Below are 115,343 nucleotides of genomic sequence, written 5' to 3' on the forward strand. Positions count from 1 at the left end.
CTACTAGTAAAATTTTAGTGTTCTTGTTTTTCATAATAATAGCAAAATTAGGTTTAAATCATTAGTAATACAGTTGTTTTTAAACTAATGATTACAATTGCGATGGTAAATATAACAATAAAATCATCGGGAAAAAGTAAGGTTTACATTAATTTAATATCATAACATTTTGATAATATTGACCAAACATATTCATAACAACTGATTAACTTCAAGTTTACAGTTAGGTCGTTACTTTGCAAAAAATTTTAGAAGACTATGAAACTTAGATTAATAATTATTACACTTTTTATCTGTACAATTTCCTTTTCTCAGAACAAAGGAACCATTACAGGAGTACTAACGGACAAAGAGCTAAACAATGAAACTTTACCTTTTGCTAATGTTATTTTAAAAGGAACTAAAGCAAACACAACAACTGATATTGATGGGAAATACATATTAAATGTTTTGCCAGGAAACTATGTTATCCAATTTAGTTATGTAGGATACGAACCTATTGAAATGCCCGTAACCATTGTTAGCGGAAAAACTGTTTCAATAAGCAAAGCACTAGCACCTGGTGGTTACAAACTTGACGATGTAATTATTAAAACTGTTGCAAGTCGACAAAAAGAGTCGGCTTTATTATTAGACCAAAAGAATGCAGTTTCTTTTAAAGCTGCCATTGGAGCTGAGGAAATATCTAGAAAAGGAGTTAATGATGTTGCAAGTGCTGTAACTAAAGTTAGCGGAATATCTAAGCAAGAAGATTCAGGAAATGTTTTTGTGAGAGGACTTGGAGATCGTTACAACGTTACTACTTTAAACGGCCTTCCATTACCATCAAACAATCCTTCTAATAAAAACATACTTCTAGACATCTTCTCAACAAATATTGTAGACAACATTGGAGTTAGTAAAACATTTGAAGCTCAAAACTATGCCGATTTTGCAGGAGCAAATATAAATATCAGCTCAAAAAAATTCACTGGCTCTCCTTTTATTACCGTTTCACTTGGTACAGGAGCAAACTCAAACGTTTTGAAATTAGATCATTTTTATTTACAAGACGGCCCTTCTTATACTGGATTTAAAACAGTGGGAATTCCAAATTCACCTTTACTACCTTCTAGCTATGCAACGAGTTGGGACAGGAAAGAAAACAAGAATACATTAAATGCATTCTACACATTATCGGCTGGAAAAAAATTCAACATTAGTGAACAAGGAACCTTAAGTACTTTCGTAACGGGATCATTCAGCGCAAAAAACAAATATACAGAAGGATACAGCAGAGGAAGTTTAACTTCTGACGGACAAATAAATGCCGATTTTTACAGAAAAGCATACAAGCATAGTACAACATCAACCGTTATGGGTACAGCTGATTACAAAATCAACAACAATAACTCAATATTATTCACATCGTTATTCTTAAACTCAAGTGACCAAGACTATAGTGAATACGAAGGAACTAATGTAAATTTTGATGGTGGTGGTGATCGTACACAACAAATTTCTGGATTAATTAAGCGTGGAACATTCGAAAGAACTCAATTATATGTAAATCAATTAGTAGGTAAAAATAAGTTCAATGAGCAATGGGATTTAAATTGGGGAGTAGGATATAGTATTGTGAATAACACCATACCAGACCGTATGCAAAACTCTTTTGTACATGCCGCTGATGGTATAAACTACACTTTCTTTACTAACTCTAACATCCATAATCATCGGTTTTTTCAGGATTTAAAAGAAAAAGAATTCTCTTCAAATATTGCACTTTCTTACAATTTCAACAAAGAAGACAAAGAAGACAAAGAAGACACTTATAAAGGTAAAGCAACATTTGGTTATTCTGGAAAATTGAAAAAGGTAGATTACACTATGACACAATTTTCATTCTTCCCAGACAGAACAACATTATCATTCTCCAAAGAAGATATTAACAATGTTGACTATTATTTTAATGCGGCAAATTTTAACTCATCTTCCGCTAACCCAGCACTGAATCAATCCTACAATGGAAATTTAGATATTAATGCGGCATTTGCAAATGTACAGTATTCGTTAACGGATAAATTAAGTATTATACTTGGTACCCGATTAGAACAAACTACACAAAATGTTTTGTTTTATTCATTTAAGAAACCAAGAGGAGAAAGTTCAAATGACTCTAAATTCAATATTTTACCAAGTTTAATTTCGAAATACACACTAACCGACAAACAAAACGTAAAGTTCTCTTTTAGCAAAACATACACATTGCCTCAGTTTAAAGAAAAAGTTGGAATTACATACGAAGATGTAGCGCAAGCATACCTAGGAAACGTAGATTTATATGCTTCAACAAATTACAATGTAGATTTAGGTTGGGAATTTTTCCCAAAAACTGGAGAATTAATTTCTGTAACGGCTTTTGGAAAAATCATTAAAAACCCTATTAATGAAATGTTTTTGAACTCTTCTTCAAATGACATATCCTATGCTAATACAGGTGAAAAAGCAACTGTTGCTGGAATTGAATTAGAACTTAGAAAAGACATTTTTGAAAACGAAAATGGCAAGAATCTAAAAACAAAACTATCGTATGACTTAAACGGATCCTACCTTTACAGTAATCAGGATTTAAGCAATAAAAAAGTAAATGATGAAAATGCATTTGGAGCTAATTTTACCTTTACAGAAAGCAAACTATCCGGAGCTTCTAATTTTCTAGCCAATGCTAACCTTTCATTCTTAAAAGAATTTGCAGAATACAAGGACATCACAGCAACAGTGTCTTACTCTTATTTTTCAGATAAATTAGCTGTAATAGGAAGTTCAAATATAGGAAACATGGTAGACAAAGCAGTTAATAAATTAGACTTCGTCATAAATTCAAATATTAGCAAAAGCATAAAGATAGGATTGATTTATAACAATATCCTAAACCCGACATTCAACCGCGTATTAGAACAAGGAAAAGTACCCGGAAAAAGTGCTGTAGGTGATATATTAGTAACCTCCTATAAATCAGGATCAGACATAAGGCTTACTTTAAACTATACCTTTTAAGAATAACTTTTAATAGAATAACAAAGGCGATTAGTAGCTACTAATCGCCTTTGTTTATTTACATCAAATCGTATGTAAACTTTACATTAAGCAAGACTGCATTTAGCTCCATTTACTTAATATATTGTTAATCTCCATTTAACGCTGTAAAAACATACATGCCTTTACTTTGCCATAAATAAAAACAATAAAAAACAAACAAAATGAAAAAAACATTTTTTGCATTAGCTACAATATTAGGGCTTGCATTAACAGGTTGTACTTCTGATAACAACAAGAATGAAGATACAACAGTTCCATTCGTAGTAAAAGTTGATGATTTACAAGGGGACATTACAACTGGTAACACTATAACTTTAGATCCAAGCAAAACGTACACATTAACAGGAGGTCTAGTTGTGAAATCTGGAGCAACATTAAATATTCCTGCTGGAACAACAATCAAAAGTTCTATTACTGCAGATGTTAAGACTATGTATATTGCTGTAGAAAGAAACGCTACTATCAATATCCTTGGTACTGCTGTGAAACCAGTAATAATGACATCTGGAAAAACATCTCCAGCTGAAGGTAACTGGGGTGGATTGATTATCTGTGGTAACGGTAAAGTAAACACCGGAGACAACGGAACATCTGAAGTAGGTGATTTAAGCTATGGTGGTAACGACAATACTGATTCATCTGGAAAAATTGAATACTTAAGAATTATGTACACTGGCTCTAAGTTCTCTGCATCTAAAGAATACAATGGTATTTCTTTCTTCGGAGTAGGTTCAGGAACAATAGTTTCTAACATTTATTGCTACGAAAGTGGTGATGATGCTGTTGAATTCTTTGGAGGAGCTGTAAGCCCTACAAACTTGGTACTAATCAACTCTTACGATGATTCATTTGATTTTGCTGATGGATGGCAAGGTACCGCTACTAATGTTTACATTAAAGGTGTTACTAAAGGCGGTGTTGAAGGATCTAACAACGAAAAAGACCCTAGTGGAGCAACTCCAATGACTAGTGCTAAATTAATTAACTTCTCTATCATTAAAGGTGGAACAGCTTTTACAGCTGACGAAAAAACAATAAACTACAAAGAAGGTGGTGGAAAACAAGCTTATACAAATTTATTTGTTGCTGATGATATGCCAGTAGCTCTTTGTAAATTAGCTACTGATGCTGGTGCAGTTTCAAACATGACAGCAGGTAACTTTACTATTACAAACTACACATTTGGTTCTCTAACAACAGACTTAACAGGTCCTAAATTATCAGGAACAACTACTGGCGCTACTGGTGCTGGTGCTGGTGCAACTCTACCTACTTGGGCTGATTGGACTAAGTAATCATATAAAAACATTCTACACAAAGCTGTCTGAAAAAATAATTTTCAGACAGCTTTTTTTAAAAGCAGAAACCATTAGCAATCTCACTTTTATCCCAACTGGATAAAAAGTAGTTTAATAACACAAGATCACCTAAGAGTCTTTCAAATTATTTGAAAGACTTTTTTTTGTTTATTAATTATTTATTCCATACTTTTATCTTCTGTAAACGAATGTGATGACAAAAAACTACTTTTATATTATTCTCTTATTGGCTTTCCTTGGTTCCTTTAGCGTCAATGCTCAGGATACTAAACAACAGCCTAAAACGCAAGAAAGCACCACAATTGAGGGCTTAAGCTTGTACCCAAACCCTGTGAATGGTGGCAAAGTATCCATCTCAACAAAAAATGATTCCAACAAAGAAATTATCATTTTTGATTTGTTAGGAAAGAAAATATTCCAAACTCAACTTAGCGGTAAAGAACTAAATATTTCTAATTTATCTCCTGGCGTATACATCATTAAGATAAATGAAGACGGAGCGACAGCTACAAGAAAATTAATTGTACGATAAAAATTACGAATAAAATATTAAAAAAAAGCTCCAAATTTAATTTGGAGCTTTTTTATTTAAGTTTAGTACTTTTGTCAAAAAAAACTTGATCTCAACTACTGATATATTCACTATTTCTTCACAAAAGCAATTTGAGAAAATCGCCTTGAAAACATTTCGTTATCAATACGAAAATAATCGTGTATACCAAGAGTTTTGTAATTACTTAAAGACTGATGTTCAAAAAGTAAAAATTTTAGAACAAATTCCGTTTTTACCCATTCAGTTTTTCAAAAGCCATACTGTAGTAAGTAACAACAATCCTATTGAAGTCACTTTTACTAGTAGCGGAACAACAGGAATGATTACCAGCAAACATCTCGTTACTGATGTTTCCATTTATGAAGAAAGCTACCTAAAAGCCTTTTCTGAATTCTATGGTAACATTGAAGATTATGTTGTATTAGCTCTTTTACCATCTTATTTAGAACGCGAAGGCTCTTCTTTGATTCATATGGTTGAAGATTTAATTCAACGCACCAATCGACCTGAAAGCGGCTTTTACCTTCACAACCACGATGAACTTATTAAAAACCTCATCGAACTAGACGAATCTGGACAAAATGTAATTTTAATCGGTGTTACCTATGCCTTATTAGACTTGATCGAAAAACAAACTTTTCAACTGCAAAATACCATCATAATGGAAACAGGAGGCATGAAAGGAAAACGCAAGGAAATGATTCGCGAAGAATTGCACGAAATACTCTGTACTGGTTTTGGAGTCACTGCTATCCATTCGGAATACGGGATGACCGAATTACTATCGCAAGCGTATTCCCTTGGTGAAGGCGTATTCGAATGTCCATCATGGATACAAATCTTGGTTCGTGAAACAGAAGACGCTTTAACCTATGTTTCTTCTGGAAAAACAGGTGGAATCAACGTTATTGACTTAGCCAATATCAATTCCTGCTCCTTTATTGCCACACAAGATTTAGGCAAAAAAAATCCCAACAACTCTTTCGAGGTATTGGGACGTTTTGATAATTCTGATATTCGCGGGTGCAACTTGATGGTACTTTGATAAAAAAGGTTAATTGGTTAACTGGGTTTAAACGATTAAACAGTTAAACCTTTAACCGATTAAACTACTCTCACTACAAAATAATTCTTCTTTCCGCTTTGTAATAACACAAATTGATCGTTGATTAAATCCTCAGACGTAAGCATAAAATCTTCTTTCACTTTTTCTCTATTTACAGAAATAGAATTAGCTGTCAAAGCTCTTCTAGCCTCTCCATTCGATTTAAAAAAACCTGTTTTATCATTCAAAACAGCTATAATTTCAATTCCGTTCTCTAGATCACTCTTTGCTATTTCAGCTTGAGGAACACCGTCAAAAACTTCTAAAAAAGTAGCTGCGTCCAATTGCTTCAAATCATCGGCATTAGAGTTTCCAAAAAGAATTCCAGATGCTTTAATCGCATTTTCCAAATCGGCTGCAGAATGTACCATAACGGTAATTTCTTCTGCCAAACGTTTTTGTAACAAACGCAAATGCGGTGCTTCTCTATGCTCTATTGTCAACGATTCTATGTCTTCTTTCGATAAAAAAGTAAAAATCTTGATGTATTTTTCTGCATCAACATCAGAGGTATTCAACCAATATTGATAAAATTTATAAGGAGATGTTCTTGCGGCATCCAACCAGATGTTTCCACCTTCGGATTTCCCAAACTTAGTTCCATCAGCTTTAGTAATTAACGGACAAGTTAAGGCATACGCTTTACCGCTTGCTATTCTACGTACAAGCTCAGTTCCAGTGGTAATATTCCCCCATTGATCACTTCCTCCCATTTGTAACGTACAGGCCTTTTCTCTATATAAATGCAAAAAATCATACCCTTGAACCAACTGGTAAGTAAACTCAGTAAAAGACATTCCCTCAGCCGCTTCAGAAGACAAACGTTTCTTTACAGAGTCTTTTGCCATCATATAATTAACTGTAATATGCTTACCTACATCGCGAATGAATTCCAAAAAAGAAAAATCCTTCATCCAGTCGTAATTATTTACAAGTTCCGCAGCATTTTCAGTATCCGAAGTAAAATCTAAGAAACGAGACAATTGCCCTTTTATCGCTTCCTGATTGTGACGTAAAGTAGGTTCGTCCAGCAAATTTCTTTCGTTAGATTTTCCTGATGGATCACCAATCATTCCAGTTGCCCCACCTACTAAAGCCAAAGGTTTGTGTCCTGCTATTTGAAAATGCTTCAACAACATCACTCCAACCAAATGCCCAATATGTAATGAATCCGCAGTTGGGTCAATTCCCACATACGCCACACGCATTTGTTCCATCAAATGTTCTTCAGTACCTGGCATAACATCGTGGAGCATTCCTCTCCAAGTTACTTCTTCAATAAAATTCTTCATCTTTTTTAATCAATTTGTGCAAAGATAACAATTCAAAAGTCAAATGTCAAATGTCAAATGTCAATGTCAAAAGACAAAAGACAAAAGACAAATGATAATTTCAAAAACCAAAGATCAAAGACTAGTTTCAAAGTTTGAAAATAATATTTTTATTTAAGATTTCATTATGTTTTCAATAGCTATTGACATTGACTTTTGATTCTTGATTCTTGTCTTTTGAAATTTGATTTCCTTACATTTGTGATTATGGTATTAATTACAGGAGGAACAGGTTTAGTTGGCGCACATATATTACTTCATTTGACAGAAAACGGCGAAAAGGTTCGTGCTTTATATCGCAACCAAAAAAGCATCGAAAAAACAAAATTCCTTTTTGATTTATACCAAAAAGGAAACCTTTTCCAAGAAATTGAATGGACTCAAGGAAACATCAATGACATTCCGTCACTTGAAAAAGCATTTATTGGGATTGATTTTGTCTATCATTCTGCAGGCTTAATATCATTTGACCCCAAAGACGAAAATCTTCTCAGAAAAACAAACATAGAAGGCACTGCTAATATTGTGAATTTTTGTTTAGCTAAAAATGTCAAAAAATTATGCCATCTAAGTTCTGTTGCTGCTTTGGGTGACTTAGCAGAACATGAGAGCATTGTAACTGAAGAAATAGAGTGGAATCCAGAAAAACATCATTCGGATTACGCTATTTCGAAATATGGTGCTGAAATGGAAATTTGGCGAGGCCAACAAGAAGGGCTTCAAACTGTAATCATCAATCCAGGTGTCATTCTAGGCCCAGGATTTAACAAGCAAGGCAGCGGATTATTACTGAATAAGGTAGCCAAAGGGCTTCGTTTTTACACTAAAGGCATTACAGGATTTGTAGCTGTTAGCGATGTAGCTATAACAGCAACCCAACTCATGAAAAGCGACATAAGCAACCAACGCTACATCTTGATTGCTGACAACTTCTGTTATCAGGATATTATTAATAGTATGTGTGATGCATTGAAAGTAAAAAGACCTACGATTTTAGCAAAAGCTTGGCAACTAGAAATAGCTTGGAGAATAGATAAAATTTCATCTATTTTATTCCTTAAAAAAAGAAGCTTGACAAAAGACATTGCAAAAGCTTCCTATAGTGAAAAATATTTTTCAAACAAAAAAATAAAAGCGGATTTACAAACCCGCTTTTTAGATATTCATCAGTATATTATTGAGTTAACTCAATTACAAAAACTTTAGTCTAGCACTCCTTGAGTCTCCTCTTTCGCACCTTTTTCTAATCTTTGTTGTAACCTTTTTTCCTTACTCAAAGAGTCTTTCTTAACAATAGACTTCTTTTTCTTTAGCAACTTCTTTTCGTCTAATTTAGTCAGAGAGTCAAACAGTATTTTATTATCTTCAACTTTTAATGCAATCTCATCGTACATTTTTTTATACCCTTTATAGTCAGCAGCATAATACCTATTACTTTGAACAAACTGAGCACTATCTATTTTATATTTTTTATAAACATAGGCTAAGTCATTTTTTTCATAGTCTTCAACCTGAACAGGATATTGATACTTGATTACATTTAAAAGAGCCAAATCATACATAATATTTACCATATCCGACTTATCAATAAGATGGTCTGGCCTCTCCACACGTTCTTTTTTGCAACCTACGGAAAAAATAAACAAAATAATGACAGCTATTTTTTTCATCCTACTAGAAGTTTCTATCAAACAACAAGCGTTTTCCTGCTTTAATGTTTTTTACTTTAAATGCAGTATAAACTAATTGTCCATTTACAAAAGTATGCGTAATTCTTGATTTGAATGTATAGCCCTCGAAAGGAGACCAACCACATTTAGCTAAAATATTTTCCTTCTTAACACTCCAAGGTAATCCTGCATTAACAATCACTAAATCTGCATAATAACCTACTTTTATAAATCCACGTTTCTCAATTTGAAAAATCTTAGCAGGATTATGACACATTTTTTGAACAATTTTCTCAACGCTAATTTTACCTTGATGAAAGGCTTCAAACATTGCAACAACAGCATGTTGCACTAAAGGCCCACCTGAAGGTGCTTTCAAATACGGTTGTTTTTTTTCTTCCAATGTATGAGGTGCATGATCCGTTGCAATGACATCAATGCGGTCATCAAGTAATGCTTTCCACAAGGCATCTCTGTCAGCGGCAGTTTTTACAGCTGGATTCCATTTAATCATATTGCCTTTAGTTGCATAATCATCATTAGTAAACCACAAATGATGCACACAAACCTCAGCAGTAATCTTTTTTTCTTCCAATGGGATTTTATTGGTAAACAAATCCATTTCTTTGGCAGTAGAAAGATGAAAGACATGCAAACGAGCACCCGTTTTTTTAGCCAAAGCTATAGCTTTAGAAGACGAGATATAACACGCTTCAACTGAGCGAATCAAATGGTGTGCTGTCACAGGAACCTCATCACCGTATTCAGCAATATACTTTGCCGTATTTTCTTTAATAGTAGCCTCATCTTCACAGTGAACAGCAATCAACAAAGGCGTACTCGAAAATATTTTTTCTAGAGTAGCCTCGTTATCTACTAACATATTTCCAGTTGAAGAACCTAAAAATATTTTGATCCCTGCCACATTCTTAGGGTTTGTTTTTAAAACCTCCTCTAAGTTATCATTTGTTGCACCCATCATAAACGAATAATTCGCATACGATTTTTGGGCTGCAAGTTGGTATTTCTCTTCTAAAACCTCCTGCGTAACTGCATTTGGCACCGTGTTAGGTTGCTCAATAAACGATGTGATTCCACCTGCAACAGCCGCTTTTGACTCTGATTCAATATCTCCTTTATGAGTTAACCCAGGTTCTCTAAAATGAACTTGATCATCAATAGCACCTGGCATTAGATAATTCCCCTCTGCATCCACAATTACATAATCTGATGACTTAGCACTAATGCTTTCTGAAATTTCAACAATTAAGTCATTTTCAATTAAAACATCGCCTTCAAAAATCACCCCTTCATTTACTATTTTGGCATTCTTAATTAAAACCTTATTCATTGTATTTATCCTTATAATGTATTAAATAATTTTTTCAATCTTAATGATATCACTCCAAAGACAGCTTCTACAATGATAGAATTACTCATTTTAGACTGTCCCTTTGTTCTATCGGTAAAAATAATAGGCACTTCCGTGATTTGAAATTTTCGACAAAAAGTCCTATACTTCATTTCAATTTGAAAAGCGTAGCCCACAAATTTTATTTTATCCAATTTTATTGTTTCTAACACCTGCCGTTTGTAACAAACAAAACCCGCAGTTGCATCATGTATTTTCATTCCTGTAATCATACGCACATAAACTGATGCAAAATAAGACATCAACACCCTATTTAAAGGCCAGTTGACCACATTTACCCCAGTCACATACCGAGAACCAATAGCTAAATCAGCATCTCCAAAATGACACGCATTATAGAGTTTTTCTAAATCATTTGGATTATGTGAAAAATCGGCATCCATCTCAAAAATAAATTCATATTTCCTAGCAAGAGCCCATTTAAAACCATGAACATAAGCAGTACCTAAACCCGATTTTTTCGCTCTTTTCTCTAAAAAAAGACGATCTTCAAATTCTGACTGTAACACTATAACTTTATCAGCAGTATGATCCGGTGAATTATCATCTATAATTAGAACATGAAAACTCTTATGCTGTGATAACACAGCACGAATAATACTCTCGATGTTTTCAATTTCGTTATAGGTAGGAATTATAACAATACTGTCGCTCATATTTCAAATAATTTCACCGCAAAAGTAAACTTTTTATAGCATTTGAATGATAATAAATCTATAATAAAAAGTTTCAATCAAAAAATCACTAATTTTGCTCCACTATGACAGAACATATACTACAACCAAGAATAATTGAAAGCAAGGATTGGGCAACAATTTTATTTGTATTGTCATTAATACTTATAGCTATAACCAAATCAACTAATGAAAACAGATTTGGGGACTTCATCAATTTAATTTTTTCTGACAAATACTCTAAAGTATATCGAGATGCAAGCCATTTAAATAGCGGCTTTACTTTATCGTTATTTATTGTCCAAGCTATATCCTTTTCTTTTTTCATCCAACTTAGCTTAAGCTTTTTTGGACTAGCTTCTAAAACGGACTATATCTTGTATGTCCAAATTTTTACTTTCGTTACTTTCTTTATTTTATCAAAGTATTTAATCGAAAAAATAATAGCGACAGCATTCAATATAGAAGAATTTGTAGAACAATTCAACCTTCAAAAAGTTACATATAGAACATATATCGGGCTATTGATACTACCTTTTAACATTATTTTATTCTACCAAGAAGGAATATCAATAATTATCCCACAAACTATTATAGCAATAATACTGATTATCAATATACTAACTTATTTGATGTCAATAAAAAATTATCAAAATCTAATATTCGGCAAGTTGTTTTATTTTATTTTATATCTTTGCACTCTCGAAATAGCCCCCTATTTTTTTATGTATTATTTATATACAAAAGGTAGCGCTTAGAAACTGAAAAAATATGAAAGTGAAAACTATTTTGGTGTCACAACCTGAGCCTAAAGTTGAGAATTCTCCTTACTTTGAATTGCAACAAAAGCATAAAATAAAAATTGACTTCAGACCTTTTATCCACATAGAAGGAGTTAACGCAAAAGAGATTCGACTACAAAAAATTGATCTTAATAATTTTACCGCAATTATTTTAACAAGCCGAAATGCTGTTGATCATTTTTTTAGAGTTGCAGAAGAAATGCGCTTTAAAATTCCTGAATCCTTAAAATATTTCTGTCAGTCAGAAGCTGTTGCTTTCTATTTACAAAAATATGTAGTTTACAGAAAACGTAAAATTTATGTAGGTGCAAAAGATTTTGCTGATTTATCTCCACTTATTAAAAAATACAAAGACGAAAAATTCTTATTACCAGCCTCTGATCAATTGAATGCTGACGCACCAAATACTTTAAACAATTTAAAAGTTGATTGGACTCAAGCTACGTTTTACAAGACTGTAATGAGTGATCTATCTGATTTAGCAGACGTTTATTATGATGTTTTGGCTTTTTTCAGCCCTACTGGAATCAAATCATTATTCAAAAACTTTCCTGATTTTCAACAAAACAACACAAGAATTGCTGTTTTTGGAAGTACAACACAAAAAGAAGCACTAGATCGCGGACTAAGAGTTGATATTCTTGCTCCAACACCAAACACACCTTCCATGACAATGGCGTTAGAAAAATACATTGTTGAAGTGAATAAAGCAAAATAATTTAGCAGACTAAATTGCTATACTATAGAAACCGCAAGTGATTGCGGTTTTTTTATGCTCTGACTTTTCGAGAACTAAAACAAAAATCAACCTCCCCTTTAACCCTATTCCTTTTAGTATATATTAACAACATTAGTAAAAAAATCCGTTTCAAAACGGATTTTTTTACTAATTCCTTCTGCTCCCACCCATATATATAGACAAATAATACAACAAAGTACCAATAGAGCCCAAAGCAGCAACCACATACGTACGGGCTGCCCATTTCAAAGAATCTTCAGCCCCGGCATATTCAGCTTGATTAAGCATGTTTTTGTTTTTTAGCCACGCTAACGCTCTATTACTAGCATCATATTCTACCGGCAAGGTCACAACTGAGAAAATAGTGGTAACCGAAAACAAAACAATCCCAATCAGTAAAAGTTGCGGAAACGTATTCAATAACAAAATCCCTCCTAGTAAAACCCACTGCATATAAGTTGATGCTACATTAACGAAAGGCACCAACTTAGAACGCATCGTTAACCATTGATAACCCACAGCGTGCTGTACAGCATGACCACATTCATGTGCTGCTACGGCTGCTGCTGCTGCATTCCTTTGATTGTAGACCGATTCACTTAAATTCACCGTTTTATCTACTGGATTGTAATGATCCGTTAATTGTCCCGGTGTAGAAATTACTTTTACATCATAAATTCCATTATCGGCTAGCATTTTTTGAGCTATTTCAGCTCCGCTCATGTTGTTTTGCAAATGTAATTTAGAGTAATGCTCAAATTTACTTTTCAACCTTGAACTCACTAACCAGCTGAAAAGCATAATCAAACCCGCAAGTATTAAATATCCACTTCCCATATTTTTTAGTTTTAGTTTTTATGTTTTAAAATTAAACAGCAAATTCTGAACCAAATTAATAAAATGTCAATTTGGCATCCGTTAAAAATTTCTAAATAAAAAAATCCAAACCCCAACGATTGTTGAAATTTGGATTTTTTTTATTTTTATCAATCCGTAGAGACGCACTGCAGCGCTTCTCTACGGCGCATCACTACCCAACCAAATTGATGATTTTTCCTGGAACAATAATCACTTTGTTTGGTGTTCTACCGTCTAATTGTTTTTGAGTACGCTCATCGTTCATTACAATTTCCTGTATTTGATCTTTGGTTAAATCTAACGGCAATGTCATTGTGAAACGCATTTTTCCGTTGAAAGAAACTGGATATTCTTTTTCAGACTCTACTAAGTGCTTCTCTTCAAAAACAGGAAACGGAACCTTAGCAATCGAACCTTCGTGACCCAACAACGACCACAACTCTTCGGCAATATGTGGCGCATAAGGCGAAATCACAATTACCAATGGTTCTAAAACAGCACGAGAATGGCATTTTTGAGTAGATAATTCGTTCACACAAATCATAAATTGTGAAACCGACGTATTGAAAGAAAAACTCTCAATATCATCTGCCACTTTCTTGATGGTTTTGTGCAGTGTTTTCAAATTATCTTTACTTGGCTCTTCTTCAGTCACTATCATTGTATCTTCTTCATAATACAAACGCCATAATTTTTTCAAGAAACCAAAAACTCCCGAAATACCTGCCGTGTTCCAAGGTTTTGCTTGCTCCAATGGCCCTAAAAACATTTCATAAAGGCGTAGAGTATCCGCTCCGTAATCCGTGCAAATATCATCTGGCGTTACTACATTGTACTTGGATTTAGACATTTTTTCGATCTCGCGGCCTACAATGTATTTGCCGTTTTCATCACAAATAAAATCAGCATTTTTATAATCTTCTCTCCAAGCTTTAAACCTTTCAACATCTAATTCATCAGATGCATTTACAAATGAAACATCAACATGAATTGGCTGTACATTTTGTCCTTCGATTTTATTTTTTGAAACAAACGTATTTGTTCCTTCCAATCTATAAACAAACGCACTAGTCCCTAAAATCATCCCTTGGTTAATCAGTTTCTTGAATGGTTCTTCAGTCGGTGCAAAGCCTTTGTCTTTCAAGAATTTATTCCAAAAACGAGAATACAATAAGTGACCTGTAGCATGTTCGCTACCACCAATGTATAAATCCACACTTTCCCAGTATTTCAAAGCTTCTTGGCTTGCAAATTCAGTTTCGTTATTCGCATCCATATAACGCATCCAGTACCAAGAAGAACCTGCCCAACCTGGCATGGTATTCAATTCTAATGGAAAAATAGTCACATTATCGATCAACTCAGAGCCAACAACTGACAACTTTTTACTATCCCAAGCCCAAACTGCTGCGTTTCCTAATGGAGGCAAACCATCTTCGGTTGGTAAATATTTTTCTACTTCTGGCAAAATGATTGGCAAATGTTGCACATCAATCATTTGCGGTAAGCCATTTACATAATAAACAGGAAATGGTTCTCCCCAATATCTTTGGCGAGAAAAAACAGCATCACGCAAACGGTAATTGATCTTACCTTTTCCTTGGTTTATCTTTTCTAATTCAGCTATAATTGTTTTGGTTGCTTCTTTATACCCTAATCCATTTAAGAAACTAGAATTCTCTAAAACAAAACCTTCTTTGGCTCCATAAGCTTCGTCCACCCCGCCCTTTGGGCACCCCTCCAAAGGAGGGGAAGTCAATGAAAATATATTCTTGATTTCCTGCATTCCGTTTTGACCTTTGAAGAAATTAGCAAAAGCAAAATCTCTTTCATCTCCACAAGGAACCGCCATTACAGCACCTGTTCCGTATCCCGCCAAAACATAATCCCCTATCCAAACCGGAATTGGTTCTTTGGTAAATGGATGTTCTGCATAGGCACCTGTAAAGACTCCTGAGATGGTTTTTACATCAGCCATACGTTCTCTTTCGGAACGTTTTGCCGTTTTATCGATATAAGCCGCAACCGCTTCTTTTTGTTCTGCTGTAGTTATTTGAGCTACTAATTCATGCTCTGGTGCTAATGTCATAAATGTGACAGCGAAAATAGTATCAGGACGAGTGGTGAATACCGAAATATTCCCTCTAGCTCCCGAAGGGTAACCTCCTATATTATCTAACTCTATTGTAATCGTGTCTAGAACACCCGCTAAGTTTCTTATAATTTCTTCGTTTTTAAAACGAATTACTTTAAAACCATTTTCATTTAAAACTCTGATTTTATCTGCATCTACTTCAACTTTTTCACCTTGAATCTTACCATCAACTTCAATTACGAGCTTTTTAGAAAGACATACAAAATCAACTGTATATCCTGCAATTGAATGCTGTTGTTTGAATTTATAATCTAAAGCTTTTGACTTTAAACTTAACCATAATGATTTTTCGGTTTCAGTTGAATTAGCCAAAGGATCTCTAGACCCCATGTTCTCTTCCCCTTCAGGAAAGGATAGGATAGGAAAACTAACCATCGCTCCAACACTCTTTCCAATCCAGTTGCGCTGACTCTCTTTGATACTTTCGGTCCAATCAATGGTATTTAAACCTTGCAACAAACGCTCTGCATAAGCAGATATACGCATGCTCCATTGAGTCATTTTTTTACGTACTACAGGATATCCACCACGTTCTGAAACACCGTTGATGATTTCGTCATTAGCCAAAACCGTTCCTAAACCTGGACACCAGTTGACTTCTGTTTCCGCTAAGTACGTCATTCTATATTGCAGTAGGATTTCCTCCTGCTGCTCTTTTGCGAAAGCATTCCACTCTATAGCAGTAAAAGCATCGATATTGTCATCACAAACCGCATTTACATTAGCGTTTCCTTCTGTAGAAATAATTGCTATCAAGGTAGAAATATCTTCTGCCTTGTCTGTGTTTTTATTGTACCAAGAATTGAATAGCTGGATGAAAATCCATTGGGTATGTTTGTAATAATCCGGATTTGAAGTTCGCACTTCTCTATCCCAATCAAATGAAAACCCAATATTATCTAGTTGTTTTCTATAACCAGCGATTTGATTTCCTTCTTTATCAAAGCCTCCGTCAATATTCACACGGGTGGTATCTTCTGGACGTTGACCTGTTTGAATTGCATATTGCTCTGCTGGCAACCCAAAACTGTCATAACCCATGGGATGCAAAACATTAAATCCTTGATGACGTTTGTAACGGGAATACACATCTGAAGCAATATATCCTAACGGATGTCCTACGTGCAAACCCGCTCCTGAAGGATAAGGAAACATATCTAAAACATAATGTTTAGGCTTGTCGGAGGAATTAGATGCAGCAAATGTTTTATTATCTGCCCAGTATTTTTGCCATTTGGCTTCAATTTCGTTTGGATTGTATTTCATCAGAGTGAGGTTCTTAGGTACAAAGACGTTAAGTTTCTAAGTTTTGCTAAATTATAAAGGCACAAATTTACGTTTATTGTACGAAAGTCAAAACTTTGAACGTTATTAACTTCAAATAAAGAAATACTTTATTATTTTTACGGCATAATTAAAATACACTATGAGTTCTTCATTTGAAAAGTTTCAAAAACGCAGATTACTTTCGTCTTATTTCTCAGTTGTTCTAAGTATATTCTTGGTCTTGTTCCTTCTAGGGACGCTAGGCCTTTTCATCATTAATTCGAAAAAATTAGCTGATGATTTTAAAGAGAAAATTGCTATGACCGTTTTTTTTAAAAAGGAAGCCACGGATGCTGAATTAAAATCTTTCGGTTCCGAATTAAAAAAAGCATTATATGCTAAATCTTCGGTTTATGTAACCAAAGAGCAAGCCGCTAAGCAACATACTGATATTATTGGCGAAGACTTCCTGACTTTTTTAGGAGAAAATCCGTTGCAAAATTCGTATGACATTCATTTGAAAGCCAATTATGTAGAAAAAGATAGCATTGCACAAATCGAGAGTCAATTGCGTAAAAACGAACTCATCTCTGACATTGTCTATGACAAACAATTAGTAAACCTAGTTAATGACAATATCAAAAAAGTGAGTATGTGGATATTAATCATCAGTTGCTTTTTGACTTTTATTGCTGTTTTGTTAATAAATAGCTCTTTACGTTTGTCCATTTATTCGAACCGTTTTATTATTAAAACTATGCAAATGGTGGGCGCTACTAAATCTTTTATTCGCAAGCCCTTTGTCATGCTTAGTGTAAAACTAGGAATGGTTGGTGCAAGTTTGGCAATCATTGCATTAGCAACCTTATTAATCTATGTTGAGACTAACTTTCCCGATCTTGAAATACTTGAAAACAAAGTACTAATTGGCGGCGTTTTCCTAGGGATATTTGGAATTGGCGTTTTAATCACTTGGATAAGCACTCATTTTGCTACGCAACGATTCCTAAATTTAAGAACAGACGATTTATATTAATTAAGGATTTTTGAATTAATATTTGAGATTCTGGATCGAGCTTAAAAGTGCCGATTGGCCAGGTATTTTAGAATTAAAAAAACATAAAAATGAAAAACAACACACAAGAATTTTTATTCGATAAAGTAAATTATAAAATTCTTTTGGCAGGAATCGCAGTAATTGCATTAGGTTTTATACTAATGTCAGGTGGCGGCAGTGAAGATCCAAATGTATTTAACGAAGACATTTTCAACTTCAGAAGAATTCGACTAGCTCCTACAACTGTTCTAATTGGCTTTGGAATCACTATTTATTCTATTCTTAAATCTAGCAAATAGTCTTCCGTAACTAATTACTAGTCTTTACTTTCAAAAAACAAAAATGAATACATTACAAGCCATTGTCCTTGCTATTATTGAAGGAATCACAGAATTTTTACCTGTTTCGTCAACAGGGCATATGATTATCGCTTCCTCCTTTTATGGGATTGCGCAAGATAATTTCACAAAGCTTTTCACGATAGTCATTCAACTAGGTGCCATTCTTTCCGTTGTCATCTTATATTTCAAACGTTTTTTTCAATCTTTTGATTTTTATTATAAATTATTAGTAGCCTTTATCCCTGCAGTTGTTTTAGGATTATTGTTAAGTGACAAGATTGATGCTTTATTAGAAAGTCCCGTTACCGTTGCCATTTCGCTTTTGATAGGAGGTATTATTTTATTAAAAGTCGATGATTGGTTCAACAACTCTGATGAAACTGAGATAACTTATTTGAAAGCCTTAAAAATTGGATTATTCCAATGCCTTGCAATGGTCCCTGGTGTTTCACGCTCAGGAGCTAGTATTGTAGGTGGAATGTCGCAAAAATTATCTAGAACCTCAGCAGCAGAATTTTCATTTTTCCTTGCTGTTCCAACCATGTTTGGAGCTACAGCCAAAAAATGTTACGACTATTACAAAGATGGCTTTGTATTAACCCACGACCAAATTAACTTGTTAATTATAGGAAATATAATTGCTTTTATAGTTGCGCTACTTGCCATTAAAAGTTTTATTGATTTCCTAAGCAAAAAAGGATTTAGAATTTTTGGTTACTACCGAATCATTGTTGGAATTTCTTTATTGATTATCCATTATTTCATCCATCCATTGACCATAATCTAATGACGGCAGAAGACTACTTAAACGGACAAATCATTCTCGTTGATAAACCCCTGAAATGGAGTTCCTTTCAAGCAGTGAATAAATTAAAATATGCTCTAATCAACAACATAGGACTTCCTAAAAAGTTCAAAATAGGACATGCTGGAACGTTAGACCCATTAGCGACTGGACTACTGATTGTTTGTACAGGAAAATTTACCAAAATAATTTCTGAAATTCAAGGCCAAGCTAAAGAATACACAGGAACTTTTTATATTGGAGCTACTACTCCATCCTATGATCTAGAAACAGAAATAGACCAAGAATACCCTATATCGCATATTAACGAAGCTTTAATACACAAAACTGTAAAGCAATTTTTGGGTGAAATAGACCAAAAACCACCTATTTTTTCGGCCATAAAAAAAGACGGTGTTCGATTGTACGAGCATGCAAGGGCTGGGGAAACAATAGAAATTGCTTCCAGAAAGACTACTATTCACGAATTTGAGATTACGCGAATTGCACTACCAGAAATCGATTTTAGAGTAGTCTGTAGCAAAGGAACCTACATCCGCTCACTTGCTTATGATTTTGGCAAAGCTATGCGGTCTGGCTCTCATCTTACGGCTTTAAGAAGAACCAAAATAGGCGACTATGATGTTATCAACGCAACAAATATTACTTTATTTGAGCAAAACATCATTGACAAATTATAAGCGTACAAAACACATAATAAATTCATATTTGAATTCAAAATGTGCTTCTACTCTCATTTAAAATTCCATTTTTTTTATCTACTGAATACCTCAATAGATTAATAATGGGAGATATTTTCATTTCCAAATAGAAAGCGAGAAAATAAATCATACAGTTTTTCGAAGAATTTTTTCATGATGTTAGTTTTAAAATTGTTAAACAATGACTAAACACACATAAAAAAGCAAATAAGAAAAATAATAGATATGGTTGGCAATCACTAAGATACAAAAATATTTTAAATTAAAAAAAATATTTTAAAAATTTCAATACTCGAAATATTCAATACCCTTTTGAAACTGTTCCTATATCAGGTTTTTTTTTAAAAATTCATTCTTTAAAAAAAAGTTTAAGTCTAAAAATCATCGCCGTAAATCAACAAACACACTCAACACAAAAACTATCTTTACAATTCAGACCTGATTTCCATTATATTTATAAAATTTCAATATATAAACCCGAAAAAAACCTGTCAAATAATCAAAAATTGTATTTTTATAAAATCAATAGTAATATATGAGTATAGTAAAAAAGACAATTGGCCTTGTACTTTCTGGAGGTGGTGCCAAAGGGATTGCGCATGCAGGAGCAATTAAATTTTTGAACGAAAAAAATATTTATCCAGACAGACTTGCTGGAACTAGTGCAGGCTCGATTGTAGCTGCACTATATGCCATTGGAAAAACTCCAGGAGAAATTTTGGAATTTTTCCAGTCCATTTATATTTTTCATTGGAGACACTTAACTTTTAAAAAAGCAGGATTAATTGATTCCGAATCATTTCGAGATAATTTTCATTCTATCTTTAAAGACGCTACGTTGGGCGATTTAAATATTCCTGTGCAAGTTACCGCGACTAATATGGTGCGTGGTAGATTAACTATATTTGATGAAAAAACAAAGATTGTGGATGCACTTATTGCTTCCTCTGCTTTTCCAGGCATTATCTCGCCATATGAAATCAATGGAGAAACGTACAGTGACGGAGGCATCTTAAATCATTTTCCCTCTGATGTTTTATATGGTCAATGCGAAACCATTATTGGAATCTATGTTAGCCCTATACAAAAAATAAAAGCGGCAGACTTAAACTCCATCAGAGCAGTAACCACAAGGGCTTTCGATATCTTTTCGGCCAATTCAGACACTCAAAAATTTACAGTTTGCGATTGGATTATAAAGCCCGAAGAACTAAGCATCTACAGTACTTTTGAAACAAATAAAGCTAAAATGGAAACGATATTCAACATAGGATATGAAGCTGCTAAAAATTCATTTTCAGAACTTAATTTGTAAAATTTAGGTCTCGCTATTTCAAAAAAAAAGAATATGACTATATTTGCACCAAACAACTCAACAAACTCATGAAATATAAAAGAATTCTTCTAAAGTTAAGTGGCGAAGCTTTAATGGGAGATAAGCAATACGGAATTGACCCGGTAAGATTAGCGGAATATGCGGAAGAAATCAAAAAAATTCACAACAAAGGGGTAGAAATTGCTATCGTTATTGGAGGCGGAAATATCTTTAGAGGAGTTGCTGGCGCAAGTGCAGGAATGGACAGAGTACAAGGTGACTATATGGGAATGCTTGCTACTATAATAAACGGAATGGCTTTGCAAGGTGCTCTTGAAGACAAAGGAATGTTAACTAGATTGCAAACCGCTTTAAAAATTGAAGCCATTGCAGAACCTTATATCAAAAGAAGAGCGGTACGTCACCTTGAAAAAGGCCGAATTGTAATCTTTGGCGCAGGAACAGGAAACCCTTATTTCACAACTGACACAGCTGCTGTATTAAGAGGAGTTGAAATTAATGCAGATGTGATTCTGAAAGGAACACGTGTAGACGGAGTTTATGATTGTGATCCTGAAAAAAATGCATCGGCGGTTAAGTTTGACACTATTTCATTTGAAGATGTACTCAAGAAAGGACTAAATGTAATGGACACCACTGCCTTTACACTAAGTCAAGAAAACAAATTACCTATTGTGATTTTTGATATGAATAAAATAGGGAATCTTGAAAAAATTTGCAACGGAGACAACATAGGAACAGTAGTAAATATATAGTTCACAGTATGTAGTTATAAGTCCCCATAAGAAATGGAGATTAAAAAACCGAATACTGATATTAAAACATAAAATTTAAAAAGATGACTGAAGAAATCAATTTTATATTGGACAGCGCTAAGGAATCAATGGAAGGTTCTATTGCGCATTTAGAAAAAGAATTTGTAAATATTCGCGCAGGTAAAGCATCACCTGCAATGATAGGAAGTGTATTTGTTGACTACTATGGTTCATCAACACCACTAGCTCAAGTTGCTAAAATTAGTACTCCTGACGCTAGAACAATCACATTACAACCATTTGAAAAAAACATGTTACACCCTATTGAAAAAGCAATTATGATTGCTAATCTAGGATTCAACCCAATGAACAATGGTGACTTAATCATCATCAGTGTTCCACCATTAACAGAAGATAGAAGACGTGATTTAGCCAAACAAGCTAAATCAGAAGCAGAGGATGCTAAAATTGGAATTAGAAACTCTCGTAAAGACGCTAATACTGATATTAAAAAATTAGAAAAAGACGGTACATCGGAAGATGTTTGCAAAAGTGCTGAAGACGAAGTACAAAACTTGACTAACAATTATATCAAAAAAATTGACGACCTATTTGCTGTTAAAGAAGCTGAAATCATGAAAGTATAACTGTAGTTAACTACTGTATTAAATCCGTTTGCTTAGTAAACGGATTTTTTTATTCCTGTTTTTACCATAACAAAAAGGCAATCCACTCGTTTGATAAGAAACTGACTCCATGAAGTATTTTTGTGTATTTCTTTTACTAATATCGCTTACTATTCAAGCACAATTCCAAATAAATGGGATTGTAAAGGATTTCGAAACAAACAAATCGCTTCCATTTGCTACTATTTCATTAGGCAAAGACCATCAAACAATTACAGACGTTGACGGTAAGTTCTCCTTAAAGGTTAACCCAAATAATACCTTTTTTGAAACTTCCTATGTAGGTTACTCTAAGTCGATAAATGTGATTTCAACCAATGTTGCTTTTTATCCAATCTATCTTTTTACCAATACAACAGTTTTGGAAAAAGTAAACATTGAACACCACAATCAAGCTCTATCTATCATCCTAAAAACAATTGCATTAAAAAAGGAAAACAATCCTAAAGAAAAACTCAATAGTTTTGAATTCAAAGCATACAACAAATTACTAGTTAGCGCACATCCTGATTCGATTACAGGAAAACTAGACTCTGTTTTTATTCAGAAAAAAAGACGGTTATTATTTAGTAAAATTGATTCCACCAATTACAAATTCAAAGAATCTATTAACAAACATCATCTATTCCTGACCGAAAAAGTTTCTCAGTATCAATTTGAAGATAAAACTTTAAAAGAAACTATTTTGGGCACTAAAATGGCTGGCTTGAAGCAGCCCATATACGAGATTATTGGCTTTAACCTACAATCTTTTTCTGTTTATGATGACAAATATGAACTTTTTGAAACTAAATATAAAAGCCCTTTATCCACTGATGCGATAAAAGACTACACCTACAACCTTTTGGACACCGTTACTCTAAAAGGACGAACGGCTTACATGATTCATTTTAAAAATAAAAAAAGGAGCAAAGCTTCAGGTTTAGAAGGAGTCCTTTATATTGACCAAAATAGTTATGCTATTGCAAAAGCTGTTATGCGAATTAAAGGTGTATTGGACATTAGTGGCATTCATGAATTTGAATATATCCCAGAGGAAAAAATTTGGTTTCCGTATGCTAAAACTTTTAAAATAGTCAAAGGAAAAAATGATGATGATATAAAAATATTAGGCGGAACGATCCAGTTTGATGGTGACATAGAAGACAATTTTGAGACAAGGAATAAACAACCATCTGATTATGTGTATTTACTTTCTCAAACCAATAACTTTGACATTCAATACAATGGTCCGGTTCAAATAAAGAAATCATTTGTTAGTATTGAGATAAAAGATAGTGCCTTAAATAAACCCGTAGATTTTTGGAATAAATACCGCAAAGATCCTTTAGATATTCGTGAACAGAAAACCTATTTGGCTTTAGATAGTTTATTTTTAAAAAAACGTTATGAAAGTAAAATCCGTTTTGGGCGAAAAGTAATTAATGGGTATTTGCCATTAAATTTCTTCGATATGGATTTGCGTAAGCTCTTTCGATACAACAATTACGAAGGTTTCAGGTTGGGTTTTGGAGGAGTAACTAATGAACGTTTTTCAAAAAAATTCAAAATCGATGGTTACACAGCTTACGGAACAAAAGACGGAATTTTTAAATACCATTTAGGCAGTGCAGTCCGTATTGGCAAATTCTCTAATTCTTGGATAGGCGCCTCCTACACTGATGATGTGCGAGAGATTGCTAGTACGACTTTCTCCATTGACAAAATTCCGTTCAAGTTATACGATCCACGACCTATCAACATCAGTACTTTTTACAATTATGTAAGCTGGAGAACGTATCTTGAAACAGCTATCATTCCTAAAACGGAAAGTATCTGGGAGCTTTCGCATTCTGAAGTGTTGCCCAAATTTAATTACGCTTACAACCTAAACAATACTCTTTATACCTATTACCAAATGACTACAACTAAGGTTTCCCTACAGTGGAACCCTTTTAGTAATTATATGCAAACTCCAACAGGGAAAATTGAAGTAGAAAAACGTTTCCCGAAATTTACTTTTCAATTGACACAAAGTTTACCCAAAGTATTTGAAAACGACTTTGAGTTCACTAAGATTGACTTTAAAACAGAGTATGAAAAAAAACACTTAAACGGTCAAAAAACCAATTTGCTTTTTCAAGGTGGATACGCTCTTGGCGATGTCCCACTAACGCATTTATACAATACATCACCAAATAATATCACCAAAGAAACTATTATTCAAAGGATCACTTTTGCGGGAAAAAACAGTTTTGAAACTATGTACTTCAATGAATTTTTCTCTAGTGAATTTGTTTATTTCCAATTCAAACATAGCTTTAATCGAGTAAAATTATTTTCAAAAATAAAACCATCATTTGTATTAGTTTCAAGAATGGCTTGGGGAAATCTGGACAAACCGGAACAACATGTGGGTTTGAATTACAAAACCTTAAATGATGGTTATTTTGAATCTGGCGTAGAACTAAACCAAATTCTAAACGGATTAGGACTAACCGCTTTTTACCGTTACGGTCCAAATCAATTGTCGAAATTTGAAGACAATATCGCTATCAAACTAAGCTTTGTACTCAATCTAGGTCTCTAATGACTAGAAACAAATTTCAACCCTATAATCGACACAATTAGAGTGGTTATAAAAAACAACCTCCAGAAAGTCGCGGGTTCTTTAAAAACAAAAACCCCAACAAGCACAGTGCCTACAGCTCCAATTCCTGTCCAAACGGCATAGGCTGTTCCAATTGGCAACACTTGTGTGGCTTTATACAATAAAACCATACTAATGGTCAATGACACTAAAAAACCAAGAAGCCAATAAGTCGATTCTATACCTGACGTCTCTTTGGCTTTGCCTAAACAAGAAGCAAACGCTACTTCAAACAAACCACCTATTATTAATAAAATCCAACTCATCTTTATTCTATAAAAATACTATAGATGGTATTCCTCAACCCATCATTATTTACATTTAAAACTTTCTAAGATTCTCTTTCAAAACAGGCACAAAGATGCTAAATTTTACAATATCTTTTACATGCTCTCCATTAACTTTTATGTGCTATAAAAAGTCCTTTTAAAAGGGTGGAAATCATTAAAATCTACAAATAAATTACTCTTTTACTTTGGTTTTCACTACCTTTGCATCCATTTTAAAAACGTATGAAGAAAATATTTAAAGTAGGATTTTGGGAGTTTATCGCCCGAATTGTACTTAAAAACAGACTTGCCATCCTGGGACTTATTCTTTTAATAACTGTTTCACTGGCATTACAATGGAAAAATATTCAGTTTTCATTTACAGAAGCCAACTTACTTCCTGACAATAATAACATCAATAAAGAATACAATGCCTTTTTAGAAAAATTTGGAGAGGAAGGCAATTTGATTGTTGTAGGAGTTAAAGACGATGCGTTTTTTACCCCAAAAGCATTTGCCGCTTGGAATAAATTGATGACCGAAATAAAAGCGCAGAAAGAAATTGAGTTAGTTGTTTCTATCAATGATTTAAAACAACTCAAAAAAAATGACTCGCTTCAAACTTTTGAGATGGTTCCTTTCGTGAATGTAAACAAAACAGGATCACAAGAGTATTTAAATTCCATTAAAAAAGATTTATTTCAAAACATGCCTTTTTACGAAGGACTCCTTTTCAATAAACAAAACGGAAGTTTGCGCTCTGCCATTTATATGGACAAGAAGATTGTCAATACTGCACTTCGTAAAGAATATATTGTCAATGATTTTATTCCAAAAATTGAAGCTTTCGAGAAAGAAACCGGAATTGACTTACATGTTTCCGGAATGCCTTATATCCGAACGCTAAATGCATTGAGTATTCTTAATGAAATCAGTTTGTTTATTGGCGCTTCCTTATTGATTACCTCATTAATTTTCTTTTTCTTTTTCCGTTCGTTCCGTGCTACTTTGATTGCTGTTTTGATTGTGGTTGTAGGGGTTATGTGGACTTTTGGACTTTTAGGTTTATTCAATTACCAAATCACAGTACTTACAGCATTGGTACCTACTCTGGTTATTGTCATTGGAATACCTAATTGTATTTTCTTAACTAATAAATACCAACAAGAATATGTGGCGCATGGAAATAAAGCCAAAGCACTACAAAGAGTGATTACTAAAGTAGGAACTGCTACTTTAATGACTAATTTGACTACGGCTGCAGGTTTTGCTACTTTTATCATTACCAATAGCCAATTGCTGAAAGAATTTGGTATCATCTCCTCTTTGAGTATTATGGCACTGTTCTTTTTATGTTTGATCACCATTCCTATTTACTACAGTTATCAACCCGTTCCAAAAGACAAACACTTAGAGCATTTGCGTCGAAATTACACTAAAATATTTATGCAGTGGATTGAGAAGATGGTAAAATACAATCGCCGTTATGTGTATGCAGTTGCCATTGTTTTATTTATTGTGAGCACATTTGGAGCACTAAAGATCAAAACTTCAGGCAGCTTAATTGAAGATATGCCTCAAAACACTCCTTTTTTTAAAGATATTCTTTTCTTTGAAAAAGAATTCAACGGAGTTATGCCTCTAGAAATAACTATTGATACTAAAAGAAAAAAAGGGGTAATGAGATCTTCTACGCTCCGTAAAATGGACGAATTACAAGAGACGATAGACTCTATTCCAGAATTATCGAAACCAATTTCCATTTTAAATTTGGTTAAATACTCAAAACAAGCTTATTACAATGGTAATCCTAACTATTATGAATTACCTACTTCACAAGAACAAAGTTTTATTTTGAGCTACGCTAAAAACGCTACCAAAAACTCAAAAGAAAACATCATGAAAAGCTATGTGGATAGCACAGGGCAAACAGCTAGAATCACAACCTTCATGAAAGATATTGGCACGGGGAATATGGCTAAAATAGAAAGTGAATTATTAGTCAAAATCAATAAAATTTTCCCAAAAGACCGCTACAACGTAGTCATGACAGGAAAGGCTTTAGTATTTGAAAAAGGAACAAAATACCTTTTAGACAATTTAGTCACCTCCTTACTTTTTGCCGTTTTCTTGATTTGCGTATTAATGCTTTTCATGTTTCGTTCATTCAAAATGGTCGTTGTTTCAGTAATCCCTAACCTATTACCCCTGACGATAACCGCTGGATTAATGGGGTATTTTGGAATACCACTTAAACCTTCAACTATTTTGGTTTTCAGCATTGCTTTTGGACTTTCTGTTGATGATACGATTCACTTTTTGGCACAATACCGACAAGAACTCACAAACCACAATTGGAAAATAAAAAAATCAGTAATAGCCACCATCAAAGAAGCAGGTGTGAGTATGTTCTATACCTCAGTAGTTTTATTTGCTGGATTTTCTGTTTTCCTTCTATCTGATTTTGGAGGAACCGTTGCCCTTGGAGGACTGATTGCAATGACGTTACTTTTTGGTATGCTGTCTAACTTGATGCTATTACCTTGTTTGGTTTTAACACTTAACAAGACACTTGCAAACAAACAAGAATTTAAAGAGCCAACGATTGATGTATTAAGTAAGGTAGAAGAATTAGAGCTTATTGAAAAATAATTTCAAAACCCCTTCTCATTTAGCTAACTTGAAGTCAAATATTTGAGGATTTACACCTTGTTATTCAATACAAGTTTATCAATTAATATTGCTTTTTTTTACTAAACATATAAAGAAATATAAAATTACCAATAATTAAAAAATACTAAACGCTGAAAGAGCAACTTGTTTAAAAAAAACTTATTTTTATTTACATCGCTAATTACATAGAGTTTAAATTATACAAGACAATTAACAATTAGAATTACAGAATATGACCGATACCACTTCTGAAGTAGAAAGATTAGCCATTGATGACACATACAAAACTTGGAAAAAATGGGGGCCATATTTAGCCGAAAGGCAATGGGGAACTGTTCGCGAAGATTATAGTGAAGACGGAAATGCATGGGAGTTCATTAACCATGACAAAGCACGTAGTAATGCTTATAGGTGGGGAGAAGAAGGTATTGGAGGGTTTTGTGATTCTCGTGAAATCTTGTGCCTTGCACCCGCATTTTGGAATGGCAAAGACCCTATTATAAAAGAAAGATTATTTGGTTTGACCAATAATCAAGGAAACCACGGAGAAGACGTGAAAGAACTTTACTTTCACCAAGTTTCCTCTCCTACCCATTCGTACGCCAAATACCTTTACAAATATCCTCAGAACGAATTTCCATATTCTGAATTAGCGGAGAAAAATAATCGCAGTAGAGAGGAATCAGAATTTGAACTAATTGACACAGATAGCTTTAAGAACAATGCTTATTTTGATTGTTTTATCGAATATGCAAAAGCAGATGTTGATGATATATTGATGAAAGTTACTGTTGTGAACAGAGGCAAAAAAACAGCCAAAATCCACGTACTTCCCCATTTATGGTTTAGAAATTTCTGGAAACACAACGATCAATTCACACGCCCCAACATGAAATCCTTAACTGAGGATACCGTACACTCTAGAAGTAGTAGAAATGGTAATTATTACTTTTATCATGAAGAAGGCGAACAATTATTTTGTGAAAACGAAACCAATAACAAACGTATTTACAATTCACCAAACGAGGTGGATTATGTAAAAGACGGAATCAATGACCACGTTGTTGATGGAAAGCCAACGGTAAATCCAGAAAAAAATGGATCTAAAATGGCTATTTGGCACAAACTAACCCTAAAACCAGGTGAAGAAAAAAGCATTAGAGTACGCCTTAGCAAAAAAGCTATAGAACACCCTTGGGCTAATTTTGACACTGAATTTACCAAAAGAATTCAAGAATGTGAAGCGTTTTATGATGGTATCATCAATAAAGACATCCCTGAACACCGCAGAGAATTAGCTAAAAAAGCTTTTTCAGGCTTGTTATGGACTAAGCAATTTTACTATTATGATGTTCATAAATGGTTTTTTGGAGGCCCTGGAGAAGATGCGTCAAAAAGACCCCATACAAGGAATTTCAGTTGGCAACATTTGACCAATCGTCACGTAATCTCCATGCCTGATAAATGGGAATATCCATGGTATGCAGCTTGGGATTTGGCTTTTCACATGGCGTCTTTTGTTGAAATTGATCCTTACTTTGCCAAAGAACAATTATTATTAGTTCTGCAAGAAAGTTATATGCATCCCAATGGACAAATTCCTGCTTACGAATGGAATTTCAGTGATGTAAACCCACCGGTGCATTCTTGGGCGGTTTGGAATATTTATGACAAGGACAAAGCCAAAACAGGAACAGGAGATACCGTATTTCTAGAAAGAGCGTTTCAAAAATTACTGCTTAACTTTACTTGGTGGGTAAACCAAAAAGATAAAAGTGGTACCGACCTTTTTGAAGGTGGATTTTTAGGTTTGGATAATATTGGGGTTTTTGACCGCAATCACATGCCTGAAGGGATTACCAGAATGCAACAAGCTGACGCTACCAGTTGGATGGCCATGTTTTCATTAAACATGCTACGTATGGCGCTAGAATTGTCAAAAACAAATAAAAATTACGAATATTCAGTCGTGAAGTTTTTCAGACACTTTTTAAATATTGCATGGGCAATGCACCATATTGGAAAAAAAGATATCTCATTATGGGATGACCAAGATAATTTTTATTATGATGTTGTTGAAATGTCAAGTGGTGCAACTGACTTACTAAGAGTCCGTTCGTTAGTTGGCATCATCCCATTGTTTGCTGTTGAAATTATTCATAAAGATTTATTTGAGGAATTAAACAAATTTAAAACTAGAGCCAACGAAATTATCAAAACTCGTCCTGATTTGGCTTCGTTAATATCCAATATTGATGACACTAATGAAGATGGGAACTATCTATTCTCCATAATGAGAGGATTTAGATTAGAGCATCTTTTAGTACGTTTATTAGATGAAAAAGAGTTTCTTTCTGATTACGGAATTCGTTCTTTGTCTAAATACCATGAAGAACATCCTTTTGTTTTTCAACACCACGGACATCACCAAATTCAATATGAAGCAGGAGAAAGTCGCTCCGATATGTTTGGTGGAAACTCCAACTGGCGTGGTCCTATCTGGATGCCATTGAACTACATGATTATTCAGTCGTTGCGTAAATACTACACTTTTTACGGGCCAACATATACGTATGAATTCCCTACAGGATCAGGTGTTAAAATGAATTTGAAACAAATTGCAAACGAATTGAGTAAGCGATTAATCAAACTTTTTGAACCGAATGAAAAAGGGAAATTCCAATACCACTCAGAAGACCCTAACAAGCTTTTTACTAAAGATGAACATTTTAAAGACCAACATTTCTTTTATGAATTCTTTGATGGAGACAATGGTAAAGGATTAGGAGCTTCTCACCAAACTGGTTGGACAGCGCTTATTGCTAACTTGGTTCTGGAATTGGACGAGGATTAGAAAATATTTAAGATTATAGAACAGGAACTTCCCGTCTTACAAAGGCGGGAAGTTTTTTTTTGATTTTTTTTAAGTAAAGGGGGGGACAAATTTTAATAGTTGTTGATATAGTAGTATAATCAAACATTTTAAAAACAAAACATTATGAAAACTACTATCATTTTTACAGCATTTTTTCTTGGATTTATATTCTCTTCAAATGCACAGTCAACAGAACCAGTACTTATAAAAACCCAAAAACAAACAGTTTCTATCGGTGGTGGCAGTGACGGAAATCCACAAGCAGCTGAGGCCGAAATAAATAGATCTAGAAGTAATATTAAAAACCAAATTGACCAAAAACCTAATACAACTGAACCTACTACGGCGGAACCTAAAAAACCCAAAGATTCTGCGAGTGGACTAGCAACAGGAAGAAGATAATAGTGGTGAATTTAACAGAATTCACTTTTTATTCATCTTAGAATGTGATGGTATGAACTTCCTGTCTTACAAAGACGGGAAGTTTTTTTGGTATAAATCACTAACTCTTTCATTAATAAACCATAATTCCACTACAGCCTAGCCCTGATAGAAGCGGCATCCTTTTACTTTTTTTTTCAAAAAGTAAAAGATATAGCGGATAGCAGGAAATAGCTCCTGAAAAATAACTCCAAAAGATTTATATTTGTAGTTGAAAACAGCCCGTTTTTTATAATTAATATCGCTATAAAATGAGACATACCAAGGTTAAAGACTTGCTGAACAGCGTATCGACCCTACAGGAAGTAAATGCAAAAGGATGGGTAAGGACTTTTAGAAACAATCAATTTATTGCTTTGAATGATGGTTCGACCATCAACAACATACAATGTGTGGTGGATTTTGAAAATACATCAGACGAATTATTGAAAAGAATCACCACTGGAGCAGCGGTTTCGGTAACGGGAGCTTTGGTCGAAAGTAAAGGTGCAGGACAAAAATATGAGATTCAAGTTTCTACATTAGAAATTCTTGGAGATTCAGACCCTGAGAAATTCCCAATGCAACCTAAGAAACACTCGCTGGAATTTTTGCGTGAAAATGCACATTTACGTGTAAGAACGAATGCTTTTGGAGCGATTATGAGAGTCCGTTCGGTATTATCGTTTGCGGTGCATAGTTATTTTCAGGAAAAAGGTTTTGTGTATGTGAATACGCCAATTATAACAGGTTCTGACGCAGAAGGCGCTGGTGAAATGTTTAAAGTAACTGCTTTGCCATTTGACAAAACGCCAAGAACGGAGGACGGAAAAGTAAATTATAAAGAAGATTTTTTTGGCAAAGAAACCAATTTGACGGTTTCGGGACAATTGGAAGGGGAAACTTTTGCGATGGCTTTGGGTCAGATATATACTTTTGGACCTACTTTTAGAGCGGAAAACTCGAATACTTCTCGTCATTTGGCGGAATTCTGGATGATTGAACCAGAGGTTGCTTTCAATGATTTGGAAGACAACATGGACTTGGCAGAAGATTTTATTCAGTATGTGATTAAATATGCTTTGGAGAAATGTTCGGAGGATTTGAAATTCTTGGAAGGTCGTTTGCTGGAGGAAGAAAAATCAAAACCGCAAGCAGAAAGAAGCGAAATGGCTTTACTTGAGAAATTGGATTTTGTTTTGAAAAATAATTTCAAACGCGTATCTTACACTGAAGCAATCGACATTTTGAGAGATTGTACACCAAACAAAAAGAAAAAATTTAATTATATCATCAATGAATGGGGAGCTGACTTACAGTCGGAACACGAACGTTACTTGGTAGAAAAACATTTTAAATGTCCGGTAATCTTGTTTGATTACCCAGCTAATATCAAAGCATTTTACATGCGTTTGAACGACAATACAGAACCCGGAAAAGAAACTGTTCGTGCCATGGACATCCTATTTCCTGGAATTGGAGAAATTGTAGGTGGCTCACAACGTGAAGAACGCTTTGAGGTTTTGGTCAAAAAAATGAAAGCGCTAGGAATCGACCAAGAGGAATTATGGTGGTACCTTGATACCAGAAAATTTGGTAGTGCGGTACACTCTGGTTTTGGTCTTGGTTTTGAAAGATTAGTACTGTTTGTAACGGGAATGACGAATATTAGAGATGTAATACCTTTCCCGAGAACACCTGGAAGTGCGGAATTTTAAAAAAAGTTATGAATTATGGATTATGAATTAAGCGTAAAACCCCAATCATAACCCATAACTTATAACTCATAACTAGAAATAAAAAAAATGCTAAAGCAATTCTTAAATTTAAAATTATCACAGAAATTATCTCCACAGCAAATACAGCTGATGAAGTTAATTCAATTGCCAACGCAAGCTTTTGAACAGCGTTTACTGGAAGAAATGAATGAAAATCCAGCCTTAGAAACTGGAAATGAAGAAGATGAATACGAGAAAGACGAGTTCGAAAACGATGATTATGACGAATATGATGATAGTGATGATGCTGAAAGAATTGAAGCAGACGATATCAACATAGATGAATATCTAAGTGACGATGATACTCCTGATTACAAGACCCAAGCCAACAATTACAGTGACGATGACGATGATCGAGAATCTCCAATTGTAGCGTCCGTTAGTTTTCACCAAGATTTAATCAATCAATTAAACACCTTTATCCTCAATGAAGAGGAACGCCAAATTGCTGAATTCCTTGTGGGAAGCATTGACGATATGGGGTACATTCGTAGAAGCATTGCCGACTTGGTTGACGACATGGCCTTTACGCAAGGGCTTTATACAGATGAAGTAATGGTTGAAAAAATGCTTCATGTCATCCACGAACTAGAACCCTCAGGTGTAGGGGCCCGCGACTTACAAGAGTGTTTGTTGTTGCAGTTAAAACATCGTACACCGACTGAATATGTTGATCTAGCAATTGATATTATTGAGAATCAGTTTGATGCTTTCACCAAAAAACATTATGATAAACTAATTCAAAAATACAATGTTTCGAATGAGCAACTTAAAAAAGCAGTTCATGAAATAGAGCGTTTGAATCCTAAACCAGGTGGTTCTTTTACGGGCAATAATAAAATAACAGAGAATGTGGTTCCTGATTTCGCCATTCGTATTGTTGAAGGGGAATTGGAATTGACCCTGAACGGACGTAATGCACCTTCACTACATGTTTCCAAGGATTACCAAGATATGTTACGCACTTACAAAGATTCGCGAGACAAATCGAACGACCAGAAAGATGCCGTTCAGTTTATTAAACAAAAACTAGACTCCGCCAAATGGTTTATAGATGCGATTAGACAGCGTCAAGAAACTTTATTTGTGACCATGAATGCTATCATGCATTATCAAGAAGATTTTTTCTTGGAAGGAGATGAAACCATGATGAAGCCAATGATTTTGAAAGATATTGCGGATTTGGTTGGTTTAGACATTTCGACTATTTCTCGTGTAGCAAATAGTAAATATGTAGAAACTCCATATGGAACCAAATTAATCAAAGAATTTTTCTCTGAAGCCATGAAAAATGACCAAGGCGAAGATGTTTCTACCCTTGAAATCAAAAAAATATTGCAAAATATCATCGAAGAAGAAGACAAGAAGAAACCTTATCCGGATGATCAATTAGCCGATTTACTCAAAGAAAAAGGATACCCTATTGCTAGAAGAACGATTGCAAAATATAGAGAACAATTGGATATACCAGTGGCTAGAATGAGGAAGAAGATTTAGATTTTTGAAATATTTCACAAAAAATCCGACAAGTACTTTAGCTTGTCGGATTTTCTTATTTCTATTTTTCTATATTAGGATGCATCGCTCGATAATAGGCACCTCGACTCAAAGGTTCATACTCTTCAGTTTCTCCTAACATGACCAATTTATCATTGTCATTTTTCCTAAAACTAAAATGAGCTAAATTTCCTGTTCTAGTACATACCGCATGTACTTTGGTTACATATTCGGCTGTAGCCATCAAAGCTGGCATTGGACCAAAAGGATTACCTTTGAAATCCATATCTAATCCTGCTACAATTACACGAATACCTTGATTAGCCAAATCATTGCAAACCGTAACAATTTCGTCGTCAAAAAACTGCGCTTCATCAATTCCTACAACATCACAACCTTGTGCTAAAATCGCAATATTAGCCGCTGCAGGAACCGCTGTAGAACGAAATTCATTTGCATCATGTGAAATTACTTTTTCATCATGATACCTTGTATCGATGGATGGTTTGAAAATTTCCACTTTTTGTTTGGCAAACTGGGCTCTTTTAAGTCGACGAATTAATTCCTCTGTTTTGCCCGAAAACATCGAACCACTTATCACTTCAATCCAACCAAACTGCTCTTTATGATTTACTGTATTTTCGAGAAACATTTTATTTTTTTCTTACTTAAAAAATGAATAGTTTTTATTACTTTGTAGCTTGATAAAAGCACTTGAAATTTTGTACTTTTGTACTATCTCAAAAGTAGAAAATTTTTATCAATTAATGGACGATACATCTATTAAAACGGTATCATTTTCGAGAAACTAACTTTACAACATTCGCTATATATTATAATTCTACTGTTATGAAAAAAAGATTGGAAGCTGATTTAATAAGCATTGCACACCGAATATTACAACTTAAAAACAAATCCGATATAAACCAACTGTTTTTGGAAACCCAAAAACTGTATGAAAAACTATCCGTATTGCGATTTGTAGAAGAGCAATATGGTGAAGTAAAACCAACTATTGGACAGGCCGCTATTGTGACCGATGTAGAAAACTTCTATGATAACGAAGCGATGATAGAATCAAAAATAGCTACGCTGATAGAAGAAAATAGCATTGAAGAAACTGCGGTGGAAGAACCAATTACTGAAGAAGTTATAGTTGCTGTCGAAGTTTCTAATATTACTGAAGAGGAAATTGAGCCGATTGTAGAAGAGATTATAGCAACCCCAAAAGAAGAAACTGAAGTTGAAATTGAAGATCTAGAGGAAGAAATTGAAATCTCTGCAATCGAAGAGGAAATTGAAGTTGAAGAAGAAACTGAAGTTGAAATTGAAGACATAGAGGAACAAATTGAAATCTCTGCAATCGAAGATGAAGTTGAAGAAGTTGAAAAAGAAGTTACTGCAGAAGAAAAACCAGAACCAACAACTCCTCCAAGTTTTACCCCTAATTTTAGCTTAAATAACGAACCTGAAGACGAAAAAACGGAAATAGAAACCCCTAAGAAAGGACAAGCTATCCAAATTTCTTTTGAAGATTTATTAGGTGGCAATTATAATGAACCTCAATTCGTAAAAGTAGATAAAATACAAGCTATTCCACCTACTCCAATATTCGAAGCAATTAACAATACAACTACCATTGAAGAAGTTAGTACTTCAACACAAACTATAATTGAAAAACCTTCGGCAAAAGTAGTTTCATTGAATGATAAACTCTCTAAAGGAATTGACATTGATCTGAACGACCAAATTGCTTTTGTAAAGCATCTTTTTGCTAATAGCATTGAAGATTACAACAGGGTCTTGAGCCAGATTATCACTTTTGACAACTTTTATGAGACCAAAGCTTTCATCGAAGAAATGGTCAAACCAGATTATAACGACTGGAAAGGAAAAACGGATTACGAAGAGCGTTTCATGGATATTATCGAAAAGAAATTTTTGTAATCCTCATTCAGCTATTAAAAAATAAATTAGCCACAAGTTCATATTTCATCATGAATCTGTGGCTAATAATTATTTATAAACCAATGTTAATTTACTATGGCTAAATTATTTATAGTTCCCACTCCTATTGGCAACCTCGAAGACATGACTTTCAGAGCCATTAGAGTGCTCAAAGAAGCAGATTTGATTCTCGCCGAAGATACGCGCACTAGCGGAAAACTCTTAAAACATTTTGAGATTGGCACACACATGCACAGCCATCATATGCATAACGAGCATAAAACCGTTGAAAACTTAATTGCACGAATGAAGGCTGGCGAAACCATCGCCCTAATTTCAGATGCTGGAACTCCTGCTATTTCTGATCCTGGTTTTTTACTCACCCGTGCTTGTGTAGAAAATGGAGTTACGGTAGAATGTTTACCTGGAGCAACTGCCTTTGTCCCTGCTTTAGTAAATAGTGGATTACCCAATGACAAATTTATATTTGAAGGTTTTTTACCTGAAAAAAAAGGAAGACAAACCCGTTATTTAGAATTATCCGAAGAAACAAGAACCATGATTCTTTATGTTTCTCCTCATAAATTATTAAAAACTTTAGCGGAATTCATAACTTACTTTGGCGAAGACCGCCAAATTTGCGTGTCTCGAGAACTATCCAAATTACACGAAGAGAATGTAAGAGGTACTGCTCGCGAAGTACTTACACACTTCGAAAAAACAGCTCCAAGAGGTGAAATAGTAGTAGTCGTAGCTGGCAAAACCATTATCAAAGAACCAAAGAAAAAGAAGTTTTCAGTAGAAGAATAATATGACTAATTCCAAAATAATTATTATCGGGGGTGGTTTGGCTGGATTAACAGCTGCCTACTTATTGCATAAAAAAGGATTGGGAGTTCTAGTTTTGGAAGCAAGTAGTCAACTAGGAGGGCGAATTCAAACTGTAACCGGTATAACCAATGTTACAATAGAAATGGGAGCTACTTGGTTTGGGGAACAACACCCTACATTGTTACGATTCCTTGATGAATTAGAATTAGATTTTTTTAAACAGCATACGAAAGGTATTTCTTTATTTGAAACTATGTCCTTCGTGCCTCCACAAAAATTTGAAATTCCAGATTCTGATGAACCTTCTTATCGCTTAGCAGGAGGTACATCTGTATTAATTGAAAAATTAGTATCAAAAATTGGTTTGGAAAACATTAAGAAAAACACAAAAATAATTGACATCAAAGAAAAGGGCGACCAAATAGAGCTCACAGATTCTAATGGAAATACTTATTTTACTCCAAAAGTAATAATGACGTTACCTCCCAATTTGGCAGTTAGTACGATTGACTATGATCCAAAACTACCTGAATCATTTCAGGATTTAGCTCAAAACACGCATACTTGGATGGGCGAATCTATAAAATTTGCTGTAGAATATGTGACTCCTTTTTGGAGAAACAAACAGTACTCGGGCGCATTGTTTAGCCATGTCGGGATTATTACCGAAATGTATGACCATAGTACGTTTGACAATAAAGGCTTCGCTTTAAAAGGTTTTCTCAATGGCGGAACTAATGTTCTAACCAAAGAAGAACGAAAAGAAAAAGTACTTACACAGTTAGTTAAATACTTTGGTGCTGAAGCAGAAAACCATGTAGAATATCACGAAAAAGTTTGGAAGGAAGACCCACTTGCTTTTTTCTCATACGATAGCTTGGTACTGGCACATAAAAACAATGGACACCCAGAATATCAAAAGTCTTTATACAATGATAAGCTGTTTTTTGCTGGCTCTGAAACTGCCTCTCAAAATCCTGGCTATATGGATGGAGCAATTGTAGCAGCCCAAACAATAATTTCAAAATTCGAATAAAAACATATATTTATGACACTAGCCATTTTTTTAGATCAACTAAATAAGACCCCAAAATCAATTGTATTTACAGATACCATTGCTATAATTGAAGAAAATTACAACTTTACTCCAACTGCTTTTCAAAATGGAAACACACATAATGCTGTAGGAACAAATTCAGGTTCTTGTAAATTATTTGCTTTCGCAAAAGCACAAAATTTGACTCAAGAACAAACCCTAACTTGTTTTGGTGCTTATTATTTTGAAGAAGTTCTAGGAGATCCTCAAGGAAACAACCATCAAAATATTAGAAATTTTATGGTTTCAGGCTGGGATGGTATTCAGTTTGAAGGGGAAGCTTTAGAATTAAAATAAATCAGCATTAGCTGTCAGACTCTTTGAAGTCGAAAGCCATAAATGATTCTCGCCTTCGTTAGAATTGGCAAAATTCAACATACTCTTCATTATAAAATCAAAAATCAAATGCGGTGGACCATTAAACCCAAACCTTCCCAAGAAAAAATTCAGCATTTGGCACAAGCCTTAAATGTGGAAGAATTTGTAGCTACATTATTAGTACAACGTGGCATTGAGACTTTTGAAGAAGCTAAAGTTTTCTTTCGCCCGTCGTTGAGCCATTTACACGATCCGTATTTGATGAAAGACATGGACAAAGCCGTCCATAGAATTGAACAGGCAATTGCTAATCAAGAACGCATTCTTGTTTTTGGAGATTATGATGTGGATGGAACAACGGCGGTTTCCTTAGTTTCTTCCTACCTAAAAACCTATTATCCCGATGTTGCCACTTATATTCCTGACCGATATTTAGAAGGTTATGGTGTTTCCTTCAAAGGAATTGATTTTGCCAAAGACAATGGATTCTCACTAATCATCGCTTTGGATTGTGGTATAAAATCCATCGAACATGTAGCATATGCCAAAGAAAAAAACATAGACTTTATCATTTGTGACCACCACAGGCCAGGTGACCAATTGCCAGATGCTGTTGCTGTTTTAGATCCAAAACGAGACGACTGCTCCTACCCTTATGACGAATTATGTGGTTGTGGCGTAGGTTTCAAATTGATTCAAGCCTTAGGAATAAATAAAAACCAAACAATAGACGATTTAATCCCTTATCTAGATTTGGTTGCTACTGCCATCGCTGCAGACATTGTTCCTATGACAGGAGAGAATAGGGTATTGACTTACTTTGGTTTACAAGTAATTAATAGCAATCCTCGACCAGGAATTAAAGCATTAGTGCATCAAGTCAAAAAACAAACTCTCGACATTACGGATGTAGTTTTTATTATTGCTCCAAGAATAAACGCTGCTGGCCGAATCAAACATGGCAATCATGCAGTGGAATTGTTAACCGAATTTGACTTTGAACAGGCCCAGCAATTTGCTTCAGAGATTGAGCAATACAATACCGATCGCAAAGGACTGGATCAACAAATCACGAAAGAGGCCTTGAACCAGATTGTAACAAACAACGAAGAAGAATGTTTTTCAACAGTTGTTTTTCAAGAAGATTGGCACAAAGGAGTTATAGGAATTGTAGCTTCTCGATTGATAGAAACTCATTATCGTCCAACTTTAGTTTTCACTAAAAGTGGTGAAAAATATGCAGCTTCAGCTCGTTCTGTAAAAGGATTTGATGTTTACAATGCACTCGAAGCTTGTGCGGAACATTTAGAGCAATTTGGCGGACATATGTACGCCGCAGGAATGACTTTACAAGCCGAAAATTACTCCATTTTCAAAGCGGCATTTGAAAAACAAGTACAAGAAACTATTTTACCAGAGCAACGCATCCCTGAAATTGAAGTCGATGCCGAAATTGACTTTGATAATATCAGCCCGAAATTCATTCGAATATTGAAACAATTCGAACCTTTTGGTCCACTAAATATGACACCCGTTTTCTTGAGCAAAAATGTTATTGACACGGGTTATGCTAAAAAAATGGGCAAAGATGACGAACATATCAGACTATTTGTCAAACAAAATAATTCTGGAGGAATTGCCTCCATTGGTTTTGGATTGGGTAAAAAAATGGAAGTAATCTCCAATCAAAAACCCTTTGAAGCGGTTTATTGTGTAGACGAAAACGAGTGGAACGGAAACATTACTACCCAACTACGATTAAAAGATATTAGAGCATGAGTTTTGAAAAAATAAAGAAAGACCCTTACGAAGCCTTACGGTACAAAGAATTCAATACCTTTTTACTAGTCAGATTTGCAATGGTATTTGCTTGGTCGATGCAATTTATTGTTATCGAATGGCAGGTATATAGTATTACTAAAGATCCATTGTCATTAGGATTAATAGGATTAATGGAAGTGATTCCGGCCGTTTCAATGGCACTATTTGCAGGACATATAGTGGATCAAAAAGAAAAGAAAGGCATGTTATTGAAGTGTATTTTGGCATTTTCAGTGATTAGTTTTGGCTTGTTTTTATTGACTTGGCCTACAGTAATTGCAGATTACAACATTGAAACTATTCTTTACGCCATTTATTTCATGGTGTTTTTAGGTGGATTAGTGCGTGCCTTTATTGGTCCCACTATCTTTTCCCTTTTATCCTTAATCGTTCCTAAAAAAGTATATCCCAATGCCGCTACTTGGAGTAGTTCGGTTTGGCAAATTGGTTCCGTTGTTGGACCGGCAATAGCCGGATTTTCGATTCATTTAATTGGAGTACATTGGTCTATGTGTTCCGTATTTATTTGTTCGATTATAGCTTTATTAGGATTATCCCAAATAGAGCGAAAACCTATTTTGAACCCCAAGATTGGCGAACCCATAATGCAAAGTTTGGGTGAAGGAATCAGATTTGTATTTAATAATAAAACCGTACTGGGTGCCATCACACTTGACATGGTATCCGTACTTTTTGGAGGAGCAGTGGCGTTATTACCTGTTTTTGCCCAAGATATTTTAAAAGTGGGCCCTGAAGGTTTTGGTTTTTTAAGAGCAGCTCCAGCAGTGGGGGCTTTTTTGACTATGCTGGTTACTGCTTATGTTCCTTTGAATACTAATGCTGGTATCAAACTGCTGGCCGCCATTTTTGGTTTTGGAGTTAGCATCATTGTATTTGGACTATCTACCATTTTTTGGGTATCACTTTTGGCTTTGTTTTTAAGTGGTGTATTTGATGGAATTTCAGTTGTGATACGCCAGACTATACTTTTCTTAAAAACTCCTGACAACATGCGTGGCCGAGTATCTGCCGTAAATTCAATGTTTGTAGGTTCTTCTAATGAATTAGGCGCATTTGAAAGTGGATTAACTGCTAGATTGATGGGAACTGTAACCGCTGTTGTTTTTGGTGGGAGCATGACACTTTTAGTTGTTATCTTGACAGGCTCATTTTCTCCCACTTTTAGAAAGCTGGACTTAACCGATGAAATGAATACTAAGGAAGAGGCCTAATTCAAAATATCTTTTTCGAAGTTGGAGACAATTATAAAATCATTTCCATAAATTTACAAAAAAAAAGTCCATAACATCAAATACCTATTATGGATAAAACAGCAATACAGTATGAGTTTTAAAATATATATAAATATTATCCGCCGAAAAATCACACATGGTTTAACCAAATATATTGGAACTACAAAAGGAAATCAAAATTTTGACACTAGTTCTAAAGCTATATTTAAAAATGTGCTAATCAATCGACCAAATAATCGTTTAGGAAACCTACTATTAATCACACCACTAGTTCAAGAAATTAATGACACTTTCCCAGATTGTAAAATTGATTTATTTGTAAGAGGCGGACTAGCGCCAATTATTTTTAAAAACTATAAAACCGTTGATAATTATGTTATACTACCTCGAAAACCTTTTAATGAAATCTTTAAATACATTTTAGTTTGGTTTAAACTAAAAAAGAAAAATTACGATTTGGTTCTTAATATCGATCAGGGATCATCATCAGGACGATTATCCACTCAGTTGGCGAATTCTAATTTTAAGTTTTTTGGAGAAGAAAATGAAACAGTCAAAAATAAATTTTCAGATTATAATCACTTTGCAAAATTCCCTGTCTATGAATTTAGACATTATTTAGAACAGTTGGGACACCCTAACCCAGACAAAGCCGTTCCTTCTTTGAACATAAAACTTAGCGAAACTGAAATTAAAGACGCTAAAACAATTTTGGATACTTTGGTGCCAAATGATAAAAAAACCATCAGCATCTTTACTTTCGCCACTGGCACAAAATGTTATTCTACTGAATGGTGGAGTACTTTTTACGAAAAACTAAAAAATGCTTTTCCTGACTATAACATCGTCGAAGTTTTGCCCGTTGAAAATGTATCGCAAATTGACTTTAAGGCAACTACTTTTTACAGTAAAGATGTACGGGAAATCGCTGCCTTAATCGCAAACACTTCTCTTTTTATTGGTGCCGATAGTGGTATTATGCACTTAGCAAGTACGTCACAAAAACCTGTTTTAGGACTTTTTTCGGTAACTAGTGCACAAAAATACGGCCCTTATGGTAATGGTAGTGTAGCCGTAGACACCGATCTATTTGACGCCGACGCTATTATTAAGACTGCAAAAAAGCAACTTAGTCTATAAGTAGACCACAAGAACTATATTTTTATTTTTATTCATTCTAAATAATAAAGTTTTCATATATTTGCGTCATAGACCTACTACGATGAAAGAAATACAACACATATATCAAAATGAATTTGGAGTTTCCTTTTACTGGAAAGAAGACGAATATCTTTCAAGAGATAAAGTTCAACTCGTTTTTAAAGAAACGGGATTGCAACTAAACCCGAAAGAGCTTTTAGACTTCAAATGTTTGATTGAGGATAGTATTTCTAAAAATCATTGCTGCGAAGATTGTGACTTCAAAAATAATTGTGCTAAATATTTACTTAAAACACCTTTTCACGAAGTAGATTTGGCTATGTCAATCCACGAAATGACGCTAATGAACAATTTGGTTTCAACAACCTTATTCAAAATTGAGTTAGACGAATACCTTTGGGGAACGGGCAGAAATTAAACGTATTCTTTAATTTCAAAATTTTCACCATCAAAAACGCCGTAGGTAAAATAAGAAATCCAATCTCCTAAGTTTACATACTCCGCATTCTCGCCTACTGATTTAATCATAGGCAAATGACGGTGACCAAAAATAAGATAATTATAGTGCTTTGTTTCCAGTTTTCGTTTAGCATATAAGATGAGCCATTCTTTATCTTCACCTAAGAATTTGACGTCCGATTCGCCTGAAATCATTTTATTTTTAACCGATAAATATTGCGCCAAACCTACCCCAATATCTGGGTGTAACCAACCAAAAAGCCATTTGGAAAACGGGTGTACAAATACTTTTTTCATGCGTTTGTATCCTAAATCTCCGGGACCTTTACCATCTCCATGACCAATTAGAAAGGTTTTTCCACAAAACTTAAATTCTTGATTGTCATAGTAAACCGGGATATTCAATTCGGTTTCAAAGTAATCACGCATCCATAAATCATGATTTCCCACAAAAAAGTAAATTGGAATCCCACTATCACGTATTTCGGCTAATTTGCCTAAAACACGTACAAAACCTTTGGGAACTACGGTTTTATATTCGAACCAAAAATCAAATAAATCGCCTAATAGAAAAATCGCCTCAGCATCTTGTTTAATTTCGTCCAACCAAGCGACAAACTTCTTTTCGCGTGGCAAACTTAACTCGGCTGTTGGTGCTCCAAAATGTTGATCGGAGGCAAAATATATTTTTTTATTATTGGCTAATAGCATGAAATAGAATTCAAAGATTAGAATTATTGATTATCGGCAGCATACCATTCCGCAAACGAAGATTCGGTTTCTTGTAATTTCAAAGAAAATAATGTAATTCCTTCTGGCAAACGGCTTATAATTCTTTGAGAAAAATCAATCACCATATTTTCACTAGTGGGTTGGTAATCTACCAAAATCACGTGATGTCCACGAGATTGTAATTCTTTTGCTAATTCTATATGAGGTGTTGTTTCATTAAAAACAGTAGCGTGGTCAAACTGATCAACAATCTCTTCCTTAACGATTTTCTTCAAGTCGGAGAAGTCAATCACCATTCCAAACTTCACATTTGAACGATCTGTAATCGGGCGACCCATCACCGTAACTGACAATTTATAACTGTGACCGTGTACATTTTTACATTTACCATCGTAACCATAAAGGGCGTGTCCGGTTTCAAAATTGAATTGTTTGGTGATTCTAATGTTGCTCATTTGGATTTTATTTTGACTGCAAATTTAGTGAATTGAAATGAGAATTGATAACATAGTAAATGCAACATGGCAATCACTTTGATGTATGGTCGAAAAAAGCAAAAAAATTGTTGCCAAGAATTACACGAATTGGCACGAATTTTAAAAACTTCAAAAAGACAAATTCCACGAATTATGTTCGGGCAGATATCTTATTCCTGTAAATTCGTGAAATTTGTTGCTAAAAAATATCTTCTAAATTCAACACGATTTTTATGAAAACAATAATTTCCTCTTTAGCCCCGATAGCAGTGAAAACCCTCTAGTGTTGCGCTAGCAAAAACTAGAGATTGTAGCGTCCCGAAGCGTCGGGAACGGGACGAGGTGACCTTGAATTACTAATCATTCTGCTCCTAATTATTTTAGTTAGAATGATTATCTTTATCAAAAATAGTGGTGATGAAAATAGCTTTGGTACAATCGGCATTGGTTTGGGAGAATCCTAGTGCTAATAGAAGACAATTTGAGGATAAAATTAGCGGGCTTGAGTTAGCTATTGACTTAATTGTTTTGCCTGAAATGTTTAGTACGGGCTTTACCATGAATCCTGCACAAGTGGCCGAAACGATGACTGGCGCAACGGTACAATGGATGCAAAAGCTGGCAAAATCTCGTCATTGTGCACTTATAGGAAGTCTTGTGATCACTGAAAACAACAACTATTATAACCGGTTATTGTTCGTTTTTCCTTCGGGTGAAATTCAGTTTTATGACAAGCGACACCTCTTTACCCTCGCAGGTGAGGAAAAAATTTATACCACCGGAAAGCAAAAATTGATTGTTGATTATTTGGGTTGGAAAATCTGCCTTTTGGTTTGTTATGATTTGCGTTTCCCCGTTTTTTCTCGAAATGTAGAAAATTATGATTTGTTGATATACGTTGCTAATTGGCCCGAAACGAGAGTTTTAGCTTGGGACATCTTGTTACGAGCGCGTGCAATTGAAAATATTTGCTACACCATAGGAGTGAATAGAATTGGAATTGATGCTAACGGGATGGCTTATAACGGCCACTCACAACTTATCGCACCAACAGGTGATTACAAAATTTCACCTCTGGAAACTGATGACACTTTTGTAACTGACATCTATCAAAATACAGTAGCGGAAACACGAAAACGTTTCAATTTCTTGAATGACCGCGATTTTTTTGATCTTAAGTACTAAAAATTATTTTTCTTTTTAGCGGGCTTCTTTTTAACCTCAGGAACGTAGGGCTGACTGACGTCAAAATTTTGTTCTACATCCCAATTGGCCCGTACATCGATTTCTTTGGAGAAATAAACCACTTCTTCTGAATATTTTTTAGCTAAATAATTTCCAGTATCGTAGCGTCTGTTTTTATTATCATCATAAATAATTCGGACATTATATAATGCTGGCACTATCAAATTGAAATCGATAGACGTTGCTTCGGTACTGTACTCTTCAGCCTTAACTTCTCCACTTGAAGAGGTCAATTCAATTATTATTGGAAACTTTTTTACATTTTGCAATTTTATTCTTAAGTTCCCGTAATCTGCAATAGTTTTAGTGCTTAGTCTATAAGTAAGGCTGTCATTTTCCTTGTCAAAAAAATCAGTTAACGCGCCTGGCAGAATACTCAACTTATATTTTTCATCTGGTGATTTCTTGAAATAGAAAAACAATTTCTGGTTGAATTCATCCTGTTCTGTTTGGAATTCCACTTTTTCATCGACAGCATTGGTCAAACTCATTTTTGACTTATCAATTTTGACCAAAGGCGTTGTAGTTTCTAAGGTAAAGCGTTCCCTGAAACCCAAATTACCACTTTGAAGTGCCGAAACACTTAATGTATCTTTCTTTTGATCTTTTATTCGAATCGTATGATTTTGTTTATAATCTTCTCTAACAATCTCAACGTTTAGTGAATCTACTTTAATAGGCTTGTACCATATATGTAACGAATCTTTTTTAGGCATTTGCGTTATAATACTAGGAATAACTTCATTTCCGTTTTTCAACACCACTTTTGGTTTTGAATTAGCAAAATCATGTTTACCTTCATACCCCAAAAGCAATTTATTCCCCGAAACCTGAGAAGGTTTATTTGCTTTAAAAGGAATCACTTCCTTGAATAACTCTAATTCATAAAGCGTGTCATTAGGAATCGTGATAGCCTGCTTGATAAATCCAATTTTTTCTTCTTTGGGATTGAATTTATTATTTTTATTGTTGTCTTTGATCGCTACTAATAGGTATTTACCTGCTTTTAAGTTCTCTAAACGAAAAGTCTTAAGACTATCTAAAGTATTTGTAACATATCTAGGAGTTTCATTATAGACAACTGAATCTTTAAATTTTTCATTCATTTCATACAATAAAACGGAAACAAAATTATCTGGTTCTTTTTCGAAAGCATCCTTAATTTTCCCTCCCAATGAGAGAGAATCGATATAAGACCCAGTTGAAAAAACGTATTTAAATTGATTTAAAGGATTACCTTCATTATTATCTGTAATACTCTGCCCGAAGTTGAAACTATAAGTTGTATTGGGTTGCAAGGTATCTTTGATCTTTATAGTCAATAATTTGCTTGCATTCGTTGGTAAAATCAAAGGCTCCTGCTTCATTGGAGGCGAAATGATGAGTTGCTTACTTAAATCTTTTAGTTTTACATATTCATCAAAACCAAGCCGAATCTCTTTTTCTTTGAAATTAGTGGTGAAGTTTTTAGGAAAACTACTTTTTAAAACTGGCGCTAAGGTATCTTTTAGTCCACCTGTGATACTTCCTCTTTTAGCACAACTTGCTAACAAGAAAGAAAGTACAATCAAAAAAGCAGCAAAATTATTTTTGAACATGAGTTATCAAATTAAAGGATACAAAATAACAATTATATTTACGGTAATTGAAATTTTTGACGCATTATTATAGGTCTGGGATTTAAATTTTAATATCCAATCCAAACAAAGTATTAATTTGTAAATTTGTGAGAGCCTGACAATGATTTGAATAAAAAAATGAAAAAACTAGAACATATCGGAATTGCGGTCAAAAACATGACCGAATCTCATTTGCTTTTTGAAAAACTACTTGGCGTTACTGCTTATAAATCAGAGGAAGTACTTAGCGAAAGTGTTTTTACTACTTTTTTTAAAACGGACTCTACTAAAATCGAACTTTTGGCAGCGACACAGCCTGAAAGTGCTATTGCCAAGTTCATCGAAAAGAAAGGGGAAGGAATTCACCACATTGCTTTTGAGGTCGAAAACCTAGAAACGGAAATCATTAGATTAAAAAAAGAAGGTTTTATTTTTGTAGATGAAATCCCTAAGAAAGGAGCAGATAATAAACGAATTGTATTCTTACATCCCAAAAACTCTAATGGAGTATTGATAGAGTTATGCGAAGAAATCAAATAAAAGAGAAAAAGTTATATTGTAGTATTCTAGAAATCAACTGATTTTCAAATTACAAATAATTATTTTAAACTGGTCAAGAAAACTAATTGAAAAATATTTGGCACAAACGAAAAATAATAGTAATATTGCAAACTCTTAACCGGTCCTATAGCTCAGCTGGTTAGAGCACCTGACTCATAATCAGGTGGTCCCTGGTTCGAGCCCAGGTGGGACCACAGTTAACACTTGAAAAGCCTTATAAACATTATGTTTATGAGGCTTTTTTAATTTCAGGGGACGAATGAGGGGACGGATTTTTTATTTAATAATAGCCTTTTCCGTTAATACTATGTCTAACGCCACCTCTTGGATTTTCCATATCTCCAATATATCTTGGTATAACATGACAATGAAAGTGAAAAACTGTTTGCCCTGCTGATTCACCGCAATTCATTCCAATATTATATCCATCAGGTTTGAAGTCTAATTCTATTAATTCTTTTGCCCTATCAATAGATTTCGACAATAAGGATTTTTCTTCATTTGTTAATGAAAAAAAGTCTGACCTCATTTTGTTGCTAATTATTAATAAATGACCAGGAGATACAGGAAATGTATCTTTGATTATAAAAAAGCATTCGTTTTGTTCAATAATTTTGTCCTGAGGTATTTCTAAAAAGTTTTTCATTAAAATATTTATATTAATTCGAATTCAGGTCTCCAACGTTGAATTGAAAGCGATAAAGCTAAATTATATTGAAATTGCAAAAAGTTTCTTCTTTGCTTTTTTGTCAAGCCAGTTTGATTTATTATTGTTTCAGCAAGTGGATGCTTGCTTTCTATATAATATTCATTTCTATCATATAATCTTTCAAGAAATCGGACATCAGGAATTTTTGCAGATTTATTGAGATTTACGTTACTATCTGCTAAAACTAAATTCCAAACTCCATTAATATTAGCGCCATTTTTACAATGTTCTTTTTTATTTATGTGGGGTAGAAAATGATCGACTTGGCAAATATTTAAATTATTTTTATTAATTGAAATATCTTGAAGCGAATAAAAACATTTCCCTTTCTGATAACCATTCAAAGCGTCTCTTACTGATGTTATATCTATTCGTTGCATTACATTACTTTCGATAAAAAACAAAGATTTTTCTTCATCATAATTTACTTCAAGTAAATTTGGATTAATTTTTAAATTCCATGCCGTTTCAACAAGATTCCACCGTGCTTCAACCTCTTGATTTAAATTCCTATATTGAAATAGTTCTTTAATTTTTAAAAGGTTGTCCGTGATTACTATTTCTTTTTTACCTCCTATAAAGTTTTTTTCGTAAAAAGTATTACTGACAGCTCCTCCATTTACGTTTTGAAACGCATCAATAACGTTCACAAAGCCATATTTCTCAGTTAATCTATATAAATCTTCTGGTTTCATATCTCCTTTTATAAACCCCCTACAACCCTCTAGAAAAGTACTAGTAACAGAGTTTCCTTGTTTGTCACTTTTTTGTAGATGGTCAACAATCGAATTTGCGAATGGAATAGATAACTCTTCCAATGAAATTTTTGTTTTTTCTTTTTCAATTGTTTCTAGTAATGCTTTTGCAAAGGCAAACTTATAAGTTGCTGAATTTTTCCCAAATAGTATAATTGCTCTCCATTGAGATTCTATTGACGGGTCGTTTATTTGGAATTTTGTTAGCATTTATCGATTTAATTTAGTTTTAACAACTTTAAAAAATTTTAATTCTTTAAAAACATAAAAATACTATAAATCTTTTAAATCTAAATTTTCAATATTATTAACAAGTTTTTTTCTGTATTCCACTCTAACAATATCATTAAGTTTGGAATTTTTTCCTACATTTGATAAACCTATTTTTAAAATTATGAAAAAAATTTTATTATCACTACTAGCTTTTGGTTTTTTAAGCTTTAGTTCAGCTGATTGTACTATTGAAAAAAGTACACCAAAAAATATTACTGAAGTTACTGCTTGCAATTACGGGCAATGCAGAGCAACTGCTAAAAGCACTGGGAATCAGTGTAAACATTGTGTTTCAAATTCAGGAGACTCGTTCTGCTGGCAACACAAATAAGAACTTAAGATGAAAGGGGTCAAATAACCCCTTTCGTTTGTAATAGTATAACTTCAATTTTATTTTTTATTTATAACCTTTCAATAAAATCAAAAAGCATTTACTTTGTTATATTGAATCAACGCCATATATAACTTAAAATTATCTAGATTTAGGTGTTATTTTGTATTCAAATTTCACTTAAGAGAATTTAAAAATTCATGTGCTTTATTATTCCTTTCTAATATTTCCGCAAATTCAGGATTGAGAGAAATAAAATCTAATATAATATTTGTTGTGTTTTCTATACTTTCTTCTCTGATCTTTTTATTTTCTATACTATCCGCATATTCCAAAAATGTATTGAATGATATGCCGTTGTTAATTAAATTTGCGATTAAAACTTCGGTTATGAAATCCTTTTCATTATTTGAGTTAGTTGTTGCAAATTTCACATTGTATGGCAACTCCTTAAAGTTTGCTTTATTATTCTTCATTTTGATTTATTTTATTTTTATCATCTAATCTTTTATATAGTTTTAAAGTCTGCCTGTTTAGGTTAATCATTTTTACATTTATAACTGGTCTGTTTGAATGGTCTTTAACTTCAAACTCTTTGAGTATAGCGTCTAATTTTTTAAACTCATCTACAAAGCTGGAATCTGTATAAAAGTCTGTGTACAACTCTGATACTTGTCTTGAGCAGTTCCAAACTTGACAATCAAACTTATCACTGTTTTTAGTAACATATTTTGTTACATAAGAAGCTATCGACCTGATGTTATTCGAATTCAATTGCCTCACATCAAAAGCGGAGGAAGGTTTATAGTTTATGTCTCTTGGTACTATTCCGTTTTTCTTTTGGAGGTCAAGCCAGTAATTCCACCACTTTTCAATTTTCCAATATTTGTTGGTTATCATGTGAAAATGAACATTCCCCTTGAAAAAGTCATTTTTAGTTTGTCTTTCTGCTACCCATATGTATTGGAAGTTTTCACTTCTCTTTTTTGCGTTATCAATAAACTTGCGCAGTAGATTTACGGCTTGTTCGTCAGTTACTTGGTTTAGAAAAGTTAGAGTAACAAAACTTAATCGTTTGTAGCATCTTGCAAAGCAAATTATTTTCTTTCTGATTTTTTGCTTTGACTTTCGAGATAGAGACCGCATTTTTTTAATGTTTTCTACTGGTGTGGGTTTCTTTTCTGCTTTGGGTTCTTGCTTCTTTCTTTGAAGTGAAGAACCTGTAAACTCATCTTTTGGAATAACTCCAAACTCCCGAACCGAAAACGAGACACTTGTTCCGTATGTGTTTTTGACTATCATAATCTGAATCGTTGCACATTAATTAAAACCATTAAAAGGTTATTTATTAAAGGTTTTTATTGAAGGTGCTTATTTTTAAAGGTTAAAAAAAAAGGTCTAGAGAAACGGAGGAATGAAGTTTCCTTTTTGAAATTGTTTAAGAAACTTACTTGTTCTACGTTCGTAAACATTCATATATTTCCACGTTGGATGTGAATTATTTAGAAACATAGAAAAGCCGTTTAGTTTATGGACATAGTTCCATTTTTTAGGCTTTGTTTGATTCTCTAGAAACACAATAACCGAGTAATCATTTTTATTAGTTTCCATTATTTCGTCCTCTATGATTAGTTGAAACAATAACTTTCAAAGCGTTCTCTATATCTTCTGCTTTATAGAGAACCCTGTTTCCAATACGATAAGCACGAATGATTCCTTCTTTAGTAAAAAGATGAAGTGTAGGTAATGAAATGTTTAGAACCCTAGCGGTTTCTTTTCTTGATTTTAAATCCTTATCCTGATATTTGAGAGGATTTATAAATTCTTTAATTGCTCTTTCAAAAGCTTTGTGAAATGCGTTTTCGAAGTCTGATAACTCGAAAGTGTTGAATGTTAAATTTGCCATTATTTTACTGTATTTAAGTTTATAATGGAGCAAATAAAAATAATCTATCAAAGTGCTTTTGGGTAATGGGTAGTTTTGACTAATTTTGACTAGTTTTGGGTGTTTTTTGCGTACTTTTTTTCGCTAACTATGTTATTTAAAAAAAGCATGAGTCAAAAGTTTGTCTGCATTTTGTTCTTGCGTAATCCTTATATATGACATAAAAGAACGTTCTGTTTTATGTCCTGTTATTTTCATTATTGAAATTGCGGGAATATCTGCAATATATAAATTTGTTGCAAAACTTCTACGGGCAGTATGGGTTGAAATAAGTTTAAATTTTGGTAAGACTGATTTTTCTACTTTTCCGCCACGAGTTATAGTTGTTTCGATCGGCTCTTTTATTTTTGCTAAACTCGCTACCTCTTTTAAATAGGTATTAGTTACTTGATTTGTATATGCTTTAGGAAGTATATTATTGTATTTTTTCAATATAGTTCTAACAGTTTTATGCAATGGAATTGCAACACGTTCACTAGTTTTTTGAGTTCTAATAAAAAGCATTGTGTTCTCCTTATTAATATTTTCGGGCTGAATTTGCGTAAAATCAGAAAATCTCAAACCAGTATAACAGCCAATCAAAAACAAATCTCTTACTTTGTCTAATCTAGGAGTTGCAGATAATTTTAATTTTTCAAATTGCTGTAGTTCTTTAACACTTAGATAAACAGTGTCTGATTCTTCTCTTATAGTCTTAAATTTCTTTTTTCTAAATTCTAGATTTTCATTTAAACCTCTTTCAGTTGCTTCGTTCATAAATGACTTTATAGTCTTTATATGTTTACCCACTGTATTGGCTGACAGTTTGTGTTCTAATGAAAGAAACGAGGTGTATTGATTATAAAATTCTAAAGTGATGCTTTCAAATTCTATAGTTTTATATTTTAACGAATATTCTTTTAAGTACTTAAAAGTAGTGTTGTAAACTTTTATTGTTCCCTCACGTTTGTTCAAAGAGCTCTCTTTTATGTAGCTTTCAATAAAAGATAGAAAAGATTGTTTTCGAGGCTTCAATCGATTATCACTTAATTCATTTTCAATCTCCTTTTTTAGTAAAGTATTATTTGGTTGAATTCCATCATTTAACAATCTTCTAAATACATTATTGATTGCATTTTCAATTTTACCGAGTCTTGCGTTAAATTCGGGATATTCTTGAAATTGTTTTGTTTCTTTAGCTCTTTGGCTTGTAGGATTCCAAAATTTAGGATTTATACTCTCTCCTGTTGAATATTTAAATCTAGAGTATTGATAATTATAAAATAGATAAACTAAAGTATCAGTTTTTGAACTTGGTTCTTTTAGTATAAATTTCGCTTTTGCCATAGAAACAAATATAATAAAATATTCACAGGGGACGAATGAGGGGACGAAATTTTTTTATTTGGTCTTTTTTAGCTTTTTTTAGCTTTGCAATAAAATAAGTAATAACAAGGCTTAAAGCCTTAAATACAGTAATATTTAGCAAAATTTAGTAAAAATACAGGTGGTACAGGTGGGACCACATTTTAAGTTTAAAAAGCCTTGTAAACTAGTACTTTACGAGGCTTTTTTATTTTTAAGGGACGAATGAGGAACAAAAAACCACAAAGGCACTTTTTGCGTAAACACCAAACAGAGAACCGTCAACTAAACATTTCTAAAAATAGATATTCATTACAACAATGTTATTTAAAGAATTTTCCGAATTTCATTTTATGCATTTTAACGAAAAAATCTACTTTTTATAGTTAAAATTGGAAAATCTTATATATTTTCATTTCATTGTCGTTACTTTGATTCTAATTTTTGATAAAAGAACAGTAGTCAATGTTAAAAATTTAATTTTCAAAAATTGATTTACTACTTTTAAGTAGTGATTCATTACTTTATAAAAATTATGAAAATTGTTTTGAACAAATTATTCCTATTAATCACCTTCCTTTTTGGGATAATGGAAATTTTTGCGAAAAATGATAAAAACAAAGGCAACGCCCCCCCAACTCCATCACTTACCGGAAAACCACCATCTCCTCCAGGACTACCGATAGACGATCATATATTCTGGCTTATTATCATATCCATAATACTTGGTTTTTATGTCATTTACAAATACAATCAAAATACAAAACCCATGGTTTAAATCATGCGTTTTGCTTTGTTTTGTTTTCCTAAAATAGAATAATTTTATTTATTAGAATAAAGCCTTGACACATATTTACCAATAACATCAAATTCAAGATTTACTTTAGTCCCTACTTTGAAATCATGGAAATTAGTATGCTCATGAGTATAAGGGATAATCGCAACACTAAATTGGTTTTTCTTTGAATTAACCACTGTTAAACTGACACCGTTTACCGTTATCGAACCTTTTTCGATAGTGATATTAATCAGCGCTTCATCATATTCAAAAGTATAAATCCAACTTCCATTAGCATTATCAACAGAAACACAAACCCCTATTTGATCCACATGTCCTTGCACAATATGACCATCTAAACGATCCCCTAACTTCATAGCTCGCTCTAGATTGACTTGATCACTCACCTGCCAGTCCGCTAAGTTTGTCTTTTTAATCGTCTCATCAATTGCGGTAACCGTGTAACAATTCTCCATTATTCCAACAACCGTCAAACAGATACCATTGTGAGCCACACTTTGATCTATTTTAAGTTCATTAGTGATTGAAGAATCAACAGTCACATGAATATTACCTTTTTCTTTCCTGATTTCTTGGATAACACCAAGGGTTTCTATTATACCTGTAAACATTTCTTGTTTTATTTTACTAAATTTGCACTTCAAAATTAGCAATAAATAACTTGTGGTCATGATGAAAAAAGCAGAAAATATAATCGTAGGAATTTCAATTGGAGATTTAAACGGTATTGGAAGCGAAGTGGTGTTAAAAACATTTGAAGATTCTAGGATGCTAGAGCTGTGTACACCCGTTATTTTTGCCAATGTCAAAATAATGTCATTTATCAAGAAAAATTTAGATTCTGCTGTTGCTTTACACGGAATAGATAAATTAGACCAAATTTTACCTGGGAAGATAAATGTATTCAATGTTTGGAGAGAAGGTGTCGATCTGAATCTAGGAACCAATGATGACAACGTTGGAGAATATGCTATTAAATCTTTTGTAGCAGGTACAAATGCATTAAAAGAAGACTTAATAGACGTACTAGTTACCGCTCCAATAAACAAATACAATATCCAATCAGATAGCTTTAAGTTCCCAGGGCATACTGATTATTTAAATCAAGAGCTAGAAGGAGATGCCCTGATGATGATGGTACAAGGGAATTTAAGAGTAGGACTTCTAACAGACCATGTTCCTTTAAACCAAGTATCAAGCTCCCTGACTGAAAACTTAATCAAAAAGAAAATTGAGACCATAAAACAATCTCTAATACAAGATTTCAACATTATTAGGCCCAAAATTGCAGTTTTAGGCTTGAATCCTCATTGTGGAGATGGCGGCGTAATAGGTAATGAAGATGACGCTATATTAAAACCTACACTAGAGAAAATATACAGCAAAGGAACCTTAGTTTTTGGCCCTTTTGCTGCCGATGGCTTTTTTGGAAGTGGTCAATATGAAAAATATGATGCCATTATCGCCACTTATCATGATCAAGGGCTAATTCCGTTTAAAACTTTATCCTTTGGTAAAGGAGTAAATTATACTGCTGGTCTAAATAAGATCAGAACATCCCCAGATCACGGCACAGCCTACGATATTGCAGGGAAAGGACTAGCTGATTTCAACTCATTTAAGGAAGCCGTTTACTTAGCAATAGACATCTATCGCTCAAGAATTCAGTACCAAGAAATGAGTAAAAACCCACTAAAAGTAAAAGAAAAATAATTGTAAATAAAAAAAGATAAATAACTTTATTAGGTTTATAATAATTTTATATCTTTGCACTCCCGAAGTTTGGGGCAAAAATTTGTTTAAATGAATAAGATAAAAGAATATTTAATTCCATTCGTAGGATTAAAGACCGGAAAACATCTTTTTGAGTATCAATTAAATAATGAGTTCTTTGAAATCTTTGATTATGATGAATATCAAAATTCAGACATTAAAGTTAGTGTTGTTTTAGAGAAACAAAACAACATGCTCGAATTGAATTTCAAACACAAAGGAACAGTCAATGTACCTTGTGACCTAACCGGTGAGGATTTTGATTTACTCATCAAAGGAAAAATGAAATTAATTGTTCGATTTGGAGAAGAATTCAACAATGACAATGAAGAGTTACTCATTATACCTTTCGGAGAATTTGAAATAGATACAGCACAGTATATTTATGAAATGATTGTGTTATCCGTCCCACAAAGACGTGTACACCCTGGAGTAAAAGATGGAAGTTTACAATCCGAAGCTCTTGAAAAATTGAATGAATTAGCAGTCAAAGAAGAAAAAGAAAATAAAGAAGAACAAACAGAAGATATTGACCCGCGTTGGGACAAATTAAAGCAACTATTAACGGATAAATAATATAGTAAAATGGCACATCCTAAGAGAAAAATCTCGAAAACAAGAAGAGACAAAAGAAGAACACATTATAAAGCTACCGTAGCACAAATTGCTACTTGCCCTATTACAGGTGAAGCACATTTATACCACAGAGCTTATTGGCATGAAGGTAAAATGTACTACAGAGGACAAGTTGTTATTGACAAGTCAGAAGCTACTTTTGCTTAATGCATTTTTTTATAGATGATATATAAACTCTCACTTGGTGAGAGTTTTTTTTGTTGTTTATAATTTTCCTTAAATAAGAAGCTCTAAAGCAATTGGTTTAGATATTTTTTTTGTACTTTTCAAACCTTTTAAACATTTTTTCAAATGGCTACATTTGATAAAAAATAGACATAATATGAATAAAATGACCGCCGCAATAACCGCTGTAGGAGCTTATGTCCCAGACTTTGTACTTTCAAACAAAGTTCTAGAAACAATGGTTGATACAAATGACGAATGGATAACATCTCGTACAGGAATTAAAGAAAGAAGAATCCTTAAAGATGCTGATAAAGGAACTTCATTTTTAGCAATTAAAGCAGCGCAAGATTTAATAGCTAAAGGCAATATAGATCCTCTAGAAATAGATATGATAATAATGGCCACCGCTACGCCAGATATGCCTGTTGCCGCTACAGGAGCTTATGTCGCTACTGAAATAGGAGCTACAAATGCTTTTGCATATGACTTACAAGCTGCCTGTTCCAGTTTTTTATACGGTATGTCAACTGCCGCTGCTTATATAGAGTCAGGAAGATACAAAAAAGTACTTTTAATAGGAGCTGATAAAATGTCTTCTATTGTAGATTATACGGATAGAACCACTTGCATTATTTTTGGAGATGGAGCAGGTGCAGTTTTATTTGAACCAAATTTTGAAGGATTAGGACTTCAGGATGAATATTTAAGAAGTGACGGAATTGGTCGTGATTTTCTTAAAATTCCAGCTGGAGGTTCATTAGTACCTACAACCATGCAAACAGTTACTGACAATAGACATAACATCATGCAAGACGGGAAAACTGTATTTAAATATGCAGTTACCAATATGGCTGATGCTAGCGAACAAATCCTTAAAAGAAACAACCTTACTAACGACGATGTTAATTGGTTGATTCCACATCAAGCAAACAAAAGGATTATTGACGCAACAGCAAACAGAATGAATTTAGAGGAATCAAAAGTACTGATGAATATCGAAAGATACGGAAACACTACATCAGCAACTCTACCTCTTGTAATCAGTGATTTTGAACATTTGTTTAAAAAAGGTGATACAATTATTTTTGCAGCCTTCGGTGGAGGATTCACTTGGGGGTCTGTTTATTTAAAATGGGCATACGACAAAAAATAAATTTAAACTAAAAATAGACCAATTATGGATTTAAAAGAAATTCAGAACCTAATCAAATTTGTTTCAAATACAGGTGTTGCAGAAGTTAAGTTAGAAATGGATGATATAAAAATCACTATTAGAACAACTTTAGAAGGTAACTCTACTGAAACAACTTATGTACAACATGCTCCACATGCTCCAGTACATCAAGCAATTGCTCCTGTAGCACCAGTTGCAGCTCCACCAGTAGCTGCTGCTCCTGTCGTTGAAGAGTCTAAATACATCACTGTTAAATCTCCAATCATTGGAACTTTTTACAGAAAACCATCTCCAGACAAACCAATGTTTGTAGAAGTAGGAAGTACTATCTCCAAAGGAGACGTACTTTGTGTAATTGAAGCAATGAAATTATTCAACGAAATCGAATCTGAAGTTTCAGGTAAAATTGTAAAAATATTGGTAGACGATATGTCTCCAGTTGAATTTGACCAACCATTGTACTTAGTTGATCCATCTTAATTAATTATAAATTATGAATTATAAATTATGAATTGTTTCTTAAGCATTTCATGATTTCAAAAAACTCATAACTCATAACTCATAACTCAAAATAGATGTTTAAAAAAATATTAATTGCAAATAGAGGGGAAATTGCACTTCGTGTAATTAGAACTTGTAAAGAAATGGGCATCAAAACTGTCGCAGTTTATTCAACTGCCGATGCAGAAAGTTTGCACGTACGTTTTGCTGATGAAGCAGTTTGCATTGGACCACCCCCAAGCAACTTGTCCTATTTGAAAATGTCAAATATTATTGCCGCTGCTGAAATTACAAATGCAGATGCAATACACCCAGGTTACGGATTTTTATCTGAAAATTCTAAATTTTCTAAAATCTGTCAAGAACACGGAATCAAATTTATTGGAGCTGCTCCAGAAATGATAGACCGTATGGGAGACAAAGCTTCGGCAAAATCAACTATGATTGAAGCAGGAGTTCCATGTGTTCCTGGTTCTGTTGGGATTTTAGAATCTTACGAACAAGCACTTCAACTTTCAAAAGAGTTTGGCTTTCCTGTTATGCTAAAAGCTACCGCTGGTGGTGGTGGTAAAGGAATGCGTGCCGTATGGAAAGAAGAAGAATTACTGAAAGCTTGGGAAAGCGCTCGTCAAGAGTCGGCTGCTGCTTTTGGAAATGACGGAATGTATCTTGAGAAATTAATCGAAGAGCCTCGTCATATCGAAATTCAAGTAGTAGGAGATTCATTCGGTAAAGCTTGTCATCTTTCTGAAAGAGATTGTTCTGTACAAAGAAGACACCAAAAATTAACAGAAGAAACTCCCTCTCCATTCATGACAGACGAATTACGTCTAGCAATGGGAGAAGCTGCTGTAAAAGCTGCTGAATATATTAAATATGAAGGCGCTGGAACGGTAGAATTCTTGGTTGACAAACACCGTAATTTCTATTTCATGGAAATGAATACTCGTATTCAGGTGGAACACCCTATTACTGAACAAGTAATTGATTATGATTTAATTCGTGAACAAATTTTAGTTGCTGCTGGTGTACCTATTTCTGGTAAAAATTATTTACCTAAATTACACGCTATTGAATGTCGTATCAATGCTGAAGATCCATACAATGAATTCAGACCTTCACCAGGGAAAATCACTACTTTACACATGCCAGGTGGTCACGGTGTACGTTTAGACACTCACGTGTATTCAGGATATACCATTCCGCCTAACTATGACTCTATGATTGCTAAATTGATTACCACAGCACAAACCCGTGATGAGGCAATTAGCAAAATGAGAAGAGCATTAGACGAGTTTGTTATAGAAGGAATTAAAACAACTATTCCTTTCCACAGACAATTAATGGATGACCCACGATACATTGCTGGAGATTATACAACTGCTTTTATGGATACTTTTAAAATGAAAGATCCACAATAAATACTAAACCCACTGAAAAGTGGGTTTTTTTATGTTTAATTTTAAAAATCAAATGGACATAATCATTAAAAAAAGTAATTTTGCTTAATCTAGTTCTTCTAAAGAATGAGTACTTTAGAGGGCCTAAAGATAACAGCAATTACATTTATAATGGGAATAAGAACTACTCCAAAAAAGACATCAAAAAAACCAATCAAAAAAGAAACAAAAACTAATATGAGTACCCTAAAAACATTTTTATTTAAACTAATCTTATGGTTTTTTGGAATCTCACTATTTTTTGTAGTACTCTTTAAATTTGTTCCGGTACCGTTGACTCCTTTAATGATTATTCGAATTATTGAAAACAAAACTTCGGGTAAAGATGCGATTTTTAGCCACGATTGGGAACCAATTGAAAACATTTCGACCAATTTACAGAAAGCAGTAATCTCTAGTGAAGACGGTTTGTTTTTAACACATAATGGATTTGACTTTGGTGCTTTGCAAAAAGCTTACAAAAACAATGAACGTGGTCGCAAAATAAAAGGAGGAAGCACAATTAGTCAACAAACTGCCAAAAATGTCTTCTTATGGCAAGGAAGAAGCTACTTGCGTAAAGGCCTGGAAGCTTATTTCACAGTTTTAATTGAGCTTGTTTGGGGCAAGGAACGCATCATGGAAGTTTACCTGAACAGCATCGAAATGGGAGATGGAATTTATGGAGCGGAAGCAGCATCACAATATTGGTACCGTAAGGATTGCAGTAGTTTAACACCAATTCAAGCTGCTGGAATTGCTGCCATTTTACCTAGTCCAAGAAAATTCAAAGCTACAAGCTCATCCTCCTATATCAACAATAGAAAAACAAAAATCTCAAGGGTTATGAACACTATCGGCCCAATAAAATACGACTAAAAACAAAAAAACTCAAGCCGAAAGACTTGAGTTTTTTTATGTGGAGAATATCGGATTCGAACCGATCACCTCTTGCCTGCCAGGCAAGCACTCTAGCCAAATGAGCTAATCCCCCAGAACTTATGTAAATATAATATAATAAACGTTTGGTTAAGCAACTATTTACGCAACTTTAGAAACTTGCTTAATTGACACTATTTTCAATTAATATTTATAACTTTACGTCAAACCTTGTTATATATTATGCCAACACCAAATACAAAAGGAACACTTACTACTTCAATTAACAATAAAATTGCAAAGGTAACCTTTGGACATCCTGCCAGTAATTCTTTTCCAATAGCATTGCTGGATGCACTAACAAACGAACTGAATTCACTTAGTCATAATAAGGAAGTTTTAGTAATTATATTACAGAGCGAAGGCGAAAAGGTTTTTTGTGCAGGCGCCTCTTTTGATGAACTTTTGGACGTTCAAAACACCGAGCAAGGGATTCGTTTTTTCTCTGGTTTTGCCAATTTGATCAACGCCATGCGATCCTGTTCGAAAATAATTGTTGGTCGCATACAAGGAAAATCAGTTGGTGGAGGAGTTGGACTTATCTCAGCCTGTGATTATGCTTTTGGAACTGAAAATAGTATTATAAAATTATCCGAGATTTCTATTGGTGTGGGTCCGTTTGTGATTGAGCCTGCTGTTAGTCGCAAAATTGGTAAAACAGCGATGACAGAAATGGCATTAGCTCCAGACAAATGGAAAACTGCGGAATGGGCACAACAAAAAGGATTGTTTGCAGAAGTTCTTCCAGATATCGAACAACTAGATCAATCCATAACAACATTCGTCAACAAACTAGCCTCTTACCATCCCGAAGCTTTATTCGAAATGAAAAAAGTAATTTGGGCAGACACTGAACACTGGGAATCTTTATTAATTGAAAGAGCCGAAATCACAGGAAGACTAGTGCTGTCTGATTTTGCCAAAAATGCTTTGGCAGCGTTTAAAAAATAAATATTTTACTAAAAGCTAACTTAACTAATTCATTCGTGACAATTGAATTTGCCTTCGCAACTAAAACAAAAAACGCATCCAAATTAATGAATGCGTTTTTGTTATATAAGAAATTCTATTTCTAAAATTATCCTTTCATGCTTGCAGACAAATATTCTCTATTCATACGAGCGATGTTTTCTAGAGAAATACCTTTTGGACACTCAACCTCGCAAGCTCCAGTATTGGTACAGTTACCAAAACCTTCGTCATCCATTTGTTTTACCATGTTCAACACACGATCAACAGCTTCAACTTGACCTTGTGGTAATAAAGCATATTGAGAAACTTTGGCAGCAACGAATAACATAGCCGAAGAGTTTTTACAAGTAGCCACACAAGCACCACAACCAATACATGTTGCAGCATCAAAAGCAGCATCAGCATCTTGTTTGTTTACTGGAATTGTATTTGCGTCGATAGTGTTTCCTGAAGTATTTACAGATACAAATCCACCAGCGTGCTGAATTCTATCAAAAGCACTTCTATTCACAACTAAATCTTTCACTACTGGAAAAGCGGCTGCACGGAAAGGCTCGATCGTAATCGTATCTCCATCCTTGAACATACGCATGTGTAATTGACAAGTCGTAACTCCTCTATCTGGTCCGTGTGCTTCACCATTAATAAACAAAGAACACATTCCGCAGATTCCCTCGCGACAATCGTGGTCAAAAGCTACTGGATCACCACCGGTATTGATTTGTTGCTCATTGAATACATCAAGCATTTCAAGGAATGACATATCAGGTTCAATTCCGTCGATTTTGTAATCAACCATTGCTCCTTTATCTTGGGCGTTTTTTTGACGCCATATTTTTAATGTAAGTTTCATACTTTTAAGTTTGAAAGTCTTAAAGTCGAAGGTCGAATGTCTATTCTTTTTAGACTTTGGACTTTGGACTTTGGACTAATTGCTATTTGTAACTTCTTTGAACTAGTTTGATGTTTTCGTAAACCAATGCTTCTTTGTGTAAAACAGCATCACTAGGTTTTCCTTTGTACTCCCAAGCTGCTACGTAAGCAAAGTTTTCGTCATCACGCAACGCTTCCCCTTCTTCAGTTTGGTATTCTTCACGGAAGTGACCTCCACAAGATTCATTACGGTGTAAAGCATCTTTGGCGAACAACTCACCCAATTCTAAGAAATCGGCAACACGAATTGCTTTTTCTAATTCTTGGTTGAAACCTTTATCAGTTCCAGGAACCTTTACATCTTTGTAAAACTCTTCACGTAAAGCTGCAATTTCAGAAATAGCTTCGTTCAAACCTTTTTCGTTACGAGCCATACCAACTTTGTCCCACATGATTTTTCCTAATTTCTTATGGAAATAATCAACTGAATGTGTTCCTTTATTATCCATAAAGTTAGCAATCAATTCTTTTACACTGTTCTCAGCTTCAACAAACTCAGGTCTATCAGTAGAGATAGCTCCCATTTTGATATCTGGAGCCAAGTAATCACCAATAGTATATGGCAATACAAAGTATCCATCAGCCAAACCTTGCATCAAAGCCGAAGCCCCTAGTCTGTTTGCACCGTGATCAGAGAAATTAGACTCTCCAATTGAAAAACAACCAGGAATAGTTGTCATCAAGTTGTAATCAACCCATGTTCCACCCATTGTGTAGTGAACCGCTGGATAAATCATCATAGGGGAAGTATAAGGATCCTCATCTACAATTTTATAATACATTTGGAACAAGTTCCCGTATTTACTTTTTACAATTTCAGTACCTAATTTAGTGATCAAAGCACTGTCATTAGCATCTAAACTTTTCACATAAGCAGCTTCAGCACCGTAACGCTTGATAGCAGCGGCAAAATCTAGGTAAACTGCTTCACCTGTTTTGTTTACTCCAAAACCAGCGTCACATCTTTCTTTAGCCGCACGAGATGCAACATCACGTGGTACCAAGTTACCAAATGCAGGATATCTTCTTTCTAAGAAATAATCTCTATCTGCTTCTGCTAAATCAGTTGCTTTTTTCTTTCCTTCACGAATTGCTTTTGCATCTTCCAATTTTGCAGGAACCCAGATACGTCCATCATTACGTAATGATTCAGACATCAAAGTCAATTTTGACTGGTGATCTCCTGAAACCGGAATACATGTTGGGTGAATTTGAGTATAACAAGGATTTGCAAAGAAAGCTCCTTTTTTATGGATTTTCCAAGCTGCAGTAGCATTAGAACCCATTGCATTAGTTGACAAGAAAAATACATTTCCGTAACCTCCAGAACCAATAACTACAGCATGAGCTGAATGTCTTTCGATTTCACCAGTAATCAAATTACGAGCAATGATTCCTCTTGCTTTACCATCAATAATTACTAATTCTAGCATTTCGTGACGGTTGTGCATTTTTATTTTCCCACGACCAATTTGACGGTTCATTGCTGAATAAGCTCCTAACAATAATTGTTGTCCAGTTTGACCTTGTGCATAAAAGGTACGAGAAACCAAAGTTCCTCCAAAAGAACGGTTGTCCAATAATCCACCATATTCACGAGCCAATGGCACTCCTTGAGCCACACATTGGTCAATAATATTTGATGAAACTTCAGCCAAACGGTGTACGTTTGATTCACGAGCGCGGTAATCTCCTCCTTTTACAGTGTCATAAAACAATCTGTAAACAGAGTCACCGTCTCCCTTATAATTTTTTGCTGCATTGATTCCCCCTTGTGCTGCAATAGAGTGCGCACGACGTGGTGAATCTTGAAAGCAAAATGCTTTAACGTTATATCCTAACTCTGCTAAAGTAGCAGCTGCAGAACCTCCAGCCAACCCTGTCCCTACAACGATAATATCTAAATTACGTTTGTTAGCAGGATTTACTAAATTAATATGATCTTTATAATTTGTCCATTTGTCCGCAATTGCGCCATCTGGTATTTTTGAATCTAATGCCATTGATAATTGAATATTAATGAGTGAAATGATGAAATAATGCTACAACTACAAATCCAAAAGGAATAACAATTGCGAAACCTAATCCGAAATTCTTCATGCCTTTCGTGTACTTGTTATTTTGTCCAACTGATTGAAAAGAAGAACTAAATCCATGTTGTAAGTGCAAAGACAACAATACAAAAGACAAGCAATACAAACCTGTACGTACTGGGCTTTCAAACTTCTCTGCCAACTCATGGAAATATCTTGTTTCATTCAAAGGACCAAATTCTACATATTTATATGCCATCTCTGGAACCCAGAAATCATAAAAATGCAGTCCTAAAAAAGCCAAAATCACAGAACCTGAAATAATCATGTTACGTGATGCCCAACTTGCATTAGCAGCTCCATTGTAACTTGCGTAAGACACAGGTCGTGCTTTTCTGTTTTGAAGATCCAAAACAAACCCCATAATAAAGTGAAAAATCACCCCTACAATAAGAATTGGTTGAATAACAAACTGAACCAAAGGATTATTCCCCATGAAATGAGAAATAGAATTGAATACAGACTCACTAAAAACCGAAGTCATATTGATAAAAAAATGCTGTGCTAGAAACAACATCAAAAACAGTCCTGAAAGTGCCATAGCTACTTTTTTTGCTATTGACGATTTCAATAATCCAGATTTTGCCATAATATTTATAGAATATAATTTAAAAAGTACACAAAAATAAGGCAAAAAGGCACCAACTACAACCTTTTCGTTATTATTTATAATCATTTTAAAGTGTTTAATCTGTTATAAATACCTACACCCCTAAAACAGCTTTAACATTTTACAAAACAACTACTTAACATCCAAAAAATCTACAAAAAGCAAAAAACAGATAGCTTTAGGTATTACGTAATTGTCAAAAATAAATACTAAATAATAAGAATATAATAATTTATCTGCTCTTAATTTTCTATTCCATAAACACACAAATCCCAACAATTTTGTGTGTTAAACTATTTTGTTATCCCTTTGCTAAATCCACCATCAAAAGTGTGAATTTTAAATTTATAATTTTAAAAAAAGCATATTCCTTATGGTCCTAAATTATCCAAAAATTACCAAAACCGTAAACTTATTAGAACTTTACGTCTTTAAGCCTTAGCGCCAAAACAATTTAACTACAATCAAGTTTCTGTTTTCTACTTCGAAACAAATCCAAATTGTTTAAATTTGTTATCTAATTCGTACCATAATGAAATACCATTCTATAGATTCAAATTTATTCATAAAAAATCGCAAGAAATTTGCGGCCCAAATGAAACCCAATAGCATTGCCGTTTTCAACTCCAATGACATTTATCCCGTAAGCGCTGACAGTACACTGCCCTTTGCACAACACCGTGACATCTTTTACCTCTCAGGAATTGATCAAGAAGAAAGCATCTTATTACTTTTCCCTGATGCTCCTTACGAGAATCAAAAGGAAATGTTATTTCTCAAAGAAACCAACGAACATATCGCCATTTGGGAAGGTGCTAAACTTAATAAGGAACAAGCTTTTACTGTTTCTGGAATCAAAACCGTGCATTGGTTGCAAAATTTCGAAAAAGTGTTAGCAGAGCTAATGTCCTATTGTGACACTATTTATATCAACACCAATGAACATTACCGCGCCACGATTGAAACCGAAACACGCGAAGCCCGTTTTGTAAAATGGTGGAAAGACAAATATCCTGCGCACACTGTAGCCAAAAGCAATCCTATTTTGCAACGCCTCCGCTCTGTAAAAGAAACCGAAGAAATTGACCTTATTCAGAACGCTTGTAATATTACCGAAAAAGGATTCCGACGCATCTTGCCCTTTGTAAAACCGGGTGTAATGGAATACGAAATCGAAGCCGAACTAATTCATGAGTTCATTCGCAATCGTTCCAAAGGATTTGCTTATACGCCCATCATCGCTTCAGGAAATAGCGCCAATGTGTTGCATTACATCGAAAATAACAAAACCTGCAACGCTGGCGAATTAATATTAATGGATGTAGCCGCAGAATATGCCAATTATTCTAGCGATTTAACCCGAACTATCCCCGTTTCTGGACGTTATTCCGATAGACAAAAAGCGGTTTACAATGCTGTTTTACGTGTCAAAAACGAAGCAACTAAAATGCTAACACCCGGCACACTTTGGAAAGAATACCAAGCTGAAGTAGGTGAAATAATGACCTCCGAATTACTAGGTTTGGGATTAATTGACAAAGCCGAAGTGCAAATCGAAAACCCAGAATGGCCCGCTTACAAAAAATATTTCATGCACGGCACCTCACACCACATGGGACTCGATACCCACGATTACGGAATTTTAACCGAACCTATGCAAGCCAATATGGTCTTTACCGTTGAGCCTGGAATCTACATTCCCGAAGAAGGTTTCGGCATCCGAATTGAGGATAATGTAGTCGTTCAAGAAAGCGGAGAACCTATTAACCTCATGAAAAACATACCAATTGAAGTGGAAGAAATCGAGAGTTTGATGAATTCGTAAACAAGAAAATAGAAAACAGAGAATAGAATATAGAAAATAGACGACCCAGATGGAGTCGTCTATTTTTTTTAGGAGCAGAAATATTCATTTTCATAACAAATATTCGTCCCGCTATCCATTACAATCTCTAGTTTTTGCTACCGCAACACTAGAGGATTTTCATTGCTATCGGGGCTATAATAAACTTTCTATTTTCATAACTACAATTTACCAAACTGTTAAATCGATGCAAAGGAACTTTTCTAATTTTCAAAAAGGCGGTATCTTTTCCCTTCAAATAAAAACAACATTTACAGTTTAAAAAATAGCATTATGCAAGCACACGAAATAGATTACGCCATTTTTGGCGAAGAAATGCAGTACGTAGAAATCGAACTCGACCCACAAGAAATTGTCATAGCCGAGGCAGGCAGTTTTATGATGATGGACAACAATATCCAAATGCAAACTATTTTTGGAGACGGTTCTGACCACCAGTCAGGGATTTTCGGCAAATTACTTAGTGCCGGAAAACGAGTCCTCACAGGCGAAAGTTTGTTTATGACGGCTTTCATCAATCAAAACAATAACAAAAGTAAGGTTTCTTTTGCCGCTCCTTATCCCGGAAAAATATTGGCGATAGATTTGCGCCAACACCAAGGAAAATTCATTTGTCAAAAAACTGCTTTCCTCTGTGCCGCCAAAGGCGTTTCTATCGGAATAGAATTCTCCAAAAAACTAGGAAGAGGCTTTTTTGGAGGCGAAGGATTCATCATGACCAAAATCGAAGGAGACGGTCTGGCATTTATACATTCCGGCGGAACTTTAGCCAAAAAAGAACTGCAAGCCGGAGAAATTCTAAAAGTAGACACGGGTTGTATCGTAGGTTTCACCAAAGATGTGGATTATGATATTGAATTCATAGGCGGAATCAAAAACTCCATTTTTGGAGGCGAAGGATTATTCTACGCCACACTTCGTGGTCCCGGAACGGTTTTCGTGCAATCACTTCCCTTCTCTCGACTGGCCGACAGAATAATTGCATCAGCACCAAAATCTGGCGGAAGTAGCCGTGACGAAGGTAGTTTACTTGGAGGTTTAGGAAATTTATTGGATGGCGATAATCGGTTTTAACGACGAGTCCTTCGAAGGCTTTAAACCATCGAAGGACTCCCTATTTAAATTTCAACTATTTTATTATCGCTACACTTTCTTAATCACATAAGTGACAATTCCCCAAAGGATGAATTGGTTTTCTTCAGTGACTTTTATGGGACTGTATTCGGGGTTTTCAGGCAGGAGATAAAGGCAATCTTTTTCGACTTTTAGGCGTTTGACGGTGAATTCGCCATCGACAAAACAAATGGCGATGGCATTATCTTTGGGCTGTAGACTGCGATCTACGATGAGTACATCTTGGTCGTTAATTCCAGCATCAATCATTGAATTTCCTCGTACTTTGATGTAAAAAGTAGCCAAAGGATTTTCGCTCAACTCCTTATTGAGGTCAATATTGTTTTCCATAAAGTCGGCCGCAGGGGAAGGGAATCCTGCCGAAACACCTTCGGAAATAAACGGGATTCGCAGTTTACTTTCAAAATCAGGTTTGAAAAAACTAAGTTTGGTCGGTTTCTTTATTGGCATTTTATTTCGAGAATATCTTTATAATCAGTGGTGAATTTTTTGGACAAATAATTTTGATTCATGTCCCAAGTCAATTTCAAATTCTGTGAGCCCAATTTTATTTTGGCATTTCCCATTTTGCTATTGAGTTGGTCAATGGTTAACATCAAAGCTTGGTGTTTGGGATTTTCTTCCTCAAACAATTGAAATTGCTTTTTGTCTTGGTCAATGAGTTCGGTTACGATTACGCCCGCTTTTTTGAACTTAAGGTGTTCGTTTCCTTTGTGTAATTCTTTTAGCAAGGCCACCGCAGTATTAGCGATCGTGATGCTGGAGTTGGTTGCATAAGGCAAAGTCACCGCTTTATTGAAATAATATTTGGTGGTTTCTATTTTATACTTATCAATCACGAGCATAACGATTATGGTATGGCAACAGGATTTTTGTCTTCTTAGCTTTTCGGCACAAACGGTCGCGAATGTAGTTAGTCGTTCTCGTAGCAAATCATAATCGGAGATTTGTTTAGGAAAACTTCTAGTAATGGAAATACTTTTCTTTTGATCTGAAATGGGTTCTAAATCCAATACTGACTTTCCTTCTAGCTCATATTTGAGTCGCATACCTATGACTCCCATTTCTCTTTTGACCCAAGCTTCGTGTCTGGGTTCTATAAAATCTAATGCGGTGTTGATGTTGCGAAGTTTTGCTTTTTTGGCCCACCGATTTCCAATACCCCAAACGTCTTCAATTTTTGTCCACTGGAGTGCTTTGATTCGTTTTTCATCAGTGTCTATGACATAAACTCCCGCGGTACGTTCTTGAAATTTCTTCGCAATTTTGTTCGCGACTTTTGACAAAGCTTTGGTAGGCGCATACCCCACGCATATAGGAATGCCGACCCATTTTTTGATCTGCTTTTTCATTTGAACACCGTAGTCATGAAAATCATCTATCTGCATGCCGTCAAAATTCAGAAATGCTTCGTCAATGCTATAAATTTCAGCATTAGGACTATACTGAGATAGAATAGCCATTACGCGATGGCTTAGATTGCCATACAATGCATAATTTGAGGAGAATACTTTTATATTTTTCTCTTTGATAAGGGCTTTTATTTGAAAAGCTGGAGCCCCCATGGGAACACCAACGGCTTTTGCTTCATCACTTCGAGAGATTACGCAACCATCGTTATTAGACAATATTACAACGGGTTTTCCAACGAATTCTGGCTGGAAAACGCGCTCACAGGAGGCATAAAAATTATTACAATCGACTAACGCATACATCTAACAAAATTACGTAATATTTAGAAACTGGTTTTCTGCACTAGAAGGTATTTTGGTGATTGTTGATAAATAGACAAGATTGGGATTTATAAATTGGTTTTCAATGAAGTACGATGCCCTGCCCCAGACAGGAACGGCAGCCCTGACTGAAAAACGCTATTTTTTTTCGGGAGTAGCTGAGCGACCGAAGGAAGCTCCTGCTACGACCTAGCAAAAAAAGCGTTTTGATGGAGGGCTATAGTAGATGGCTGGAATAGGCCTTGAAAAACTATTGTTATTAAATGGAGAATAACTTTTGGAAGTCGTTTGTTTTACCAAAAAATTAAAATTCTAAATTTGCCACCGAGTCACTTTTAATCTACAGTATTGAACCAAATTCAGCACAAAAACACGAATATTTTTTATACCGATTCCGGCAAGGGAACGGCGATTGTTTTGTTACACGGTTTTTTAGAAAACCAGAAAATGTGGGATGCTTTTATGCCTGAATTTTTGACAAAAAACCGCGTGATTACCATTGATTTATTGGGTCATGGCGAGACGGAATGCATGGGTTATATCCACACGATGGAGGATAATGCGGAGGCCGTACATGCAGTGCTAATTCAATTGCGGATACGAAAAGTAATTTTGGTAGGGCATTCTATGGGCGGTTATGTCGCGCTGGCTTTTGCTGAATTGTTCCCCAATATGGTCAAAGGTTTAGTGTTACTCAACTCAACTTCTAGAGCGGACAGTGAAGAGCGTAAAGTCAATCGCGACCGAGCTATTAAGGCGGTAAAACAGTCGTATGTGAATTTTATTTCTCTTTCGATTGCTAATTTATTCTGCGAAGGGAACCGAGAACGCCTTGTAAACGAAATCGAAATTGTAAAGAAAGAAGCTCTGCGAACGCCTCTTCAAGGTATTGTGGCTTCTCTTGAAGGAATGAAAACACGTATTGACCGTGAGGTTTTATTGCACTTGACGCCTTACCCAAAAATGTTGATTCTAGGCGAGAAAGACCCTGTGCTTCCGTATGAAGAAACCAAATCACAAATTAAAGAAACACAAGTCCAATTGGTTACTTTCGCTGATGGCCACATGAGCACAATTGAAAACCAAACTGAGGTGACAACGGTTTTACAGAAGTTTTTTAAAAACATTTGAAAAAAATCAAAGGTCAATTCCAAAAGTCAAAGATCAATTTCCAAAATCAATGACAATACCTTGCACACTTAGAAAAACTTTACCGTATTTATATTAAATCAAAAATCGTTAATCTTAAATCCTTGTGAACCTTGCGAAACCTTTGCACACTTTGCGGTTAAATCACAAATCGTTAATCGCCAATCGTTAATCAGAAATCCTTCTAAACCTTCTCCTCAAACGCTATATTTTCATCCAGTATTTCTCCCAGCAACAACACAATCTGCTCTAAGAAATTTTCCATAATGAGCGCATCGATTTTGTAATTATCTATTTTTCCATCTTTGAAATTAAAAGGCAAGAAACCCGACTTTAGGTTTTTGAACGATATAATTCCCGCTTCGATCGATTTGTCTCCTGCGTGTTGCTCGTACATGAAGGCATATGCCAAGACTTGAATGATTTTGTCGTGTTTGATTTCATCAATCAATCCGTTCCATGATTTTAGGGTAACAGATGATTTCTCCACTTTTCCTGTTTTGTAATCAATGATGCGAATGGTTCCGTTGCGTTCTTCGATTCTATCTACGTTTCCTTTGATCAATACCGGAAACGGCAATAATGGATGTTCTAGCAGGCGTTGAAAAGTAGTTTCGAGCGCAATAATCTTGATGGCGTCACCTGCTTTAATACTTTCTAATTCTACTTTCAAGAAATTAGAGACATTGCGTTTGGCTACTTCAAAAGCTAAAAGGTTACGTCCTTTTTTTATTTCGCCTTCTTTGTAAACGATTTTAAATTGCTTTAAAACTTCTCCATCAATCAGTTTAAAAGCATTCAAAATATCAGATTCTGAAACAAACTTCCCAACAAAAGGGTCGTACAATGCTTTTAATGTTTCATGAATAATGGTACCCAAAGTATTCAAAGCTATATTCTCCTCCACTTCCTCCACTTCGCGAATGCGTACGATTTTCTGAAAGTAAAACTGCATTGGATTCCGAATATAACTCGTCAATGCCGATGGTGAAAAACCAACTTTGGCAATTTCCCGCAAGCGTTCCATTACCAAAGGAGATTTCTCAACCACCATAGGCGTATAAGCCGTTTCAGGTACGACCGCATTATAAATTTCTTGCGTTAAACTATGTTTATCCTGTTTTTCAACTTCAAGTTGGGTGATAAAACGGCTACGCTCCCCTGCGTCAAGACCATCACTTTCAGTATTATACAACAAATACACGTTTTTAGCTCGTTGTAATAAATGGTAAAAGTGATAGGTATAAATGGCATCTTTTTCTTTGAAAGTAGGCAATCCCAATTCGCGTTTCACATCATACGGGATAAAGGAATTTTGCGATTTTCCCGCGGGAAATTTCCCTTCATTCATAGAGGTTACAATCACGGTTTCAAAATCAAGGACACGACTTTCTAGTACTCCCATGATTTGCAAACCATTCAAAGGCTCGCCCTCAAAAGAAACCTCAGCCAAATCAATGATTTGCTTGTAAATTGCATGAAGTGTATCTATTTTATCAATATCGGGATGTGCGGTGTAATAATTAATAAGTTTGTTGATGACTTTGAAAATCGCATAGACAAAGGATTTTGTGATTTTTTCTTCTTCACTGTCATTACTCAAATTATTTTTGATGGTAATCAGCAATTCTGAAACGGATTCTAATACTGCTACAGAGGCATTTTCCCATTTTCGGAATAAGAGCAAAAACAAATCGGTGGGGTTTTGGTTTAAGTCGATTACTTTTTGATGGGTAATAAACGTATAATTATTCTCATTGATGATTTTGACCAACTTGGTCGTTCCTGCATAAGGTTCTACCAAAGGATGCGTCAAAATATCGAGTACATCTTTGTAATAGAACACATAATTTTTAGCATTTCGAGACAAAGCATTGGTGTGCATTTTGAATAATTTGGCAATCAAAATTTGCGCTGGATTGTTTTTACCCGAATAACCCATGGTAATATTCAAAGCACCAACACTCGCTGGCAAAGCATACAGTAGTGGAATCAAAACATTCTCTTCACCCAAAACCACAGCCACTTTATCTAAAGAAGCAGTTGGATTCTCTTCAATGATTTTTTCGATAATACTACCCGCAATTTTGGCTTGCCCAATGGTTTTTGGAGTACCAATGACTTGAATATTTTTGGTTTGCGAAAACTCATCTACAATCCATTCAAAAGGATTGGTTTTATAGTGTTTCCACGAACTTTTGAAACGTCTTATAAACAAACCCGCATCATGATAGGGGTCATTTAGAAAAGTTTGATCGGCATCCCAAAGGATTTCTGCTTTATCAACGGCAATCAATTGTTGGATAATTTTTTCTTCGGACGCATTCAACGCATTGAAACCTGCAAAAAAGAAAAAATCGCCATTTTTTGTATTCGAAAATGGAACAAGGTTGTTTACTGCTTCTCGGTATATTAACCCCTGATAGCCTATTTTTTTGGATAACAAATGAGTATAGAGTGACTCATAATACTTAGGAAGTAATTTCCAAAAATCAATATAGTTTTCTAATAATTGAGTTTTGTTTTCGACTTCAATCCCCCATTTCTTTATGTCTTCAATGTCTTTTAGGTAAGACAGAACATGTTTGGGGTCGAGTAGATAGCGATCAATCTCATTGAAATCTTGCAAAAGTGTTTTGGCCCAATTGGCAAAAAGCTCAAATGACTGTTGTTGTGATTTCTCTGTAATGGACAAATAGACTTCATAAAACTCAAATAACAAAGCAATCGAATCAATAGAACGAATGCCTGCAATATCTTGAATAAAATCTTCAATACTAATGATTTTAGGCGCACGAATATTGGTGTTGATTTGTTTTTTTAGCGCTTCTAATAAAAACACTTTAGCTCTTTTATTGGGTAAAACAATTGTTGTATGGTTAAATTGTTCTTTGTTTTTACTCAATAAATGAGAAGCAATTTTATCTAAAAATGTAATATTTGTCATTCTATAAAAATAAAAAAACGCCCCGAATTATCGGGGCGTTTTCAATATTTATTTTGAATAAAATTATTTTACTAAAATAACTTCTGTTCTTCTATTTTGAGCTTTACCAGCAGCAGTTTTATTAGTTGCAACAGGTTTAGTTTCACCAAAACCTACAGCAGATAAATTACTAGCTTTTACACCTCTTTCGATTAAAGCATCTTTTACAGCGTTTGCTCTATCTTCAGAAAGTTTTTGGTTAGAAGCATCTGAACCATCACTATCCGTGTGCCCTTCAATACTAAATTTAGCGTTTGGATATTTTTTAATGATATTAGTAATAGCATCTAATCTTACTGGAACATCAGAAGATTTGAAAGTTGATTGACCAGAGTTAAAGAAAACTGATCTAGCTTCCATTTTAATACTTTGAAGCACTTCAGCAGTTACTTCTGGGCATCCTTTGTTGCTTTTTGGACCAGCTACGTTTGGACACTCATCATCTTTGTCTAATACACCATCATTATCAGTGTCTGGCCATGGACATCCACCATTAGCTTTTTCTCCTTTTACTTTAGGACATTTATCATCTTTATCAGCTATCCCATCTCCATCAGCATCTGGACAACCTTTTAACGCTTTTAATCCAGCTTCTTTTGGACAAGCATCATCTGCATCAGTAACACCGTCACCGTCAGCATCTGGACAACCATTCAAAGCAGCAATACCAGCAACATCTGGACAAGCATCATCTTTGTCAGCAATTCCATCTCCGTCAGTATCAGGACAACCGTTAAATTGTTTCAATCCTTTTACATCTGGACAAGCATCTTGTTTATCATAAATACCATCTCCATCAGTATCTTTTCCTCCAAATTTGAAAGTAAGACCTACTGAATGTAAGAAATGACCTGGTGCATCAGGAACACCACCACCATCTACTCTGTCTCCTCCTAAAATAGAAGCGCCTTTATAGGTAGTTCCAACAGATAAACCAACAACATCTGAAAACCAGAAATTCACTCCAGCTCCTAAGTTAATAGTTCCAAAACTGCTATCCCCTAAGAAAGTATAACCTCCACCTAAACTTAAGTTAGGATCAATTACTTTAGATTTAATTGCATTCATAAAACTGTATTTTACAGCTCCATCAACTCCATAATACATTAAATCTCCAGGGTTTGAAGTCACATAGTTTCCTCCAGTATATTTTACAAATTTTTCAATTTTGTTTACCGATCCCTGAACTCCAACACTAAAATTATTCCCAACAGATCTAGCCACTCCAATGTATGAGATAGAAGGAAGGATATTCCAATTATCTTTTACTTTAAAAGCTTGAGAAATACTATTGTCAAGAAATCCTTTGTGTCCACCAGCACTAACTCTGGTATCTACTGCATTTACCCCAAACGACACTGCCCATGGGTTATTACCGTCTTGCGCTTGAGATGTCAATCCCGATACCATCAATACAGTAACTAAAAATTTGTTAAGATGTTTCATACTTATTTATTTTAATTACAATTTAGTTAATTACTAACAAAAGTAATAAGTAAATTTTTAACAACAAAACAGAATGTTAAAAAAAACCCATTAATAAACATATAAATCACATATTTTATATTATTTAATTATTTTAAAATCAAAAAGAAGTACAATTATTCAGAAAAAACACTATCTCAATGTAAATTCAATAGTATTATCAAATGTATCAATCTGAATAAACATTCTATTTACACCCTACTAAACGCATTCTGAATTCAGAAAAATAATTTAGACAGCACTCTTAACATAATCAAAGATTAACAACATTAACAGTTTCTCCAATATAAATTAGCACCTTTTTAGTCACTTTATAATCCATTAACTCAATAGCCGATTGATAACTTTCTAATTGTTTTTGGTATTTAGGGTGATGCACTCCTGTTTTATAATCTAACAATAACATTTCGTTGTTTGGAGTTAAAACCATTCGATCTGGCTTAACCGTTTTACCCTCTTTCTGAATTATGGTTTGCTCGTTCATCACTTCATTTCCTTCTTCAAAAAACACCATCAACTCTTTGTGACCAATAATTTCTTCTATGGTTTTTAGAACTGTTTCTTTTTGGCCTAAGTGGATCAAGCCCTCTTCAACAGCTTTTTCAATTGCAAAATCTATATCTTTTTTTGTTTTGACAAAGGACAAAATCTCATGTATGGTATTCCCATATTCAATAGACTCTTGTTGATGTGTTCCCCACATCAAAGCTTCGCGTTGTGCAATTTTAATGTTTTTAAAATCTAATGTTTCCTTTACTATTGGTATAATCTTAGATTTATCTACATGTTTTTGAAAGGATGAAATTTTAGTTGGAATTCCTAATTCATAAATCAGCTTTTCATTCTCAAAAACATTTATACTTTTTAAATAATCAATAAAAAAAGTAGCCATATTATTCTCTTTAGCCTCTCCTTTGCTATCTAAATTCATACTCGAAATCACATACAATTGCTCTTCGGCACGGGTTAAGGCCACATACAATACGTTCACATTGTCTAATAATTCTTCTTGCTTTTTTTGGTCATAAACTAATTTAGCCTCTTCGCCAAATCCTTCTACCGCTTTATTATTATCAATCAACACCTTAGACAAACCTAACACCTTATCATCCGTATTTAACCATAATTTATCTTTGGGTTTCTTTGCATAATCCTCTTCTGCAAAAGGAAAAATCACCACCGGAAACTCTAATCCTTTAGACTTATGAATGGTCATAATTCGCACGGCATTATTTCCTTCTGGTGACGGAATACTAAATTTACCCGAATTCTTATCCCAGAAATTCAAGAAATCTGCAATTCCAGCTTGATTACGGACATCACGTTCTAGAACAATGTCTAGAAAATATTGCACATAAGCAGAAGCCGTACTTTGTTCTGCATTTTTTAGGAATTTTGACAGTATAATCTCTACCGCCTCATACAGTGATTTTTTCCGAATGTCCTGAAACGAAAGTGTTAATTCGAATATTAGCAACCAAGTTTCAAAATCAGATTCATTTTTTAGTTCCATTCCTTTTAGAATGAAATCATGTGTTGGCAATTGATCTTGATTGTGCTCCGCTAGATAATACAAGAAATTAGCTTTAGCCTCGGCATCTGAATTATTATTGAGATACTGTAACAAATGAATGATAAAACGAACTTCGGTTGCGTTTTGAATCATTAAGGTCTCCGACGACAATAATGGGATTTTTTGCTCGGTTAAATAATTGGCAACAGCGATTCCTTGAGATCGTTTTCGTGTCAAAATCACAATATCCTTGTATTCAAACCCTTGTCGTAATACATTTTGAATAGTATTGAATGTAGCCTGAACAAATAAATCATCCTTACTTAAAAGTTCATCTTCATCCTCTTCAATTTCATCTAATTTTGGAATAAAAGAAATATTCACATAACCTCCTGTTTTATCATTTGACTTTTGATGCGAATGGTTTTCGTATAAATCTTTATAATCTGGATGCTCAAATTTAGAAGCTAATAATTTAAAAAAAGCATTATTAAAATCAATGACTTCAGAATAGCTACGATAATTTTTATCTAAATGCACCAAGTCTTTATCTGGATTACTGAATGGATTACCAGTCTTACTTAAGTCAATAAATTGTTCTGCTTTACCACCACGCCAACGATAAATAGATTGTTTTGGGTCGCCCACAATCATCAAGGTTCCTTTATCACCATAATCATCTTGACCCGAAAGAGCATTATCAATTAGTGGAAGTAGGTTTTGCCACTGCATCTCGGACGTGTCTTGGAATTCATCTATAAAAAAGTGGCGGTAGCGCTCTCCTAATCGTTCGTATATAAAAGGAGCGGGTTGGTTTTGAATTTCACGATGAATAATAGCGTTGAACTCAGAAATCGACAATACATTTTGTTCTTGTTGAATTTTTGCCAATTCATTACTGACCGTATTTAGTAATGAAAGTGGTGTAATATTTTTAAGAAAGGCTTTATAAAAATCACGTTTGGAGAAATTTTCATAAATTACTACGAGATTCTGCAGTAATTCAGGAATAATACTTTCTATTACATCACGGTCTTTGGCGGTTTTATTGATTTTTATATCGTCAAACTCATGGTAAGTTTTGTTATTGGGATTAAATTTCCCATCTACAATACTCTGAAGGTGTTTTGGAAAATATTGTCCCGAAAATGATTTTAAATCGATGCCTTTTTGTTCAATTAAAGCCAAGGTATTTTGTGCCAAATCTTTATTTTTCGCCTCGATTTCTTTGCAAACTACGATGAGCTTCTTTTTGATTTCAACAAATTCAGCGATATTTTTATCTTGAAAATGGAGGATTTCGGTACGATGATTTTCATTTAAAACCAATCTTCCCGTATCAAGAATTTCCCTCGAAATATCCCACGATTTATCATCGTCGGTTTTTTCCATGGTGAAATCAATCAGTAACTGCGTGAGTGTAGGGTCTTCACCTGCTTGTGCAATGAGCGCATCTACGGCTTCTATTAATAAATTCTCGGTATCCAAGGTGACTTCAAAAGTCATGGGCAGGTTCAAATCATGAGCGAAAGCACGAATTACTTTGTGCGTAAATTTATCTATAGTCGAAATATCAAAAGCCGCATAATTGTGAATAATGTGCTTGATGATGTGCTGCGCCTTAATTTTGATTTGAATAACAGATAATTTGGTTTCCCAATCCTTGGTATCTTCCACTAGATTGTTCATCAAGTCTAGGGCTTTGGGCGAAGGTTCATCTTTAGCAAACTCAGACAAGCTCCCTACAATACGGGTTTTCATTTCGTGTACCGCCTTGTTGGTAAAGGTGATGGCCAAAATGTTACGATAAGCATCATTTTTGGGTGCGGTAAGAATAATTTTGAGGTATTCTTTGACCAAGGCATAGGTTTTACCGGAACCTGCAGATGCGTCGTATATGGAGAAGGAATGTCTTTGCATTTTGATTAACGATTTTTGATTAACGATTTTTGATTTTTGAAGTACACTTCCTTTGAATTTATAGATTTTGCTTCCTACCACCAAATCTGCAATCGTTCATCGTTACTTTTCAATCAAAAATATATTAAAGTACCAAAGTTGTTTTTTTTGGAAACTATATTCCCTGTTATCACCATGCCCTAGCCCCGATAGGAGCGGCATCCTTTTCTTGCCTTTTTTTGACAAGAAAAGATAAAGCGGATAGCGGGAAATAGCTCCTGAAAAAACTTTGACTCTTTAGGTTTTTGTATTTTTGCTTATATAATGTTTAAAAGTAGTATTTTTGCAGTATGGAAACAAATAGACAGAAAAAAATAGGTGGGGTAATCCAAAAAGATTTGGTGGATATCTTGCAAGGTGAAGTGAGAAAAAATGGAGTGACCAATTTAATTATTTCGGTATCAAAAGTGGCTGTGACTTCAGATTTGTCTGTGGCAACGGTATATTTGAGTATTTTTCCTCAGGAAAAAGCACAAGAAATTTTAGAAGGAATTAAGTCGAATAGCAAAATAATTAAGCATGATTTGGCACAACGCGTAAGCAAGCAATTGAGACGCGTGCCTAACTTGGTTTTCTTTGTGGATGACTCCTTGGATTATATTGAGAAAATCAATAATGCCATGAAAAATCAAGAGAATCCGATTGAAAACAGAGATTTATTAGACAAACGAAGATTTCAATAAAGTTTGAATTTCCCGCTATATATAGCCCACCGCTACATTCGGAGCAATAGTAAAAACAGCGCCATCAATATCATCAATCGCATTGCGAGTATGGGAATTATTGTAGGCGCTATGGCTTTGTTTGTGGTTTTGTCTGTGTTTAGCGGGTTGAAAGAATTTAGCCTTTCGTTTACGAATAATATTGATCCCGATTTGAAAATTAGCAGTACGCTTGGCAAATCATTTGAGATGACTCCTTCGCAAGAAAATCAAATTAAGAAAATTACTGGCATCGCCTCTTTCTCCAAAATTATTGAGGAACGTGTTTTGTTTGTTTATGATGACAAACAGGAAGTGACTTATTTGAAAGGTGTGGATTCTCAATTCACCAAAGTCAATCCGATTGTTGAATCGCTGTATAACGGACAATGGTTTGAATACAATACGGCTCAAGTTGTTGTGGGGTATGGACTGGCGCAGAAATTTTCGATGGGGTTATTGGATTTTAATACGAACCTAGAAGTTTTTGTTCCAAAGCCAGGAAGAGGAGGTATCAACTCAGCTGATGATGCGTTTAATAAAACTATCATTTACCCAATAGGAATTTATGCTATAAGTGAAGATTTAGATTCTAAATATGTTTTTGCTGATTTGAGAATGGCTCAAGATTTACTGGAATACAATAGAAATCAGGTTTCGGGCATTGAATTTAAAGAAAAACCCGGAGCTGATGAAACGGCAATTACAGCTCAATTGAATGCTATTTTCAAAAATAAAATCACGGTAAAAAATAGAGCACAACTTAATGAGTCGCTTTACAAAATGTTGAATACGGAGAATATTGCCGTTTATTTGATTTTTACTTTGGTGATTATTATTGCACTTTTTAACTTGATTGGCGCATTAATCATGATGATTTTGGACAAAAAAGGAAACTTGAAAACCCTTTTTAACTTAGGAGTCGAGATCAAAAGTTTGCGAAAAATATTCTTATTACAAGGAACGTTGTTAAGCTTTTTTGGTGGCCTTATTGGTCTATCGCTCGGAATTGTAATTGTGCTTTTTCAGGAATATTATGAACTAATCATGATTACTCCAACTTTGCCTTACCCTGTAGTGTTTTCGCTTGAGAACGTGGTTATCGTGATGGGAACGATTATGGTTCTTGGCTTTATCGCTTCGTTGATTGCGAGTAGTCGAGTGAGCGAGAAGTTGCTGGATTAGAAAAAAATGATTAACGATTGGTGATTAACGATTGGTGATTTTTGATTTAAAAAAAAGACGAATTCCACTAATTGACACGAAATTATGGGTGTAAATTAGTGGAATTTATATTAACTGTTTTATCTTAATATTAATTATACCGCTTCGTAATCGGCGTAAACTTGTTCGATTTCGTTTAGAATAGCAAACAGCTCTAATGGATTGTCTTCGGTAACCAATTTTTGTTTGAAAGGTTTGAACGAATGAATTCCTTTGAAATAATTGGTATAATGAGGACGAGTTTCTACAATTCCTAAACGTTCGCCTTTCCATTCCATTGCCCAGGTTAGGTGGTTACGTACGGCTTCTACTCTATCGACTACGGTTGGTTTTGCCAAGTGCTCACCAGTTTTGAAGAAATGTTTAATTTCGTTGAAAATCCAAGGGTAACCAATGGCTGCACGGCCAATCATGATTCCGTCAATGCCGTATTCATTTTTATAGTGTAATGCTTTTTCGGGGCTGTCGATATCTCCATTTCCGAAAATAGGCATGGTGATTCTTGGGTTGTTTTTGACGCGGGCAATATGTGACCAGTCGGAATGACCTTTGTACATCTGCGCTCTTGTACGGGCGTGAATGCTCAAAGCGGCAACACCAATATCTTGTAAACGCTCGGCAACCTCATCAATATTGATGGAATTATCATCCCAACCCAATCGGGTTTTTACGGTTACGGGTAAATGAGTACTATCGATAACGGCTTGGGTTAAGCGAATCATTAAATCAACATCTTTAAGAACTCCAGCTCCAGCTCCTTTGCAAACTACTTTCTTGACGGGACAACCAAAATTGATGTCAATAATATCGGGGTTTACGGCAGAAACAATTTTTGAAGACAAGGCCATGGCTTCTTCGTCACCACCAAAAATCTGGATTCCGACTGGGCGTTCATAGTCGAAGATGTCTAATTTCATTCGGCTTTTGATGGCGTCACGGATAAGACCTTCGGATGAAATAAATTCAGAGTACATCATATCGGCACCATGCATCTTACACAATCTACGGTAGGGCGGATCGCTCACGTCCTCCATGGGTGCAAGTAGTAATGGGAAATCTGGTAATTCTATGTTGCCAATCTTAATCATCTGCTTAAATTTTGTGCAAAATTACGCTTTTTAAGAGAATAGAAAAAAGATTAAAGAATAAAGCCTTCGTAATATAGTTTTTAGTAGGTTATTTCGTTTCGCAAAGACGCACAAAGAAGACGCAGAGATGCGCAAAATAATAAAAAAATAATGAGCTTTTCTAAACTTTAAAATCTTTGTCATTGGTTTGTACTATAAGACTTTGAAGCTACCGAATTTAGCGTATATTTGCAGATTAATTGTCTGGTTTTGCGTGAGGGATAGTAGTGGAGCTCTTTTTTATTTTTCAATTGCCACGGGTTTAAACCCGTGGCAATTGAAAAATAAAAAAAGCGGGAACGATTAGCCCGACGGCTCCCGACCCTTCGGGATTCTGCCGGCACGCCCTAATTGAGACGACATACATTATTGATATTTAGATAGAATGAAAAAAATAAGGAATTTTTGCATTATTGCACACATTGACCACGGTAAAAGTACGCTTGCTGACCGTTTGCTTGGGGCAACTCAAACTGTGACGGCTCGTGAAGAGAAGGCGCAATTGCTGGATAACATGGACTTGGAACGTGAACGTGGAATTACGATTAAGAGTCATGCAATCCAAATGGAATACACTTATAAGGGAGAGGAATATATCCTGAATTTGATTGATACTCCGGGACACGTCGATTTTTCGTATGAGGTTTCGCGTTCGATTGCGGCTTGTGAAGGAGCCCTTTTGATTGTTGATGCAGCACAAAGTATCCAAGCACAAACGATTTCAAATTTATATTTGGCGTTGGAAAATGACTTGGAAATTATTCCGGTTTTGAATAAAGTTGATTTACCATCGGCGAATCCTGAAGAGGTAAGTGATGATATTATTGATTTGCTAGGTTGTAAATTGGAGGATATTATTCATGCTTCGGGAAAAACAGGTTTTGGTGTCGAAAATATTTTAGCAGCGATTATTGAAAAAATCCCCCCACCAAAAGGAAATATCGATGAGCCGTTACAGGCTTTGATTTTTGACTCGCATTACAATCCATTTCGTGGTATTGAAGTAATTTTCCGTGTGAAAAACGGACAAATTAAAAAAGGTCAGAAGATAAAATTCATGGCTACCGGCAATGAATATTTTGCAGACGAAATTGGTACGTTGAAATTGAACCAAGTTCCGAAACAAGTGATTTCGGCTGGTGATGTTGGATACTTGATATCTGGAATTAAAGAAGCAAAAGAAGTAAAAGTAGGAGATACGTTGACGGATGCGAAAGTACCGACAACGAATATAATTAAGGGTTTTGAAGATGTAAAACCAATGGTTTTTGCTGGAATTTACCCTGTAGATACTGAGGATTATGAAGAGTTGAGAAACTCGATGGAAAAACTACAATTGAACGATGCGTCGTTGGTGTTTTTACCAGAAAGCTCTGCGGCTTTAGGGTTTGGTTTCCGTTGTGGATTCTTAGGAATGTTGCACATGGAGATTATCCAAGAGCGTTTGGAGCGTGAGTTTAACATGACAGTAATTACTACTGTTCCTAACGTTTCGTATCATGCTTACACCAAAAAGGAGCCTGATACGATTTTGATTGTAAACAATCCATCTGACTTGCCTGAGCCTTCTCGTTTGGATCATGTGGAAGAGCCTTTTATCAAAGCGACTATCATCACGAAGTCTGATTATGTTGGTAACGTAATGAGTTTATGTATCGAAAAACGTGGTTTGATTACCAACCAAACGTATTTGACAACGGAACGTGTTGAATTGACTTTTGACATGCCTCTAGCAGAGATTGTATTTGATTTTTATGACCGCTTGAAGACTGTATCTAAAGGATATGCTTCCTTTGATTATACACCAATTGGAATGAGAACGTCTAGTTTGGTGAAAGTCGATATATTATTGAATGCTACTATTGTCGATGCTTTATCGTCATTAATGCACACGGACAACGCTTACTCTATTGGTAAAAAGATGTGTGAGAAGTTGAGAGAATTGATTCCGAGACAACAATTTGATATTCCGATTCAAGCGGCGATTGGGGTGAAAGTGATTTCGCGTGAAACCATCAAAGCGTTACGTAAAGATGTTACTGCCAAATGTTATGGTGGGGATATTTCGAGAAAACGTAAGTTATTGGAGAAACAGAAAAAAGGTAAAAAACGTATGAGACTTGTAGGGAATGTTGAGATTCCGCAAGAAGCGTTTATGGCTGTTTTGAAATTGAATGATTAATTTTTTTTGAATAAAGAAAATAGACTATAGAGAGAACCTGATGATGTACAATTATCAGGTTTTTTTATGATTTATATTTTCAATTCTATTATAGAGTAAACTATTTATCCTTCAACCACTCAAACAATCTTTTGGCATCTTCTGGCTTAAATAATTGTGTACCTTCGTTCATCGTTGCAGCAGACCCGCAAGCTACTCCCCAACGAATGACTTCTTGTAAACTTTTATTTTGCGACAATGCCCAAGTAATTCCTCCCACCATACTATCTCCAGCACCTACAGTACTTTTTTTAACTACATTGGGAGCTGGTACATATTCATACAGATCTTTAGTAACCAAAACAGCACCTTGTGGACCGAGTGAAACCACCACTATTTCGGCGCCACCTTTTTCAATAATTTGTTTTGCCGCCTGATTAACTTCCTCCATTTCGAGTTTTTCGACTCCAATTAATTTTGCTAGTTCTCCTACGTTTGGTTTTATCAGATAAGCTCCTACTTCTAAGATTTTAGCCAGTGCCTCTCCAGAAGTATCTACGATGAGTTTCGAGTTATTTTTCTTCGCAATTTGCGCGACTTTCTGATAAAAATCTGTTGACAATCCTTCGTTCAAACTTCCACTAGCTACCAGAAATTTGGTTTCCACCTTTTCAATTATTGCTAATATTGTTTTTACTTCTGCGTCGTCAATTTTACCACCTGAGAATCCAAAACGATATTGCAAATTAGTATGATCGTCTACTGCCACAAAGCTTTCTCTTGTCCAATTTTGAACTGAAATTGCTTGAGAGAAAATGTTTTCTTTGGCAATTAAATCTTCCAATAATTGCCCTGTTGCTCCACCCGAAGTGTAAACCGCTACTGATGTACCGCCTAAACGCGCAATTGCTTTAGATACATTGATTCCACCTCCACCAGCATCAAATCTAGGCTCAGCACATCTAATCTTCTGCTCTGCTACTAATCCTTTAAAATGAGTACTTTTATCCAAAGCGGGATTTACTGTAAGGGTGACAATATCAACTAAGTTCATGTTTGTTGTTTTAATAATTTAAAGGTGCAAAAAAATACCCAATAACCATAAATTTTATAGGGGGTATTTCTTTGTATATTTGCAATCTAAATTTTAGATATAATTATTTTAGTAATTGAAGTGTAAACTTCACTCCTTATAGAAGCCATGATAGAAGATAAAAACCCACAACGTACTAGTATAGCTCAATTGGGCGAATTTGGATTGATTGAACATTTGACAAAAAATTTCGGAATCAATCAACCCTCTACACTTAAAGGAATTGGCGATGATGCTGCAGTTTTAGATTTTAAAGACAAAAAAGTAGTGGTTTCTACAGACCTTATGATTGAAGGGGTTCATTTTGACTTAGCATATATGCCTTTAAAACATTTAGGATATAAAGCGGTGGTAACGAATGTTTCTGACATTTGCGCCATGAATGCTAAAGCTACCCAAATCACAGTTTCAATCGCGGTATCCAATCGTTTTCCGCTAGAGGCTTTGGAAGAATTATTTGCCGGAATCACCCATGCCGCAAATGAATACAAGGTTGATGTTATTGGTGGAGACACTACCTCTTCTCAAAAAGGACTAATTATTAGTATTACCGTTTTAGGTGAAGCAGATGCAGAAGAAATTGTATACAGAGATGGTGCAAAATCAACCGATTTATTAGTTGTTACAGGGGATATTGGAGCTGCATACATGGGACTACAAGTTTTAGAAAGAGAAAAACAAGTCTTTCAGGTGAATCCAAATGCGCAACCTGATTTAGATGCTTATACTTATTTGATTGAACGCCAATTAAAACCAGAGGCTCGCAAAGATGTTCGCACTTTATTGCACGCTTTAGAAGTAAAACCAACATCAATGATTGATATTTCAGATGGTTTATCTTCTGAGATTATTCATTTATGTAAACAATCCAAAGTGGGCTGTAATCTATACGAAGACAAATTGCCTTTAGATCCTCAATTTATCAATGTTTGTGAAGAATTTGATATTGACAGTACGACAGTAGCGATCAATGGAGGTGAAGATTATGAATTGCTTTTTACTATTCCAATTGAAGATTTCGATAAGATTAAAGGAAATCCAAACTTCTCAATTATTGGACACATGACAGAAGAAAATGAAGGCATCCACCTTGTAACTCGTGCCAATACCAAAATAGCATTGAAAGCTAGGGGCTGGAATGCTTTAAGTGAATAAACGCTACTTATAAATACCATAAAACCGCAAATTCAAGAAATATTCTTTGAATTTGCGGTTTTTTTATACCTTCATACACTTTAATTTGTGTCTAAAACAACAATCCCTTGCTTTTTGCTGCTTTTACAAGATCCGCATCTGAATCACTTAAGACATTTAGCAACTCCTTTAAATTAGCCCTTCGCACTTCAATGGCATTTATTGAAATTGGAACAAATTGCGGAAGGTCTTTTAGTTTTGTCCCTTTAGACATATGAAATAAAATTTGCTTATCGAATAAATCAACTTCAATTGTATTGTCGTGAGCTTCTAACATCTCTAAGATTGACTTGCTGTAATAAATTTGATTTTTTATTACTTTATCAAAAGCAAAAAGTAATTCATCAAAAGTCAAATCATTTTTTATAACCAACCCTCTTGGGTTTATACTACTAATTAATGTTTTCAGCTTTAAAAACTCTGTAAACATCGTCAACATAATGATTTTACAATCGGGCATGTATTCGATAATCAACTTAGCCAAATCTTCACCAGAGAAAAGGTTTTTTTCTTCAAAAGAAGGCATACTGATATCTAAAAAAGCAATATCAAAATTATGTTCCGGATTTGTTATAACATGAAAAGCAGATTCGCAATCTTTGGCTTCAGCAATAATAAACTCAAATTGATTGGGCTCATATCTAGTAATTGCATTTTTATATCCTTGAATAATAAAAGGATGATCGTCAACAATTAAAATATTTTTTTTGGTTTTAGAAACTGATTCAATATTCATCTCTATGTGGGTATTTGTTTTTGTTCTATAGGTATTATTACAGTTATTTTTGTCCCTTCTCCATTTTTGGATTTCACATTAAACTCTCCTTTGCATTCTTTAGCTCTAGATGTCATATTTTGCAATCCAATTCCTTTTTTCTTTAAATTAACGTTAAACCCCATTCCGTCATCTTGAATTGATAAATTAATATTCTCATTTACCTTTCTTATTTCGACAGTAATTGAGTTTGCATTAGCATATTTATTACAATTTTGCAATGATTCTTGAATGATTCGAAATAGATTAATTTTTATCCCATTAGGCATTATATCCCAATTTATAGAACTATCAATATTCGAAATTAATTTAGATGGAAAGGTTTTTCTCTGTTCTTCAAATAAATTATCAACAATCGCTACGAAGTTATTAATTAATTCTGATTTTTCCCTATTCAAATCGTGTGAAATTTCACGAATATCTTGTTCAATATTTTTTAACTCTACAATATAACTTTTTCTTTGCGAAACAGCTAAATCATCATTATAGCTATTCAACCCTTCTAAATTCATTCTAACACCAAACATTCTTCCTAAAACACCATCGTGTAGTTCTTGCGCTACTCTCTTTTTCTCTTCAACCCTACTCGTTTCTATCGTATTTTGTTGAGTAATTATCAAATTATAAATATCTTCGTTTGCTTGCTGCTGACGCTGCTTGTATTGAAGCTCTCTGTTTTTAGTTTTATGAGATTTTACTATATAGATAAACAGACCTATAATAATAAAGAAACTAAAAACATAAACTAAATTTCTATTTTTAGATTCCAAGTCTGTATATTCTCCTTTGATCACATCTGTTTCGAATTGAATACGAGAAAATTTTTCACCTACTTTACGTTCTTCCCTCTGTAATTCATCATTAAGAGTGATGTATTCCTTAGAGTATTTTCCAGCATTTTTCGGATCAATAATGGCAATATGTTTCAATGCCGCCAAAATTTCACGTGACGAATTGATTTTTCTCGCAGCAGCAAGTGCTTCAATAGCAAATTTCAAAGACCGCACTTTATCCTTTTTAAAATTATAATACTCTGAAAGATGTATTTTGTTTAATGGAATCTCTGATTTAAAATTAAAGCTATCTCTAATATTTAAAGATTTATAAAACAGTTCAGGTAAACCATCTTGATCATTTAGTTTAAATTTGGAATATCCTAAATTGTCTAACAATAAAGCATAAATATTAGAATCCTGATTATCTATATTTTGCTGTTCTATACCCTTGGTAAAATAATCTTTAGCTATATCATATTTTTTCAAATTCACATACACTAATCCAAGGTTTAAATAGGAAATCGCCATAGTTTGACTTTTTCCAATTATTTCCGTTTCAGCAAGGGTTTTTAGCGCCTTATTATGATAAATAATTGCATTATCGAACTCTCTCAATCCATTATACACCATTCCTAATGTATTATAGGCGTCATAATGAATTTCTTTAACAATTAAATTTTTGTCGTCTTTAAGCAATCTAAGCACCTTAAAAACTTCTTTTTCACTACTGATAAAATCACCAACTCTAAACAATAAATCTGACTTATTTATTAGTGTTTTAGCCAATTCATATTTGTCATTATGTCTATCATAAATTTTTTCCGCCTTATAATAAAATAAGAAAGAAGAATCTGAAACTGCTTTTATCCGATAATAATCTCCTAAATAGCCATAGGCTTTTGCGAGACTAACTGTATCCGCAACTTTTTCCGAATTTTCTAAAACTAAATTAACAGTTTTACAATATTCTTTCATTGAATTAGTATTATAATACCTATTTGCTATTTTAAAAAGATTTATTCGATTTAAAGAGTCATTTTCTTGGCTGGTTACAATATTATTAGCCTTATTAATATATTCAAATCTTTTCTCAATAGGTAAATTAAAATCATTCGCTAATGTGAAATAAATAGTCAAACTATCATTGGTTACTCCAATTATTTTATCATTTGATTTTTTGGGTGTACACCCAAAAAAAACAAATGATAACCAAAAAATTAAATTTCTAGCAATAGTCTTCAATAGTATTTTCAATTTTACCAAAAATACTAATTTTAAATTAGTGGCATAAAAAAAGGCTGTCAAAATTGACAGCCTTTTAATTATTTTTAATTTGACTAAATATTAATCAGTTTTGATTTGTCTGCTTCCACCTACATTATAATCAGTTTTGATTTGTCTGCTTCCGCCTACGTTATCAGTAAAGTCAGTTTTGATTTGTCTGCTTCCGCCTACATTATAATCAGTTTTAATTTGTCTGCTTCCGCCTACATTATAATCAGTTTTAATCTGTCTGCTTCCGCCTACATTATCAGTTGGAGTTGTAAAAGATGTTAATACCATTACTAAAGTGAATAGTCCGAAGGTTACGATTGAGTTTTTCATAATTTGGGGTTTTATGTGTTTATATTGTTTTACTTATTTAAATGACTGGCGTTTATCGCTTTATCATGTTGTAAAACTACACAGAGAACCCCCAATTTGCCCTATAATAAACAGTACTTATGGTAGATGTACGTCGTTTGGTAGTGAATGGCACTCAAATCTGGGTAAGTGGATGGATTTTAGATTTCCAGGTAATTTCCACTTGAAATTTCAGCTATAATTATATCTACATTCCCCTTATAAGATTTAGAGAACGGTAGTTTGATAGCGGTATTTTTAATATAACAGACAGAGTTACCTGTATGTATTCTTGAAATACAACTACTATTTACAATATAACTATTATGAATACGAACAAAAGGATATGAAAGAACCCCTTCAAAATGCTTTAAGGTTTTGAAAGCGGTAATCATTTCTCCATTATTCAAATGAATATCTGTAGAATTATTATCTGCTTGAAAATAGGCAATATCCCTTGTGTCTATATATCTATAGTCACCATATGACTTAATACACAAAATAAGTGGTTCTATAATTGAAGAGGTTTCAGGTTTAGCAACCTTTGGGACAATATCGGTTTTGGGCTCAACCTTAGACGATGAAGGTATTGACTGATCGTTTGTTTTTGACTTTTCAATTTTTAACAATGATTTCATCATATCAATGCGAGTAACTGGCTTGATAAAATAATCTGCTACTTCATATTGAATAGCTTCAAAAGCTAGCTCCTTTTTAGAAGTAGTAACTATAATCTTAGGGACGACATTTAAGTATCTGTATAATTCACTTATAAGCGCCAATGATAAATTACTTTTTTTATTAGCAGGCTCAATTTCAAGAAAAATCAGTTTCGGCTTGTGTTCCAGTATTAAATTAAGCCCTTCATCATAATCACTAGCAATACCCAAATAAGAAAGCTCCGAAAAACCATCGGCGATAGCTTTCGTCTCTAGAGCATTTTCTTGATTGTCATCAATAATAATGTATGAATAGTTCATTAATGGTATTTCCTAATTGGTTAGGTATAGCTATTCCTTTCGAAGTATATAAAACACTTCAACCACTAATCAAAACGTTAAGAGGGGTAGTTTTGGGAAAACTAAATAAAATGTTGCTTTTTTTACTAAAAACTGACATCTTAACAAGCTAAAATAAACATTTAACTTATTTTTTTAATTAATTACCAAAAGAAATCGATGAAGTGTTAATACTAATTGATAAAGGGTAAATAAATCCGTTCAAGAACAAAAACCTCTCTTTTATTCAACTATAATTTTACAATCATTTCTTACACAAGACTCTAAAAAGCAAAAAAAACTCTCCGTTATGGAGAGCTTTTTGCCGTAAATTTTGAAAATAATTACATTTTCATTAACCAGTTTTTCATTGACACTTCATTTTCAATGATTGATTTTAAATCGGATATCGCTACACGATCTTGTTTCATTGTATCTCTATGACGAATAGTTACTGTTTGATCTTCAATAGTTTGATGATCAACCGTAATACAAAAAGGAGTCCCTAAAGCATCCTGCCTTCTATATCGACGACCTACGGCATCTTTTTCGTCATAAGCCACGTTAAAATCCCATTTCAAGTCAGCTATAATTTGATGTGCTATTTTCGGTAATCCATCTTTTTTAACTAAAGGTAAAACAGCAGCTTTCGTTGGTGCCAAAACTGATGGAAGTTTTAAAACAGTTCTAGAGGAACCGTCTTCTAAAACTTCTTCTTGCAACGAAGTAGCAAAAACAGCCAAGAACATTCTATCTAATCCTAATGAAGTTTCTACTACATAAGGCACATAGTTTTTATTCAATTCGGCATCAAAATACTGTAATTTTCTACCCGAATGTTGCTCGTGTGCTTTTAAATCAAAGTCAGTACGAGAGTGAATTCCTTCTAGCTCTTTGAAACCAAATGGGAAATTAAACTCAATATCTGCCGCAGCATTAGCGTAATGTGCTAATTTTTCGTGATCGTGAAAACGGTAATTTGCTTTACCCAATCCTAATGACAAATGCCATTTTAAACGGGCTTCTTTCCAGAATTCATAATGCTTCATTTCTTCGCCTGGACGTACAAAAAATTGCATTTCCATTTGTTCAAACTCACGCATACGGAAGATGAATTGTCTCGCAACAATTTCATTTCTAAAAGCCTTACCGGTTTGTGCAATACCAAAAGGAATTTTCATTCTTCCAGATTTTTGCACATTCAAGAAATTCACAAAAATTCCTTGAGCTGTTTCGGGACGTAAATACAAATCCATTGCGGAATCTGCAGAAGCACCTAATTTGGTGCCAAACATCAAGTTAAACTGACGTACTTCAGTCCAATTTCTAGAACCCGAATCTGGACAAGCAATTTCTAATTCTTCGATTAGCGCCTTTACATCTGCTAAATCTTCATTTCCTAAAGAACGAGCCATGCGCTCCAAGATTTGTCTTTCTTTAGCTTTATATTCAACCACTCTAGCGTTTGTAGTAACAAATTCTTGTTCGTTGAAAGCCTCTCCAAAACGAGTTCTTGCTTTCTCGATTTCTTTGATTGCTTTTTGATTTAGCTTTTCGGCATAATCTTCAATCAAAACATCGGCTCTATATCGTTTTTTGGAATCTTTATTATCAATTAATGGATCATTAAAAGCATCTACGTGGCCTGAGGCTTTCCAAGTGGTTGGATGCATTAATATTGCGGCATCAAGCCCCACAATATTGTCATTCATTTGAACCATGGATTTCCACCAGTATTCACGGATGTTCTTTTTCAATTCAACACCATTCTGTGCGTAATCATATACTGCACTTAAACCATCGTAAACTTCGCTTGACGGAAAAATAAATCCGTACTCTTTTGCGTGCGAAACTACATTCTTAAAAATATCTTCTTGTTTAGCCATAATGCAAAAATATAAAAAGTGTAGTTAAAAAAAAGAAAATTGTTAAAGATTGAACGCCTGATTTTCCTATTTTTATAAATAAATACTTCCATACATGTTAAAACAGATCTTAAATTTATTCTTTCCGCCAATTTGTACGGGTTGTAAGACATTACTTTTAGCAAATGAATATATTATTTGTACCAATTGCAGGCATGAAATCCCACTAACTAACCATCATCTTTTGAAAGAAAATGAAGCTTTTAAAAAATTTTATGGTCGAATAGACATTGAACATGCTTCAGCCTTATTCTATTTTCATAAAAAAGGAATTGTACAAGAGTTAATTCATAATTTAAAATACCGTGGACATCAGGAAATAGGCACTTTAATTGGAGAGTGGTATATTGAAGATTTAAAAAAAATAAAATCCTTACAAACGGCTTATGCCGTTATTCCTGTACCACTACATCCAAAAAAATATAAAACTAGAGGTTATAATCAAGTTAGCAAATTTGCCCAAACATTATCAATAGGATTAAATATTTATTATGAAGATCAAATATTGATTCGGACAAAACACACCAAAACACAATCTAAGAAAAACCTTCTAGGAAGAACAGAGAATATTGAAAGTCTATTTGACGTGAAATTTTCCGAAAAAGATCGTCGAAAGCATTTCATTCTTATTGACGACATCATCACAACTGGAGCCACTCTTGAAGCCTGCTGCAGAGCCTTGCAAAAAATTCCAGAAGTCAGAATTAGTATTATTTGTATGGCAATGGCACAATCATAAAAATAATTTAAACCAAAATCGACTCCCTAAAATACCTTTGATAGTAAATTATAACAAAATAGGGTTTTCTATTCCAAAGTTAAATGTTTAAATTTGGATAAATATTATTATAAATCTTTAAATAAAAATAAAATGGCTTTTGAATTACCACAATTACCGTATGCGTATGACGCCTTAGAACCACATATTGACGCTAGAACAATGGAAATCCACCATTCTAAGCATCATAATGCTTACACTACCAATCTTAATGCAGCTACAACTGGAACAGATATGGAAGGGAAAACTATTGAAAACATCCTTATTAATCTTGATATGAGCAATGGAGCTGTTCGTAACAATGGTGGTGGATTTTACAACCATAACTTGTTTTGGACAGTAATGACTCCAAACGGGGGTGGACTTCCAACAGGAGATTTACTAGCTGCTATCGAAACTGCTTTTGGTTCTTTTGAAGAGTTCAAAGCAAAATTCAGCAAAGCTGGAGCAACTCAATTTGGCTCAGGATGGGCATGGTTATGTGTTCATGAAGGAGGTAAATTAGACGTTTGCGGAACTCCTAATCAGGACAACCCATTAATGCCAGGTATTGGTTGTGGTGGAACTCCAATCTTAGGAATGGATGTTTGGGAACATGCTTACTACTTAAACTACCAAAACAGAAGACCTGATTATATTGAAGCTTTCTTCAGTGTAATTAACTGGGTTGAAGTTTCTAGAAGATATGCTTCTGAGAAATAATAAAAAAAGGTATAAAGTAGCGTTTGAAAAAACTAACATTCTATACCTTTTAAAATGAAAAAGTCGGATGAACATCTAGTTCATCCGACTTTTTTTATGCTATATTTTTGTTATTCAATTGCTACAGTATCACCTGAACCTCAATTTATTCCAATAAAAAAGGTGGAATTGCTTCCACCCTTTTTGCCCCAAATCTACCATAAACTTAACCTACTAATATTATGGTGAGTCAAATTTAGAACAGTTCACCATTTAAAACAAAAAATTCAGATGAACAACTCATAAAGCCGATTAATTACCTAATATGCTCTTGCATCTTTTCCTTCATAAAAATTCATAAAAGCTCTATTTACCACTCTATTACCTCCAGGTGTAGGATAATCGCCTGTAAAATACCAGTCTCCTAAATTTTTAGGACAAGCGACATGTAGATCCTCAACCGTTTGGAATATAATTTTAACCTCAGCCTTAATCTCTGAAGAGCTTAACATCTCTGCTATTTTATCCGAAACCTCTTGAGGAGCAAACGGTTCATATATAGCAGTTACGTAATTCACAACATCAATATCTTTAAAATTTTCTTGTGATTTACATTTTGCATATACCTCATCAACGATGTGATACATATTTCTTTCTTTTAAAAGTTCTAGTGCCGCTTTAAAAGCTACCAGTCCTTCTAATTTAGCCATATCAATTCCATAACAATCAGGAAAACGAATTTGTGGCGCAGAAGAAACAATTACGATTCGTTTAGGCCCCAATCGATCCATCATTTTGATAATACTCTTTTTAAGAGTAGTTCCTCTTACAATACTATCATCAATGATAACTAAGTTATCCGTTGGTTTTATTACACCGTAAGTAACATCATATACATGCGCAACTAAATCATCACGGCTACTATCCTCAGTAATAAAGGTTCTTAGCTTAGCGTCTTTAATAGCTACTTTCTCTGTACGTATTTTAACTTCTAAAAGTTCTTTTAAACTATCTTCGGTTAGTGTATGACGGTTTTCTAAAATGTAGTCATTTTTTCTTTGATTCAAGAAATCTTGAGCCGCTTCTACCAATCCATAAAAGGAAGTTTCGGCTGTATTTGGAATATAAGAAAAAACAGTATTATCCGTATCTTGATCTATTGAATCTAAAACTGCTGGCAAAATTAATTTTCCAAGCGTTTTTCTTTCTTGATAAATTTCAGCATCACTTCCTCTAGAGAAATAAATTCGTTCAAAAGAACATGATTTTTTTACAGTAGGCGTCAAAATCTCTTTCATAGAAACCGTCCCGTCTTTCTTGATAATCAAGGCACTTCCTGGATCAATTTCTTGAACTTTTTCAAAAGGAATATTGAATACCGTTTGAATCACAGGTCTTTCAGAAGCTACTACTACTACTTCATCATCTTGGTAATAGTAAGCGGGTCTAATTCCTGCTGGGTCTCTAAATACAAATGCATCACCATGTCCTAAAAGTCCAGCCATAGCATATCCACCATCTAAATTTTTTGCAGAACGAGCTAAAATTTTAGCAACATCTAATCTTTCTGCAATTACAGGAGAAGCTTCTTGTTTTGAATACCCTTCGGCTTTACAGTCTTGGTACAATTGCATTACTTCTTTATCTAAAAAGTGACCAATTTTCTCCATTATGGTAACCGTATCCGCCATTTCTTTTGGATGTTGTCCTAACTCAACCAAATTTTCGAAAAGCTCTTTTACATTGGTCATGTTAAAGTTCCCCGCCAAAATAAGATTGCGATGCATCCAGTTACTTTGTCTCAAAAATGGATGAACACTTTCGATACTATTTTTCCCAAAAGTACCATAACGAACGTGACCTAAAAACAATTCGCCTATATAAGGAATATTTGCTTTTTGTGCCGCTACATCATCTGCATACTCAGGATGGTTTGCCATTTCCTCATTGATCCTTTCGTTAATCTGAGCAAAAACATCTTGTATCGGTTGCGATTGATTGGAGCGAACTCTACTGATGTATCTTTCACCAGGTTCTACATCCAATTTAATACTAGCAAACCCAGCTCCATCTTGTCCGCGATTGTGCTGTTTCTCCATCATAAGATACATTTTTTGTATCCCGTAAAATGCAGACCCGTATTTTTCCTTATAGAATTCAAGCGGTTTAAGTAGTCTAACTAATGCTATTCCACACTCGTGTTTTAATGCGTCGCTCATTGCAGTATTATTTGTAGTATTATTATTTAAAAAAACCTTATGTAAAACAAAAAAGCCCCTTTTTAGGGACTTTAAAGTATTATAATTCTATATCAAACTGTGTCAATGACTTAAATTGCTTCAATCTCGACACTACTTCATCCTTATCTAAACCAACCATTCTTTCTGTTCCAAATTTCTCCACACAAAATGAAGCTAAATTAGAACCGTAAATAATAGCATTTTTCATATTCTCAAAAGATACATTTTCACTTTGCGTAATGTATCCAGTAAATCCACCTGCAAAAGTATCTCCTGCACCTGTTGGATCAAAAACTTCCTCTAATGGTAATGCTGGCGCAAAGAAAACCTCTTTGTCATGAAACAATAAAGCGCCATGTTCTCCTTTTTTAATCACCACATATTGAGGTCCCATTGCTTGAATTTTAGCAGCAGCTTTTACTAATGAATACTCACCAGAAAGCTGTCTAGCCTCTTCATCATTGATAGTGATCACGTCTACTCTCTTTATCACTTCTAATAATTCAGGTAAAGCGCAGTCCATCCAGAAATTCATAGTATCTAAAACTATTAATTTAGGTTTTGCTGTCAATTGATCTAAAACTCCACTTTGCACTAATGGATGTAAGTTTCCTAACATCACTACATCGGAATTTTTATAATTTTCAGGAACTTTTGGCTGAAAATCTGCTAAGACATTTAATTGCGTATCTAAAGTGTCTCTAGAGTTCAAATCATTGTGGTAGCGACCACTCCAAAAGAATGTTTTCCCACCCTTAACCACTTCAAGTCCAGAAATATCAATATTTCTCGCTGTTAATAAATCTAAATATTCTTGTGGAAAATCATCTCCAACCACAGAGACGATAGCTGATTGTAAATCAAAAAAAGCAGCAGACAGACCTATATAAGTTCCAGCTCCTCCTAATATTTTATCAGTTTTACCAAAAGGAGTTTCAATGGCGTCGAAAGCGACTGTCCCAACAATCAATAATTTGTTCATTTTGCAAATTTTGAATTAAAGTGCAAAGATAAACTTTAGTTTAGAAGTTTTAAAGTTTATAAGTTTAAAGTTTTTATAAAAGTTTTGCTTCTTCTTTCTCATAAAAGGCATCGACGGAAAGAGGCTTGCTTTGTGAAGCCATCACGGCCAATTCATCGCATCTTTCGTTTTGAGGATGATTATTATGTCCCTTAACCCACTTAAAATCAACCTGGTGTTTTCTATAAATAACCAGAAAACGCTTCCATAAGTCAGGATTTTTTTTTCCAACATAGCCTTTTTTCTCCCATCCAAACACCCATCTTTTCACAACAGAATCAATAACATATTTGGAATCCGAAACAACCAAAACCTTTGTATTAGGGTTTTTCAACTTCTCCAAACCTACGATTACCCCCAACAATTCCATTCGGTTATTAGTAGTGTGACGAAAACCCTCAAAGAACTCCTTCTTATAAGGTGTCCCTGCTTTTTCCATCACAACACCATAACCTCCATTTCCAGGATTTCCTTTGGCTGCTCCGTCTGTATATATAAGAACTTCGTAGTTCATTTATTATTTTGTTTATGATTCTAATACTTGCGCAATAACTTCTGGGAAATATTTATATTCCAATTCATGAATTTTAGCCGCCACATCTTCAGCAGAATCAGCAGCAACAACTTCAAAGTTTTTCTGAAAAATCACACCACCTTCATCGTAGTTTTCATTTACATAATGAATTGTAATACCTGATTCCTTTTCCTTATTTTCCACAACTGCTCTGTGAACATGCATACCATACATTCCTTTACCTCCATATTTAGGAAGCAATGCAGGATGTATATTAATGACTTTATTAGGATATTCAGCTATAATATTTTCGGGGAATTTCAATAAAAAACCTGCTAAAACAATTAAATCGGGTTGAAGAAAATTAATTTTTTGTAAAAATTCACCTTCAAATAGTTCGATTTTAGAAAAAACTTGAGCTTTAATGTTATATTTTTTTACACGCTCAATAACCCCTGCATTAGGGTTATTTGTAAACACTCCAACTACCTTCACATTTCCATTAGAATTGAAATATTTTATAATATTTTCAGCATTAGAGCCCGAACCTGAAGCAAAAATCACAATTTTTCTCATTATTCATACAATTAATTAAAGCACAAAAAACGGAATAAAAAATGAAAACAAATAACTAAAGCACGTCTTTGTTTCAAATTATTTTATAAATTAGCTGACACATTTATTAACATATTGATTGTTTTAAAATAAAGTTTTTTATTTTTGCGATCAAATTAAATTCTAAAATTAAAGATTATGTCAGACATTGCATCAAGAGTAAAAGCGATTATCGTAGACAAATTAGGCGTTGACGAAAACGAAGTTGTAACAGAAGCAAGCTTCACTAATGATTTAGGAGCTGACTCGTTAGACACAGTTGAGCTTATTATGGAATTCGAAAAAGAATTTGATATCCAAATTCCAGACGATCAAGCAGAGAACATTGCTACTGTTGGTCAAGCTATTTCTTATATCGAAGAAGCTAAAAAATAATAAATTTTACACCCGTTTGCATATACATGTACACGGGTGTTTTATTATTTTAAAATTAGGTAATCCAGATTGAATTTCAATCAATAAAGATATACACAATAATTACTCACTGCTTTTTTGTAATATTACAGTAAAAAAAGAGTGGGTTTTGTTTGTTTAAAGACACTAAAACATAAAGTTATGGAATTAAGGCGAGTTGTTGTTACAGGTTTGGGTGCTCTTACTCCTATAGGAAATACCGTTGAAGAGTTTTGGAATTCACTCATTAATGGGGTTAGCGGTGCTGCTCCTATCACTTATTTTGATGCTTCAAAATTTAAAACCAAATTTGCATGTGAGTTGAAAAACTTTAATGTAGAAGATTTTATTGACCGTAAAGAGGCTAGAAAAATGGACCGTTACGCACAATATGCTGTTGTTTCATCAGAGGAAGCAATGAAGGATGCTAACTTTGATATGGACAAAATCGACAAAGACCGCGCTGGAGTAATCTGGGGATCAGGAATTGGTGGATTAGAAACTTTTCAAATCGAAGTATTAAACTTTGCTGCTGGTGATGGTACTCCAAAATTCAACCCATTCTTTATCCCAAAAATGATTGGCGATATTGCTTGTGGTCATATTTCAATCAAATATGGTTTTAGAGGACCTAACTTCGGTACTGTTTCTGCTTGTGCTTCTTCCACTAATGCTATCATTGATGCTTTCAACTACATTCGTTTGGGACATGCAGATATTATGGTAACTGGAGGATCTGAAGCAGCTGTAACTATTGCAGGTATGGGAGGTTTTAATGCCATGCACGCTTTATCAACTAGAAATGATGATCCAAAAACCGCTTCAAGGCCAATGGATAAAGACAGAGATGGATTTATTTTAGGTGAAGGAGCTGGAGCTTTGATCTTAGAAGAATACGAACATGCTATTGCTCGTGGCGCAACTATCTATTGTGAAGTAGGTGGTGGTGGAATGTCTGCAGATGCACATCATATTACAGCACCACACCCAGAAGGCATAGGGGCTAGAAACGTAATGTTAAACTGTTTGAGAGATGCAGGTTTAAAACCAACTGATGTTGACGGTGTTAATATGCACGGAACTTCAACTCCTCTTGGAGATTTAGCCGAGTCTAAAGCTATCTTACAAGTATTTGGAGATCATGCTTATACCATGAACTTAAATTCAACCAAATCAATGACTGGTCACCTACTAGGTGCTGCCGGAGCTATTGAAACCATATCAACAATTCTTTCTATGAAATACGGAATTGTACCTCCAACTATTAATCATTTTACAGATGATGAAAATATTGATCCAAAATTAAATTTCACTTTTAATACTCCTCAAAAAAGAGATATGAAAGTGGTAATGAGCAACACTTTTGGTTTTGGTGGACACAATGCTTGTGTTTTGATGAAAAAATTAGAATTGTAATTGTACTTATGAGTATATTCAAAAAAATATTTACAAAATCCCGTCGTTCTAACGAAGACGGGATTTTTTTTGATGCCATCGAAAAAATATTAGGATTTACACCTAAAAACATTGAACATTATCAAAAAGCGTTCACGCATCGTTCGGTCAACAAAGTAACTCCAAACGGAAATCCGATTAACTATGAACGATTAGAGTTCTTGGGTGACGCTATGTTAAGTGCTGTAATTGCTGGACATTTATTCAACAAAGCTCCTTTGGGAGACGAAGGATACCTAACTAAAATGCGCTCAAAAATAGTTAGTAGAGAACATCTGAACGAATTAGGTAAAGATTTGAATTTAATTAAGTTTGTTCAAAGTAAAGTACCCATCAACCATTTTGGCGAAAATATCCATGGAAATATTTTCGAATCATTGATTGGAGCTATATATCTAGACAAAGGATATGTTTACTGTGAGAAATTTATTCAAAAAAGAGTTATCATACCCTATGTTGATATTTCACGATTAGAAGGGAAAGTAATCAGCTACAAAAGCTTAGTAATTGAATGGTGTCAGAAAGAAAAGAAAATTTTTCACTATGATATATTTGAAGATAATGGAATAGATGGACAACGACTTTTTGGAGTAAAATTAAGCATTGACGACAAGGTGATAGCCAAAGCCAGAGCCACCTCAAAAAAGAAGGCCGAGGAAAAAGCTTCTCAACGTGCCTACTTCGCTTTTCAAACTCAAATAGACAAAAAGTAGGAAAAACAAACCAAAACTACAACGTTTGCGTTTGGAATTTAAAGAAATCATTGCAATATCAGTACTTATACTTAGATAGAAATGCTATATTTACATCTTGATTTAGAATCACTATGGCTATTCATAAATTAGATATCGGTGAATTTGACGAAATAGATTATTATCTAATTGCGATACATACATCATTAGAAGATTATAGATTAGCCTATTTCATTAATCAAAAATTGCCTATCAATTTAGGCAAAAGTAAAGATGAAGTTCATATAAAGATAAAAGGAGGAGAGACACAGTTCTCTAGATTTTATTATGATGATACTGAGAATAGTGTTGCATGGGATTTGATACAAAATACAAATGAAGTTTTTCAACAGAATCGAGAAACTACAAATAATTTGTTTTCAGATTCAACTATTGAAATGGCAACCAAAGTCTATTTACTTCCTGAATTGAAAAAGGTAGATTATTTTTTAAAAATCGAAAACTCAAATGATACTATTGATGTATCCAAAATAAAACAAATATTAAATACAATTGATGAAATTTCCACGGCCTATGCTGTAGAAACTGATCAAATAAAATCAAAAAACAATTTAATTTTCTAACAACAATGAGTACAAACAAAAAAACCAAAATTGTAGCCACACTTGGACCGGCTTGTAGCACAAGAGAGATTATCAAAGATATGATTGATGCTGGGGTAAATGTCTTCAGAATTAATTTTTCTCATGCTGATTATGAAGGTGTAAAAGAAAAAATAAACATAATCAGAAGTCTTAATGAAGAGTTTGGTTATTCAACTGCAATTTTAGGAGATCTACAAGGACCTAAACTTCGCGTAGGAATTATGGAAGACGGCATAGTAGTAAACGATGGTGATTTAATCACTTTCACTACTGCTGAAGAAGTTATAGGAACTGCAAGTAGAGTTTTTATGAAATATAAAAATTTCCCTAATGATGTAAATGAAGGAGAAAGAATATTACTTGATGACGGTAAATTAATTTTTGAAATTGTTTCAACAGACAAGAAAACAGAAGTTGTTGCTAAAGTTATACAAGGTGGAGAATTGAAATCTAAAAAAGGGGTTAACCTTCCTAATACTAAAATTTCACTTCCTGCATTGACAGAAAAAGATATTGCTGATGCTATTTTTGCAATTGGTCAAAAAGTGGATTGGATCGCGCTTTCTTTTGTGAAAACGCCACAAGATTTAAAAGACTTGCAAGATTTAATTGCTGAACATTCAGATGTTAAGATTCCGATTATTGCTAAAATCGAGATGCCAGAAGCACTTGAAAACATGGACAAAATTGTAGCTTACTGTGATGCCTTAATGGTAGCGCGTGGAGACCTAGGAGTTGAACTTCCTGCTCATGAGGTACCATTAGTACAAAAAGACTTAATCCGTAGAGCTAAAATGGCTCGTATTCCTGTAATTGTAGCAACACAAATGATGGAAACAATGATCACAAGTTTAACTCCTACAAGAGCTGAAGTAAATGACGTTGCTAACTCTGTAATGGATGGTGCTGATGCAGTAATGCTTTCTGGAGAAACTGCTGCTGGAAATTACCCAGTACAAGTTATTCAAAAAATGACACAAATCATTGAAGCAGTAGAGAACTCTCCACTAATTCAAGTTCCACAAAACACTGCACAAATTAGAACAAAACGTTTTATTACTAAAACGATTTGTCGTCAGGCGGCTCTTATTGCTAATACTATTGGCGCTAAAGCAATTTGCACAATGACAAACAGTGGCTACACTGCTTTCCAAGTTTCTGCTTGGAGACCAAATGCTCACATTTTAGTATTTACTCCTAACAAAAGAATCTTAACTCAATTGAGTTTATTGTGGGGAGTTAGAACATTCTTCTATGATAAAGATAATAGTACTGATGATACCGTTACTGATGTAAACAACATCGTAAAAGCATCTGGTCTTGTTGAAACTGGAGATTTCTTAATCAACCTTGCAGCAATGCCAATCAAAGAAAAAGGTATGGTTAATACTTTAAGAGTTTCTGAAATAGAATAAATCTTAGCTTGAACTAAATCTAAAAATCCGTCTTGTAATTGAACAAGACGGATTTTTTATTTGTAGAAAATTTCCGAAAATTGTATTTAATAAAAAGCTTACTAATGCCTTGAACTTTCAAAGAGTAAACTCCCCTCGGTAAAACCCTAGTAGACTGTGCTTTTTTCTGATTACTGATAGAAAGTTGGCTATATTGCAATGGCAAATAGGAATGTGTACGAAGTCGAGAGACTTCGCAGAACAGACTTAATTAAAAAATATTTGCAAGAGTTTTATTTAATAAAAAGCTCACTAATACCTTGAACCTTCAAAGAGTACACTCCTTTTGGCAAAGCACTAACATCAATTTTCCCATTAGTTCCATTAACGACAGTTTCCAAAGCAACTTTACTTTGCATGTCTATGATTTGTATTTTACCTAAATTATTTTCTCCAAAAGAAACATTCAAGTACTCGCCTTGAACAGGAATTGGGTAAAGCGAAAGATTTTGAGTAGAGACTTTGTGGCAAAAAACGCCTAAAGTTGCGGAGGCTCCAAAACCTACTTTTATACCAACATCGCTTACCTTATAAGGCACTCTGACTCCACCAGCTCCAAATTCTTCAGCTCCTGCGTCAAAAAGTGAAGGTCGAATTCCATCCAAAATATCTTTTGTTAGAAAACTATAAGTTCCTATTCCAGCATCAATTGCAGTACTCCCTAATGGTATTCTATAAAAATCAGTATCGCTAGCCAAAAGTCCTGAAGAAACAGTTTGATTACTTGTCAGATTACCATTCAGGGTCCAAGTGCCGGATTGTTTAATATTTCCTGTAAAGGTATAAGGAGAAGAAGAGTCTGCCGCTATAATTTCTTCAACTGCTTTCTTAGTAGAAGTAGGCATTAAAAACAGATTATTAGCAGCAACCATGTTTAATGCCGGTAACGTATTAGAACCACCCCCAAGTCTAATACCATAATCTCCATTTACAAATGTATTATTAGTAATCATTATATTTTTCACTTGGTAATAACCACTTAGATTTGCACCACCTACTGAAGTAGAAATTCCGCCAATTAAATTAATCCCACCCAAATTAGAAGAAGTTCCTCCGCCAGCAGCAGTTGATTTGATCGAATTTACATTTTCTATATAATTATTATATATCTTATGATTTTCGCCTAATACTCTAATTCCTCCAGAAAATAATTGGTTATTGGCTAAGAAATAATTGCCATAGACTTCACAATTATTGCCATGTCTAAGGGTCAAAGAACCGCTATAATTACTAAAAGTATTGTTATAGTATTTGTTGTTACAGCTTTTATTCGAAATTACTTCAATTTCCCCAAACCAATTACTGAACAAATTATCATAAACTTCGGTAAACGAATCATATAGCGAAGTACTACTATTCCCTATACGGATGGCATCTTGATCATTATATTGATCTACATAATTCCCTACAAATGTTCTATCGGCAAAATAATTGTGATGAATTTTGGTGTAATTTGGCGCATTAACATCTCTATTGTCATTAATAGTGCTACCTATTCCATTTTTCCCTATAAATGAGCAATAACTTATTTCGTTATATTGTCCATAAAGCAAAATCCATTTATAGACAAGGGTAGTAGTGGCAGACTGAGCAGTTGTACCGTTATAGGCATCTATTTTAACATTTGTGACAGTACAATTACTACAGGTATTGGAACTGGCGTCTCTAAATTTGATAACAGGTTCAATAGTAATACTAGTGGCAACCAAATTAGATGGGTTTCTAAAAACAACTCCCTGAAATGTAATGTAAGCACCACCCATTGCGACTCTAGAGTTTCCTTCAAAAAATACTTGACCTGGGGTTTGTGCTTTAATTATTATGGGTTTCGCAGCTGTTCCAGTTTTATTAATATTAATATAGGTATCAGACCAAACACCGTCAGCCAGAATAATTATTGCTCCTGCACTCGCAGTTGAAATCGCAGTTGTCAGTTCCGTTTTTGTACTTACCAACTGGGCATTAGCTGATAATGAAAGTAACAAGATAAAAAAATGTAGTACCAGTAGTAGTATTCTTTTCACTTTTGTAAATTTTTAAGAGTATGATTTATTTTATTAAGCAAACCTATTAAATAAAATAGGATAGATTGCAAAAAAGGCCTTAAATTGGTTAACCAATTGTGTTTTTAAACAAAAAACCTTACAGAATAATAAGTCTTTTATCTAACAACACTGTCCATCCCGCCAAATACAATAACACCAATAAGTTCTTATAAAACATAAACTTTATCTAAAATTTAGAATCTCCATTTCGAACTATAATTATTTAATTTATCTTTGATGCAATAAATAAATTACAATTATGGAATTTAAATCACGCAACCCGTTTTTAAATAATAAATCATTCTCTCCTACTTCAAAAGCAGAGCAAATACATGAAGCAACTGTAATTGGTCAAGATCAAGAAATGACCCTTGCTGGAACGATTAACAAAACGGCATTATTATTCTTATTACTTACAGCTTCGGCAATGGTGATTTGGTGGATGGCTTTTAATGGTATGAATCCGATTCTCCCTGCTATTGGTGGCGCAATTGTTGGTTTAGTATTAGTTGTTATTTCGGCTTTCAAACCACAATATTCTGGTTATTTAGCTCCTGGATACGCCTTATTTGAAGGTTTATTCATTGGTGGTATCTCCGCTATTTTTGAAGCACAATATCCTGGAATAGTAATTCAAGCTGTAGGAGCTACTTTTGCCACTTTCCTAGTATGTTTAGGATTGTACAAATTCAAAATTGTAAAAGTAACTGAGCAATTTAAATCGGTTGTGATTGCGGCTACTTTTGCTATTGCAACATATTACCTGATTTCTTGGGTAGTTTCAATGTTTACTAGTTTTCAACCAGTACACTACGGAAATTCTATGATGAGTATTGGAATAAGTGTATTTGTAATTATTATTGCTGCTTTGAACATTTTCTTAGATTTTGATAGAATCGAAAAAGGGGTCCAAGAAAAAATGCCAAAATACATGGAGTGGTTTGGCGCTATGGGATTAATGATAACACTTGTTTGGTTATACATTGAATTCCTAAGGTTACTTTCTAAACTTTCAAGCAAAGACTAATTTTGCCATTAACGGCACATCTATTATATACTAAATCCTTCTTTTTGAGAAGGATTTTTTTTTGTTTTAGTAGTTCCACTAATGCTTTCTAACTACAATTATATCAACCAAACTTGAAATCAAAACTTAAACTTCAACTGCACTGCTACAACCACTTTCTTTTCCGTGGTCTCCGTATTCAAGTTACTCATAGAAATACCAAGTAAACGTACCGAATCTTTCATTCGTTCTTGGTATAAAAGTTCTTGAACGGTTTCCAGGATCAATCCTTTATCGGCTATGAAATAAGGCAAGGTTTTAGAGCGGGTTTGTTGCGTGAAATCGCTGTATTTTATTTTAAGCGTTACCGTTTTGCCTGAAACGTTATTCTTCTTTAACCTTCGCTCTAAGGAAGCTGCTATCCCTTGCAATTTTTCCAACATAAAGATTTCGGAAGATAAATTTGTTTCAAAAGTATGTTCTGCTGCTACTGATTTTGATATACGATTTGATTTTACGGGACTGTTGTGAATTCCGCGAACCACGTTGTAATAAAAAGCACCTGACTTACCAAAGTGTTTTTCTAGAAATTCCAAAGATTTTGATTTTAAATCTAATCCTGTAAAAATACCCAATTGGTACATTTTCTCAGTAGTTACCTTCCCCACTCCGTAAAATTTCCGGATAGCCAACACTTCTAAAAAAGACTCGACCTCATCTGGATTTACAGTTTTTTGACCGTTGGGTTTGTTATAATCACTAGCAATCTTGGCAACAAATTTATTGATCGAAATTCCTGCCGATGCCGTCAAACCTACTTCGTTAAAAATACGAGTCCTAATTTCCTCTGCTAAAAGACTTGCACTGGGGTTTCCTTTTTTGTTTTGGGTGACGTCTAGATAGGCCTCGTCCAATGAGAGCGGTTCAATCAACTCGGTATAATCCTTGAAAATGGCTTGAATTTTTTTGGAGATTTCTTTGTAGCGCTCAAAACGAGGAGGAACAAAAATCAATTCGGGACAATTTCTCTTGGCTTGTAAACCACTGATGGCAGATCGTACTCCAAATTTCCGTGCTTCGTAACTTGCAGCAGCTACCACACCACGATTTTCGGATCCACCTACGGCAATGGGTTTTCCTCTTAATTCGGGATTATCAAATTGCTCTACAGAGGCAAAAAATGCATCCATATCAATGTGTATAATCTTTCTATTTAAGAGCGGCTCATCCATGTGACAAATTTAGCTAGGATTTTCTTTGAGATGTGAATTTGTTATTAAAATAATTTACTTTTGGAAACGGGCTAGCCCAGATGGTAGTGGTAGCCCCGAAGGCGAAAAGCTATTTTTTACGGGAGATGCAGAGCGACTAAAATAAGCTCCTGCAACGAACCTAGTAAAAAAGCTTTTGAACTGAGGGCTATAACGGACAGCTGGAATAAGCTCCTAATTAAACAAAGGTATGATGATTGAAATAGAACGCAAATTTTTAGTAACTTCTGAAGCATTCAAAAAAGAGGCATTTTCCGAAAAAAGAATTAAACAAGGTTATTTAAGCTCTGTTCCCGAAAGAACGGTTAGAGTTCGCACTAAAGGAGATCGTGGATTCTTGACCATTAAAGGCGCGTCAAATGAATCTGGACTGTCACGTTTTGAGTGGGAAAAAGAAATTACAGTAGAAGAGGCTGAGAATTTACTTTTATTATGCGAAAAGGGGACGATTGACAAGACACGTTTTGAGGTAAAAGTACACGGTCATGTTTATGAAATTGATGTGTTTTATGGAGAAAATAAAGGCTTGATTATGGCCGAAATTGAATTATTGTCCGAAACGCAGGCTTTTGAAAAACCATCTTGGCTGGGGCAAGAAGTAACGGGAGATAAACGATATTACAACTCGTATTTAAGTTGTAATCCTTATATTCATTGGTAGAAAACTAATCAATTACTTCTTCGATAGTTACAACCATAATACCAATTCCCTTATTTTTAGCAATTTCCATAAAACCTCTTCTGGTCAAATCAATTTCACGACCTCTGGAGAAGGGACCTCTATCAGTCACTTCAACGATTATCGATTTACCACTTGCTTGATTGGTTACTTTTAATTTAGTCCCAAAAGGAAGTTTTCTATGTGCTGCAGTATAGGAGTTATTATCAAATTTATCTCCACTTGCGGTTCGCCTCCCATTAAATTTATCATGATAATAGGAAGCATTCGCATCTTTTTTAAAAATTTTTAGCTTAAGGTGCGGTTCTTGACGAACAGTATCTTTAACAGTTTTTACGGAATCTCTAGAAACTGACGTTTTATGCAAAGAAGCTTTTAATTTCTCAACAATGGAACTTTGACTGGTGGCTAGTCCAATAATAGCTATTAAAAAAAATAGTGTTATCGATTTTCTCATTTTGATTTTTTTAATTATAATCTATTTTGCAAAAACCATACCCAGAGCTATAAATTTCTGAAATATGAAGTAAATTACTGCCTTACAACCATAAATTCCATGGTATTCTGCTCAAGATAAGCAACAATCCAATTCCATAAAAAATAGAAAATGTTTTAAATTTAGATTGACTAGTAATTAATTTTTTATGTTTAGACCATCCGATAGTGATTAAAGTTATAGCGATGATATTGATCAGTGGATGTTCAAGAGAAGTTAATCGCAACATTTTGTCAGACATTTGTCCAAGAGACGAAAATCCTAATGGAGATACGAAATACAATATCAATCCAAAAAGCAATTGAGTGTGTGTTCCAATCAACGCCATGATACCTACTTTTCTATCCCAAGGGGTAAATTCTTTTTTAGAAAATAAACCAATAGCTGAATTAACTACAGCTAAAACCAATAAAAAAAGAGCCAAATAAGCCCATCCCGAATGAAATTCTTTTAAGATATTGTACATAAATAATTATTTTTTAAAACAAATATAAACAAAAAAGTCATAAAAAAAAGCCTTAATGCTATAGAAGCATTAAGGCCTTTGAGATTTAACACCTCTTTAACGAGCTGTACTATTCTTACTTATTTTTTAAAAAATAATTCAACAAAAATGAAGTAGAACTGTCGTGATCTTTAACAGACTTAGTATTGATTTCCTCTAAAATAGAATTAGCCAATTGTTTACCTAATTCAACTCCCCATTGATCAAAACTGAAGATGTTCCAAATAATTCCTTGAACGAAAATTTTATGCTCGTACATAGCGATTAATGAACCTAATGTCCTTGGAGACAACTTTTCGATCAAAATTGTATTCGTAGGTTTGTTTCCTGTAAATACTTTGAATGGCAAAAGATAAGCAGCTGTAGCTGCATCTAGTCCTTGTTTATCAAATTCAGCTTGAACCTGAGCAGTTGTTTTTCCGTGCAAAAGTGCTTCCGTTTGAGCGAAGTAGTTAGACATTAATTTGTCATGATGATCTTCGTCTCCGTAAAGTGGTTTTACATATCCAATAAAATCCGAAGGAATTAATTTTGTTCCTTGGTGAATCAATTGAAAAAAGGCATGTTGTGCATTGGTTCCAGGTTCTCCCCAGATGATTGTTCCCGTTTGGTAATCTACCGGTTTCCCATCACGACCTACACTCTTACCATTACTTTCCATAGTACCTTGCTGTAAGTAAGGTGCTAATTTTTGCAAATATTGTGTGTAAGGAATTAGTGCTTCGCTTTCTGCTCCAAAAAAGTTATTGTACCAAACGCTTAATAACCCTAAAATCACAGGTGCATTTTGATCAAAATCGGTAGTTTTAAAATGGGTATCCATTTCGTTTGCACCTTCCAATAACTGTGCATAATTATCATAACCAACTGCTAGACTTATTGTTAAACCTACCGCACTCCATAAAGAAAAACGACCTCCAACCCAGTCCCACATTGGGAATACGTTGTCAGGATTGATTCCGAATGCCGTTACTTTTTCTAAATTGGTAGAAACCGCCACGAAATGTTTGGCAACATCTTCTTGCTTAGCCGATTCCAAGAACCATTTGCGAATTGTTTCTGAGTTCGTCAAAGTTTCTTGAGTCGTAAACGTTTTAGAAACAATAACAAAAAGTGTTGTTTCTGGATTTAATTTCTTGATGATCTCTTGCACATGATCCCCATCAACGTTAGAAACGAAATGAACATCTAGTTGATTTTTATAATATTTAAGTGCTTCAACCACCATTGCAGGCCCAAGATCAGATCCTCCAATACCGATGTTTACCACATCTGTAAAAGCTTTACCTGTATATCCTTTTCGCTGTCCCGAAACCACTTCATTGGTAAACGCTTTAATTTTTGCTTTTACTTCATACACTTCTGGAATTACATTTACTCCATTTACAGTAACAACTTCTGACTCTTTGGCTCTCAAAGCGGTGTGAAGTACAGCTCTGTCCTCGGTTTTGTTGATAATAGCACCATCAAAATAATCGGCTATCGCTTCTTTCAAGCCCATTTCGTTTGCTAATTCCAGCAGTAAAGCAATGGTTTCTTGGCTGATATTGTTTTTAGAATAATCAATTAAGAAATCATTCCATTGAATATTAAATTTTTCTGTCCTAGAAGTATCTCCTTTGAACATCTCTTGCATAGAAACGTTTTTAATTGCTTCAAAATGTTTTTGAAGTTTGCTCCAAGAGGCAGTTGTTGTTGGATTAATTGTTTGTAAAGCCATTTTTATTTAGTTCAAGTTTTTTAATGGTCGTAAAAATACTGAAAATACTTTAAACTGATTTAATTACACTAAGTTGTTTTATAAGGAGCAGAAAATTGGGTGGTTTCAGGCAATTGGTTTCCCGCATTCCGCTATATCTTGTGGGGGCAAAACCAAAGCCCCCACAAGGATGCCTCCCGAAACTTCGGGACAGTCGGGGCTAAAGAGCTATTATTGTTCTGAATTTGGGAAATTCCTTAAAAACCAAAAAAAGCACAACTCTCGCTGTACTTTGTAGATGACAAAACTAATTTAAATATGAGTAGAATCATATTCTTTAATTAAATTCTCTAATGCTGGTTTTCTTTCATAAAACAAATCATCCTTTGTGATTTCCAATAAATATTCATGAATTATTCTATATGATTCTTCGTTTTGAATTTTCCCTTTATTCAACAGGTCTTGAATAGCATTGATAGTAACCGAGTCACCGGACAAATCATCCTCAAACTTGTCTTTTAAAATTAACTCGAGTTGTTTACCATCATTCCGAGACAAACCTTTTGCCCAAGAATTCAAATCCCTAGATAAACTCTTCAAATCTTTTACTTTCTTGTTCTTATAAGCGTCGTTTACAACTGTTTCGAATTGCCTAATAATGGAGCCGTCTTTACTTTTCGAAAGTAAAAAATGAATGATTATTGTTGCTCTTTGATATAAATAATCGATTTCTTTTATCATTAACTTTTTCTTAAATTAAAATAGTATAAAACCCGCGTCTTCAAGTTCCTTAATTCGTATTTGAAGGTAAACACAAGAACTTACAATATCAAATATAGGATTTAATTGCAATTTTAAGTGAAGAATAAATTTTTCTATAAGTTCACATAATGACCAAAAAACACTGTTAACCCATATTAATCATTACTAATGAGTAATATCTATCATTACTAATGATAGACATGACCTTTGCAAAAATAAACCAACATAAAATTACGGCAAAGCAAACATTTGAGATAATAAAAAAGAGAACCATTATCCGAAGACCATGATTCTCTTTTACAATTAGGTTTAATTTATTTTACAAATTCCCTATGCTGTCCAATTCTCTCTTGAGCGGTTCTATAGTTTGTAAATACTTAGACTTATAAGTTCCTGTCATAGGTTCACCTGAAGGCAAATTTAACCTCAAAGCATCCACTTGAACACCATTTTTCCAAAAACGATAACATACGTGAGGACCAGTAGCTAACCCAGTGCTTCCCACCTTACCAATAACCTGACCTTGTGTAACTCTTTGCCCACGTCGCACTAAAATCTTAGACATGTGTAAATATTGAGTAGAATAAGTTCCGTTGTGTTTTACCTTGACATAATTCCCGTTTCCAGCGGTATAACCTGTCATTTCTACCACTCCAGAAGCAGTAGTAGTTATAGGTGTTCCAGTTGGTGCGGCATAATCCGTTCCTTTGTGTGCTTTCCATCGTTTCTGTACGGGGTGAAATCTATTACCTGAAAAACGTGAGGATATTCGACTGAATTTAATAGGTGTTTTTAGAAAGAAATTTTTCAGGGTTTTTCCGTCCTCGTCGTAAAATTCGACTTTGCCTGAAGAAGCATCTTTGATAAATGGAAATGCATAATTAATTTTCCCTTTATACTCGAAAAACATCCCTTGAAGCTCGTCAACGCCATTATATATAGAATCATTTACAAAACGTTCTGTAAATACGATTCCAAAACGATCTCCTTTTTTTAACTTAAAAAAGTCGATGGTCCAAGAATATACTTTAGTAATCTGACTTGCTAATCCAGCATCTACACCAGCCCTGTCAAGTGTTTCAGACAAGGATCCTTTTAAAACACCTCCAATACTTTTCTTTCTTATTGTAATAGGCCTCGTCTTTTTGTAGGCTACAATAACAGTATCTCTAAAATCAAAAACGTAATAATTTAAAGCATCTCGTTGATAAATAAAAACCTCTAGTTTATTAGTTTTATTTTTAGACCGGAGCATAGTATACGCTTTATTAGGCCTAATAACTCTAACGTCAAAAGTATCTTTTACACTTTGAACTATTTCATAAACCTTACGATCACCTATATTTTGTCTTTCTAGAATAGTTCCAAAAGTATCCCCCTTTTTAACTGTATCCTCAACAACATTAAAATCAGCATAGTTAAATCCAAAATCCGAATGCTCTAATTTAGGTTTTACTGTTTTTTTTATTTCTACTTTTTTTTCTGATTTATTGCAAGAGAATAGCGTAGTTAATACGATAATAATGGATACTAAATGCTTCAAACTTTGATTTCTTTTTTATATTTTTAATTTACTTTTCTTCTCCCCAATTTTCCAATTCCACTACAGACCATAACTCCGGAAAAAATATTCTCTTTTGATATTTAGGATGCATGTATTTTCTCCAGTCACTTCCTCCAGTAGCTTCACCATCACCTTGTCCACTTTGGTCAATGTATTTTATAGCTACTTTTAAATGTTGCATCACCCATGTGATATTTATAGTATAATCTAAATGTCTCATCGCTTCAATAAGCACTGAATTATTTTGATCATCAACTGAAAGTTGTTTGAATTTTCGCCAAATATTACAACTTTTATGTTCTTCCATAAAAGTTAAGAAAGTTGCTTTGTATTTCTTTTCAAATGACTCTAGAGTGAATGATTTTTTACCTGTTTGATGATCCTTTCCTGCGGCTTGCCAATACAATTTTTCAAAAACATCTTCTACAGACATCCTTTTATCAATTGTTTTTCTATATCTATAATCTACTAGATTAATCAAATCTGTAGAACTAAATTCAATCAAACGGTATTGAGCACTTTGGAATCCGCTGGCTGGCGTAAGTGTATTTCTAAATTTCATGTACTGTTCTACATCCATACCATTCTCCATAATACTGAATGAAGTAGTCAGCATATCAAAATAACGGCTTACTCTTTCCAGTCGTTCTGCAAAAAAATCAGCCTGGAGATTAGGAGTATTGGCTATTTGATCTATTTCCCAAAGTATCATTTTAAAAGTTAACTCGTTTACTTGATGGTATAGGATAAAAACCATTTCATCAGGTAAGGTTGTTCTTTGAACTTGCAAATTTAACAATGCATCAGTATGTATATAATCCCAATAAGTCATGGGTTTAGACCAAAGCAACCCTTCTAGTTGTGTATCTGTCTTTTGGTCTATAGCTTCGTATTTTAATTCTATATTTTTTAAAATAGTGCCCGTACTCTCCTTAATGTTCATTACATTTTTATTTTAAATGGATTGCTCAATCCCTTAAATGCTTCCAAATCTGCTTTTATTGAACCAACGGCTAAACTAGCCTTTATTCGGATAGGCAACCTATTGTCATCATCTGATATCCAAACAGTTAAGCTCTCTTGTTCCTTAAATATCCGACCTGATTGAACCAGTGGTCGAAACACCATTGTAGAAACGATTCCAAATTTAGTGGTAATATCTTCACGACCTACATACTTTAACTTAAATTTTGTGGTTTCATCATCAAAAAACATATCTATAACGATTGATTCTCCAATTTTCAATTTATCAATACCTGGATGATTTCTTAAGTAGTAAAAAGAAGATAAAATATCTTGGGTATTATTAGGGATAACAAACGTTTTCTCATTCTTGTTTTTATAATCTTTTACTAAGATTTTATTAGACGGTTGATTAAAAAAACCTTCTTGATTTTTCGTGTAACCACCCTCGTCTATTTTTCTTACAAAACGATATGGGTTCCCTGAATCTTTATCTATATAGCTTTCATATAAATCATCTACTTTAAAAAAGAAACGAGACATTCCAGTAGTGTAACCTTTTCCAATGACGTGGAATGCTTTTTTATTATCTATCACAGCATCTTGAACCTCAAGTGTTGCGTATCCTGCATTTACAAAGCCGTAATGGATTCGAAATTTAAACCATTCTCCTGGTCCAAAAGCATCATCATTGCGAGAATCAAAACCAAAGATGGAAATCAATA

Annotated in this window: 103 protein-coding genes and 2 tRNA genes (2 of these 105 only partly in view); 57 read left to right on the forward strand and 48 right to left on the reverse strand. The window is 34.3% G+C overall.

Features of this window, described 5'->3' with window-relative positions; genetic code table 11:
• On the reverse strand, positions 1-34 hold the 5' end (the start) of the coding sequence (locus ABZP37_RS02310; RefSeq protein WP_366185275.1) for a response regulator transcription factor. It extends 650 nt beyond the left edge of the window; 34 of the gene's 684 nt are visible here — the first part of the coding sequence; it begins with the start codon at positions 32-34; its stop codon lies off the left edge, out of view.
• Between the two features lie 224 nt (positions 35-258).
• Here ABZP37_RS02310 and ABZP37_RS02315 point away from each other — a divergent pair, with 224 nt between their 5' ends.
• The 4 genes from ABZP37_RS02315 to ABZP37_RS02330 all read left to right on the forward strand — a co-directional run bounded on the left by ABZP37_RS02315 (position 259) and on the right by ABZP37_RS02330 (position 5,998).
• Positions 259-3,039, forward strand: coding sequence for a TonB-dependent receptor (locus ABZP37_RS02315; protein WP_366185277.1), 2,781 nt, complete (start codon positions 259-261; stop codon positions 3,037-3,039).
• 203 nt (positions 3,040-3,242) lie between these two features.
• Entirely contained in the window at positions 3,243-4,376 is a 1,134-nt protein-coding gene (locus ABZP37_RS02320) for a hypothetical protein (RefSeq protein ID WP_366185279.1), read from the forward strand.
• A gap of 217 nt (positions 4,377-4,593) precedes the next feature.
• Entirely contained in the window at positions 4,594-4,932 is a 339-nt protein-coding gene (locus ABZP37_RS02325) for a T9SS type A sorting domain-containing protein (protein ID WP_366185281.1), read from the forward strand.
• Between the two features lie 85 nt (positions 4,933-5,017).
• Complete coding sequence (locus ABZP37_RS02330) at positions 5,018-5,998, forward strand: acyl transferase (RefSeq protein WP_366185283.1); 981 nt, start codon at positions 5,018-5,020, stop codon at positions 5,996-5,998.
• 59 nt (positions 5,999-6,057) lie between these two features.
• Here the strand turns inward: ABZP37_RS02330 and tyrS are convergent, their stop codons facing one another.
• Positions 6,058-7,350 (reverse strand): tyrosine--tRNA ligase, encoded by a 1,293-nt coding sequence (gene tyrS / locus ABZP37_RS02335; protein WP_366185285.1) that lies wholly within the window; start codon positions 7,348-7,350, stop codon positions 6,058-6,060.
• A 246-nt stretch (positions 7,351-7,596) separates the two neighbouring features.
• Between tyrS and ABZP37_RS02340 the strand changes: the two genes are divergently transcribed.
• Positions 7,597-8,595 (forward strand): NAD-dependent epimerase/dehydratase family protein, encoded by a 999-nt coding sequence (locus ABZP37_RS02340; protein WP_366185287.1) that lies wholly within the window; start codon positions 7,597-7,599, stop codon positions 8,593-8,595.
• Here ABZP37_RS02340 and ABZP37_RS02345 read toward each other — a convergent pair.
• From ABZP37_RS02345 to ABZP37_RS02355, 3 genes are read right to left on the reverse strand one after another with little or no spacing between them, the layout of a single operon-like run.
• Positions 8,592-9,059, reverse strand: a complete 468-nt coding sequence (locus ABZP37_RS02345) for a DUF4296 domain-containing protein (RefSeq protein WP_366185289.1) — start codon at positions 9,057-9,059, stop codon at positions 8,592-8,594. The two genes, ABZP37_RS02340 and ABZP37_RS02345, sit on opposite strands and share 4 nt — an antisense overlap.
• A 4-nt stretch (positions 9,060-9,063) precedes the next feature.
• Positions 9,064-10,410, reverse strand: coding sequence for a dihydroorotase (locus ABZP37_RS02350; protein WP_366185290.1), 1,347 nt, complete (start codon positions 10,408-10,410; stop codon positions 9,064-9,066).
• An 11-nt stretch (positions 10,411-10,421) separates the two neighbouring features.
• Positions 10,422-11,147 (reverse strand): polyprenol monophosphomannose synthase, encoded by a 726-nt coding sequence (locus ABZP37_RS02355; protein ID WP_366185291.1) that lies wholly within the window; start codon positions 11,145-11,147, stop codon positions 10,422-10,424.
• Positions 11,148-11,251: 104 nt separating this feature from the next.
• Here ABZP37_RS02355 and ABZP37_RS02360 point away from each other — a divergent pair, with 104 nt between their 5' ends.
• Together ABZP37_RS02360 and ABZP37_RS02365 are read left to right on the forward strand one after the other, a co-directional pair.
• Positions 11,252-11,923, forward strand: coding sequence for a DUF4271 domain-containing protein (locus ABZP37_RS02360; RefSeq protein WP_366185293.1), 672 nt, complete (start codon positions 11,252-11,254; stop codon positions 11,921-11,923).
• A 13-nt stretch (positions 11,924-11,936) separates the two neighbouring features.
• Positions 11,937-12,686 (forward strand): uroporphyrinogen-III synthase, encoded by a 750-nt coding sequence (locus ABZP37_RS02365; RefSeq protein ID WP_366185295.1) that lies wholly within the window; start codon positions 11,937-11,939, stop codon positions 12,684-12,686.
• A 168-nt stretch (positions 12,687-12,854) separates the two neighbouring features.
• Here the strand turns inward: ABZP37_RS02365 and ABZP37_RS02370 are convergent, their stop codons facing one another.
• Both ABZP37_RS02370 and leuS read right to left on the reverse strand, forming a co-directional pair.
• Entirely contained in the window at positions 12,855-13,544 is a 690-nt protein-coding gene (locus ABZP37_RS02370) for a zinc metallopeptidase (RefSeq protein ID WP_366185297.1), read from the reverse strand.
• A 193-nt stretch (positions 13,545-13,737) separates the two neighbouring features.
• Entirely contained in the window at positions 13,738-16,986 is a 3,249-nt protein-coding gene (leuS, locus tag ABZP37_RS02375; RefSeq protein ID WP_366185299.1) for a leucine--tRNA ligase, read from the reverse strand.
• Between the two features lie 160 nt (positions 16,987-17,146).
• On the opposite strand from leuS, the gene ABZP37_RS02380 reads away from it, so the two are divergent.
• From ABZP37_RS02380 to ABZP37_RS02415, 8 genes are all read left to right on the forward strand, one after another.
• Entirely contained in the window at positions 17,147-18,022 is an 876-nt protein-coding gene (locus ABZP37_RS02380) for a permease-like cell division protein FtsX (RefSeq protein ID WP_366185301.1), read from the forward strand.
• Positions 18,023-18,111: 89 nt separating this feature from the next.
• Complete coding sequence (locus ABZP37_RS02385) at positions 18,112-18,342, forward strand: DUF3098 domain-containing protein (RefSeq protein WP_366185303.1); 231 nt, start codon at positions 18,112-18,114, stop codon at positions 18,340-18,342.
• A gap of 43 nt (positions 18,343-18,385) precedes the next feature.
• Positions 18,386-19,171 carry an undecaprenyl-diphosphate phosphatase gene (locus tag ABZP37_RS02390; protein ID WP_366185304.1) on the forward strand — a complete coding sequence of 262 codons (786 nt, stop codon included), beginning with the start codon at positions 18,386-18,388 and terminating at the stop codon, positions 19,169-19,171.
• Positions 19,171-19,869, forward strand: coding sequence for a tRNA pseudouridine(55) synthase TruB (gene truB / locus ABZP37_RS02395; RefSeq protein ID WP_366185306.1), 699 nt, complete (start codon positions 19,171-19,173; stop codon positions 19,867-19,869). Before ABZP37_RS02390 ends, truB begins: the two co-directional genes overlap by 1 nt.
• A gap of 556 nt (positions 19,870-20,425) precedes the next feature.
• The gene (locus ABZP37_RS02400; RefSeq protein ID WP_366185308.1) at positions 20,426-21,205 is read left to right on the forward strand and encodes a patatin-like phospholipase family protein; all 780 of its coding nucleotides are present in this window, start codon (positions 20,426-20,428) and stop codon (positions 21,203-21,205) included.
• 68 nt (positions 21,206-21,273) lie between these two features.
• Positions 21,274-21,981 carry a UMP kinase gene (gene pyrH / locus ABZP37_RS02405; RefSeq protein ID WP_366185310.1) on the forward strand — a complete coding sequence of 236 codons (708 nt, stop codon included), beginning with the start codon at positions 21,274-21,276 and terminating at the stop codon, positions 21,979-21,981.
• 83 nt (positions 21,982-22,064) lie between these two features.
• A complete protein-coding gene (gene frr, locus ABZP37_RS02410; protein ID WP_366185312.1) occupies positions 22,065-22,628 on the forward strand; it encodes a ribosome recycling factor in 564 nt (187 codons plus the stop codon).
• A gap of 109 nt (positions 22,629-22,737) precedes the next feature.
• A complete protein-coding gene (locus ABZP37_RS02415; protein WP_366185314.1) occupies positions 22,738-25,236 on the forward strand; it encodes a DUF5686 family protein in 2,499 nt (832 codons plus the stop codon).
• Here ABZP37_RS02415 and ABZP37_RS02420 read toward each other — a convergent pair.
• Positions 25,233-25,562 (reverse strand): multidrug efflux SMR transporter, encoded by a 330-nt coding sequence (locus ABZP37_RS02420; RefSeq protein WP_366185316.1) that lies wholly within the window; start codon positions 25,560-25,562, stop codon positions 25,233-25,235. The two genes, ABZP37_RS02415 and ABZP37_RS02420, sit on opposite strands and share 4 nt — an antisense overlap.
• A 246-nt stretch (positions 25,563-25,808) precedes the next feature.
• Between ABZP37_RS02420 and ABZP37_RS02425 the strand changes: the two genes are divergently transcribed.
• The 5 genes from ABZP37_RS02425 to rpoN all read left to right on the forward strand — a co-directional run bounded on the left by ABZP37_RS02425 (position 25,809) and on the right by rpoN (position 34,808).
• Positions 25,809-28,217: an MMPL family transporter gene (locus ABZP37_RS02425; protein WP_366185318.1), complete on the forward strand. Its 2,409-nt coding sequence runs from the start codon at positions 25,809-25,811 to the stop codon at positions 28,215-28,217.
• A gap of 253 nt (positions 28,218-28,470) precedes the next feature.
• A complete protein-coding gene (locus ABZP37_RS02430) occupies positions 28,471-31,092 on the forward strand; it encodes a glucosidase (RefSeq protein WP_366185319.1) in 2,622 nt (873 codons plus the stop codon).
• Between the two features lie 144 nt (positions 31,093-31,236).
• Complete coding sequence (locus ABZP37_RS02435) at positions 31,237-31,515, forward strand: hypothetical protein (RefSeq protein WP_366185321.1); 279 nt, start codon at positions 31,237-31,239, stop codon at positions 31,513-31,515.
• 290 nt (positions 31,516-31,805) lie between these two features.
• Entirely contained in the window at positions 31,806-33,251 is a 1,446-nt protein-coding gene (gene asnS, locus ABZP37_RS02440) for an asparagine--tRNA ligase (protein WP_366185323.1), read from the forward strand.
• An 87-nt stretch (positions 33,252-33,338) separates the two neighbouring features.
• Positions 33,339-34,808: an RNA polymerase factor sigma-54 gene (rpoN, locus tag ABZP37_RS02445; protein ID WP_366185325.1), complete on the forward strand. Its 1,470-nt coding sequence runs from the start codon at positions 33,339-33,341 to the stop codon at positions 34,806-34,808.
• Positions 34,809-34,869: 61 nt separating this feature from the next.
• On the opposite strand, the gene ABZP37_RS02450 is transcribed toward rpoN, so the two are convergent.
• Positions 34,870-35,460 (reverse strand): thymidine kinase, encoded by a 591-nt coding sequence (locus ABZP37_RS02450; protein WP_366185327.1) that lies wholly within the window; start codon positions 35,458-35,460, stop codon positions 34,870-34,872.
• Positions 35,461-35,657: 197 nt separating this feature from the next.
• On the opposite strand from ABZP37_RS02450, the gene ABZP37_RS02455 reads away from it, so the two are divergent.
• From ABZP37_RS02455 to ABZP37_RS02490, 8 genes are all read left to right on the forward strand, one after another.
• Entirely contained in the window at positions 35,658-36,755 is a 1,098-nt protein-coding gene (locus ABZP37_RS02455; RefSeq protein WP_366185329.1) for a hypothetical protein, read from the forward strand.
• A 96-nt stretch (positions 36,756-36,851) separates the two neighbouring features.
• Positions 36,852-37,565 (forward strand): 16S rRNA (cytidine(1402)-2'-O)-methyltransferase, encoded by a 714-nt coding sequence (gene rsmI / locus ABZP37_RS02460; protein WP_366185331.1) that lies wholly within the window; start codon positions 36,852-36,854, stop codon positions 37,563-37,565.
• Between the two features lies 1 nt (position 37,566).
• Entirely contained in the window at positions 37,567-38,622 is a 1,056-nt protein-coding gene (locus ABZP37_RS02465; protein ID WP_366185333.1) for an NAD(P)/FAD-dependent oxidoreductase, read from the forward strand.
• Positions 38,623-38,634: 12 nt separating this feature from the next.
• Positions 38,635-38,979: a HopJ type III effector protein gene (locus ABZP37_RS02470; RefSeq protein ID WP_366185335.1), complete on the forward strand. Its 345-nt coding sequence runs from the start codon at positions 38,635-38,637 to the stop codon at positions 38,977-38,979.
• A 108-nt stretch (positions 38,980-39,087) separates the two neighbouring features.
• Complete coding sequence (gene recJ / locus ABZP37_RS02475) at positions 39,088-40,779, forward strand: single-stranded-DNA-specific exonuclease RecJ (RefSeq protein ID WP_366185337.1); 1,692 nt, start codon at positions 39,088-39,090, stop codon at positions 40,777-40,779.
• Positions 40,776-42,053 carry an MFS transporter gene (locus ABZP37_RS02480; protein WP_366185339.1) on the forward strand — a complete coding sequence of 426 codons (1,278 nt, stop codon included), beginning with the start codon at positions 40,776-40,778 and terminating at the stop codon, positions 42,051-42,053. The genes recJ and ABZP37_RS02480 overlap by 4 nt, the downstream gene beginning before the upstream one ends.
• Before the next feature lie 111 nt (positions 42,054-42,164).
• Entirely contained in the window at positions 42,165-43,214 is a 1,050-nt protein-coding gene (locus ABZP37_RS02485; protein ID WP_366185341.1) for a glycosyltransferase family 9 protein, read from the forward strand.
• An 82-nt stretch (positions 43,215-43,296) separates the two neighbouring features.
• A complete protein-coding gene (locus ABZP37_RS02490; protein ID WP_366185343.1) occupies positions 43,297-43,653 on the forward strand; it encodes a hypothetical protein in 357 nt (118 codons plus the stop codon).
• Here ABZP37_RS02490 and ABZP37_RS02495 read toward each other — a convergent pair.
• Positions 43,650-44,405, reverse strand: coding sequence for a UDP-2,3-diacylglucosamine diphosphatase (locus ABZP37_RS02495; protein ID WP_366185345.1), 756 nt, complete (start codon positions 44,403-44,405; stop codon positions 43,650-43,652). The genes ABZP37_RS02490 and ABZP37_RS02495 overlap by 4 nt on opposite strands.
• A 23-nt stretch (positions 44,406-44,428) precedes the next feature.
• Positions 44,429-44,881, reverse strand: a complete 453-nt coding sequence (locus ABZP37_RS02500; RefSeq protein WP_366185347.1) for a 6-carboxytetrahydropterin synthase — start codon at positions 44,879-44,881, stop codon at positions 44,429-44,431.
• Positions 44,882-45,319: 438 nt separating this feature from the next.
• On the opposite strand from ABZP37_RS02500, the gene ABZP37_RS02505 reads away from it, so the two are divergent.
• The gene (locus ABZP37_RS02505) at positions 45,320-46,087 is read left to right on the forward strand and encodes an amidohydrolase (RefSeq protein ID WP_366185348.1); all 768 of its coding nucleotides are present in this window, start codon (positions 45,320-45,322) and stop codon (positions 46,085-46,087) included.
• Here the strand turns inward: ABZP37_RS02505 and ABZP37_RS02510 are convergent.
• A complete protein-coding gene (locus ABZP37_RS02510) occupies positions 46,084-47,745 on the reverse strand; it encodes an Ig-like domain-containing protein (RefSeq protein WP_366185350.1) in 1,662 nt (553 codons plus the stop codon). The two genes, ABZP37_RS02505 and ABZP37_RS02510, sit on opposite strands and share 4 nt — an antisense overlap.
• Before the next feature lie 159 nt (positions 47,746-47,904).
• Here ABZP37_RS02510 and mce point away from each other — a divergent pair, with 159 nt between their 5' ends.
• Both mce and ABZP37_RS02520 read left to right on the forward strand, forming a co-directional pair.
• On the forward strand, positions 47,905-48,306 hold the full coding sequence (mce, locus tag ABZP37_RS02515; protein WP_366185352.1) for a methylmalonyl-CoA epimerase: 402 nt from the start codon (positions 47,905-47,907) through the stop codon (positions 48,304-48,306).
• A 141-nt stretch (positions 48,307-48,447) separates the two neighbouring features.
• A tRNA-Ile gene (locus tag ABZP37_RS02520) sits at positions 48,448-48,521 on the forward strand.
• A gap of 86 nt (positions 48,522-48,607) precedes the next feature.
• Here the strand turns inward: ABZP37_RS02520 and ABZP37_RS02525 are convergent.
• The gene (locus ABZP37_RS02525; protein ID WP_366185353.1) at positions 48,608-48,973 is read right to left on the reverse strand and encodes an HIT family protein; all 366 of its coding nucleotides are present in this window, start codon (positions 48,971-48,973) and stop codon (positions 48,608-48,610) included.
• Between the two features lie 8 nt (positions 48,974-48,981).
• The gene (locus ABZP37_RS02530; RefSeq protein WP_366185354.1) at positions 48,982-50,001 is read right to left on the reverse strand and encodes an HNH endonuclease; all 1,020 of its coding nucleotides are present in this window, start codon (positions 49,999-50,001) and stop codon (positions 48,982-48,984) included.
• A gap of 184 nt (positions 50,002-50,185) precedes the next feature.
• On the opposite strand from ABZP37_RS02530, the gene ABZP37_RS02535 reads away from it, so the two are divergent.
• Entirely contained in the window at positions 50,186-50,395 is a 210-nt protein-coding gene (locus ABZP37_RS02535; RefSeq protein WP_366185355.1) for a hypothetical protein, read from the forward strand.
• A gap of 176 nt (positions 50,396-50,571) precedes the next feature.
• Here the strand turns inward: ABZP37_RS02535 and ABZP37_RS02540 are convergent, their stop codons facing one another.
• The 4 genes from ABZP37_RS02540 to ABZP37_RS02555 all read right to left on the reverse strand — a co-directional run bounded on the left by ABZP37_RS02540 (position 50,572) and on the right by ABZP37_RS02555 (position 53,666).
• The gene (locus ABZP37_RS02540) at positions 50,572-50,871 is read right to left on the reverse strand and encodes a hypothetical protein (protein WP_366185357.1); all 300 of its coding nucleotides are present in this window, start codon (positions 50,869-50,871) and stop codon (positions 50,572-50,574) included.
• Entirely contained in the window at positions 50,861-51,697 is an 837-nt protein-coding gene (locus tag ABZP37_RS02545) for a hypothetical protein (RefSeq protein ID WP_366185359.1), read from the reverse strand. Before ABZP37_RS02545 ends, ABZP37_RS02540 begins: the two co-directional genes overlap by 11 nt.
• Before the next feature lie 298 nt (positions 51,698-51,995).
• Positions 51,996-52,301 (reverse strand): helix-turn-helix domain-containing protein, encoded by a 306-nt coding sequence (locus ABZP37_RS02550; protein ID WP_366185360.1) that lies wholly within the window; start codon positions 52,299-52,301, stop codon positions 51,996-51,998.
• Positions 52,302-52,433: 132 nt separating this feature from the next.
• On the reverse strand, positions 52,434-53,666 hold the full coding sequence (locus tag ABZP37_RS02555; protein ID WP_366185361.1) for a site-specific integrase: 1,233 nt from the start codon (positions 53,664-53,666) through the stop codon (positions 52,434-52,436).
• 553 nt (positions 53,667-54,219) lie between these two features.
• On the opposite strand from ABZP37_RS02555, the gene ABZP37_RS02560 reads away from it, so the two are divergent.
• Positions 54,220-54,462: a hypothetical protein gene (locus ABZP37_RS02560; protein WP_366185363.1), complete on the forward strand. Its 243-nt coding sequence runs from the start codon at positions 54,220-54,222 to the stop codon at positions 54,460-54,462.
• Positions 54,463-54,506: 44 nt separating this feature from the next.
• On the opposite strand, the gene ABZP37_RS02565 is transcribed toward ABZP37_RS02560, so the two are convergent.
• Positions 54,507-55,094 carry a riboflavin synthase gene (locus ABZP37_RS02565; RefSeq protein WP_366187463.1) on the reverse strand — a complete coding sequence of 196 codons (588 nt, stop codon included), beginning with the start codon at positions 55,092-55,094 and terminating at the stop codon, positions 54,507-54,509.
• A 58-nt stretch (positions 55,095-55,152) separates the two neighbouring features.
• Here ABZP37_RS02565 and pdxA point away from each other — a divergent pair, with 58 nt between their 5' ends.
• From pdxA to mtgA, 7 genes are all read left to right on the forward strand, one after another.
• Positions 55,153-56,196, forward strand: a complete 1,044-nt coding sequence (pdxA, locus tag ABZP37_RS02570) for a 4-hydroxythreonine-4-phosphate dehydrogenase PdxA (RefSeq protein WP_366185365.1) — start codon at positions 55,153-55,155, stop codon at positions 56,194-56,196.
• Between the two features lie 90 nt (positions 56,197-56,286).
• Positions 56,287-56,832, forward strand: coding sequence for a DUF177 domain-containing protein (locus ABZP37_RS02575; protein ID WP_366185367.1), 546 nt, complete (start codon positions 56,287-56,289; stop codon positions 56,830-56,832).
• Positions 56,833-56,841: 9 nt separating this feature from the next.
• Positions 56,842-57,039: a 50S ribosomal protein L32 gene (gene rpmF / locus ABZP37_RS02580; RefSeq protein WP_073242095.1), complete on the forward strand. Its 198-nt coding sequence runs from the start codon at positions 56,842-56,844 to the stop codon at positions 57,037-57,039.
• A gap of 175 nt (positions 57,040-57,214) precedes the next feature.
• Positions 57,215-58,213 carry a beta-ketoacyl-ACP synthase III gene (locus ABZP37_RS02585; protein WP_366185369.1) on the forward strand — a complete coding sequence of 333 codons (999 nt, stop codon included), beginning with the start codon at positions 57,215-57,217 and terminating at the stop codon, positions 58,211-58,213.
• Positions 58,214-58,237: 24 nt separating this feature from the next.
• Entirely contained in the window at positions 58,238-58,714 is a 477-nt protein-coding gene (gene accB / locus ABZP37_RS02590; protein ID WP_366185371.1) for an acetyl-CoA carboxylase biotin carboxyl carrier protein, read from the forward strand.
• 95 nt (positions 58,715-58,809) lie between these two features.
• The gene (gene accC / locus ABZP37_RS02595) at positions 58,810-60,156 is read left to right on the forward strand and encodes an acetyl-CoA carboxylase biotin carboxylase subunit (RefSeq protein WP_366185373.1); all 1,347 of its coding nucleotides are present in this window, start codon (positions 58,810-58,812) and stop codon (positions 60,154-60,156) included.
• 150 nt (positions 60,157-60,306) lie between these two features.
• The gene (gene mtgA, locus ABZP37_RS02600) at positions 60,307-61,053 is read left to right on the forward strand and encodes a monofunctional biosynthetic peptidoglycan transglycosylase (protein ID WP_366187464.1); all 747 of its coding nucleotides are present in this window, start codon (positions 60,307-60,309) and stop codon (positions 61,051-61,053) included.
• Positions 61,054-61,094: 41 nt separating this feature from the next.
• Here the strand turns inward: mtgA and ABZP37_RS02605 are convergent.
• Positions 61,095-61,168 (reverse strand) — tRNA-Ala (locus tag ABZP37_RS02605).
• A gap of 128 nt (positions 61,169-61,296) precedes the next feature.
• Between ABZP37_RS02605 and ABZP37_RS02610 the strand changes: the two genes are divergently transcribed.
• Positions 61,297-62,064 (forward strand): enoyl-CoA hydratase/isomerase family protein, encoded by a 768-nt coding sequence (locus ABZP37_RS02610; protein ID WP_366185375.1) that lies wholly within the window; start codon positions 61,297-61,299, stop codon positions 62,062-62,064.
• A 127-nt stretch (positions 62,065-62,191) separates the two neighbouring features.
• On the opposite strand, the gene ABZP37_RS02615 is transcribed toward ABZP37_RS02610, so the two are convergent.
• The 3 genes from ABZP37_RS02615 to ABZP37_RS02625 all read right to left on the reverse strand — a co-directional run bounded on the left by ABZP37_RS02615 (position 62,192) and on the right by ABZP37_RS02625 (position 65,700).
• A complete protein-coding gene (locus ABZP37_RS02615) occupies positions 62,192-62,938 on the reverse strand; it encodes a succinate dehydrogenase/fumarate reductase iron-sulfur subunit (RefSeq protein WP_366185377.1) in 747 nt (248 codons plus the stop codon).
• A gap of 82 nt (positions 62,939-63,020) precedes the next feature.
• Positions 63,021-65,021, reverse strand: a complete 2,001-nt coding sequence (locus tag ABZP37_RS02620) for a fumarate reductase/succinate dehydrogenase flavoprotein subunit (RefSeq protein ID WP_366185378.1) — start codon at positions 65,019-65,021, stop codon at positions 63,021-63,023.
• A 13-nt stretch (positions 65,022-65,034) separates the two neighbouring features.
• Entirely contained in the window at positions 65,035-65,700 is a 666-nt protein-coding gene (locus tag ABZP37_RS02625; protein ID WP_366187466.1) for a succinate dehydrogenase cytochrome b subunit, read from the reverse strand.
• Positions 65,701-66,253: 553 nt separating this feature from the next.
• On the opposite strand from ABZP37_RS02625, the gene ABZP37_RS02630 reads away from it, so the two are divergent.
• On the forward strand, positions 66,254-67,546 hold the full coding sequence (locus ABZP37_RS02630; protein WP_366185380.1) for an aminopeptidase P family protein: 1,293 nt from the start codon (positions 66,254-66,256) through the stop codon (positions 67,544-67,546).
• A gap of 312 nt (positions 67,547-67,858) precedes the next feature.
• Positions 67,859-68,659: a TIGR00266 family protein gene (locus ABZP37_RS02635; protein ID WP_366185382.1), complete on the forward strand. Its 801-nt coding sequence runs from the start codon at positions 67,859-67,861 to the stop codon at positions 68,657-68,659.
• A gap of 69 nt (positions 68,660-68,728) precedes the next feature.
• Here the strand turns inward: ABZP37_RS02635 and umuD are convergent, their stop codons facing one another.
• Both umuD and ABZP37_RS02645 read right to left on the reverse strand, forming a co-directional pair.
• Positions 68,729-69,169 (reverse strand): translesion error-prone DNA polymerase V autoproteolytic subunit, encoded by a 441-nt coding sequence (gene umuD / locus ABZP37_RS02640; RefSeq protein WP_366185384.1) that lies wholly within the window; start codon positions 69,167-69,169, stop codon positions 68,729-68,731.
• A complete protein-coding gene (locus tag ABZP37_RS02645) occupies positions 69,160-70,434 on the reverse strand; it encodes a Y-family DNA polymerase (RefSeq protein WP_366185385.1) in 1,275 nt (424 codons plus the stop codon). The genes umuD and ABZP37_RS02645 overlap by 10 nt, the downstream gene beginning before the upstream one ends.
• Positions 70,435-70,800: 366 nt before the next feature.
• Between ABZP37_RS02645 and ABZP37_RS02650 the strand changes: the two genes are divergently transcribed.
• On the forward strand, positions 70,801-71,583 hold the full coding sequence (locus ABZP37_RS02650) for an alpha/beta hydrolase (RefSeq protein ID WP_366185387.1): 783 nt from the start codon (positions 70,801-70,803) through the stop codon (positions 71,581-71,583).
• A gap of 202 nt (positions 71,584-71,785) precedes the next feature.
• Here the strand turns inward: ABZP37_RS02650 and ABZP37_RS02655 are convergent, their stop codons facing one another.
• The 3 genes from ABZP37_RS02655 to ABZP37_RS02665 form a co-directional block, all read right to left on the reverse strand.
• On the reverse strand, positions 71,786-74,548 hold the full coding sequence (locus tag ABZP37_RS02655) for a PD-(D/E)XK nuclease family protein (protein WP_366185389.1): 2,763 nt from the start codon (positions 74,546-74,548) through the stop codon (positions 71,786-71,788).
• 63 nt (positions 74,549-74,611) lie between these two features.
• Positions 74,612-76,033, reverse strand: coding sequence for an OmpA family protein (locus ABZP37_RS02660; protein WP_366185391.1), 1,422 nt, complete (start codon positions 76,031-76,033; stop codon positions 74,612-74,614).
• 292 nt (positions 76,034-76,325) lie between these two features.
• On the reverse strand, positions 76,326-79,505 hold the full coding sequence (locus ABZP37_RS02665) for a UvrD-helicase domain-containing protein (protein ID WP_366185393.1): 3,180 nt from the start codon (positions 79,503-79,505) through the stop codon (positions 76,326-76,328).
• Between the two features lie 329 nt (positions 79,506-79,834).
• On the opposite strand from ABZP37_RS02665, the gene rbfA reads away from it, so the two are divergent.
• Positions 79,835-80,227 carry a 30S ribosome-binding factor RbfA gene (gene rbfA, locus ABZP37_RS02670; RefSeq protein WP_366185395.1) on the forward strand — a complete coding sequence of 131 codons (393 nt, stop codon included), beginning with the start codon at positions 79,835-79,837 and terminating at the stop codon, positions 80,225-80,227.
• Positions 80,228-80,230: 3 nt separating this feature from the next.
• A complete protein-coding gene (locus ABZP37_RS02675; RefSeq protein ID WP_366185396.1) occupies positions 80,231-81,430 on the forward strand; it encodes an FtsX-like permease family protein in 1,200 nt (399 codons plus the stop codon).
• 134 nt (positions 81,431-81,564) lie between these two features.
• Here ABZP37_RS02675 and dusB read toward each other — a convergent pair whose 3' ends face one another.
• Positions 81,565-82,557: a tRNA dihydrouridine synthase DusB gene (dusB, locus tag ABZP37_RS02680; protein WP_366185398.1), complete on the reverse strand. Its 993-nt coding sequence runs from the start codon at positions 82,555-82,557 to the stop codon at positions 81,565-81,567.
• 424 nt (positions 82,558-82,981) lie between these two features.
• Between dusB and lepA the strand changes: the two genes are divergently transcribed.
• Entirely contained in the window at positions 82,982-84,778 is a 1,797-nt protein-coding gene (gene lepA / locus ABZP37_RS02685) for a translation elongation factor 4 (protein WP_366185400.1), read from the forward strand.
• Positions 84,779-84,878: 100 nt separating this feature from the next.
• On the opposite strand, the gene ABZP37_RS02690 is transcribed toward lepA, so the two are convergent.
• Positions 84,879-85,811 carry a 1-phosphofructokinase family hexose kinase gene (locus ABZP37_RS02690; RefSeq protein WP_366185402.1) on the reverse strand — a complete coding sequence of 311 codons (933 nt, stop codon included), beginning with the start codon at positions 85,809-85,811 and terminating at the stop codon, positions 84,879-84,881.
• Between the two features lie 147 nt (positions 85,812-85,958).
• Between ABZP37_RS02690 and thiL the strand changes: the two genes are divergently transcribed.
• Positions 85,959-87,005, forward strand: coding sequence for a thiamine-phosphate kinase (gene thiL, locus ABZP37_RS02695; RefSeq protein ID WP_366185403.1), 1,047 nt, complete (start codon positions 85,959-85,961; stop codon positions 87,003-87,005).
• A gap of 91 nt (positions 87,006-87,096) precedes the next feature.
• Here thiL and ABZP37_RS02700 read toward each other — a convergent pair whose 3' ends face one another.
• The 5 genes from ABZP37_RS02700 to ABZP37_RS02720 form a co-directional block, all read right to left on the reverse strand.
• Entirely contained in the window at positions 87,097-87,780 is a 684-nt protein-coding gene (locus tag ABZP37_RS02700) for a response regulator transcription factor (RefSeq protein WP_366185405.1), read from the reverse strand.
• Positions 87,781-87,782: 2 nt separating this feature from the next.
• Positions 87,783-89,900: an ATP-binding protein gene (locus ABZP37_RS02705; protein WP_366185407.1), complete on the reverse strand. Its 2,118-nt coding sequence runs from the start codon at positions 89,898-89,900 to the stop codon at positions 87,783-87,785.
• Positions 89,901-89,939: 39 nt separating this feature from the next.
• Complete coding sequence (locus tag ABZP37_RS02710; protein ID WP_366185409.1) at positions 89,940-90,200, reverse strand: hypothetical protein; 261 nt, start codon at positions 90,198-90,200, stop codon at positions 89,940-89,942.
• A gap of 179 nt (positions 90,201-90,379) precedes the next feature.
• Positions 90,380-91,198 (reverse strand): LytTR family DNA-binding domain-containing protein, encoded by an 819-nt coding sequence (locus ABZP37_RS02715; protein ID WP_366185410.1) that lies wholly within the window; start codon positions 91,196-91,198, stop codon positions 90,380-90,382.
• Positions 91,199-91,560: 362 nt separating this feature from the next.
• Positions 91,561-93,102 carry a glycine--tRNA ligase gene (locus tag ABZP37_RS02720; RefSeq protein ID WP_366185412.1) on the reverse strand — a complete coding sequence of 514 codons (1,542 nt, stop codon included), beginning with the start codon at positions 93,100-93,102 and terminating at the stop codon, positions 91,561-91,563.
• Between the two features lie 94 nt (positions 93,103-93,196).
• Between ABZP37_RS02720 and ABZP37_RS02725 the strand changes: the two genes are divergently transcribed.
• Positions 93,197-93,880, forward strand: a complete 684-nt coding sequence (locus ABZP37_RS02725) for a ComF family protein (protein WP_366185414.1) — start codon at positions 93,197-93,199, stop codon at positions 93,878-93,880.
• A 132-nt stretch (positions 93,881-94,012) separates the two neighbouring features.
• Positions 94,013-94,621, forward strand: a complete 609-nt coding sequence (locus tag ABZP37_RS02730) for a superoxide dismutase (protein ID WP_366185416.1) — start codon at positions 94,013-94,015, stop codon at positions 94,619-94,621.
• Between the two features lie 299 nt (positions 94,622-94,920).
• Here the strand turns inward: ABZP37_RS02730 and ABZP37_RS02735 are convergent, their stop codons facing one another.
• The 4 genes from ABZP37_RS02735 to purN all read right to left on the reverse strand — a co-directional run bounded on the left by ABZP37_RS02735 (position 94,921) and on the right by purN (position 98,951).
• Positions 94,921-96,819 carry an amidophosphoribosyltransferase gene (locus ABZP37_RS02735; protein ID WP_366185418.1) on the reverse strand — a complete coding sequence of 633 codons (1,899 nt, stop codon included), beginning with the start codon at positions 96,817-96,819 and terminating at the stop codon, positions 94,921-94,923.
• A 79-nt stretch (positions 96,820-96,898) separates the two neighbouring features.
• Positions 96,899-97,822, reverse strand: coding sequence for a PfkB family carbohydrate kinase (locus tag ABZP37_RS02740; protein ID WP_366185420.1), 924 nt, complete (start codon positions 97,820-97,822; stop codon positions 96,899-96,901).
• A 73-nt stretch (positions 97,823-97,895) separates the two neighbouring features.
• Positions 97,896-98,375, reverse strand: a complete 480-nt coding sequence (gene rnhA, locus ABZP37_RS02745) for a ribonuclease HI (protein WP_366185422.1) — start codon at positions 98,373-98,375, stop codon at positions 97,896-97,898.
• A 12-nt stretch (positions 98,376-98,387) separates the two neighbouring features.
• The gene (purN, locus tag ABZP37_RS02750) at positions 98,388-98,951 is read right to left on the reverse strand and encodes a phosphoribosylglycinamide formyltransferase (RefSeq protein ID WP_366185424.1); all 564 of its coding nucleotides are present in this window, start codon (positions 98,949-98,951) and stop codon (positions 98,388-98,390) included.
• A 177-nt stretch (positions 98,952-99,128) separates the two neighbouring features.
• Here purN and ABZP37_RS02755 point away from each other — a divergent pair, with 177 nt between their 5' ends.
• The 5 genes from ABZP37_RS02755 (at position 99,129) to pyk (ending at position 103,589) form a co-directional block, all read left to right on the forward strand.
• Positions 99,129-99,365 carry an acyl carrier protein gene (locus ABZP37_RS02755; RefSeq protein ID WP_007137004.1) on the forward strand — a complete coding sequence of 79 codons (237 nt, stop codon included), beginning with the start codon at positions 99,129-99,131 and terminating at the stop codon, positions 99,363-99,365.
• A 180-nt stretch (positions 99,366-99,545) separates the two neighbouring features.
• Positions 99,546-100,799: a beta-ketoacyl-ACP synthase II gene (gene fabF, locus ABZP37_RS02760; RefSeq protein ID WP_366185426.1), complete on the forward strand. Its 1,254-nt coding sequence runs from the start codon at positions 99,546-99,548 to the stop codon at positions 100,797-100,799.
• Between the two features lie 8 nt (positions 100,800-100,807).
• A complete protein-coding gene (rnc, locus tag ABZP37_RS02765; RefSeq protein ID WP_366185428.1) occupies positions 100,808-101,551 on the forward strand; it encodes a ribonuclease III in 744 nt (247 codons plus the stop codon).
• A gap of 113 nt (positions 101,552-101,664) precedes the next feature.
• Positions 101,665-102,153 (forward strand): IPExxxVDY family protein, encoded by a 489-nt coding sequence (locus tag ABZP37_RS02770; RefSeq protein WP_366185430.1) that lies wholly within the window; start codon positions 101,665-101,667, stop codon positions 102,151-102,153.
• A gap of 5 nt (positions 102,154-102,158) precedes the next feature.
• Entirely contained in the window at positions 102,159-103,589 is a 1,431-nt protein-coding gene (gene pyk / locus ABZP37_RS02775; protein WP_366185432.1) for a pyruvate kinase, read from the forward strand.
• A 272-nt stretch (positions 103,590-103,861) separates the two neighbouring features.
• Here the strand turns inward: pyk and ABZP37_RS02780 are convergent, their stop codons facing one another.
• The gene (locus ABZP37_RS02780) at positions 103,862-105,652 is read right to left on the reverse strand and encodes a chondroitinase-B domain-containing protein (RefSeq protein WP_366185434.1); all 1,791 of its coding nucleotides are present in this window, start codon (positions 105,650-105,652) and stop codon (positions 103,862-103,864) included.
• 280 nt (positions 105,653-105,932) lie between these two features.
• Between ABZP37_RS02780 and ABZP37_RS02785 the strand changes: the two genes are divergently transcribed.
• Complete coding sequence (locus ABZP37_RS02785) at positions 105,933-106,700, forward strand: Bax inhibitor-1/YccA family protein (RefSeq protein ID WP_366185436.1); 768 nt, start codon at positions 105,933-105,935, stop codon at positions 106,698-106,700.
• 119 nt (positions 106,701-106,819) lie between these two features.
• On the opposite strand, the gene dinB is transcribed toward ABZP37_RS02785, so the two are convergent.
• Positions 106,820-107,911 carry a DNA polymerase IV gene (dinB, locus tag ABZP37_RS02790; protein WP_366185438.1) on the reverse strand — a complete coding sequence of 364 codons (1,092 nt, stop codon included), beginning with the start codon at positions 107,909-107,911 and terminating at the stop codon, positions 106,820-106,822.
• Positions 107,912-108,140: 229 nt separating this feature from the next.
• On the opposite strand from dinB, the gene ABZP37_RS02795 reads away from it, so the two are divergent.
• Positions 108,141-108,611, forward strand: coding sequence for a CYTH domain-containing protein (locus ABZP37_RS02795; protein ID WP_366185440.1), 471 nt, complete (start codon positions 108,141-108,143; stop codon positions 108,609-108,611).
• 4 nt (positions 108,612-108,615) lie between these two features.
• On the opposite strand, the gene ABZP37_RS02800 is transcribed toward ABZP37_RS02795, so the two are convergent.
• From ABZP37_RS02800 to ABZP37_RS02830, 7 genes are all read right to left on the reverse strand, one after another.
• The gene (locus tag ABZP37_RS02800; RefSeq protein WP_366185442.1) at positions 108,616-109,086 is read right to left on the reverse strand and encodes a septal ring lytic transglycosylase RlpA family protein; all 471 of its coding nucleotides are present in this window, start codon (positions 109,084-109,086) and stop codon (positions 108,616-108,618) included.
• Positions 109,087-109,168: 82 nt separating this feature from the next.
• Complete coding sequence (locus tag ABZP37_RS02805) at positions 109,169-109,591, reverse strand: hypothetical protein (RefSeq protein ID WP_366185444.1); 423 nt, start codon at positions 109,589-109,591, stop codon at positions 109,169-109,171.
• Between the two features lie 115 nt (positions 109,592-109,706).
• Complete coding sequence (pgi, locus tag ABZP37_RS02810) at positions 109,707-111,350, reverse strand: glucose-6-phosphate isomerase (protein WP_366185446.1); 1,644 nt, start codon at positions 111,348-111,350, stop codon at positions 109,707-109,709.
• A gap of 291 nt (positions 111,351-111,641) precedes the next feature.
• On the reverse strand, positions 111,642-112,070 hold the full coding sequence (locus tag ABZP37_RS02815) for a hypothetical protein (RefSeq protein ID WP_366185448.1): 429 nt from the start codon (positions 112,068-112,070) through the stop codon (positions 111,642-111,644).
• A gap of 340 nt (positions 112,071-112,410) precedes the next feature.
• Positions 112,411-113,634 carry a peptidoglycan DD-metalloendopeptidase family protein gene (locus tag ABZP37_RS02820; RefSeq protein WP_366185450.1) on the reverse strand — a complete coding sequence of 408 codons (1,224 nt, stop codon included), beginning with the start codon at positions 113,632-113,634 and terminating at the stop codon, positions 112,411-112,413.
• Positions 113,635-113,662: 28 nt separating this feature from the next.
• Positions 113,663-114,598 carry a tryptophan 2,3-dioxygenase family protein gene (locus ABZP37_RS02825; RefSeq protein WP_366185452.1) on the reverse strand — a complete coding sequence of 312 codons (936 nt, stop codon included), beginning with the start codon at positions 114,596-114,598 and terminating at the stop codon, positions 113,663-113,665.
• A protein-coding gene (locus ABZP37_RS02830) for a DUF3108 domain-containing protein (RefSeq protein ID WP_366185454.1) crosses the window boundary here: on the reverse strand, positions 114,598-115,343 show its 3' portion. The gene runs 25 nt beyond the window's last position; the window shows 746 of its 771 coding nt (coding positions 26-771); the start codon falls outside the window, past its right edge; its stop codon occupies positions 114,598-114,600. The genes ABZP37_RS02825 and ABZP37_RS02830 overlap by 1 nt, the downstream gene beginning before the upstream one ends.

It is taken from the genome of Flavobacterium ovatum (genome assembly GCF_040703125.1).
In the GTDB taxonomy this organism is placed as follows: Bacteria; Bacteroidota; Bacteroidia; order Flavobacteriales; family Flavobacteriaceae; genus Flavobacterium; species Flavobacterium ovatum.

Excerpts from the sequence above, each read along its gene's own strand:
- leuS (WP_366185299.1), bottom strand. The coding sequence starts at position 16,986 with ATGAAATACAATCCAAACGAAATTGAAGCCAAATGGCAAAAATACTGG.
- ABZP37_RS02480 (WP_366185339.1), top strand. The coding sequence starts at position 40,776 with ATGAGTTTTGAAAAAATAAAGAAAGACCCTTACGAAGCCTTACGGTAC.
- pdxA (WP_366185365.1), top strand. The coding sequence starts at position 55,153 with ATGATGAAAAAAGCAGAAAATATAATCGTAGGAATTTCAATTGGAGAT.
- recJ (WP_366185337.1), top strand. The coding sequence starts at position 39,088 with ATGCGGTGGACCATTAAACCCAAACCTTCCCAAGAAAAAATTCAGCAT.
- ABZP37_RS02385 (WP_366185303.1), top strand. The coding sequence starts at position 18,112 with ATGAAAAACAACACACAAGAATTTTTATTCGATAAAGTAAATTATAAA.
- ABZP37_RS02635 (WP_366185382.1), top strand. The coding sequence starts at position 67,859 with ATGCAAGCACACGAAATAGATTACGCCATTTTTGGCGAAGAAATGCAG.
- dusB (WP_366185398.1), bottom strand. The coding sequence starts at position 82,557 with ATGATTAAGATTGGCAACATAGAATTACCAGATTTCCCATTACTACTT.
- ABZP37_RS02365 (WP_366185295.1), top strand. The coding sequence starts at position 11,937 with ATGAAAGTGAAAACTATTTTGGTGTCACAACCTGAGCCTAAAGTTGAG.
- ABZP37_RS02325 (WP_366185281.1), top strand. The coding sequence starts at position 4,594 with ATGACAAAAAACTACTTTTATATTATTCTCTTATTGGCTTTCCTTGGT.
- thiL (WP_366185403.1), top strand. The coding sequence starts at position 85,959 with ATGATAGAAGATAAAAACCCACAACGTACTAGTATAGCTCAATTGGGC.
- ABZP37_RS02535 (WP_366185355.1), top strand. The coding sequence starts at position 50,186 with ATGAAAAAAATTTTATTATCACTACTAGCTTTTGGTTTTTTAAGCTTT.
- ABZP37_RS02555 (WP_366185361.1), bottom strand. The coding sequence starts at position 53,666 with ATGGCAAAAGCGAAATTTATACTAAAAGAACCAAGTTCAAAAACTGAT.
- ABZP37_RS02505 (WP_366185348.1), top strand. The coding sequence starts at position 45,320 with ATGAAAATAGCTTTGGTACAATCGGCATTGGTTTGGGAGAATCCTAGT.
- ABZP37_RS02690 (WP_366185402.1), bottom strand. The coding sequence starts at position 85,811 with ATGAACTTAGTTGATATTGTCACCCTTACAGTAAATCCCGCTTTGGAT.
- rsmI (WP_366185331.1), top strand. The coding sequence starts at position 36,852 with ATGGCTAAATTATTTATAGTTCCCACTCCTATTGGCAACCTCGAAGAC.
- ABZP37_RS02450 (WP_366185327.1), bottom strand. The coding sequence starts at position 35,460 with ATGTTTCTCGAAAATACAGTAAATCATAAAGAGCAGTTTGGTTGGATT.
- ABZP37_RS02340 (WP_366185287.1), top strand. The coding sequence starts at position 7,597 with ATGGTATTAATTACAGGAGGAACAGGTTTAGTTGGCGCACATATATTA.
- ABZP37_RS02815 (WP_366185448.1), bottom strand. The coding sequence starts at position 112,070 with ATGATAAAAGAAATCGATTATTTATATCAAAGAGCAACAATAATCATT.
- ABZP37_RS02540 (WP_366185357.1), bottom strand. The coding sequence starts at position 50,871 with ATGAAGAATAATAAAGCAAACTTTAAGGAGTTGCCATACAATGTGAAA.
- ABZP37_RS02495 (WP_366185345.1), bottom strand. The coding sequence starts at position 44,405 with ATGCTATTAGCCAATAATAAAAAAATATATTTTGCCTCCGATCAACAT.
- ABZP37_RS02585 (WP_366185369.1), top strand. The coding sequence starts at position 57,215 with ATGAATAAAATGACCGCCGCAATAACCGCTGTAGGAGCTTATGTCCCA.
- ABZP37_RS02655 (WP_366185389.1), bottom strand. The coding sequence starts at position 74,548 with ATGACAAATATTACATTTTTAGATAAAATTGCTTCTCATTTATTGAGT.
- ABZP37_RS02455 (WP_366185329.1), top strand. The coding sequence starts at position 35,658 with ATGAAAAAAAGATTGGAAGCTGATTTAATAAGCATTGCACACCGAATA.
- ABZP37_RS02320 (WP_366185279.1), top strand. The coding sequence starts at position 3,243 with ATGAAAAAAACATTTTTTGCATTAGCTACAATATTAGGGCTTGCATTA.
- umuD (WP_366185384.1), bottom strand. The coding sequence starts at position 69,169 with ATGCCAATAAAGAAACCGACCAAACTTAGTTTTTTCAAACCTGATTTT.
- ABZP37_RS02435 (WP_366185321.1), top strand. The coding sequence starts at position 31,237 with ATGAAAACTACTATCATTTTTACAGCATTTTTTCTTGGATTTATATTC.
- rnc (WP_366185428.1), top strand. The coding sequence starts at position 100,808 with ATGAGTATATTCAAAAAAATATTTACAAAATCCCGTCGTTCTAACGAA.
- pyk (WP_366185432.1), top strand. The coding sequence starts at position 102,159 with ATGAGTACAAACAAAAAAACCAAAATTGTAGCCACACTTGGACCGGCT.
- rnhA (WP_366185422.1), bottom strand. The coding sequence starts at position 98,375 with ATGAACTACGAAGTTCTTATATATACAGACGGAGCAGCCAAAGGAAAT.
- ABZP37_RS02630 (WP_366185380.1), top strand. The coding sequence starts at position 66,254 with ATGAAATACCATTCTATAGATTCAAATTTATTCATAAAAAATCGCAAG.
- ABZP37_RS02610 (WP_366185375.1), top strand. The coding sequence starts at position 61,297 with ATGCCAACACCAAATACAAAAGGAACACTTACTACTTCAATTAACAAT.
- ABZP37_RS02795 (WP_366185440.1), top strand. The coding sequence starts at position 108,141 with ATGATGATTGAAATAGAACGCAAATTTTTAGTAACTTCTGAAGCATTC.
- rpmF (WP_073242095.1), top strand. The coding sequence starts at position 56,842 with ATGGCACATCCTAAGAGAAAAATCTCGAAAACAAGAAGAGACAAAAGA.
- ABZP37_RS02720 (WP_366185412.1), bottom strand. The coding sequence starts at position 93,102 with ATGGCTAAACAAGAAGATATTTTTAAGAATGTAGTTTCGCACGCAAAA.
- asnS (WP_366185323.1), top strand. The coding sequence starts at position 31,806 with ATGAGACATACCAAGGTTAAAGACTTGCTGAACAGCGTATCGACCCTA.
- ABZP37_RS02735 (WP_366185418.1), bottom strand. The coding sequence starts at position 96,819 with ATGAGCGACGCATTAAAACACGAGTGTGGAATAGCATTAGTTAGACTA.
- ABZP37_RS02485 (WP_366185341.1), top strand. The coding sequence starts at position 42,165 with ATGAGTTTTAAAATATATATAAATATTATCCGCCGAAAAATCACACAT.
- ABZP37_RS02740 (WP_366185420.1), bottom strand. The coding sequence starts at position 97,822 with ATGAACAAATTATTGATTGTTGGGACAGTCGCTTTCGACGCCATTGAA.
- mce (WP_366185352.1), top strand. The coding sequence starts at position 47,905 with ATGAAAAAACTAGAACATATCGGAATTGCGGTCAAAAACATGACCGAA.
- ABZP37_RS02730 (WP_366185416.1), top strand. The coding sequence starts at position 94,013 with ATGGCTTTTGAATTACCACAATTACCGTATGCGTATGACGCCTTAGAA.
- ABZP37_RS02785 (WP_366185436.1), top strand. The coding sequence starts at position 105,933 with ATGGAATTTAAATCACGCAACCCGTTTTTAAATAATAAATCATTCTCT.
- ABZP37_RS02725 (WP_366185414.1), top strand. The coding sequence starts at position 93,197 with ATGTTAAAACAGATCTTAAATTTATTCTTTCCGCCAATTTGTACGGGT.
- ABZP37_RS02350 (WP_366185290.1), bottom strand. The coding sequence starts at position 10,410 with ATGAATAAGGTTTTAATTAAGAATGCCAAAATAGTAAATGAAGGGGTG.
- ABZP37_RS02755 (WP_007137004.1), top strand. The coding sequence starts at position 99,129 with ATGTCAGACATTGCATCAAGAGTAAAAGCGATTATCGTAGACAAATTA.
- ABZP37_RS02825 (WP_366185452.1), bottom strand. The coding sequence starts at position 114,598 with ATGAACATTAAGGAGAGTACGGGCACTATTTTAAAAAATATAGAATTA.
- ABZP37_RS02665 (WP_366185393.1), bottom strand. The coding sequence starts at position 79,505 with ATGCAAAGACATTCCTTCTCCATATACGACGCATCTGCAGGTTCCGGT.
- ABZP37_RS02345 (WP_366185289.1), bottom strand. The coding sequence starts at position 9,059 with ATGAAAAAAATAGCTGTCATTATTTTGTTTATTTTTTCCGTAGGTTGC.
- ABZP37_RS02380 (WP_366185301.1), top strand. The coding sequence starts at position 17,147 with ATGAGTTCTTCATTTGAAAAGTTTCAAAAACGCAGATTACTTTCGTCT.
- purN (WP_366185424.1), bottom strand. The coding sequence starts at position 98,951 with ATGAGAAAAATTGTGATTTTTGCTTCAGGTTCGGGCTCTAATGCTGAA.
- ABZP37_RS02615 (WP_366185377.1), bottom strand. The coding sequence starts at position 62,938 with ATGAAACTTACATTAAAAATATGGCGTCAAAAAAACGCCCAAGATAAA.
- ABZP37_RS02525 (WP_366185353.1), bottom strand. The coding sequence starts at position 48,973 with ATGAAAAACTTTTTAGAAATACCTCAGGACAAAATTATTGAACAAAAC.
- rbfA (WP_366185395.1), top strand. The coding sequence starts at position 79,835 with ATGGAAACAAATAGACAGAAAAAAATAGGTGGGGTAATCCAAAAAGAT.
- ABZP37_RS02805 (WP_366185444.1), bottom strand. The coding sequence starts at position 109,591 with ATGTACAATATCTTAAAAGAATTTCATTCGGGATGGGCTTATTTGGCT.
- ABZP37_RS02530 (WP_366185354.1), bottom strand. The coding sequence starts at position 50,001 with ATGCTAACAAAATTCCAAATAAACGACCCGTCAATAGAATCTCAATGG.
- ABZP37_RS02425 (WP_366185318.1), top strand. The coding sequence starts at position 25,809 with ATGAAGAAAATATTTAAAGTAGGATTTTGGGAGTTTATCGCCCGAATT.
- accB (WP_366185371.1), top strand. The coding sequence starts at position 58,238 with ATGGATTTAAAAGAAATTCAGAACCTAATCAAATTTGTTTCAAATACA.
- dinB (WP_366185438.1), bottom strand. The coding sequence starts at position 107,911 with ATGGATGAGCCGCTCTTAAATAGAAAGATTATACACATTGATATGGAT.
- ABZP37_RS02710 (WP_366185409.1), bottom strand. The coding sequence starts at position 90,200 with ATGAAAAACTCAATCGTAACCTTCGGACTATTCACTTTAGTAATGGTA.
- ABZP37_RS02510 (WP_366185350.1), bottom strand. The coding sequence starts at position 47,745 with ATGTTCAAAAATAATTTTGCTGCTTTTTTGATTGTACTTTCTTTCTTG.
- ABZP37_RS02625 (WP_366187466.1), bottom strand. The coding sequence starts at position 65,700 with ATGGCAAAATCTGGATTATTGAAATCGTCAATAGCAAAAAAAGTAGCT.
- rpoN (WP_366185325.1), top strand. The coding sequence starts at position 33,339 with ATGCTAAAGCAATTCTTAAATTTAAAATTATCACAGAAATTATCTCCA.
- ABZP37_RS02660 (WP_366185391.1), bottom strand. The coding sequence starts at position 76,033 with ATGAAACATCTTAACAAATTTTTAGTTACTGTATTGATGGTATCGGGA.
- ABZP37_RS02430 (WP_366185319.1), top strand. The coding sequence starts at position 28,471 with ATGACCGATACCACTTCTGAAGTAGAAAGATTAGCCATTGATGACACA.
- ABZP37_RS02420 (WP_366185316.1), bottom strand. The coding sequence starts at position 25,562 with ATGAGTTGGATTTTATTAATAATAGGTGGTTTGTTTGAAGTAGCGTTT.
- ABZP37_RS02315 (WP_366185277.1), top strand. The coding sequence starts at position 259 with ATGAAACTTAGATTAATAATTATTACACTTTTTATCTGTACAATTTCC.
- ABZP37_RS02390 (WP_366185304.1), top strand. The coding sequence starts at position 18,386 with ATGAATACATTACAAGCCATTGTCCTTGCTATTATTGAAGGAATCACA.
- ABZP37_RS02645 (WP_366185385.1), bottom strand. The coding sequence starts at position 70,434 with ATGTATGCGTTAGTCGATTGTAATAATTTTTATGCCTCCTGTGAGCGC.
- ABZP37_RS02465 (WP_366185333.1), top strand. The coding sequence starts at position 37,567 with ATGACTAATTCCAAAATAATTATTATCGGGGGTGGTTTGGCTGGATTA.
- ABZP37_RS02500 (WP_366185347.1), bottom strand. The coding sequence starts at position 44,881 with ATGAGCAACATTAGAATCACCAAACAATTCAATTTTGAAACCGGACAC.
- ABZP37_RS02415 (WP_366185314.1), top strand. The coding sequence starts at position 22,738 with ATGAAGTATTTTTGTGTATTTCTTTTACTAATATCGCTTACTATTCAA.
- fabF (WP_366185426.1), top strand. The coding sequence starts at position 99,546 with ATGGAATTAAGGCGAGTTGTTGTTACAGGTTTGGGTGCTCTTACTCCT.
- ABZP37_RS02490 (WP_366185343.1), top strand. The coding sequence starts at position 43,297 with ATGAAAGAAATACAACACATATATCAAAATGAATTTGGAGTTTCCTTT.
- pyrH (WP_366185310.1), top strand. The coding sequence starts at position 21,274 with ATGAAATATAAAAGAATTCTTCTAAAGTTAAGTGGCGAAGCTTTAATG.
- ABZP37_RS02575 (WP_366185367.1), top strand. The coding sequence starts at position 56,287 with ATGAATAAGATAAAAGAATATTTAATTCCATTCGTAGGATTAAAGACC.
- ABZP37_RS02715 (WP_366185410.1), bottom strand. The coding sequence starts at position 91,198 with ATGAACTATTCATACATTATTATTGATGACAATCAAGAAAATGCTCTA.
- ABZP37_RS02620 (WP_366185378.1), bottom strand. The coding sequence starts at position 65,021 with ATGGCATTAGATTCAAAAATACCAGATGGCGCAATTGCGGACAAATGG.
- ABZP37_RS02550 (WP_366185360.1), bottom strand. The coding sequence starts at position 52,301 with ATGGCAAATTTAACATTCAACACTTTCGAGTTATCAGACTTCGAAAAC.
- ABZP37_RS02560 (WP_366185363.1), top strand. The coding sequence starts at position 54,220 with ATGAAAATTGTTTTGAACAAATTATTCCTATTAATCACCTTCCTTTTT.
- frr (WP_366185312.1), top strand. The coding sequence starts at position 22,065 with ATGACTGAAGAAATCAATTTTATATTGGACAGCGCTAAGGAATCAATG.
- ABZP37_RS02800 (WP_366185442.1), bottom strand. The coding sequence starts at position 109,086 with ATGAGAAAATCGATAACACTATTTTTTTTAATAGCTATTATTGGACTA.
- mtgA (WP_366187464.1), top strand. The coding sequence starts at position 60,307 with ATGGGAATAAGAACTACTCCAAAAAAGACATCAAAAAAACCAATCAAA.
- ABZP37_RS02700 (WP_366185405.1), bottom strand. The coding sequence starts at position 87,780 with ATGAATATTGAATCAGTTTCTAAAACCAAAAAAAATATTTTAATTGTT.
- ABZP37_RS02565 (WP_366187463.1), bottom strand. The coding sequence starts at position 55,094 with ATGTTTACAGGTATAATAGAAACCCTTGGTGTTATCCAAGAAATCAGG.
- ABZP37_RS02770 (WP_366185430.1), top strand. The coding sequence starts at position 101,665 with ATGGCTATTCATAAATTAGATATCGGTGAATTTGACGAAATAGATTAT.
- pgi (WP_366185446.1), bottom strand. The coding sequence starts at position 111,350 with ATGGCTTTACAAACAATTAATCCAACAACAACTGCCTCTTGGAGCAAA.
- accC (WP_366185373.1), top strand. The coding sequence starts at position 58,810 with ATGTTTAAAAAAATATTAATTGCAAATAGAGGGGAAATTGCACTTCGT.
- ABZP37_RS02470 (WP_366185335.1), top strand. The coding sequence starts at position 38,635 with ATGACACTAGCCATTTTTTTAGATCAACTAAATAAGACCCCAAAATCA.
- ABZP37_RS02370 (WP_366185297.1), bottom strand. The coding sequence starts at position 13,544 with ATGGGAAGTGGATATTTAATACTTGCGGGTTTGATTATGCTTTTCAGC.
- tyrS (WP_366185285.1), bottom strand. The coding sequence starts at position 7,350 with ATGAAGAATTTTATTGAAGAAGTAACTTGGAGAGGAATGCTCCACGAT.
- ABZP37_RS02355 (WP_366185291.1), bottom strand. The coding sequence starts at position 11,147 with ATGAGCGACAGTATTGTTATAATTCCTACCTATAACGAAATTGAAAAC.
- ABZP37_RS02400 (WP_366185308.1), top strand. The coding sequence starts at position 20,426 with ATGAGTATAGTAAAAAAGACAATTGGCCTTGTACTTTCTGGAGGTGGT.
- ABZP37_RS02360 (WP_366185293.1), top strand. The coding sequence starts at position 11,252 with ATGACAGAACATATACTACAACCAAGAATAATTGAAAGCAAGGATTGG.
- ABZP37_RS02545 (WP_366185359.1), bottom strand. The coding sequence starts at position 51,697 with ATGATAGTCAAAAACACATACGGAACAAGTGTCTCGTTTTCGGTTCGG.
- lepA (WP_366185400.1), top strand. The coding sequence starts at position 82,982 with ATGAAAAAAATAAGGAATTTTTGCATTATTGCACACATTGACCACGGT.
- truB (WP_366185306.1), top strand. The coding sequence starts at position 19,171 with ATGACGGCAGAAGACTACTTAAACGGACAAATCATTCTCGTTGATAAA.